Raw genomic sequence first — 113,799 nt, forward strand, 5'->3', positions numbered from 1 at the left:
GCGGCGTCGCCGCGGGCCACCGGCCCGGTGAGCGCCGCAGGACCGCGCCGGAGCGCGTTGTCCAGGGCGGCCGACAGCAGCGGGCCCAGCACCCGCTCGGCCACCCCGTTGGGCTGGTCGTCGACGAGCTGCTGGCCGAGGAGTTCGTCTCCCGCCAGCGCGACGCGGAGCGCGGCGACGGCGTCCACGACCAGGGTGACCAGGTGATTGCTGCCGTGCGCGAGCGCCGCGTGGTACAGCGCACGGGCCTCCTCGCGGACCCGGACGGGCTCCCCGCCGATCTCGAGGACCAGTGACTGCGCGATCGCGTAGCCGATCTCGTCCGCCGCGGTGATACCGAAACACGCGGAGGACAGCCGCGCGGTGTCCTCGTCGTGCCCGGTGAAGGTCATGGCGGGATGGATCGCCATCGGCAGCGCGCCGAGGGCGGTCAGCGGCTCGAGCACACCAACGCCGTTGGCGCCCGAGGTGTGCGCGACGAGGGTGCCGGGCTTGACGGAGCGGGTGGCGGCCAGGCCGCTGACCAGCCCCGCGAGCTCTGCGTCCGGGACGGCCAGCAGCAACAGCTCGCAGCGCGACGCCACCTCGGCGGCGGGCAGGATCTCGGTCTCGGGAAGCCTGGTCTCGGCCCGGCGAATCGACGCGTCGGACACCGCGGAACAGGCGACGACAATGTGGCCGACGCGCTCGAGCGCAGCACCGATCGCCGTTCCCACGCGTCCCGCCGAGACGATTCCGATGGTCAATCGTGCGGGCGCGGGGTCTTGAGTGATCTCGGAGGAGGTCACCGTTGTCCTCTCGTTCGTTCCAGTCCCGCAGGGCGGGTACCAGACGTTCACAGCGAGGATAGCCGCCGCGCCGGGACAGCCGCCATGGCGGAACAGAGTGATCTAGGGCACGCCCCCGGAGGGGATCCGCTCAGTCGCGGCGACGGCGACCGGACCTCTGCCCGTCCGTCTCGGGCTCCGCGGTCTTCATGTTCGCCATGATCTCGGCGACCGAGAGGCCCGTCGAGTGGGCCCCGGCGGGATCGGCCGCCTCGGCCTCGGCTGCCGGCTCCGCCTCGGCGGCGCGTCGCCGCGCCCTGCGGGACGAGACCTCGTCCGTCGGGGCCGGCTCGGGCGTCGGCGCCGGGCCCGGCTCGGGTACCGGGACGGGCTCGGGTTCGGGCAGCGGCGCGGGTTCCGGGGTGGGCGGCACCGGCTCGGGCACCGGGATCGGCGGCACCGGCGTGGGGGCGGCTGCGTCGCGGCGGGCTGTGGGGCCGGGCGCGGCGGGGGCGCCTGCCTCGGGATCGGGAACGCCGCTGCCGGAGCGGAGGGCTCCGGCTCGGGCTCCCCCACCACCATGACCTCGGCGGTGACCGGGTCGTCGTCCGGTGTGGCGAACGTCGGCCTCGCGCCCGGGGTGGCCGAGTACGCGGGGTCGGGGGTGAACGTCTTCGGCCGCGCCGGGCTCGCCAGCTCCGGGATCCGGGTGGCATCGGCCTGCAGCGCGACCCGGTCGACCGGCAGCCTGCCCTCGAACAACACCTCGAGGCTGCCGCGCAGCGCAGCCAACTCCGCCCGCAGGGCCGCGATCTCGGAGACATCGAGATCCGCCTCGCCGCGAACCTTGGCCTCGACGCCCATCTCGTACTCACGCCTTGCGGTGATCTCGCGCTCGAGCTGCAACTCGTACACGGTCTGCAGATCGCGCACCTTCGCCTTGTCGGCGGCCGATTCGCGGCGGTACTTGGTCATCGCGATGGCCGCGATGACCGCCGCCCAGAGGGCGACGACCAGGCCGACACGCAGCAATTGGACGCTGTTGCTGAAGATCATGAACAGGCTCGCGATCACCGCCAGCGCCACAAGCGCGGCGACGAACATCTGGCTCGTGCTGCGCTTGTACCGCCGAAGCGAGCCCGCGCGACCAGAAACCGTCATGCAGCCGAGGATAGCCGTCCGGACCGACCACCCGCCGTCACAACGGGCCGAGCCCGTGTCCGGCAGGAGCGGAATCGGTGGAATTCGGGAGGCACGTCCTGAGCTGAGACGACCCGGGGATGTGCGGCCGAACGGTACCGTAGCCAGAGGGGACCACGAGACGAGAGGGACGGTGCGATGCCGCCCGCCACCCGGGCCAAGGTCATCGGGAACCTACCCATCGAACCGACGAGCTTCGTCGGGCGTCGGCCCGAACTCGCCGAGGCAAAGCGGCTGCTCTCTGTTGCCCGATTGGTGACACTGACCGGGATCGGCGGCGTCGGGAAGACCCGTCTCGCACTACGGGTGGCGGAGGACTCGCGTCGGGCGTTCGAGGACGGGGTGTGGCTCGTCGAGTTCGGGGAGCTCCAAGACGAGGCGCTGGTACCCGACACCGTCGCCACCGCGTTGGGCCTCCGGGAACATCCGGCGCACCCGCCGCTGGTGCTGCTGACCGAGTACCTGTCCACCCGCACCCTGTTGTTGGTGCTGGACAACTGCGAGCACCTGATCGACGCGGTCGCGAAGCTCACGGATTCCCTCCTCCGGTCCTGCCCGGACCTGCGGATCCTCGCGACGAGCCGGGAACCGCTCGTCATCGGCGGCGAGGCGGTGCTGCGGGTGCCCGCGCTGACGGTCCCTGATGCCAGTCCGACGCCACAGGCCCTGGCAGGCTCCGAGGCGGTGACGCTGTTCGTCGAACGCGCCACCGCGGCGCTGCCCGGCTTCGCTCTCACCGAGGAGAACCTGGAGCCCGTCGCACAGATCTGTCGTCAGCTGGACGGGTTGCCGCTGCCGATCGAGTTGGCCGCGGTGCGCCTGCGGGCCATGACCGCGGAGCAGATCCTGGACCGGCTGACCGACCGGTACCGGTTGCTGACCACCGGCAATCGAGGCGCGCCGACACGACTGCAGTCACTGCAGATGAGCATCGACTGGAGCCACGAGCTGTGCACGGAGACCGAGCAGGTGCTCTGGCGCCGGCTCTCGGTGTTCGCGGGCAGCTTCGGGCTGGATGCGGCCGAAGGCGTCTGTGCTGGCGGGATGGTCGATCCGCGCGACCTGCTCGACGTGCTGGCCTCGCTGGTGGACAAGTCGATCCTGATCCGCGAGGAGGCCGGCGCCGCGGTGCGGTACCGGATGCTCGAAACCCTCCGCGAGTACGGGCGCGAGAAGCTGCACGAAGCGCACGAGTTCGATGACCTGCTCCGGCGGAACAGGGACTGGTACGAGGGGCTGGTGCTGGGAGCACGCTCCGAGTGGATCGGCCCCCGGCAGCCGGACCTGATGGTCCGTATAGCCAGGGAACAACCGAATCTGCGCGAGGCCATGCAGTTCAGTGCGACCGAGCCCGGCGAGGCGGACCACGCCCTGCGGATCGCCATCGCGCTGTTCCCGTTCTGGCTCTCCCGCGGGCTGCTCAGCGAGGGGCGATACTGGCTCGACCGCGCACTCGGCCTGCCAGGAGAGGTCCCGACCGCCCATCGGATCAAGGCGCTGTGCGCCGACTGCCTGCTCACCAGCAACCAGGGCGACATCGCCGCAGGGACGGCGCAGGCGGAGGAGGCGCTCCAGCTCGCCGACGATCTCGGTGATCCGGGCACCCGCGCCCTCGTGATGCACGCCGCCGGGTACCTGGCCGCCTTCAGCGGCGATCTCCCTCGCGCGGTTGCCTGCCTGGAAGAGGCCCTCGAGGTCTTCCGCACGCAGGGGAATCCCATCCGGCAGATCTCGACCCTGCTCGGGCTCGCCGTGGCGTACGGGTTGCTCGACGATGCCGCTCGGGCCATCGAGTACCAGGAACAGGCCCTCGCGATCAGCGAGGCCACCGGCGAGTTCGTCTACCGCGCCTACGCGGTCTGCGCCCTCGGGCTGGCGCTGTGGAAGACCGATCCGCAGCGGGCGGACGGGCTGCTCGAGAAGGGCCTGCGGCTCTCCCGTGAGGCCGACGACATGCTCGCGACCGCAATGTGTGTGGAGGCGAAGGCCTGGACCGCCATCGTCACGGACCGGGCCCGCCGTGCCGCGCTGCTGTTCGGCGCGGCACGGACCATGTGGCAGCGGGTGGGTAGCCCGGGAGCCGTGGTGCCGAAGCTGGAGTCGTACCACGAGGAGTGCGAGCTGCGGACCCGCCGGGCGCTGGGCGAGCAGGCTTTCGAGTCGGCTTTCCGCAGCGGCGAGCGCTGGACGGCGCAGGAGACGATCGCGTTCGCGCTCGGGGAGGACCTCGGCGAGGAGAATCCGGAGCCTGCGGGTGCTGCGACGGCCCTGACGCCACGCGAACTGCAGGTCGCCGAACTGGTCGCGCAGGGCCTGACCAACAAGGCCATCGCCGCCAAGCTGGTGATCGCGCAGCGGACGGCGCAGGGACACGTCGAGCATGTGCTGGCGAAGCTGGGATTCAACTCCCGCACGCAGATCGCCGCATGGGTCGTCGAGCGCCAATCCGGCTGAGCCGCCGCTAGACGGCTGGCTCGTCCGGCGGTTCGTCCGGGGCCTTGCAGCAGTGCTCGAGCCAGAGCGCCGCGGCGACCAGCGCCACGCCCGCGACCAGACCGACAACGGTGCCCGAGGTGTCGTCGGAGGCCGCCTGAACCGTCGAGCGCTGCGGCAGCAGATACAGGAGCAAACCGAGCCAGACACCTGAGGTGGCGGCCCCCACCAGTGCCGATGCCTTGGCCAGCGCCACTGCCCGCGCCGCGGTGATGGGGTGCAGCTGGCGCGGGCCCTGACCGAGCTGATGCCCCCTGACCCGCGACCGGATCATGAAGGCGACGCCCACCTCGATGGCGGCGACGGGATAGAGCGAGGCGCCGGCGAACAGCGGGATCGGCGGCAGCGAACCGTAGAAGGCGCGAACCAGGAGCCAGGTTGCGATGGCCGCAAAGGCCCGAGTCCCAGCAGGTCCCGGATCCGGGTCGTCGACATCACCGGCGCACCACCGTCACGGCCGCACCAACCTGAGCTCGGTCCGCCGCACCCCGTCGCGCTCGGTGGCGTCGAGGTCGCCGAGCAGCTCTCCGGCGGGCACCCTCGCTCCGCGCACGGTCAGCGTGGCATCGGGGTCGATCTCCAGCCACGGGGCGAGCACGAACGCCCGCTCGTGGGCCCTCGGATGGGGCAACGTCAGTTCCGGGTCCGCACTGACGATGCCGTCACAGTCGACCACGTCCACGTCGAGGCTGCGCGGACCCCAACGCTGTTCGCGCACCCGGTCCGCGGCGGCCTCCAGCTCCTGCCCGAACCGCAGCCAGCCGCGGCAGTCCAGCTCGGGATCGTCGACGATCAGCGTCGCGTTGAGAAAATCCTGCTGCTCGACCCCGCCCCACGGCGCGGTCGCGTACACCCCCGACGCCGCGACCAGGCGATCGCCGAGCGCGTCGACGACGGACCGCAGGTTCTCGAGCGGTTCGCCGAGATTCGACCCGATGGAGAGCACCGCGCGACTCATCCGCGCAGGCCCTTGCGGGAACGGCGCGCCACGACGGCGACGTCGACGAAGGTCAGCGGGATCGGTGCCGACGGCTTGTGGACCGTCACCTCCACCGCGTTCACCCGATCGTCGGTCAGCACCGCGTCGGCGATCTCCCCTGCCACCGTCTCGATGAGGTCGCGCGAGGGGCCCGCCACGATCGCGGCAGCCGTCTCGGCGAGCTCGCCGTAGTGCATCGTGTCGGCGAGATCGTCCGAGGCCGCCGCGGGCGCGAGGTCCATCCACACCGTGACGTCGACGACGAAGTCCTGGCCGTCCCGCTTCTCGTGCTCGAAGACGCCGTGATTGCCGCGGACCCGCAACCCGCGCAACTCGATTCGATCAGCCATCGTGCTTCTCCTCAGCCGCGCTCCACGCGTTCACCACCGCGATCGCGTCGAGGGATCCCCGTGCGTCGTGCACCCGCACTCCCCATGCGCCGCCGCGCGCGGCGAGGGCCGAGACGACAGCCGTCGCGACCTCACGCCCGTCGGGCGCACGGTCGCCGTGTTCATCCGCGAGCAGGCTGCCGAGGAAGCGCTTGCGGGAGGCCCCGATCAGCACAGGGAAACCCAGCGCGTTGAGCCGCGGCAGCGCGCCGAGCAGCGCCCAGTTGTGTTCGGCGGTCTTCGCGAACCCGAGCCCGGGATCGAGGATCAGCCGGCTCGGATCGACGCCGGCACGAACCGCGAGGTCGACCTGGGTCAGCAGTTCTTCACCGACCTCCGCCACCACGTCGTCGTAGTGTTCCACCCCGCCTGCGTGCACGTATTCGCCCGCGGAGCGCCAGTGCATCAGGATCCAGGGCAGGCCAGCGTCGGCCATCACCGCGGCCATCGCCGGATCGGCGCGGCCACCGGAGACGTCGTTGACGATCGTGGCCCCCGCCTCGATCGCGGCCGCGGCCACCGAGGCACGCATCGTGTCGACGCTGACCGTGATCTTCTCGGCCGCCAGGGCCGCGATCACCGGACGGATGCGCTCGGCCTCGACCACCGGATCCACCCGCGCCGCACCGGGCCGGGTCGATTCGCCGCCCACGTCCACGATGTCCACGCCCAGCCGGCTCAGCTCGAGGCCGTGCTCGATCGCGGCGTCCTGGTCCAGGTAGCGGCCGCCGTCCGAGAACGAGTCGCTGGTGACGTTCAGAACACCCATCACCACGCAGCGGCCCGGCATCGGCACCGTCACTTGCGCAGGATCAGGTCCAGAGCCTCGGAACGCGAGGCGGCACTCGACTGCAGCAGACCGCGCACGGCGGAGGTGGTGGTGCTGGCACCCGGCTTCCTGATGCCGCGCATCGCCATACACAGGTGCTCGGCCTCCACCACGACGATGACCCCGCGGGGATCGAGCTTGCGCACCATCGCGTCGGCGATCTGACTGGTCAACCGCTCCTGCACCTGCGGACGCTTCGCGTACAGGTCGACCAGTCGCGCGAGCTTCGAGAGCCCGGTGACCCGGCCGGTGGAGCCCGGGATGTATCCGACGTGTGCGACGCCGTGGAACGACACCAGGTGATGCTCGCAGGTCGAGTACATCGGGATGTCGCGGACCAGCACCAGTTCCTGGTGTCCCTCGTCGAAGGTGGTGTTGAGCACCGAATCCGGATCCGTGTAGAGGCCCGCGAAGACCTCCCGGTACGCCCTGGCCACCCGGGCGGGGGTGTCGAGCAGACCCGGCCGATCCGGGTTCTCGCCGACCGCGATCAGCAGTTCACGAATCGCGGCCTCGGCGCGCGGCTGGTCGAAGACCCGCCCGGTCTCGACGCACTCGAGCGGCGCCGCGGCGCCACGCTCAGGGGACTCCGCTGCGTCGCGTTCCTGTGACGTCGATGCGTCACGGGAATTCGCACCACCGAGTTGATTGACCGACACGCGACCGAACCTCCACTCTCGCCGACCGTTACCCACCGACCACGCCGGTGCGACGCGATCAGTGGGTAAGCCTAGTTACCGCCGGACTACTGCTGGCCGTTCGGCCCTTCCCAGCGCTCGGTTGCCGGCCCGCTCTCGTCTTCGGGCTTCTGCGGCGGACTCCACTGCGGATACCCGCCGTACGGGTTCTGCGGGTTCTGGGCGTGCTGCTGCGGCTGCTGCTGGTGCTCGCCCGCATCCCGCGGCGGCCAACCGGGCGCCGACCAACCGGCAGGCGCACCGTAGTCCGGCATCGTGCCGTGCTGAGGCTGCTGCTGCCGCGGGTCCGGGTACGGCTGGTAGCCGCCGCCATTCGGAGCAGGCATCGGGTAGCCGTTCTGCGGACCCGGGACCGGAGCGGTGGGGGGAACCGTCTCGCGGGGCTTGCTGAAGGTCGGCTGCCGCACCGAGTCGTCGGGCAACGGCTCACCGCGCTCGATCGCCAGCTCACGCGGCGTCTTCACCGGCGGCTTGTCGGACGGCGTCCGACCACCGAAGTCGTTGAACGCGGTGATCCGGGGTCGCTTCTCCACACTCGAGAAGATCTGCTCCAGATCCTTGCGGGTGAGGGTCTCGCGCTCGAGCAGCTCGGTGGCCACCACGTCCAGCAGGTCGCGGTGCTCGTTGAGGATCGCCCATGCCTCGGTGTGCGCGGCCTCGATGAGGTTGCGCACCTCCTCGTCGATCTCCCTTGCGACCTCGTGTGAGTACTCGGAGCTCACCCCCATCGACCGGCCGAGGAACGGATCGCCCTGCTCCTGCCCGTAGCGGACCGCACCCAGCTTGGCGCTCATGCCGTACTCGGTGACCATCGCGCGGGCGATCTTGGTGGCCTGGTCGATATCGGACGAGGCACCGGTGGTCGGCTCGTGGAAGACGAGCTCCTCGGCGGCGCGGCCGCCCATCGCCATCACCAGCCGGGCGATCATCTCCGAGCGGGTCATCAGGCCCTTGTCGTCCTCGGGCACCGTCATGGCGTGTCCGCCGGTGCGACCGCGAGCCAGGATGGTGACCTTGTAGATCGGCTCGATGTCCGGCATCGCCCATGCGGCCAGGGTGTGTCCGCCCTCGTGGTACGCGGTGATCTTCTTCTCGTGCTCGCTGATGATCCTGCTCTTGCGGCGCGGGCCGCCGATGACGCGGTCGACCGACTCCTCGAGCGCCGCCTCCGTGATCAGGGCGCCGTTCTCGCGGGCGGTCAGGAGCGCGGCCTCGTTGATGACGTTCGCCAGGTCCGCGCCCGACATGCCGACGGTCCGCTTGGCCAGGCCCTCGAGATCCGCGTGCTGATCGAGCGGCTTCCCCTGCGAATGCACCTTGAGGATCGCCCGGCGGCCCGCCAGGTCCGGGTTGCTCACCGGGATCTGCCGGTCGAACCGGCCCGGACGCAGCAGCGCCGGGTCGAGGATGTCGGGACGGTTGGTCGCGGCGATCAGGATGATGCCGGTGCGGTCGCCGAAGCCGTCCATCTCGACCAGCAGCTGGTTGAGGGTCTGCTCGCGCTCGTCGTGCCCGCCGCCGAGGCCGGCGCCACGCTGACGGCCGACCGCGTCGATCTCGTCGACGAAGATGATGCAGGGGCTGTTCTGCTTGGCCTGTTCGAACAGGTCGCGCACCCGGGATGCGCCGACACCGACGAACATCTCGACGAAGTCCGAGCCCGAGATGGTGAAGAACGGCACTCCGGCCTCACCCGCGACGGCCCTCGCGAGCAGCGTCTTACCGGTTCCTGGCGGGCCGTAGAGCAGGACGCCCTTCGGGATCTTCGCACCAAGCGCCTGGTAGCGGGCCGGGTTCTGCAGGAAGTCCTTGATCTCGTACAGCTCTTCGACGGCCTCATCGGCGCCTGCCACATCCGCGAACGTGGTCTTGGGCATGTCCTTGGTGAGCTGCTTGGCCTTCGACTTCCCGAAGCCCATCACGCCGCCGCGGCCACCGCCCTGCATCCGTCCCATCACGAAGACGAACAGGCCGAGCAGGATCACCATCGGCAGCACGAACAGCAGGATCGAGGTCAGCCAGCTCTCCTGGCTCACCTTGGTGTTGTACTTCTCCACGCCCGCGTTCTGGACTGCGGTGAAGATCTGCTCGGAGGCCGCACTCGGGTACTTCGCGAGGATCTGGTTCGAGTTGTCGGTCGCGTCGTTGCCCTGCTTCAGGGTGAGGCGGAGCTGTTGCTCGCGGTCGTCGATCTGCGCATCGGTGACGTTCTTCGCGTCGAGTTGGGCGATGGCCACCGAGGTGTCGACGTTCTTGTACCCGCGGGTGTCGTTACCGAAATAGCTGAACGCGTAAATGATCAGCAGGATGCCGGCGACAATCGCCAGGTTGCGAAACACAGTCTTGCGATTCATACAGGTTCAGCCTCTGCAGGCCAGTCCTTTCCAGTTCCGGTCGAGCACAGTGCGCCGGGTTCCGGCTGCTCACCGGAGGTTCAAGGTTACCGCGACCGCCGCGAGCAGTGTCCGTTAGCGCGGGCATCGGCGCGGAGCAGCTGTCGCAGCGGCTTCTGCCAAGTAGAACGCGCGGGCACAGCGGATGGTTCCGTGAGCCCCGCCACCGCGAGCGGCCGAATCCGGATGTCGATACGCTGCGGCCATGACGCTGCCGTATCCCGAGGTCCTGGCGGAGATCGAGCGCTCGCAGGCGCGACTGGAATCCTCGGTCGCCGACCTGTCGGACGAGCAGGCCAGGGGCGACTCGCTGCTGCCCGGCTGGAGCCGAGGTCACGTCGTCACGCACCTCGCGCGCAACGGCGACGCATTGAACCGGCTTGCCGTCGGCGTGTTGTCCGGGACCCGGCCCGAGATGTACCCAGGCGGGCGGGAGGCACGGGGCGCCGCCATCGAGGAGGGCGCGGACCGCCCCGTCGAGCTGCTGGACGCCGACCTGCGATTCGCCGGGCGACGGGTGATCGAATCACTGCGGAAGATCGGGCCAGACCAGCTCGACACCCCGGTGTCGTGGCGCAAGCCCACCGCCGCGCGCGGCATCCCGGTGCTCCGCTGGTGCGAGCTCGAGATCCATCACGTCGACCTCGGCACCGGATACATCGCCCCGAACTGGCCCGACGCGTTCGTCGAGGAGATCCTGACGCGGGATCTTCCCGAACTCGCCGAGGCGGCGCCCGAGGTCGTACCGCCGGACCTGCCCCGGGCCGAGCTGCTGGCCTGGCTGGTCGGCAGGCCGACGCGCGCCGGGCTACCCGAGCTGCCCGCCTGGCCGTTCTGACCCGCGGCCCTCACGCCGCCGCGTCCGCGGCCGTCACATCACCGCGACTTTCGGCCAGGGCTGCAGCGCCTCCAGCTGCGCGGCCACCGCCAGGATCCGCGCCTCCCCGCCGGGCGGCGCCGCGATCTGCACACCCAGCGGGGTTCCGGACTCGGGGTGCATTCCCACCGGCACGGACACGGCAGGCCAGCCGACCAGGTTCCAGACCGGGGTGAACGGTGCGAAACGCACGGCCGCCAGGACGTTCGACGGCCAGGACCGGTCGCTCCAGCCGTGCGCCTCCATCGGCGGCCTGGCCAGCGTCGGTGTCAGCACCACGTCGAAATCCGCGAAGAACGCACGCATCGCGGCCTCCATCTTGTCCACCTGCCCGGGTCGGACGAGCCTTCGCATGGCGTGCCCGACCGCGATGTGCGTCCGCGTGCGCGCCTGCAGCAGCGTGTGGTCGAGCCCCTCGGCATAGGCGGCCGTGCCGGCCGTCCAGCGAGACACCAAGGGAATCGGGTTCTTCGGGTACGGCAGCTTCGCGGCCGTGACCGTGTGCCCGGCATCACCGAGCACCCGTGCGGTTCGCTCGGCCCCCTCCTTCCAGTGCCGGTCCACCGGCGTCAAAGGACTCGGCGAGCCAGCCGCCACCGCGACGCGCAGTCGCCCCGGATCGGCGGGCTCCGCCAGCTCCGGCCGGTCCGCCATCACCGACAACAGCAGGGCGGCGTCCTCGACCGTCGTCGTGAGCGGACCGTTCTCCGCCATCCCGAACCAGTTCTCGCCCAGCTCGCGAGGCACCAGACCGCTGCCGGGTTTGATGCCGACCAACCCGCAGGCGGCGGCCGGGATCCGGATCGAGCCGAGACAGTCCGATCCGTGTGCCACCGGCACCATCCCGGCGGCCACCGAGGCGCCCGCGCCGCCGGACGACCCACCCGCGGTCAGCTCGTGATTCCACGGGTTCTTGACGATCGAGTCGTGCGAATCGGTCGACGGCCACACACACAGCTCGGACAGCCTGGTCAGTGCCACCGGAACCGCGCCTGCCCGACGCAGCCGATCGAGCACGGGATGGTCCCCGGTCGAGGCCTCCGCAACGGTGGTCGCGGAACCGTTTCCCAGCGGATGCCCGACGATCGGGATGTTGTCCTTGATCGCGATGGGCACGCCCGCCAAGGGCAACGCCGACAGGTCCGGTCGCCCGGCCAGGGCCGCGGCCTCGGCACGGGCCTGCTCGCCGCGCACGATCACGAACGAGTCCAGCTCGGGATCACGTTCGGAGATCCGGCTCAACGCTCCCTCGACCGCGTCGATCGGCGACAGCACGCCCGAGCGCACCCGTGCTGCGATCGCGGCAGCGGTGAATTCGAGTTGGACGCCGGTGAACAGGGCGCCCACCGAAGGGTTGGACATACGCAATAACCGCCTCACCTGGTTGGTCACTCGATCCTCCTGCCTCGCGAGACCCGTCGCCAGGCACCCATGGGTTGCGATCGGCCACCCATGGAGGATTACGAAGACCCTGGTATAGAGCGAAAACGGTTGCTGCCGCCGGACCGGAGTGCGATCGTTGCATGGCAAGCCCCAACCATCCACGTCACGCGGAGGTAGGCATGGCTGATGCAATCGTGGCCGAGGGACTGGTCAAGCGGTACGGCAAGGTCGTCGCCCTCGACGGGCTCGACCTCGCGGTGCCCGAGGCCACCGTTCTCGCGCTACTCGGCCCCAACGGCGCCGGAAAGACGACGGCGGTGCGCGTGTTCACGACGCTGCTCGAACCCGACGAGGGCCACGCCACCGTCGACGGACTGGACGTGGTCGCCGACGCCAAGGAGTTGCGTTCCCAGATCGGTGCCTCCGGCCAGTACGCGGCGGTGGACGAGTACCTGACCGGCTTCGAGAACCTGGAGATGGTCGGGCGCCTGTACCACCTCGGCACCAAGTTCAGCAGGGACCGGGCGCGCGAGCTACTGGAGCAGTTCGACCTCGTCGAGGCCGCCGACCGCCCGGTCAAGGGGTATTCCGGCGGCATGCGCCGCCGTCTCGACCTGGCCGGGGCGCTGGTCGCGAACCCGCCGGTGCTGTTCCTCGACGAGCCGACGACCGGGCTCGACCCCAGGGCGCGGCTCGGCCTATGGGACGTCATCGACGAACTCGTCTCAGGCGGCACCACGCTGCTGCTGACCAGCCAGTACATGGACGAGGCGGACCGACTCGCCGATTCCATCGCCGTGGTCGACCACGGCAGGGTGATCGCGAGAGGCACCTCGGACGAGCTCAAGGACCAGGTCGGCGGGGAGCGGATCGAGCTCGCCCTCGACCCGGGTGCCAGCCTCGACGACGCGCGGGCGGCACTGACCGCGATGGCCGACGGCGAAATCCAGGTGGATCAGCACGCGCGCCGGATCACCGTTCCCGTGGCCGACGGGTCGAGCGCCCTCGTCGCCGCCCTCGGCAGCCTTGCGGGGCGGAACGTGACGGTCACCGACGTCGCCCTGCGCAGACCCACCCTCGACGACGTGTTCCTCGCGCTGACCGGCCACCAGGCCGAGCAGGCGGGGAACGGAGCCGACGAGGCCGATGTCGGCAACCAGAGCAGCGAGGGTCGGCACCGGGAGCGTGCGTCGTGAACGGGCTGGAGATGGCGGTCCGCGACGGGGCGACGATCGCCAAACGAAACGTCATCAAGATCAGGCGGGTGCCGGACCTGCTGATCTTCACGACGCTGTCACCGATCATGTTCGTGTTGCTGTTCGCGTACGTCTTCGGCAGCTCCATCGAGGTGCCGGGGATGTCGTACAAGGAGTTCCTGATCGCGGGCATCTTCACCCAGTCGGTCATCTTCGGCGCCACATGGACCGGACTCGGGCTCGCCGAGGACATCCAGAAGGGGTTCATCGACCGGTTCCGGTCGCTGCCGATGGCCCAGTCGGCGGTGCTCGTCGGGCGCACCACCAGTGACGTGCTGATCAACGTCGTGAGCCTGGTCGTGATGTCGCTGGCCGGACTGGCGGTGGGCTGGCGGATCCACACCTCCCTGCTCGAGGCCGCGGCCGCCTATGTGTTGCTGCTGCTGTTCGCCTACGCCCTGTCCTGGGTGATGGCCGTTGTGGGGCTGTGGATCCGCACTCCGGAGGTCTACAGCAACGCCAGCTTCATGGTGATCTTCCCGCTGTCGTTCATCGCGAACACCTTCGTCCCCACCACGAATCTGCCCCCGGTGCTCAAGGTCATCGCCGAGTGGAACCCCGTCTCGGCGGTGACACAGGCGGTCCGCGAACTGTTCGGCAACACCAATCCAGCGCTCGTGGTACCGGACGTGTGGCCCCTGCAGAACCCGGTGGTGGCCTCCCTCGCCTGGATCGTCGGGATTCTCGTGGTGTTCGTGCCGTTCGCGATCCATCGTTACAAGAAGGCGGTCAGTCGCTGATGGACCCGACCGTTCGGTCGACGCCCGAGGCGACGGTCGCGGCGGACTCGACGGGTGATTCCTACCCGCGCATCCTGTCCCCCGAGCGGATCGACGACGAACTCTCGTCGTCGCTCGGTCCGAGCGAGGCGGTCGGCGACATCGACGTCGACGTCGGACAACGCATCGACGACTTCGACCTGCTCATGAGGCTCGGCCGCGGCGCCTTCGCCCGGGTGTTCCTCGCCCGGCAACGCTCGATGCACCGGCTGGTCGCGGTGAAGGTCTCGCGCGACCACGGCACCGAACCGCAGACGATGGCCCAGCTCGACCACGACTACATCGTCCGGGTCTTCGACCAGCGGCAACTCGAGGGCCTCGGGGTGAAACTGCTCTACATGCAGTACGTCCCCGGCGGCACCCTGCTCGCCGTGTTGCGGCGGATCCGGAAGGCACCGCAGGAGCCACGAGGTGGCCAGGTGCTGCTGGACGCGATCGACAGTGAACTCGAGGCCAAGGGCGAGATCAGGCCAACCGACTCCAGCGTGCGGGCCGAGATCGCCGCCCTGTCCTGGCCGGAGACGATCGCCTGGCTGGGCAGGCGCCTCGCCGAGGCGCTCGACCACGCGAGCAGGCACGGCGTGATCCACCGCGACATCAAGCCGGCGAACGTGCTGCTCACCGCGGAGGGGGTCCCCAAACTCACGGATTTCAACATCAGCTTCAGCAACCGCCTCGACGGAATGAGTCCGGTCGCGTACTTCGGCGGCTCACTGGCATACATGTCGCCGGAGCAACTGGCGGCGCGGCACCCGAACAAGCCCGGGACCGCCGCCGACCTCGACACCCGCAGCGACATCTTCGCGCTCGGCGTCATGCTGTGGGAGCTGCTGACCGGCAAACGCCCGTTCCGCGACGCGATCGACGCCGACGAGTCGGATGCGTCGCTCGGCACCATGCTGGATCTGCGCAGACATCGGGTCGGCCAGCAGATCCAGGCCGAGCTGCCACCCGACTGCCCGGCCACCCTGCGCCGCGTACTGCTGACCTGCCTCGAACCCGACCCGCGGGACCGCTGGCCCACGGGCGCGGATCTGGCCCAGCAGTTCGAGCTGTGCCTGGATCCGCAAGCCCGCGACCTGGTCGATCCGCCGCACGGCAGCTGGCGGCTGCGGCTGCGCCCGTGGGCGGTACCGATCATCGTGGCCGGGATCCTGGTGCCCAACGCCTTGGCTGGCCTCTACAACTACACGCACAACCGCACGCTGATCGTCAGCAAGCTGTCCCTGGCGGCGCAGGACCATTTCGGGCAGATCCAGCTGGTCATCACCGTGATCACCTTCCCGCTGATGGCGGTGCTGCTGGCCTCCCTGTGCCGGCGCCCCATCCGGGTGTCGCGGGCGCTGGCGCGCGGCCACGTCTTCGACGCCAGGACCCTCGGCCGGGCACGGACCGACGCCCTGCTGCTCGGCGACCGGGTGGTGGTCGTCTTCTTTGCGGCCTGGTGGGTCGCGACCGCCGTCAACCTGATCCTGCTGCACGTCGCGGGCGGGACGATCCAGCTGGGGGCGTACCTGCACTTCCTCGCCTCGACCGTGGTGTGCGGCGCCATCGCGGTGGCCTACCCGTTCTTCCTGGTGACCTTCTACGTCGTGCGCTGCGTGTACCCGGTGTTGCTGCCGCCGGGCATCATCAGCGGCATCGACGCCGGGCTGCTGCGGGGGCTGGAGCGGCGCAGCACCCGCTACCTGGCCGTCGCCGCCTCCATCCCGTTGGTGGCGATCGCCGGGGCGACGTTCCTGCCCGCCGAAGAGCTGGGGGCGGTCGTCGTGCCAATCCGGGTGCTCTGTCTTGGCGCGATCGTCGCGTTCGTCGGGGCCTACTGGATGTTCCGGCAGCTCGAGCAGGACCTGCACGCCCTCGAACGAGTGGTGTCGGGCGAACCCGGTCCCGCATTGAGCCTCCGCGCTCACACCCCAGCGGCGCTATCCTGACGAGGGGCTTCCCTCACGACATCGAGCGCCGCAGGCGCACGAGACAGTCCGAGGTTTTCGTGATGAAACGGACCATTCGACCAGCACCGGACCCTACGGTCGCGGCGCAATCCTCGCCGGACTCGACGGTCGCGGCGCAGTCATCGCTGGACTCGACGGTCGCGGCGCAGTCCCCGGTCGCCCGTTTCACGGCCCAGTGGGAGACGACCGGCACTCCCCCGAATCTCGCGGACTACCTCCCTGAGCGGGTGGACCAGCGGCGCGACTCGTTGATCGAACTGATCAGGGTCGACCTACGGTACCGATGGCTGGATTACGAGAAGCCCAAGCGCCTGGCCGCCTACCGCGAAGAGTTCCCCGAACTGAAGTCCGAGCCGTTGCCTCCCGAGCTGATCGACGAGGAGTTCCGCCTACGGCGCCAGAGCGGGCTCACCGTGGAGGCCAGCGACTACTCGCGGGACTTTCCGGAGGAGTCCCAGGTGATCGAGCAATCGCCGATTCCCGGCGACGAGAAGTCCACGCTGATCGCGAAGCCCGCCGCGGAGACGGCGCTCGACGACATCGATGTCGGCCAGCGGGTGGACGACTTCGACCTGCTGATGGGTCTGGGACGGGGCGCGTTCGCCCGGGTCTTCCTCGCCCGTCAACTCTCGATGCAACGCCTGGTCGCGGTGAAGATGTCCCACGATCACGGCACCGAACCGCAGACACTGGCCCAACTCGACCACGACTACATCGTCCGGGTCTTCGACCAGCGCGTCCTCGACGAACACAAGCTGAAACTGCTCTACATGCAGTACGTCCCCGGGGGCACCCTGCTCGGGGTGCTGCGGCGGGTCCAGGCGACACCGCCCGAGGACCGCACCGGGCAACTGCTGCTGGACGTGATCGACGATGCGCTCGAGGCCAAGGGCGAGATCCGGCCTGCGGACTCCAGCGTCCGGCCCGAGATCGCGTCCCTTAGCTGGCCGGAGACCGTCGCGTGGCTGGGCCGCCGACTGGCCGAGGCACTCGACTACGCGGGCAAACACGGTGTGCTGCACCGCGACATCAAGCCGGCAAACGTGCTGCTCACCGCCGACGGCGTGCCGAAGCTCGCCGACTTCAACATCAGCTTCAGCGACACCGTGGCGGGCACGAGCCCCGTCGCGTACTTCGGCGGGTCCCTGGCCTACATGTCGCCCGAACAACTCGAGGCCTGCCATCCGGGCCTGCCTGGCACGGCGAGCGACCTCGACACCCGCAGCGACATCTTCGGGCTCGGGGTGATGCTGTGGGAGTTGCTCACGGGCACGCGCCCCTTCGACGACTCCGCGGTGGGCGGCCAGTCGGAGAAGTCGCTGGAACGGATGCTGGCGATCCGCGAGCGCGGCGTCGACGCGGAGGCACAGGCCCAGCTGCCGTCCGACTGCCCCGCCGCCCTGAAGCGGGTGCTGCTGACCTGCCTCGCACCGGACCCGAGCAGCCGGTGGTCGACGGGCGCTGAGCTGGCCCAGCAGTTCGAACTGTGCCTGGACCCGCGGGCAAGGGACCTCGTCGACCCCGATCCGCGGAGCTGGCGGATGCGGCTGCGACGCTGGGTGGTCCCGATCACCGTGGTGGCGATGCTGGTGCCGAACGTGCTGGCGGGTGTCTACAACTACCACCACAACAAATCGCTGATCATCAGCAACCTGGCGCTGGAGGCCCAGCAGAAGTTCGAGCAGATCCAATCCGCGATCAACATGATCGCGTACCCGATCGGCATCGTCGTGGTGGTGTACCTGAGCCGCTATCCGATGAGGATGCCGCGCGGGTTGCGCAAGGGCCGCATCTACGACAAGCAGACCCTGGCGAAGGCGCGGTCCGACACCCTGCTGCTCGCCGACCGGGCAGTGCTCGTCATCTTCAGCATGTGGGCCGTGGCCGGGATCGCGTATCCGATCACCCTGCGGGTCGTCGCGGGCGAGATCCCCGCGAGCACCTACATACATTTCATCGGCTCGCTGATCGTGTGCGGGGCGATCGCGGTCGCGTACCCGTTCTTCCTGGTGACCTTCTACCTGATGCGGTGCATCTATCCGATGATGCTGCCGCAGGGCATCACCAGCAGCGACGACGCCCGCAAACTGCGCGGGCTCAGCAGGCGCAGCGTCCGCTACCTGGCGCTGGCCGCCTCGGTGCCGCTGGTCGGGGTGGCAGGGGTGACGTTCCTGTCCTCCGACGAGATCACCTCCGTGATCGTGGCCGTCCGCGTTTTGTGCGTCGGGGCCATTGCCGCCTTCATCGTCGTGTACTGGCTGTTCCGGCTGCTGGAAAAGGACCTGCGCGCGCTGGAGCGGGTCGTCTCGCACGAACCGGCGACCCGGTCCGCATGACCCGCGCGGCTATGAGGTCGTAGCCGAATTCGTCAGGCCTCGCGTCTTGACCGACAGGTGAGCGAGGAACAGGCTGATAGATGAACCTGCGGTCCAGTGGGTCGGTGAATGCATGTCTGAGCAAGCAGATCACGGAAAGCGCCCGGTGAGCGCGGTACTCGCGGGGCCGTATGGCCATCCGTTCCACCCGATCCTGGTGACGCTGCCGATCGGTGCATGGGTCAGCAGCCTGGTGTTCGACGTCTCTTCTCGAATCGTCGGGGATCCGGGTTTCCTGACCAAGGGGTCGGTGTGGCTCATCGCGATCGGCCTGCTCGGCGCGCTGGCCGCGGCGACGATCGGCGTCCTCGACCTCATGGCCATCCCCACGGGGACCCCTGCGTTCCGGACCGGTGTGGCGCACATGTCGCTGAACCTCGCGGTGACCGCCTCGTATGCGGTGAACCTCGTGTGGCGCCACACCGACTACGGAACCCCGGACGCAGTGGACATCGGCCGGCTCGCGCTCTCCGCGGTGTCACTGGCCGGGTTGGCCACCGCGGGCTATCTCGGCGGCCGGCTCGTCTTTCGCGATGGGGTACGGGTCGCGGACGAAGCGACCCAAGCCGCCGCATTCGAGCAGCGTTCCCTGCCGGGCCGGCACCCATAGACCTGATCCGTCCACCACTGCCTAGGAGATGACATGGGTATCGCAGCTCTCGTGACCTGGCTGCTGACTGCCGCAGGCGGCTTCTACCTACTCGCGACCTGGATCGCCAAAGGCGGTGTGCGGCAACCGCGGAACAGCCACTTCCCTCCCGCCGTGATCTTCGGACACTTCGTTCTTGCCGTGATCGGACTGGTCGTGTGGATCGTGTATCTCGTCGTCGACGAGGACGCCCTCGCGTGGACCGCCTTCGTGCTGCTTGTCCCGGTTGCGCTCCTCGGTTTCGCGATGCTGATCCGCTGGATTCCCGTCTACCGTGCGGCCGGGGTTGGCGCCGGGAACGGCGGGTCTTCGGCGCCGGGCACGGCCCCGAACGGGGTGCCGGAGAAACACTTCCCGGTGGCCGCCGTCGCCGGACACGGGACCTTCGCTGTCGTCACCGTCGTCCTGGTGCTGCTGACGGCCCTCGGCGTGGGCTGACGCGGCGCCCGTCAGACCGGCGCCGTACGCTCCCACGGCCGCAGGCGCTCCAGCTGCGCTGCCACCGACAGGATCAGCGCCTCCCCACCGGGCGGGGCCGCGATCTGCACACCAAGCGGGGTGCCCGACTCCGGATGGATCCCCACCGGCACGCTCGCCGCGGGCCAGCCGACCAGGTTCCACAGCGACGGGAACGGGGCATAGCGGATGTTGGCCGCGAGGTTGGACAGCCAGGACTTCTCGCTCCAGCGCAGCGCCTCGATCGGGGAACGGGCCAGCGTCGGGGTGATCACCACGTCGGCGTCGGCGAAGACCCTGCGCAACGCGGCGTCCACCTTCCGCACCTGCGCGGGGTCGACGAATCGGGTCACCACGCGTCCGACGGCGACGTGCCTGCGGGTCCGCGGCTGCAGCAACGCCGGATCGAGTCCGGCCGCGTCGGTCGCGGCACCCCCCATCCAGCGCGCCAGGATCACCAGAGGGTTCGACGGATAGGGCAGCCGAACCGACGCGAGGTGGTGGCCTGCCCCGCCCAGCACCGCGGCCGCGCTCTCCGCGCCTGCCCGCCAGTACGGATCGACCCGCACCAGGGGAAGCGGCGAACCGGTTGCCACCCCGATCCGCAGCGGACCGGGCTCGGCTACGGTCGCCAGCTCGGGTCGGTCCGCCATCACCGACAGCATCAGCGCCGCGTCCTCGACCGTCGTCGCCAGCGGGCCGTTCTCGGCCATCCCGAACCAGGAGTCGACCCCCAGTTCGGCGGGCACGACCCCCAGGCCGGGCTTGATGCCGACCAGCCCGCAGCAGGCGGCGGGGATCCGGATCGAGCCCATCCCGTCCGCCCCGTGCGCCGCGGGCACCATGCCGGCCGCGATCGCGGCGGCCGAACCGCCGGAGGAACCGCCGGTCGTCCGGCCGGGGTTCCACGGGTTCCTGGTGATGGCGTCCGGGGTGTCGGTGCTCCCCCACAGGCACAGCTCCGGCACCGCGGTGAGACCGACAACGACCGCCCCTGCCGCACGCAGGCGCGCGACCACCGGATGATCCGCGGGCGAGGGCTCGCGGGAGCTCGCCCTCGAGCCGTTGCCCAGGGGATGTCCCGCCACAGGGACGTTGTCCTTGACCGCGATCGGGACACCTGCCAGCGGCAGCGCCGCGAGGTCGGAGCGCTCTGCGACCGCGTCGGCCTCGGCCAGGGCCTGCTCGGCGCGGACCGTGACGAACGCGCCCAGCCCCGGATCCCGCTCGGCGATCCGGGCCAGGGCCGCCTGGACGGCGTCGCGGGGAGTCAGCGCGCCGGAGCGCACCTGCGCGGCGATGGCAGCGGCGGTCAGATCCGTGGACATGCCACGAGTATGGCCCGTCAGCCGCCGTAGACCGTGGGTTCGAGCGTTCCGATGTACGGCAGGTCGCGGTACCGCTCGGCGTAGTCGAGGCCGTAGCCGACGACGAACTCGTCGGGGATGTCGAAGCCGACGTTCGCGACCTCCACGTCCACCTTGATGGCGTCCGGCTTGCGGAGCAGGGTGACCACCTCGAGCGAGGCGGGGTTGCGGGTGCGTAGGTTGCGCATCAGCCAGGAGAGCGTGAGACCGGAGTCGATGATGTCCTCGACGATCAGCACGTGCCGTCCGGCGATGTCCTTGTCCAGGTCCTTGAGGATCCGGACGACACCGGACGAGGAGGTCGACGAGCCGTAGGAGCTCACGGCCATGAACTCCATCTGGGTCGGGATCGGCAACGCCCTCGCCAGGTCGGTCATGAAGAAGACCGCGCCCTTGAGGACGCCGACGAGCAGCAGGTCGCCCTCAGGCGCGCCGACCGGATAGCGCTCGGCGATGATCCCCGCCAATTCGGTGATCTTGTCCTGGATCTGTTCCTCGGAAATCAACACCGATGCGATGTCGCCTTCGTACACGGCGCGAATCCCTTCGTTTCGACTGACCTGGTCATGGACGGAACTGTTCATTCACCGGTCCGGGCCGATCGCTGTCAGCCCGAGCGTTAGCCTGCCATGCCGTCGCGACAGCACCAACCTGGCTCCCGGACGACCCCCGCCGATCGCGACGCCGCCCTGCCCGCGCCACCGCCCGATCAGGTCGTCCGCGGCCCGCAGCTGCCGGTCGGTCAGGTCCCTCGCGCCGTTCCCCAGCAGCCACAGACGCAGTGCCCTGCGCCGCACCGCCGGGTGGATGTCGACCAGCTCGGCCACGTCCAGCCCGCCCACCGCGTCGGCTGTGTCGACCCCGCCCGACCCGGCGTCGGCGAGCACCCGGACCGCGATCGCATCGAGCACCTCGCCGTCCTCGCGCAGCTGGTCGGCGGTTCGGGCAAGCGCCTGCGCCACACCGCCGCCGAGGATCTGTTCGAGCAGCGGCAACGCCTCCGAGCGCAACCGCACCCGAGTGAACTCGGGACTGAGGTTGTGCGGATCCCGATACGGCTCGAGCTCGAGCTCCTCGCAGGCCTTGGCCGTGACGCCGCGGCGCACCGTGAGCAGCGGCCGACCCCATGGCGCGTCGAAGTCGCGCATCCCGGCGAGCGAGCGCGGTCCCGAGCCACGCGCCAGCCCGAGCAGGACCGTCTCCGCCTGATCGTCGAGGGTGTGCCCGAGCAGGACGGGCCGGTCGGCCCGTGCGGCGCCGAGCGCCTCGTACCGGGCGCGGCGGGCGGCGGCCTCCAGCCCCCCGTCGCGGTCGACGCTCACTGTCAGCACCCGCGCCGAGGCGCAGCCGAGTGCCAGGGCGCGAGCGGCGGCCTGCTCGGCCACCGCGCCCGAGCCCTCCTGCAGCCGGTGGTCGACCACGAGGGCGTGCGCAGGCCCGGCCTCGGCGACGGCGGCGGCGGTCAGCGCCAGCGAGTCGGCCCCACCGGACAGCGCCACCGCGACACCCGTGCCGGTGCCGTGCGCGACGACCCAGCGCCGAACGGCGTGCCGCACCTCCAGCAACGCCGGTCCCTCGGGCAACGGCGGCCGGTTCATGCCAGGACCCGGGCGATCCAGCTCTCGGGGTCGTCGATCTCGGCGAGCAGCGGCAGGGTGTCGGGTCCGGTCCAGATCGCGTTGAACTCGGCCATCCCGACCCGGCCGACGACGGCGTCGACGAAGGCCTTGCCCCGCACGTACTGGGCCATCTTGGCGTCCATCCCGAGCAGCGCGCGGACCAGCCGTTGCAGCGGGTTCACCTGCCGGGCGCGGCGGCGGTCGAACGCCCGCCGGATCGCCACCACCGACGGGACGACCGCGGGCCCGACGGCGTCCATCACGTGGTCCGCGTGCCCCTCCAGCAGCGTGCCGAGCATCAGCAACCGGTCGAGGGCCGCCCGCTGCGACTCCGTCTGGGTGGCGCGCAGCAGCCCGAGCACACCGCGGTCCTCGGGCGCGGCATCGTCGCCCCTGCGCTGGCGGAGCACCGTGGTGAGCCTGCCGAGCAGCTCGGCGACGGACTCGTCGCCGCCCTCACCGATCGAACCGACGTTGTCCCGCATGTATCCGGCCAGCCAGGGCGAGGAGGAGAACTGGACCCGATGGGTGACCTCGTGCAGGCACACCCACATCCGGAAGTCGCTCGGGACCACCTTCAACGCCCTCTCGACGCTGACCACGTTGGGCGCAACCAGCAGCAGCGTGCCGTGCTCGCCGGTGAAGGGGTCGTACTGGCCGAGGATCGCCGAGGACAGGAACGCGAGCATCGCACCCGCCTGCAGCCCGGCGGGCACACCGCCGAGCAGGCCGCGGTCGGTGACCGCGTCGTCGCCGGTGAGGTTGGCCATCGATCGGGCCGCGGCGCGGACCCAGCCGGCCCGGTCCACGACCTGCGCCTCCGGGACGGGCAGCCCGTCGGCCAGGCCCGTGACGTCCCGGACCGGTCCCTCCGCGCGGATGGAGGCCGCCGACAGCTCCGCGACCGCCGCCTCCGCGGAGTATCTCGTGGTGCTCGGGCCGGGCTTGGTCAGCCGCACCCCGGTTCGGGAAGCCAGGTCCCAGTCGACGACGCCGGCGAATCCGCCGGATCGTGGAGAGTTCGCCGCCTCGCGGCTCACAGGCACCCGCAGGATCGCAGGGCAGACGCGATCGCGTCGAGGGCGGGGCGACTGACCTCCGGCGGCCGGTCATTGGACATCAGCGCGAAGGTCAGCACCCGGTTGTCGACGTCGGTGACGTAGCCGACGAGCGCGCTCGCATTGGACAGCGTCCCGGTCTTGGCCCGGACCCATCCGGCGCCGCGGCGATCGCCCGAGGCGTAGCGGTCGGACAGCGTCCCGGTGGCCCCGGCCACCGGCAGGTAGTCCAGCATCGGCCGCAGCCGCTGGTCGGCGTCGCCGGCGGCGTCGGTGAGCGCCTGGTCCAGCAGCCGCGCCGGGATGCGGTTGTCCACGGAGAGCCCGCTGGCGTCGTGCAGCGTCATCCCGTTGGTGTCGATGCCCGCGGAGTCGAGGGTCTGGCCGATCGCGGTGACCGCGCCCGCGAACGAGGGTTCGGTCCCGACCGCGATGGCGATCTCCCGACCGATGGCCTCGGCGAGCACGTTGTCCGAATGGCCCATCATCTGGCCGAGTCGGTCACGCAGGGCGGCGGATTCGACGGACGCCAGCGGCGCCGCGCCCGGCGGCGCGATCCCGGGGGCGACCTTGGCGGGGTCGACGCCGAGTGCGGCGGCCAGCGCGCGGCCCGTGTCCAGGGACGCGGTCGCGGTGCGGGGCGACTCGTCCTCGAGCGGGTTGAGCCGCCCGCCGTCGAGCATCAGCGACTCGATGGGCGCGATGTAGCCGGCTCCGATGTCCGCGGGGAACCAGCCCTGTGCCATGGTCGGCCCGGCAAACGCGCTCGTGTCCACCACGATGTTGTCCACCGGTGCCCCAGCGCCCCGGATCTGGGCGGCCAGATCCTCCACGCGCGGCGCGCCCGGGTAGAAGCCGGGCTGGCCGGCCGGCTGCGCGGTGAGGGTGGGATCGCCGCCGCCGATCAACACGATCTGGCCGGGCACGGCGCCCTGCACCACCCTGGTGGCCACCCGGTGCTCCGGGGGCAGTGCGAGCAACGCCGCCGCCGCGGTGGCGACCTTGGTCGTCGACGCCGGGGTCATCGGAACCTCGGGACGCTGGCTCCAGAGCACGGTTCCGGTCGCCGCGTCGGACACGGCGCCGGTGAAGTTGCCGAGACCGGGGTCGGCCAACGCGGCACCGAGAGCGGCGGCGAGGGCAGCGGGATTCGGCACCGGGGCGTCCGTCGGCACCGGCGCGACCTTGGGGTCGGGCAGGATCGGCGGCGGCTCCGGCATGGTGGTGGTCGCCGCGTCGGCGGAAGAATCGCCGTCGAATCGCTGGCCGGCGAATACCGCAGCGCCCGCGCCCACGACGAGGACCAGCCCCGCGGACAGGAGGAGCCGGACCCGCTTGCGCCGTCGCGCCGCCAAGGACCCCAGCTTTCGGTCCTTGGATCCGAGCTTTGCCAACACCCCTCCGTTTGTTTTCCGGCCCGCCGCTGCGCCGCAGGTCCGTCTATTACCTCCACATTATCCCGGACCGGCTACCCTGACCCCGCACCATCCACCGAGACAAAGCGAGGAAGAGGCGTGGAGTTCGACGTCACCATCGAGATCCCCAAGGGTCAGCGCAACAAGTACGAGGTCGATCACGAGACCGGCCGCGTCAAGCTGGACCGCTACCTCTACACCTCCTTCGGCTACCCCGCCGACTACGGCTACATCGAGAACACCCTCGGTGAGGACGGCGACCCGCTCGACGCGATGGTGCTGCTGCCCGAGTCGGTCTTCCCCGGCGTGATCGTCGAGGCCCGCCCCGTCGGCATGTTCAAGATGGTCGACGAGGCCGGCGGCGACGACAAGGTGCTGTGCGTGCCCGCGGGCGACCCGCGCTGGGACCACATCCAGGATCTCGCCGACGTCTCGCAGTTCGAGCTGGACGCGATCAAGCACTTCTTCGTGCACTACAAGGACCTCGAGCCGAACAAGCACGTCACCGGCGCCGACTGGGTCGGCCGCGCGGAGGCCGAGAAGGTCATCACCGAGGCGGTCGAGCGGCTGAAGGCCAACGGCGGCCACTGAGCTGAGGGTCCTCTGGACCACTGAATCACCGAAAGTGTGGGATCCCGCCCGGTTTCCGGGCGGGATCCCACACTTTTCTCGTCGTAGGCCTTCACTAGGATTCCCGAGGTGAACGGATACGACGATCTCGACCACCTCGACACCTCGACGCTGCCGCCCCGCCAGCAGCGGATTCTGGCCGTCATTCGAGACTTCGTGGTCGAGAAGGGGTATTCGCCGAGCACCCGGCAGATCGGGGACGCGGTGGGCCTGCGGTCCCCGTCAACGGTGTCGAAGCATCTGAAGAGCCTGGAGGAGAACGGCTTTCTGCGGCGCGGTGACTCGGTGTCGCGGCCGATCGACGTGCGCCTGTTCCTCCGGGGATCGGCGACGCGGGAATCGGCGAAGGACTCGGTGCAGGTGCCCGTGGTCGGTGACATCGCGGCTGGCACCCCTATCCTCGCCGAGCAGCACGCCGACGACATGCTGACCGTGCCGCGCGAACTGGTCGGCTCCGGCACGGTGTTCGGCCTGCGCGTGCGCGGCGATTCGATGGTCGATGCCGCGATCCTCGACGGCGACATCGTGATGGTTCGGCAACAGCACGAGGCACATTCGGGCCAGATCGTCGCCGCGATGATCGACGGCGAGGCCACCGTCAAGGTGTACCGACGCCGGAACGGACACACCTACCTCGAACCGCGTAACCCTGCCTACAAGGTCCTCGACGGCGACGAGGCCGTGGTGCTGGGCAAGGTCGTCTCGGTCATGCGCCGAGTCTGAACGACGCATTGAGTGGTCTCGCCCGGTAGCCGGGTGAGACCACTCCATGCACGCGTCGGCCTATTCCTCGCCGTCGCCGTTCTCCTTCCGTGCGGCCGCCGAGGCCGCGAGGCCCCCTGCCGTGCGCAGCGGGACCTCCTTCCAGAAGAAGACCAGCACGAGTCCGACCAGCGCGACGCCGGTCACCGACAGGAACACCGTCGACATCGACTCGGAGAACCCGACCTTGAACGGCTGGGCCAGCGCCGGGCTGAGCTGCTGGATGATCGAGCTGTCCTCGAGGACCCGACCGGCCGAGGTGACGTCCTGGCTCGCCAGCCCGGTCGACAGCGCGACATCGGCCGGGTTCGCGCTGTGCAGTCCGTCCACGACCGCCTGCTGGAAGGCCGGATCCTTGGCGGCCGAACGCAGCTCGTCGCTGATGTTCGGGGTCAGCTGCGTGAACAGGATCGACAGGAACACCGCGACACCGAGGGTGCCGCCGATCTGGCGGAAGAAGGTCGCGGCCGCCGTCGACACCCCCATGTCCTGCGGGGGCAGCGCGTTCTGGATCGCCAACGTCAACGGCTGCATCAGGTTGCCAAGACCGAACCCGGTGATCGCCATGAAGACCATGACCAGCGGCAGCGGCGAATCCGCGTGCACGAAGTGCAGCAGGAACATGCCGAGGGTGAGCAGCGAGGCGCCGATCAGCGGGTAGGCCCGGTAGTGCCCCGTCTTCGAGATCCGCTGACCCGAGATGATCGAGCCCGCCATGAGCCCGAGCACCATCGGCAGCATCTGCATGCCCGCCAACGTGGGGCTCGACCCGCGAACCACCTGCAGGTACTGCGGCAGCAACGTGATGCCGCCGAACATCGCGGCACCGACGACGATCGAGATGACCACGCCCATCGCGAAGGTGGAGTTGCGGAACATCCGCAGCGGGATCAGCGCGGCGTCGCGCATCCCCCGTTCCACGAAGATGAACCCGAGCACACCGAGCACACCGATGACGTAGCAGGCGATCGAAAGGCTACTGCCCCAGCCCCATTCGCGCCCCTGCTCGGCGACCACCAGCAGCGGGACAATGCCGATCGCGAGGACGAGCGCACCCCACCAGTCGATCCGAACCCCGGGACGCCGGACCTTCGGCAGGTGCAGCACCTTCGAGACGACCGCAAGGGCGAACACACCGATCGGGACGTTGACCAGGAAAACCCAACGCCAGCCGTCGATTCCGAGGATGGTCTCCTGGCCGGCCAGCAGGCCGCCGAGCACCGGACCCAGCACACTGGACGTGCCGAAGACGGCGAGGAAGTAGCCCTGATACTTGGCGCGCTCGCGCGGACCGACGATGTCGCCGAGGATGGCGAGCGCCAGCGACATCAGCCCGCCCGCGCCGAGGCCCTGGAAGGCGCGGAACGCGGCCAGCGCGTACATCGACTGGGCGAGGGTGCACAGCAGCGAGCCGAGCACGAAGATGACGATCGCGGCCATGAAGAACGGCTTGCGGCCGTACATGTCGGACAACTTGCCGTACAGCGGGGTGGAGAGCGTGGCGGTGATCAGGTACGCCGTGGTCACCCAGGCCTGCAGCGCGTAACCCTGCAGGTCGTCGGCGATCGTCCGGATTGCCGTCGAGACGATGGTCTGGTCGAGCGAGGCCAGGAACATGCCCAGCATCAGTCCGCTCAGGATGACCAGGATCTCGCGGTGTGTGAACTCTCCTGCAGCGGGTGCGGGGGCGGTGGCGGTGTGTTCGGGCGATTTGGTCATCGGACACCCCGCTCCGAGCCGCTGTCGCTTGGCAGGCTCCGCTCTGCGTCAGTCTCGCTCCGCAGGCTCCGCTCTGCGTCAGTCTCGCTCCGCAGGCTCCGCTCGGGTGAGAACAGTGGACGCATCCGCTCGTAGTCCGTCACGAACCGGTCCATCAGGCGCGCGAAGTCCTGCAGGTCCTCGATGGACCATTCACCGAGCATCATCCCGAGCCGCTCGTTGCGCAGGGCGCGGATCCGGCCCGCTGCGGCCCGTCCGGACTCGGTGACGGCGAGCACGCTTGCCCTGCCGTCGGTGGGGTCGGCCTGGCGCTGCACGTGCCCGCGTTCGACGAGCTGCGCCACCTGGCGACTGACTGTCGACGGGTCGGTGTACATCGATTCCGCCAGCGCGCCCGACCGCATCGGGCCGTCCTTGAGCAGGCGGAACAGGCAGCCGTAGGCCGCCGGGTCGATCCCGTCGGTGGACTTCGCGTGGGCGATGGTCCGCTCCCGCACCCGCTGCAGCCGAACCAGGAAATTGCCGATCTCGTCGGCGTATGGCTCGATCTCGTCTCGCATCCCGCGCCCCAATGCTTGCGTCACTCAACTAGTTTCCGGCCGCAAGTATGTGACGGGGGTCCGCCGTTGGGCAAGCGACAATGACGAGAACCCCCGTCCGGTTCGGCCGGACGAGGGTTCCACCATCGGAGGGAAGGGGGTCAGCGCCCCTGGAAGTCCGGGGTGCGCTTCTGGAACACCGCGGCCATGGCCTCACCGATGTCCTCGGAGGCGAGGAATGCCGCATTCCAGGCCGCCACGTACCGCAGGCTGTCGTCCACACCGGCCGAACGGCGGTGATCGAGCACGTCCTTGATGCCGTGCACCACCAGCGGCGGGTTCGCGGCGATCTCGGCTGCGGTGGCGTGTGCGGCCGCCAGGACCGCGTCGGCATCGGCGAACACGTCGTTGACCAGGCCGATCTTCTCGGCCCGCGCCGCGTCGATGTCCTTGCCGGTGAGCGCGAGCTCGCGCAGGTGGCCGTCGCCGATGATCGCGGGCAGCCGGGCGAGGGTGCCCATGTCGGCGACGATCGCGACCTTCACCTCGCGAATGCTGAACTTCGCATCCGCGCTGGCGTAACGGATGTCGGCCGCGGTCACGAGGTCGACGGCGCCACCGATGCACCAGCCCTGGATGGCCGCGACGACCGGCTTGCGGCAGTCGGCCACGGCGTTGATCGAGCGCTGCATCTGCTTGATGTCCTCGTGGAAGGCGGTCCGCGGTGCGGCCTGCGCCTTGTCGCCGAGGACCGGCGCCATCATCGGGGCCATCGCCGCGAGGTCGAGGCCAAAGGAGAAGTGCTTGCCCGCTCCGGCGAGGACCACGGCCCGCACCTCCGGGTCGGCGTCCAGCTCGGCGAAGATCAGCGGCAGCTCACGCCAGAAATCTGGACCCTGCGCGTTGCCCTTGCCGGGCCCGATGAGGGTCACCTGCGCGACGCGGTCCTTGCGCTCGACGGTGAAGGCATTCCAGGTCTGCTCGGTCATTACTCAAGAGTAACAATCCCCGGCGGCGCACGTTAAGGCTGCGCAAACTCCACCCGCGGGGTCTTTTCCGGGGTCAGACTGAGGCGCAGAATCGGCTTTCAGGAGCCGGGCGAGATCGGAGATGCCATGTTGATGCATCAGGGGATCGGGCTCGACAGGTTCAATGCGCTGTCCGAGCGGGGCGCGGTGCACGCGCTGTTCGAGTGCTGCTGCTCGGCCACCTGGGCCCGGCATGTCGCGGCGGGCAGGCCGTACGGATCGCACCTCGAGCTGCTCACCGCGGCGGACTCCGAGCTGTTCGAGCTGTCCGAGGCGGATATCGACCGGGCGCTGGAGTGTCACCCCGGGATCGGCCGCCGGGCCCAGACCACGGCCTCGAGCCAGGAGCAGTGCGCGGTCTGGGCGCCCGACGAGGCCACCATGTCCGCGGTGCTGGAGGCAACCGCCCGCTACGAGGAGAGGTTCGGTCACGTCTACCTCTGGTGTGCCGCCGGTCGAGATGCCACCGACCTGCTCGACGACCTGACCCATCGGCTGGGCAACTCCCCGACACCGAACTCAAGACCATGCTCGGCGAGCTCGCGAAGATCAACCGGAGCCGGATCGAGCGGATGCTCGGCCCGGAGGGCGGCTACCTCGACTACTGACGCGCGGGCACCGCGCTCAGCCCGACCCTCGTCGCGAACACTGCCGCCGCCGTCCGATTCGGCGAGCCGGTCTTTCGCAAGATGTTCTCGACGTGGGTGGCCACGGTGGCGGCGCCGACGCCGAGGGCGGCGGCGATCTGGGCATTCGATCGCCCGCCCGAGACGAGTACCAACACCTCCAGCTCGCGCAGGGTCAACTCCGCGGGGGCCTCGACGCCGCGGTACCGGACAAGGGTGCCCGCCCGGACCGACTCCAGGCGCACCCGGAACACCTCCCCGTCGACGATCAGGATCCGGAACTCCGCGCCGGCCGCGCACTGATCCCGCCATGGCTCCCCGCGCCGAGCAGACGCGGCGAGGCGCCCGCGGTGACCGGCCACGGCCGACCCACGGCGTCCACCACGAAGGCCTCCTCGCCGGGCTCGACGCGAACCCGGCCGCCCTCTGTGCTTGCCAGCGGATCGATGGACTCCGCCAGCGTCTCGGCGAGCAGGGAGACCAGCGCGAGCGACTGGTCGTCCACGCCGCCCTCCGCGTAGGTGCTCAGGTTCAGCATCCCCACGTACCGCCCGTCCGGGGAGAACAGGCAATGGCTGAGCCCGTCCCGGTAGCCGTGCACCCCGATGACATCGTCGAAGATCGCCCCGTGCCTGCGGCCGGGCTCGATGTCGTGCAGCCGCAGCGGGATCCGGTTCTGCTGCAGATCGGCGAACAGGGACAGATCCTGCATCCGCTCGTTCAGTGTCCTGGCCGCCTCCGGCGAATAGCCGAAGCTGGCCGAGGTCAGGTGCTGCCGCCGCATCGGGTCCCAACGGGAGAGCGCCGCGTGATCGTGCGGGACCGCGGCGCGCAATGCGAACAGCAACCGGCCGGCCTCCGGAGCCCGAGCACCCGCACCGACCTCCGCGCGCAGACGCACGGCGGCCCCCAGACGCTCACGCGCGGACGACGTACTCATGGCAGGAGTATGCCCCGCCCCGGCCGCGCCCACCGCGATTCACGCCTCCGCAGAACGACGGAGGCCGAGAGCACCGGCCCGCCCTACCGTCCGCGGAACCCACACCACCACGAGGAGGACCGGATGGACATCGGTGAGTACGCGGCACAGGACGCGACGGGCCTGGCGGCCCTGATCCGCGACCGGCAGGTCAGCGCGGCAGAGGTCGCGGCGGCCGCAGGACAGGCGCTCGACAAGATCGATCCGCAGTTGTCCGCGATCGCCGGCGAGCGGTACGAGGCCCCGCTCGGCTGCGACGAGACGGGGGTCTTCGCGGGAGTCCCGTTCGCGATCAAGGACCTCATCGCGCATGCGGCGGGTGTCCCGACCCGCAGCGGCAGCAGGTTGTTCGGCCCGGGTGCCGTCTATCCGTACGACACCCACCTGATGGCCCGCTTCCGCCGGGCCGGCCTGGCCACGATGGCGACGACCACCTCGCCCGAGTTCGGCTTCAACGCCACAACGGAGGCGCTGGCCTACGGCGGCCCGACCCGCAATCCGTGGGATCTCACCCGTAGCGCGGGCGGCTCCAGCGGGGGTTCGGCCGCGCTGGTCGCCGCGGGCGCACTGCCGATGGCGCACGCCAACGACGGCGGCGGGTCGATCCGGATCCCGGCAGCGGCCTGCGGGGCCGTCGGCCTCAAACCGAGCAGGGGCCGGATCACCGCGGGGCCGGACTTCGCCGATCCACTCATGGGTCTCGGCGTCGAGTTCGCGATCACCAGGAGCGTGCGCGACTGCGCAGCGCTGTTCGACGCCGTGCACGGCTCCGAGCCGGGCGACCGCTACCTCTTCCCCGCACCGGAACGGCCCTTCGCCGAGCTGGCGCGGACCGGATCTCGGCGGCTCCGGATCGCCTTCACCACGACGCCCGCCGACCCGGACCGCGCGGTGGACGCGGAGAGCGCGGCCGCGGTCCAGATGGTCGCGCAGCAGTTGTCGGAGCTGGGCCACGAGGTACACGAGGCGGCGCCGTCGATCGACTCCGCGGCGTTCGACCGCGCAAACCTCGACGCCTGGTGCAGCTTCCTCGGCGATGCCGTGACGGGCGCCGCGGCCCAGTTGGGCCTGACCCCAGGACGGGAACACCTCGAGGCGACCACCCTCGCATGCGTGGAGCACGGAAAGACGCTGTCCGCCTTCGACATCTACGCCGCCGAGCGGGTGTTCAACACCGTGACACGAGAGGTCGCACGGTTCCTCACCGGGTTCGATGTTCTGCTGACGCCCACGACGAGCCAACCGACCATCCCGCTCGGCCGCCTCGACGCCGACGACCCCGCGCTGGACGCACGCGGCTGGTACGACCGGATCTTCGAGTACGCCTCGTTCACGGCGCTGTTCAACGCGACAGGGCACCCCGCCATCTCGCTCCCACTCGCCCAGTCGACGCGGGGCTGGCCGATCGGCATGCAGTTCGTCGGCCGGTACGGCGACGAGGGGACGTTGCTGGCGTTGGCCGGCGACCTCGAGCGGGCGATGCCCTGGGCCGACCGGCGCCCGCCGGTATCGGTGTACTGACCGCCGCGCCGCGGTTGAGTGACCCCGTGAGGGGCCCGCTCAACCGCGGGTGGCGCTCGCGATCGCCCCGGCGAACAGCGCTGACACCGCCGTCTGAACTGCGCGCCTGTCGACCTGCTCGGGGTCGACCGCGTGCTCGAGCATCAGCCCGGAGATCAGCGCCATCAGCGTGATCGCGGTGTTGCGGGCGTCGAGGCGCCGCCCGACACCCCAATCCGATGCCCGCTCGGCGATGAGTTCCTCGAGCTGGCCGCGCAGGTGCCGCCGCTCGCGCAGGTAGGCCTGCGCGATCTTCGGGTCCCTGGCGGCCTGCAGGCCGAACTCGAGCACGAGCAACGCCCAGCCCGGGTCGGAGACCAGCCAGGAGCTGATCGTCTCGCCGCCCCGACCCGCGGCGGCGGTGGGACTGAGCCCCGCGATCTCGGCGAGCACCCGCCCTGCCAGCTCGAGGGACCGCTGCGCGAACAGCTCCGCGAACAGGTCCTGCTTGGACTCGAAGTTCGAGTACACAGCGCCCTTGGTGAACCCCGCCCTGCGGGCGATGTCCGCAAGCGTGGCGGCGGCGAAGCCGTTCTCCACGAACTCCTCGGCGGCCGCGTCGATCAGCCGTTGGCGCACCACGTCGCGTCCTGGCCGGGCGAGCGGGCCCGGCGGTGACGCAGCTCTCCCTTGACCTACCTCGTTCACGATACCTACGGTATTCAATACCGAGAGTATCGGCAAGGATGCGCCGCGAGAGCAAGGAAGCCATGACGACCACGACCACAGAACCGCACCGGTCCACCAGCCCGACCGACCGCTACAGCCCGCGGCAGATCATGGTCGCGGTGGTCCTGGGCGTGCTGCTGCTGCAGCTCGGCTTCATCACCAGCTACGTGGCCGCGTTCCACCAGCCGACCCCGCGCGACATCCCGATCGCGGTGGTCACCGAGTCCGGACTGCCCGACGGGATCGGCCAGCAGGTCACCGACGAGCTCAACGGCATCGACGGCCACCCGGTCGAGGCGCGCACGGCGGCGAACACCTACGAGGCGCGCTCGATGATCCGGGACCGCGAGATCATGGGCGCCTACGTCATCAGCCCCACCGGCACCGACACCCTCATCACCGCCAACGCCGCGGGCAGTTCGGCTGCGACCGCGCTCGAGGGCATCTTCACCGAGGTCGACACCGTCAAGCACCGCACGTTCGTCGTCCGCGACGAGGTGCCGGTCGCGGTGCACGACAACCGCGGCCTGTCCGGCTTCTACCTCTCGCTCGGCTGGGTGGTGGGCGGCTACCTGCTCGCCGCCGCCATCGGACTGCTCATCGGCGCGCCGAGCACCCTGCGGGAGGCGGGCAAACACATCGCGATCATGGCCGGGTACGCCGCCGTCTCGGGATTCCTCGGCGCGCTCATCACCACGCACCTGCTCGGCACCTTCACCGGCCACCTGCTGCCGCTCTCACTGCTGGGTGCAGGCGTGGTCTTCGCGACGGGCATCTTCACCATGGGGCTGCGGGCGGCCGTCGGGATCCTGGCGGTGCCGCTGGCGATCCTGATCTTCGTCGTGCTCGGGAATCCGAGCGCAGGAGGCGCTTTCGGGTCCAACGTGCTGCCGGGCTTCTACGCCGCCATCGGGCGCTGGATCACCCCAGGGGCAGGCACCGAGGGCGTGCGGTCGATCGTGTACTTCCAGGGCACCGGAGTCGGTCAGCCGATCGTCACGCTCGCCATCTACACCGTGGTCGGGGTCGCGCTGATGCTCGGCTTCGCCGCCAGGAACACCGGGCGCGCGGCCGCAACGGCGTGAGGGCCGCGACACGTCGGCCCGGATGCCGTGCGCGGCCGCCGCGCCGGTCCTACTGTGGGGCATGGCCAGGCTCCTGCACCCGAACGCCGCCCACGTCGCGCGCGTCCTGATCTCCCGTGGCCATCACGGCGTGGTGGTCACCCAGGACGAGTCGACCCACACCGCGGAGGCGGCCGCCGCCGCGCTGGGGGTCGATGTCGGCGCGATCACGAAGTCACTGGTGTTCCTGCTCGACGACGACCCGATCCTGCTGCTGGTCTCCGGCGCCCACAGGGTCGACATCGAGCACACCGGCAAGAGACTCGAGGGCACCTTGACCCGGGCACCCGCCGACACGGTCCGGGAGGTGACGGGCCAGCCGATCGGCGGCGTCGCCCCGGTGGGGCACCCGACGAACCTGCCCACGTACGTGGACGCGGCGCTCGCGCAATACCCCGAACTGTGGGCGGCTGCCGGCCATCCCGCGACCGTGTTCCGCACCACCTTCTCCGAGCTGCTCCGCATCACGGCCGGGCTGGCCATCGACGTCGACTGACCCGGGTCTTATAGTGGGCGAAACAGATCCCTGGAGGCGAAGTGACTGACGGAGTGTGGAGCCGACGACACGTCGACCTGTGCCGCACCTCCGCGAGCCGGTGTCCGCGCTGATCCGACTCGTCGGCACGCACCCGTAGTGCGTGCTTCTCACGCAGCCGAAGATCCGGAGAATCCGTTGTCACAGCCACTCGAGAACCTGCCCAACGCGGCCACCCCCGAGGACCCGATCGGCATCACCGCCGACCAGTACCGGGCGGCGATGCGCCGTTACCCGGCGGGCGTCACCATCGTCACGCTCGACGCCGGGGCTGGCCCGGTCGGCTTCACCGCCACCTCCTTCGCGTCGATCTCGCTGGACCCGCCGCTGGTCTCGTTCAACATCGCGCACAACTCCTCGAGCATCAAGGCGCTGCACGCAGCGGACTCGCTGGTGATCCACCTGCTCGGCGAACACCAGCAGCATCTCGCCCAGCGGTTCTCGCGCAGCGCCGACCAGCGCTTCGCGGACGAATCGTTGTGGAAGCGCCTCGAAACCGGCGAGCCGGTGCTGCACGGCACCCCGATCTGGTTGCGCACCACCGTCCACCAGCTCATCCCGATCGGCGACCACACGCTGGTGATCGGGCTGGTCACGCGCGTGCACGACGAGGACGACGCGGAGGCAGCAGCGGCTCCCCTGCTGTACCACGACGGCCGGTACTTCCGCCCGACCCCGCTCGGCGAATGATCCCGGCGGCGAACATCACCATGCCCACCCCCACCGTCACCTCCCCCGTTCGGAGTGAGTGTCGCAGCTGTCGTTGACCACGACCGGCGCACACCAACACACTCAAAACTGGGAGTTACCCATGGTTGATTCCGCACTGGGACAGCGGGATTCGAATCCCGACCTGATCCTCACCCTGCAGTTCAGCAACACCGGATCCACCGACCGGCAGCAGCTGGTCGCCCTCGCAAACGCACTCCGCGCGACCGCGCAGGAGCTCCTCCCCGGCGTCAGCACCCGGGCCCGGATGGACACCGCGCCTGCGCCTGCCGCCGCTCTCCCGAAGCCGACGGCCATCGACGCTCCGCTGGTCATCGATCTCCCGGCCCGGCAGGTGTTCACCCGCGGCGAGCCGGTCTCGTTGAGCCACACCGAGTTCGAGATCCTCTCCCACCTGGCCCGGCGGCCGCGGGTGGTGGTCTCCAGGCGTCGGCTGCTCGAGCTGAGCGGCACCCTCGGCGAGCGCGAGCGGGCGGGTCGCAGCGTGGACGTCCACGTCTCCCGGGTCCGGATGAAGCTCGGGCGTTACGGCTGGCTGGTGTCCACCGTCCGCGGCACCGGCTACCGCTTCGATCCCGACCCCCGGGTCCGCATCATCACGGAAACCGCGGCGGCCTGACCGGCAAACGGCGGGAGCCATCGACCGGCGTGACCGGACGATGGCTCCCGCCGTCGGATGCCCGCTATGACGCGAGAATGCTTCTGCCGGAGGTCAACCCGAACTGCCCGAGCACCTCGCCGAGCGCCGCCGACGGGCGGGTGACGCCGCGCTCGTGCAGCAGTGGCAGCACGTCGTCCACCACGCGGTCCAGCACGCGGGGCAGGACCAGCGGCAGCAGGGTCACCCCGTCGGCGACGCCCGCCGCGCGGATGTCGGCGATGAGCCCGGCCAGACCGGATGCCGTCCCGACGTAGGAGATCGAGTCGGGCACCCGCACATCCAGGAGCCCACCGTCGAGCAGAGCCAGTTCTCTTCGCGCGGAACGCGAATCATCGCCGAGGAGCACCTCGACGTCGAGCAGCACCGTGACCGAGTCCGGGTCCCGGCCATCGGCCGCGGCGTCTGCCCGGATCCTGTCACGCTGTTGCTGTGCACCGCGGAGGTCGTGCGCTCGGATGCGGACGACGGTGCCGGGAACCGCGGCCAGGTCGAGCTGCGCGTCGGGGTCCGCGGGTGCGGTCAGGTCCACCCAGTAGTCGGTGAGCCCGAGCGGGATCCGGAAGTCGGTGTGCGCCGCGGACGCCGGGTGGTGACCGGCGCCGGACAATTCGACCGCGACATGCAGCGGCCGGGTACGGAAAGACGAATCGATGGACATGGGTCTCCTCGAGAGATGCGTGCGAGCTGGTGAGCTGGGGGCGAGCTCAGCCCAGACACATGCCCGACGCGGTACGGCAGAGATCCACATGCCGACGGCACCACCGGGCGTCAGTCGCCACGGTCGTCAGGGGTGCCATGGCGCGAGTTTACCCGGCGAGGCCCGTGGCGGGGCGGCGGCCGTCCACCAGTTCCCGCAGCGCCGCGACCAGCCGGTCCACGTCGGCGGCGTGGCTGCCAAGGCCGAGGCTCGCCCGGACCGCACCGTCCGGCCTGCCGAGCCGGGCCAGCAGCGGGTGCGCGCAGAACCGGCCGTCGCGCACCCCGATGCCGTGCCGGTCCGAGAGGTAGCTCGCCACCTCGCGGGGCGCGAATCCGTCGACGGCAAAGGTGACTATGCCGACCGAATCCGGCGAGTCGGACCAGATCCGGAGCAGCTCGACGCCGTCGATGCCGCGCAGCCCGTCGACGAGCCGAGCGCACAGGGCACGCTCGTGCAGCTCGGACGCCTCCGCGTCGAGTCCGGCCAACGCCGTGCAGGCCGCCGCGAGCGCCGCGACGCCGAGCACGTTGGGGGTGCCCGCCTCGTGCCGCTGCGGGGCCTGCGCCCAGTCGACACCCTCCGCCGAGACGTCGCGGGTGGCGCCGCCGCCGACCAGGTACGGCTCGGCGGCGTCCAGCCAGTCCCGCCTGCCGATGAGTGCGCCCGCCCCGAACGGCGCGTACAGCTTGTGCCCCGAGAAGGCCAGGTAGTCGACGCCGAGCGAGGCGATGTCCACCCGCCGGTGCGGCAGCAACTGGGCGCCGTCGACGAGGATCCGCGCCCCGCAGGCGTGCGCGACCTCGGCGAGCCGGGCGATCGGCAGTACCTCGCCGGTGACATTGGAGGCGCCGGTGACGGCGAGCAGCGCGGCAGGCTTGCTGCACAGTTCGGCGACGATCCGCTCCACCGTCTCGGCTACGGTGTCCGCGGACCGGACGACCCGCGCTCCGTTCTTCTTCCAGGGCAACAGATTTGCATGGTGCTCGATGTCGAGGACGACGGTCTCACCGGGCACACAGCCGGCGAGCAGGTTCAGCGAGTCGGTGGTGTTCCTGGTGAACACCACCACGTCGTCCGACCGGGCCCCGACGAAACCGGCGACCACGTCGCGGGCTCCCTCATAGCTGGCGGTGGACACCTGCGAGGCGTACCCGGCACCCCGGTGCACGCTGGCGTAGTAGGGCAACAGCTCCTGCACCCGCGCGGTGACCTGAGCCAACGCAGGCGCGCTGGCCGCGTAGTCGAAGTTCGCGTAGGTGCAGGTCCCGCCTCCGGACAGCGGGACGGCCAGGTCGGCCCCGGAGACCTCGGCGAACGGCCGGTCGGTGCAGCGCTCGGCGAAGCGAACGGCGGTGGCAGTGGCGGTGGCGGTGGCGGTGAGAACAGCAGTCATCAGACATCCCTCGGTCAGGGACCCGTGTGCTTGTGGAAGACAACGAGCCCGCGCTTGCCGGGTCCGGTGTTGGACCGCAGCCAGGTCGTCACCCGGGGCACCCCACCGCGGTGGAGGGTTGCCGGCCAGCAAGCCGGGGCTATCTGCTGGCACTCATGACCTACGGCGAGGATGGCAGCCCGGGCTGCGGCTTGTCAACAGCAAGGACCGGCTCGCGTGATCCGCGAGCCGGCCCCTGACGCCCGATGGCTTCTTCTGTTTCGAATGGAATACCTTGGTGTGCAGCCCCTTTGGGTCAGATCAAATAGGCCGCGAGGGACAGCACCGGCACGGTGGGAGCCACCCCAATGCACGGCACCCCCAGCGCGCGCACGTGCTGCACCGCCGCCGCGTCGGCGGCCGAGCAGATCCCGTCGAGCACGTCCTCGGTGGCGATCGCGACGAGCAGGTCGTCGCCGAGCGTCCGCGTGGACTCCAGACCGTGCGCCGCGACCCACCGCTCGGTCTCGACGAAGGCCGCCGGGGTTCCGATGAACAGAACCCGCCGGAGCTGCGGCGGCGCCTGTGTTGTCGTCATGCGATTCCCTTTCCTGGGGTTCGGGTACGCAATCAACTCTCGTCGGGGGCGCCGCTCGTGTCTGTCCGCCGATCGGCGGGTCCGCCGGTGGAACCTCGGGTCCGCCGATCGGTGGACAACTGAGCGCTACGTCACACCAGTGACCCGAGTCACCACCGCCTACTGATCGCAGTGATCAGCCAGAAATCTCACTATTGACTGTTCTGCCAGCCATATCGACTGTAGTGGCGACACACAGCACACCTCGACACTGCACTGAGCGCCACCCAGCCCAGCTATCGGAAGGACGTCAACGATGACCACCCTGGAAGCCCGACCCGTCACCCGCACCCCGCACGGCGGTTTCGACCACGAACACGTCGCCCTCGAGGCCGGTGCGCGCTCGGGCCTCCCGATCACCGTCGCCGTGCACTCCACCCGGCTGGGACCCGCGCTCGGCGGCTGCCGGGTGTGGCAGTACCCGGACTGGCAGGACGGCATGCAGGACGCGCTCCGGTTGTCCGCCGCGATGACCCTCAAGTGTGCGGTCGCGGGCCTGGACACCGGCGGCGGCAAGTCCGTGATCGCCCTGGCGCCGGGCGAGGTCCTCGACGGGGACCGGCGCCGCGCGGCCATGCTCGACCTGGCCGACATCGTCGACGGACTCGGCGGCAGCTACCGGACCGCCGAGGATGTCGGCACCAGCGCGGCCGACATGCAGATCGTCCGGGAACGGACCGCGCACGTCTTCGGCCTGCCCACCGCCGCGGGCGGGATCGGCGAACCGGCCGAGCCCACCGCGGTCGGCGTCTACTCGGCCCTGCGCGCGACGGTCGATCGCGCCTTCCCCGGCTCCGGCCTTGCGGGCATGAGGGTCACGATCAGCGGGCTCGGGCAGGTCGGCTCCCGGCTGGCACGCACGCTCGCCGCGGAGGGCGCCGTTCTCACCGTCAGCGACATCGACCTCGGCAAGCAGGCGCTGGCCGAGGAGCTCGGCGCCCGCTGGGTCCGGCCCGAGGACGCCCCCGCCGTGCCCGCGGACCTCTTCGTCCCTGCCGGTGTCGGCGGCGTGCTCACCGACGAGGTGATCGACGGCCTCGACTGCCGCGCTGTCGTGGGTCCGGCGAACAATCAGCTCGCACGACCGGACGGCGCGGATCGCCTGGCCGCAAGGGGGATCCTGTGGGCACCCGACTTCGTCGCCAATGCGGGCGGCGCCCTGTTCGCGATCCTGGCCGACGGCGAGAACCGGGGCTACGACGAGGTCCTGGCCCGGGTGAACCTCATCGGCAGCACCCTCGGCGAGCTGTTCGACCGGGCAGAGCGCGCGGGCATCACCCCGCTGGCCGCCGCACACGCGGCCGCGGACGAGCGACTCGGTCGCGGCTGAGCGCATCTCCGGGCGTGGTGGCGCGGGCGGCCGTAGGGTCGGGCACGAGGACCGCGCCGCAACGTCTGGAGAAGCCATGCCCGAATCCGAGCCGCCCGCATCCCACCGACAGGACCCCGGCCCGGTCATCGACGCCGGGCGCGCGGCCCGGCCGCCGCTCGTGAAGCCGCGGTTCGGGGTCGCGGACCTGCCCGACCAGCGCGGCCGGACGATCATGGTCACCGGCGCCAACAACGGCCTCGGGCTGCAGGCCGTGACCGCGCTCGCGGGAGCGGGAGCCGGGGTGGTATTGGCCTGCCGCGACCTCGAGCGCGCCGCGAGCGCGCTGGAATCGGTCCGGGCGGCGGGTCGCGCCGCCGGATCGACGGCCGAACACGTGCTGGTCCGGCTCGACCTGGCGGACCTGGCCTCGGTCCGGGCGGCGGCCGAGGAGACCGCGGCGGCGGTGGGGTCCGTCGATGTGCTCGTCAACAACGCCGGGGTGATGGCGATCCCGCAGGGCACGACGGCCGACGGTTTCGAGACCCAGTTCGGCACCAACCATCTCGGCCATTTCGCGCTGACCGACGCGATGCTGCCGCTGCTCCTGCGGGCGGAGGCACCGCGGGTGGTCACCCTGGCGAGCATCGCGCATTACGGCGGGACCATCGACCTCGAGGACCCGAACTTCGAACGACGCCCGTACGAGCGTATGGCCGCGTACCGGCAGTCCAAGCTCGCGAACCTGATCTTCAGCGCCGAGCTCGCCCGGCGGGCGGCCGCCGCGGGCAGCCCGCTGATCTCGATCGGCGCGCACCCCGGTGTGGCCGCGACCAACCTCTTCGACTCGATGCTGCCGCCGATCCCCGGACTCGCGTCGCTCACCCGGCTGGGCATGCGGATCGTCGTCAACAGCGAGGCCGACGGCGCGCTGAGCCAGCTCTACGGCGCGACGATGCCCGATGTCGAGAACGGCGACTACCTGGGCCCGGAGGGCCTGCGCGGCATGCGCGGACCCGTGGCCCGGTGCGGGCGCAGCCAGAGCGCGCGGGACCAGGAGCTGGCGCGGGAACTGTGGGAGCTGTCCGTCGAGATGACCGGCGCCGACTTCGCGGCGCTGCGCCCCTGACGCCGATTTGATTCGCGTCCTGATCCGCGGTTTCCTGTCGCCATGACCGCCGCCACCCTGCTCAGCTTCGCGGGCGTCTGCCTGCTCCTCGCGCTCATGCCGGGACCCGATTCGTTCCTGGTGCTCCGCTACAGCATCGGCGGCACCCGCCCTGGCGTCGCCGCGGCCATCGGGGTATCCATCGGCAGCCTGTTCTGGGCCGTGGTGGTGGCCCTCGGCGTCGCGGCACTGCTCGAACAGTCCGCGTCCGCCTACCGGGTCGTCAAGATCGCGGGCGGGCTGTACCTGCTCTACCTCGGGGTCCGCGCCCTGCTCCGGCGACGCGCGGCAGGGCCCGCGGCGGCGGGACCGGTCGCGGCCTCGACCGGGTCCGCTTTCGGCGCCGGGGTGCTCTCGTGCGCCCTGAACCCGAAGATGGGCCTGTTCTACCTCGCCGTCGTCCCGCAGTTCCTCGACCAGGTGACCTTCGGCTCGGCGATGACCCTGGGTGCGGTCGAGGCCGTCGTGGCGCTGGTGGTGATGGGCGCGTTCGCGGTCGCCGCGTCGCGCCTGGTCGCGCTGCTGCGAAGGCCGAAGGTGACCGAACGGCTGGAGACCGTCAGCGCGGGAATCCTCGCCGCCCTCGGTGTCGGCACCCTCGCCTCGGCGGGCAGTTCCTGACCGAGGCGGACCCGCCTCGTCACGGCTGCCGGGTCGTGGCCATCGGGGCGAGACCGAGATCGGCGAGCGCGGCCGCCCCGACGGCGGCGTGGTCACCGCCCGCGAGCACCCTTGTCCGCGCCGACTGATAGCGGCAACCGGCGGCGTCGAAGGCATCCGCCGTGGCGAGCAGCCGCTCCCGGTCCCGGGCGAGCAGCGCTTCGGCCCGCTCCACGATGGCACCGGCGACGGGGTTCCCCGCCACGATGGTCCGGGCCTCGGCCAGACGATCGGCGGCATCGGGGCCGCCCGCGAGCACGGTGGCCTCGGCGCGCAGCGCCACGTACCAGTGCAGCCACACCCACGTGACCCATCTCCACACCTCACCGGGCTCCGGCGCCATCCGCTCCAGCGCCTCGCCCGCATCTCCGTTGTGCAGCAACAGCATCGAGTCGTAGACCGCCCGGTAGCCGTAGGCCTGTTCCGCCGGGGTGGCAAGTTGATCCATGACCTCGGCCCATTCGCGCCGCGCATCGTCGTCGTCACGCAGGCCGTGGATCATCCCCACACCGGCCACCGCCGCACCGAGAACCGACCCGGTGGGCCTGCCGGACCGCTGCCACGCCTCGAGGAACCGAGCACTGCGGGTCAGTACCTCGTCGACATTGCCCGCCAACGCGTCGGCCACCAGCAGCTGGCTCGTCGCACGATGGCCGACCTCGGCCAGCATCGGATGATCCGCGAGTTGCCTGGCCCACCTGCGGGCACCCGGCAGGTCCCCCACGCCGAGTCCGGCCTCGGTGGCCTCGCCGAGCGCGTCGATCAGCTCGTGGGTGCCGGTCGGAGTCGGCGGCGCGGACGCGAGCAGCGTGATCCGGCGACGGGCCGTTGCCGCGGCCGCGAACGCGTCACCGGACCAGCTCTGGGCGCCGGTGAGCGTGTCGAGCGCAGCGGACTCGGCGAGGGGGTCGCCCGTGCGGTGAGCGAGTTCGACCGCCCGTTCGGCGCGGGCGATCGTCTCCGCCACGGCATCGTCGGATGCGCCCTCGGCGGCACCGAACGCCTCGGTGAGACCCCTCCCGGCCTCGGCCAGCGCCACCGCGGCCTTGGCGGCCTGGTCATCGCCCGCCAGCTCGCTCGCCTCGGCGATGAGCGCGATCGCCTCCTCCGGCGGCAGGGTCCGGACGAACTTGCTCGCGAACCGGTAGGCGTTCGTGGCGGCGGCCGCGAGGTCGGCGGCGGCGCCTGCGGTGTCCCCGGCTCGCTGCGCCGCGTCCGCGGCAGCCCGGTTCAGGCGGTACATGTCGTCACCCCGCATCCGGCACCCGGCCACCGCCGCGGCCTGCCGGAACATCGAGGCGGCGGCCGCCTGGTCCGCGAGCGCGGCCGCCTGCTCGTAGCGCTGCTGGGACTCGCCGATCAGGTGACGGGTGAAGGTCAGCTCCGCCAGCTGCCGGGCGAGGCCGTACGCCTCCGCGCGCTGCGCGGGCCGGTCGGCCACCCACGCAAGGGCGGCGCGGAGGTCGTCGGCAACCGCGTCGAATCGTGCCCGCCAGTCCGCCCGGACCACCGCCAGGTGCGCCGCCTCGGCCAGGCACCAGCGAAGGTGCAGGGACCGGGCCTCGTCGCGCTCACCGGCCTCGACGAGCCGCTCCATCCCGTACTGGCGGATGGTTTCCAGCGCCCGGTACTCGGTCCCGGTCGGGGACGCGATCACCACCAGCAGGCTCTGCTCGGCGAGCCGGGCCAGCCCGTCCGCGACAACGCCCTTCTCGGACGCGGTCACCTCCGCCGCCGCCGCGACGGTGAACGACTTCATGAACACCGACAACCGGCGCAGCAGCACTCGATCGTCCGGCGACAGCAGGGCGTGGCTCCAGTCAAGCGCCGCCCGCACCGAGCGGTGCCGGTCGTCCGTGCGGGCTCCGCCCGCGAGCATCCGGAGCTGGTCGGACAGCCCGTCGGTGAGGCCGTCCAACCCGAGAGTGGTCCAGCGGGCCGCGGCCAGCTCGATCGCAAGGGCCATCCCGTCCAAACCCCCGCAGAACGTGGCAACCTGTTCCCGCAGAGCATGATTCGGCGGCCATCCGCCCGCCGCCGCGCGATCCATGAACAGTGCGACCGCGTCCGATTCGCCGTCACCGGTCAACGACATCGGCGGGACCGTGTACGCGCGTTCGAAGGGCACCATCAGCCGAGCCCGGCTGGTCGCCAGCACCGTCACTCGTGGGCAGGCCGCGAGCAGCCGTTCGATGAAGAGTGCCACCCCGTCCCGCACGTGTTCGCAGTTGTCCAGCACCAGCAAGGCGTGACGGTCCGCCAGCGCGGCCACCACCGACTCGTCCATGCCCCGGCCGGGCTGCTCGCCGAGGCCGAGCGCGAGGCCGACCGTGCCGGCGACCACCGAGATGTCCGGGCTGGTGATCGGTACCAGGTCGACGAACCACACCCCGTCGGAGTACTCCTCGGCCAGCTCGGCGGCGACCGTCAGCGCGAGCCGGGTCTTGCCGACTCCGCCAGGGCCGACCGCGGTCACCTGCCGATCGTTCTTGATCATCTCGGTCAGCTCGGCCCGTTCCCGCTTCCGGCCGATGAACGAGGTCAGCGGCGCGGGCAGGACCGGTGTCGGGTGCGACCGGTCGGCGCGCGCCGGCTCGGACGCGCGCTGGGCGAGCGCCCGCCGATCCGGAACCTCCAGCTTGCGCAGGAGCGAGGAGACATGGCTCTCCACGGTTCGCACCGAGATGAACAATCGCGCGCCGATCTCGGCGTTGCTGAGGTGCTCCCCCACCAACGCGAGCACCTCGGCTTCCCGAGCGGAGATCTCCACCGTCGCCATCATGGGCCTCATCTTGCAGTATCCGCTTCGCACTCAGGGCCTTCGGACGTTCTCCGTGTCGGGCACCGACGATCCGTGCCCCCTCTCAGTGGACGGTTCCGTGGTCGCCACGGATGTGGAGCGACCCTGCCGGGAGCGATGGTTGTGACACATCCGATCCACCCCAACTTCAGGAGTGACCATGACCAGCTCTGCCACCCAGGGAATCAAGACCGTGCTGCATCCCGTGTCCGACCTGGCGACGGCCAAGACGATCTACGCCGCGCTGCTCGGCGTGGAGCCGCAGACCGACTCGCCCTATTACGTCGGCTTCGAGGCCGAGGGCCAGCACATCGGGCTGGTACCGGGCGGTGGACCGCAGGGCATGACCGGACCGGTGGCCTACTGGCACGTGCCGGACATCGAGGCGAAGCTGGCCGAGCTGACCGCCGCCGGCGCCACCGTGAAGGAACCCGCGAACGAGGTCGGCGGCGGCCGCCTGGTGGCCACCGTGACCGACGCCGACGGCAATGTCCTCGGGCTGATCCAGGACCGCTGAGTCCCGCCCCGCTGCCGCGCTCTACGCCCCTCGCTCACCTTCCCAAGGAGTCCCCATGAACTCGAACAGCAGGTTCCGCCAGATCCACCGCTGGACGGCCATCGTCTTCACGGTCACCGTCATCGTCGCCACGATCGCGGTGTCCATGAAGGCCGCCATCTGGTTTTCCTACCTGCCGCTGCTCCCGCTCGCCGTGCTGCTCCTCAGCGGCCTGTACCTGTTCGTGCTGCCGTACAGGCGGCGCGCGGCAGGCAGCAGGCGCGCCATCGCCACGGCGTAGTCGCCTGCGATCAGCCCGCATCAACATCGTCCCGATCAAGCCCGACACGAAGGAGACAGACCGATGGCTGCTCAGAAGACCAAGTCCGCTGTGGGATTCACGGACGACGAACGTGCCGCGATGAAAGAGCACGCCCAGGAACTGAAGACGGCCGCCCGTCGCGGATCCCGCAATGCCAAGGCGGACGGGGAGAAGGACGTGCTCGAGAAGATCGCCGGGATGGCGGAATCCGATCGCGTCATGGCCGAACGGATCCATGCCATCGTCAGGGCCAACGCGCCGGACCTCGCGCCGAAGACCTGGTACGGCATGCCCGCGTACGCCAAGGACGGCAAGGTCGTGTGCTTCTTCCAGAGTGCGGAGAAGTTCAAGGCGCGGTACGCGACGTTCGGTTTCAACGACACCGCGAACCTCGACGACGGCACCATGTGGCCGACCGCCTTCGCCCTGACCACGTTGACCGACGCCGACGAGAAGAGGATCGGCGAGCTGGTGAAGAAGGCCGCGGGCTGACGACCGACCGAGGCGGCCCCGCGTTCCGTTGCGCGGGGCCGGGCCGACGCGCTGTACTGGCAGCGGCACCGACGGAAGGAACCGGCATGGCACGCGTCGTCATCATCGGCGGTCACGGCAAGATCGCCCTGCAGCTCTCGCGGATTCTCACCGGCCGGGGCGACGAGGTCACCTCCCTGATCCGCAATCCCGCGCACGCCCAGGACGTCGAGGCGACGGGCGCCACCGCCGTCGTCGCCGATGTCGAGAGCCTCGACACGGACCGGATCGCCGAGCTGATCCGCGGGCACGACGCCGTGGTGTGGTCGGCGGGTGCGGGCGGCGGTGACCCCGCCCGCACCTACGCCGTCGACCGGGACGCGGCGATCCGCTCGATGGACGCCGCCGCCCGCGCAGGCGTCGACCGGTACGTGATGGTGTCCTACTTCGGAGCCAGGACCGATCACGGCGTCCCGCGCGACAGTTCGTTCTTCCCCTACGCGGAGGCGAAGGCCGCGGCCGACGACCATCTCCGCGGCACCGCCCTCGCCTGGACGATCCTCGGTCCCAGCACGCTCACCCTCGACGCGGGCACGGGTCGGATCGAGGTGGGGCCTGGCCTGGAGTCGGGCACGGTGCCCCGCGAGGACGTCGCGCGGGTGGCGGCGGCTGCGCTGGTCAGGCCGGCGACCATCGGCCGGTTCATCGGTTTCAACACCGGCGACACCCCGATCGAGGACGCGCTCGACACGCTCACCGCGACATGACCGCGCGGCCTCAGGAACCGGAGCCCGCCTGATCGATCCGCTCGATGAGCCGGACCGTCACGGTGTCCCCCTCGCCCTTGCCGATAGCCCGCCGGATGTCGGCGCGGACCGGCAGTTTGTGCGTTCCGTCGCCCATCGCCATGAACGAACTCCGGAACGGGTAGCCATCGATCGTGCCCCGGACCTTCACCAGGCCCCTGGTCCCGAAGAACGTCACCGACTCCGGCCACAGCACATACGTCCAGCCACCCTTGCTCGCACTCTTGCGCATGGTCGCGGTGAATTCCGCCTCCAACATCGTCGCCCTCCTTCGCCTGATGCATCTGCCGGTACCTACCGATGTAGACGCCCGAGCCGACGGAAACTCATCGACCCTCAGGGGTGGCCCGGACCTCCTCGAGCCGTCGCCGTAGGAACCGCTCTGTCGTCTCGTTGCCCGCCAACTCCAACGCCGCGAGGTAGGCGTCCTCGGCCTCGGCAGTCCGGCCCATCCGGCGCAGCAGGTCGGCCCGGGCCGGGACCCGTAACCGGGCCAGCCGCGGATCGTCGGGAACCTCGTCCAGCGCCACCAGTCCCCGCTCGGGCCCGTCCCGAAAGCCCACCGCCACGGCCCGGTTCACCGCCACCACCGGCGAACCGGTCAGCTCGAGCAACCGCTCATAGGCCGCGACGATCACCGTCCACTCGGTCGCACCCCAACTCGGCGCGCCGGCGTGCGCGGCCGCGATCACCGCCTGCGGGAAATACTGGCCCGCGGAATGCCGGGCCGCGGCCAGGGACCGCATCCCCTCCTCGATCCGGCCGCGATCCCACCGCGAGCGGTCCTGCTCCTCGAGCGGTCGGGCCGTTCCGTCGGCGGCGATCCGCTCCCCCGGCGGCTGTCCTGCAACAGCATCAGGGCGAGCAGCGCCCACGCCTCCGGCTCGTCGGGCATCAGCTCGCACAGCAAGCGACCCAGCCGGATCGCCTCCTCACACAGCTCGTCACGGATCGCCGAGCTCCCCGAGGTCGCCGAGTACCCCTCCGTGAAGACGAGGTAGATGCACGCGAGCACCTGCGGAACGCGCTCCGGGAGAAGGTGTTCCGGCGGCAGGCGAAACGGGATCGCGGCCGTCCGGATCTTGCTCTTCGCGCGGGTCAGCCGCTGCGACACCGTCGGCTCGGGCTGCAGGAACGCCCGCGCTATCTCAGCAACGGTCAGGCCGCAGACCAGGCGAAGCATCAACGCGACCTGGGCCTGCGGGGCCAGCGCGGGGTGTGCACACGTGAAGATGAGGCGGAGCTGATCGTCCCGCACCGGCCACACCTCCTCCTCCGTCGGCGGGAACAGCCGCGCGGCGTCGAGCTCCTTGTTGCCCCGCAACGACTCCCGCCGCAGCCGGTCCAGCGCGCGGTTGCGCGCGACCGTGGTGATCCACGCGCCCGGGTTCGCAGGCATCCCGGTCCGCGGCCAGCTCCGCATCGCCTCGGCGAAGGCCTCCTGCACCGCGTCCTCGGCCAGCGAGAGATCGCCGACCAGCCGCGCCACCGTCGCGATGGCGCGGCCGGATTCGGCCCGAAACACCGGGTCGACGTGCATCTACTCGTCCACGATCTGCCGCAGCTCGATGCAGCCCTTGGGGCCGAGCGGGATGCGCGCCGCCAGGGCCGTCGCCGCCTCCCGATCCGCGGCCGCGAGCAGGTAGACGCCGTTCGCGATCTCCGCGGCCTCGCTGAACGGACCGTCGGTCAGCAGCAACTCGTCGTCGCGGACGCGCACCGTGGTGGCCGACGACGGCGGGTGCAGCGCGCCACCGCCGCGGAGGGCGGGCCCCGCGAACTCCCCGAACCGGCCGTGCGCCTGGATGCTCTCGTCCCACTCCGCCGACCCCGGTGTGTTCGCCGCACCCGCCGGCTCGCGCAGCACCGCGAGATAGCACCCGGCGTGCTCGTTCTCCAGCCGCCAGAAGACCATCGGCCACAGCTCGACGAATCCCTCCGAGGCGTCCGGAATCTGTCGGGTCAGCTCCAGCGCCGCGTCCAGGTCGTCGGCCTCGAGCACATAGAACCCTCCGACGACCTCGGAGAACTCGGCGAACGGGCCGTCCGTGACGAGCGCGCCGCCGTTCTCGTGCCGGATCGTGACCGCCTCCGCCGTCGGGTACAGCGCGCCGCCGCCGACGAGCGCGGTGCCCGCGGCCTCCCAGAACCTCTCGTGCCGGGCCACCGCATCCCCGAACTCCTTGGTCCCCGGGGTCGACGCCGCACCGTTCTCCTCGCCCGCCAGCAATGCCAGGTAGTACATGGTTGTCATCCTTCCGTGTGGGTGAGGGGCCAGGAAGCCTCTCTACCCAGGCGACGAAGGCGCCACCCCGAATACGACACCACGGCCGAAGAATCTTTCGGGCGTAGTCTGCTCGCATGTCTCAGCGGCATTTTCCGTCGTTGTGCGGGGTCCGAATCCCCCGTTGCTGCGCGCCGCCCTCGTCCCCGAGTTCACCAGCTAGCAAACTTGTCATGAGATAACGACTCGACAATCAGCCGACTCAGACAGGAAATCCGGGTGCCACTGCAGTCCCAACCGGAAACGGACCGATCCCAGCTGATCCCGACCGAGTACCTTCGGTCGTCGCTGGCTCCCGCGCCACGCACCCTGATCGACATCGTCATCGCGTCCGCCGAGGCCAACCCCGAGGCCCTCGCCATCGACGACGGCACCACCACCCTGACCTACCTCGAATTGCTCGAGGAGATGTACCGCGGCGCGCAGCAGCTCGGCGAGGCCGGGGTCGGCGCGGGCGACCGGGTCGGCATCCGGATGCCGTCCGGCTCGTATTCGCTGTACGTGGCGATCCTGTCCGTGCTCGCCGCGGGCGGCGCCTACGTGCCGGTGGACGCGGACGACCCCGACGAGCGGGCGGAGCTGGTGTTCGGCGAGGCCCAGGTCGCCGCGATCATCACCGGCGACTCCATCGAGGCCGGCACCGCCCCCGAGCGCGAGGACCCGCCCGCACCTCGGGTCCCCACCGTCGCCGACGACGCGTGGATCATCTTCACCTCGGGATCCACCGGGACCCCAAGGGCGTGGCGGTCAGCCACAGGAACGCGGCGGCGTTCGTCGACGCCGAGGCCCGGATGTTCCTGCAGCAGGCGCCGATCGGTCCGGGCGACCGGGTGCTCGCCGGGCTGTCGGTGGCCTTCGACGCCTCCTGCGAGGAGATGTGGCTGGCCTGGCGGCACGGCGCCACCCTGGTGCCCGCGCCCCGCGCGCTGGTCCGCAGCGGCATGGACCTGGGCCCGTGGCTGGTCTCGCGCGATGTCAGCGTCGTCTCCACCGTCCCCACGCTGGCCGCGCTGTGGCCCGCCGAGGCGCTCGAGGCCGTGCGGCTGCTCATCTTCGGCGGGGAGGCCTGCCCGCCTGAGCTGGCCGAGCGACTCGCGGTCGACGGTCGCGAGGTGTGGAACACCTACGGCCCGACCGAGGCCACGGTCGTCGCGTGTGGCGCGCTGATGGACGGCACCGGCCCGGTGCGCATCGGGCTGCCGCTGGACGGCTGGGACCTGGCCGTTGTCGACGGCGAGGGCAACCCGGTCGCGGTCGGCGAGGTCGGCGAGCTGGTGATCGGCGGGGTCGGCCTTGCCCGCTACCTCGACGCGGCGAAGGACGCGGAGAAGTACGCGCCGATGCCATCGCTCGGCTGGGACCGTGCCTACCGCAGCGGCGACCTGGTCCGCCTCGAGCTGGAGGGGCTGCTGTTCCAGGGTCGCGCCGACGACCAGGTCAAGCTCGGGGGTCGGCGCATCGAGCTCGGCGAGGTGGACAACGCGCTGCAGAACCTGCCCGGGGTGAGCGGGGCGGCGGCCGCCGTCCGCAAGACCGCCGCCGGGAACTCGATCCTGGTCGGGTACCTGGCCAGCACAGACCCCGACTTCGACGTCGCCGCGGCCCGCGAGCTGCTCGCCGAACGCCTGCCCGCGGCGCTGGTGCCGAGGCTGACCCTGCTCGACGAGCTGCCGACCCGCACCTCCGGCAAGGTGGACCGCGCGGCCCTGCCGTGGCCGTTGCCGGGCGCGGGCACCGGGGACGCCGCCGGCGCCGGGCTCGAGGGCACAGCGGCCTGGGTGGCCGAGCTGTGGGCGTCGATCCTCGGCGCGCAGATCACCGGCCCCGACGACGACTTCTTCGCCAGCGGCGGCGGCTCGCTGGCCGCCGCGCAGGTGGTGACCGCGCTGCGGGAACGCTTCCCCGAGGTCACCGTCGCCCATGTCTACGACCATCCACGGCTCGGCTCGTTGGCCGGCTTCCTCGACGAGTTCGCCCCGAGTGTCACCGCGGAGCCGAGGAACGTCGAGCCGACCCCGCGCTCCACCCAGCTCGCGCAGATCCTGCTCACGATCCCCTGACCACCCTGACCGGGCTGCAGTGGGTGACCTGGCTGGCGATCGTCAACAACGTCTTCGCCCTGTTCGCCGACGTGCCGTGGGCGCCGACCGTGTCCTGGTGGGTGCTGCTGGCCGCTTTCGTCGCCTTCATCACCCCGATCGGCCGAATGGCGATCTCCGTCGCCGGGTGCCGGCTGCTGCTGCGGGGGCTCACCCCCGGCACCTACCGGCGCGGCGGCAGCGAACACGTGCGGCTGTGGGTCGCGCACCGGCTCACCGAGGCCAGCGGCGCGGCCAACCTGTCCGGCGCCCCGTGGATGATCTACTACGCGCGGGCCCTCGGGGCGACCGTCGGCCGCGACGTCGACCTGCACACCCTGCCGCCGGTGACCGGGATGCTCGTGCTCGGCGACGGCTGCTCGGTGGAGCCGGAGGTCGACCTGACCGGGCACTGGATCGACGGCGACGTGGTGCACATCGGTGAGATCCGGATCGGCGCGGGCGCGGCCATCGGGGCCCGCTCCACGCTGCTGCCCGGCGCCCGCGTCGGCAAGAACGCCGAGGTCGCGCCCGGCTCGGCGGTGACAGGACGGGTCAAGGCCGGGCAGAGCTGGGCCGGCTCCCCCGCCGTCAAGGTCGGCAAGGCCACCCACCCGTGGCCGACCGAGCGCCCGCCGCTGGCGACCCAGTGGGTGCCGGTGTTCGGGCTCACCTCCGTCGTCATCGCAGGCATGCCGATCTTCGCGCTCGCGGCCGGGATCGCGCTGATCGGCTGGGGCGTCCGCGACACCCCTGACCTCGGCTCCGCGGCGGTCATGGCGCTCGCCTGGCTGCCTGCCGCGACAATCCTGACGCTCGCCGTGTTCGCGGCGCTGACCCTGATCGCGGTCCGCGCGCTCGGCATCGGCCTGCGCGAGGGCTACCACCCGGTGCGCAGTCGCGTCGGCTGGCAGGTCTGGGCGACCGAGCGGCTGATGGACTCGGCGCGGACCCTGCTGTTCCCGCTGTACGCGAGCCTGCTCACCCCGGTGTGGATGCGGCTGCTCGGCGCGAACATCGGCAAGAACACCGAGATCTCCACGGCGCTGGTGCTGCCGAAGTTCACCACGGTCGCGGACGGCGCGTTCCTAGCCGACGACACCATGGTCGCCTCCTACGAGCTCGGCGGCGGCTGGCTGCACATCAAGGAGGCCAAGGTCGGCAAGCGCGCCTTCCTCGGCAACTCGGGGATGGCAGGACCCGGTCGTCGGGTTCCGAAGAACGGTCTTGTCGCGGTGCTGTCCGCGGCGCCGAGCAAGGCCAAGTCCGGCTCGTCGTGGCTTGGCAGCCCGCCGGTGCGGCTGCGCCGGTCGGCCAACGACACCGACTCCTCGCGGACGTTCGAACCGCCGCTGCGGCTCAAGATCGCCAGGGCCGTTGTCGAGACGTGCCGGCTGATCCCGGTCATGATCACCTTCGGCATCGGCCTCGGCGTGCTGTTCGCGCTGCAGGCGATGGCGGGCGCGATCGGCTTCTGGTTCGCTGCCCTGTTCAGCGGGATCGTGCTGCTGGTCGCGGGTGCGGTGGCGGGCACGGCCTCGATCGTGGCGAAGTGGCTCGTCGTCGGGCGGATCCGGAAGGTGGAGCACCCGCTGTGGAGCTCCTTCGTGTGGCGCAACGAGGTGTCGGACGCGTTCGTCGAGACCGTCGCCGCGCCCTGGTTCGCGCGCGCCGCCACCGGCACCGCCGTCCTCGCCGTCTACCTTCGAGGCATGGGTGCGACGATCGGCCGCGGTGTCTGGTGCGAATCCTATTGGCTCCCAGAGGCCGACCTGGTGACCCTCGGCGACGGCGCGACCGTCGAGCGGGGTTGCGTCGTGCAAACCCACCTGTTCCATGATCGGATCATGTCCATGGACACCGTCACCCTCGGCAACGGAGCAACCCTGGGACCGCACTGCGTCGCGCTGCCCGCGGCAGGCATCGGCGACGGCGCCACGGTCGGACCCGCGTCGCTCGTGATGCGCGGCGACACGGTGCCGCCGAACACCCGCTGGCAGGGCAACCCGATCACCCCGTGGGCGTGACGATGGTCAAGCCCGGCAAGTTTTACGAGGAACCGCTCGATTCGTACCTGCCGCACGTCGGCAACCGCGGCTATCGGGTGTCGCGCTATGAGCTGGACCTGACCTACAAGGTGGCAGGCAACCGGCTGTCCGGCAAGGCGTCGATCACGGCCGCCACCACCGAGATCCGGACGAAGTTCGCGTTCGACCTGTCGCAGAGCCTGTCGGTGTCGAAGGTGTCGGTCAACGGCGCCAGGCCGGCGAAGTACACCCACCAGCACGGGAAGCTGACGATCACCCCTGCGCATGCGATCCCGGCTGGCGGCGCGCTGTCGGTCACCGTGCAGTACGCGGGCACCCCGAAGCCGATCCGCAGCCTCTGGGGCGAGGTGGGCTGGGAAGAGCTGACCGAGGGCGCGCTGGTGGCCAGCCAGCCGAACGGAGCCGCGTCCTGGTTTCCCTGCGACGACCACCCTGGCTCCAAGGCCAGCTACCAGATCTCGATCACCACTGACTCGCCGTACTACGCGCTGGCGAACGGCGCGCTGGTGCGCAAGCAGGTCCGGGCCAGCCACACCACCTGGGTGTACGAGCAGACCGAGCCGATGGCAAGCTACCTGGCCACCATCCAGATCGGGCATTACGAGCGCAGGCACGCCGATCACGACGGCGTGCCCATGCACGCGGTGCTCCCGCAACGGCTGCGGACGGCGTTCGAGCACGACTTCGGCAGGCAGCCGCAGATGATGGAGACCTTCGTCCGGCTGTTCGGGCCCTACCCGTTCGCGGACTACACCGTTGTCGTCACCGACGACGAACTGGAGATCCCCATTGAGGCGCAGGGCATCTCGGTGTTCGGCGCGAACCATTGCGACGGCAGGCGCAGCGCGGAACGGCTGGTCGCGCACGAGCTCGCGCACCAGTGGTTCGGCAACAGCCTGACGCTGGGGTCGTGGCGCGACATCTGGCTGCACGAGGGCTTCGCCTGCTACGCGGAATGGCTGTGGTCGGAGAACTCCGGCGGGCCGTCGGCACAGGAGATCGCCACCCAGGCGCACCGCAACCTCACCGGGCTGCCATACGACGTGCTGCTCGGCGACCCCGGGCCCGAGCTGATGTTCGACGACCGGGTCTACAAGCGCGGCGCCCTCACCCTGCACGCGCTACGGACCGCGCTCGGCGACGAGGCCTTCTTCGACCTGCTCCGGCAGTGGACCGCCAAGCACCGCCACGGCACCGTCACCACCGAGGAATTCACCGACCTCGCCGCGCATTACACCGATCGCTCGCTGCGTCCGCTGTGGGACGCGTGGCTGTTCCAGAAGGCGATGCCCTAGCCGGCGGTCAGCGGGTCGGCAGGTGCGATCGGCTCTTGGCCAGCACCAGCACCAGGGACGCGGCGGCCACCACAGCGCCGATCACGAACAGCATCGGGTAGCTGAACACCGTCGGCCAGGCCTGCACGCACAGCGCCATCGCCGCGGGCACCGCGAACCCGATGTAGGTCAGCGAGTAGAAGACCGCGGTGAGCCCGGCGAGGTCGTCGGGGCGCGCGATCCGCTGGATCTCCTGCAGCCCGGACACCAGCGCCATCCCGTAGCCGCCGCCCAGTACGACGGCCGCGGCCAGCGCCAGCGGAACCGTCAGCCGGTCGGCGGCGACCGCGGCGACGGTCATGCCCACCACCAGGATCGCCAGCGCGACGGCGACGGCCCTTGCGCTGCGCGGGGTGTCGATGCGCCTGCCAACGGCCTGGATCGAGAACCCCGCGGCCAGCGCGACCACGCAGAGCAGCGCTGAGAACGCGACAGGGCGACCGCCGCTGTGTGGGGCCATCAGTGCGGGCATCACCGCGTAGGCGCAGCTGGCCGAGCCGAACACCCACGGCGCCAGCGGGGCGATGACGTACCGGAACCGCAGGTGCCCGGCGGCCGGGATCCGCAGGTCCTCGCGCAGCGGTACCCGCTGACCGGCCGGTACCGCGGGCCGGGTCTCCTGCGCCGCGAACAGCGCGACCCCCGCCGCCGCCGCGATCGAGATGTGCACCAGGTACGCCAGTGCGCTCGGCCACGGTGCCCACTGTGCGAGCACACCCGCGACCCCGGCACCGAGGGCGAACCCCGCGGTCAGACTCATGGCCGCGCGTCTGGCCCCGGAACCCGTGCCCGCGTGCCGATCCCACGGCGACGTCGACAGTTCCTTGAGCCAGCTGCCGCCGACCGCCATGCCGATACCGAGGCCGACGCCGCTGAGGATGCGGCCCGCGACCAACAGCGCGGAGCTGTCGGCGCCGGTGGCGAGCACCAGCGAGCCGGCCGCCGCGATGAAGGGAGCGGGCAGCATCACCGGCCGCCGCCCGAGCCGGTCGGACAGCGGGCCGCCGATGAGCAGGGCGGGCACGATGCCGAACACGTACGCGAACAGGAAGCTGTCCACCACGACCGGGGAGTAGCCGTGGTCGAGGCGGTACATCACCAGCAGCGGGGTGAACTCGTTGCCGCCCCACGCGACGGCGAACATCGCCGCGGACACGAGTGCCCACGGCGCCACGGCCCGTTTCCGCGAACGGCGGTCGTGCGCGGCAGGCGCCGTGTAGGCCGCTTGGTCGGTCCGCACGCTCATCGGGCACCGGCCTGCAGCAGCGGCAGGCCGTGCACGCGACGCATGTGCACCGTCACGGCGGCGTCGTAGCCGTCGGCGTCCGCCGCCTCGACCAGGTTTGCCAGCGCCGTGTGGTCGTCGATGATCGACGCCAGCTGCAGCGGGTCCCTGGCCAGCGAGCGAGCGGTCATCCGGCGCTGCCGCTCACGCAGGCCGGCGTAGAAGGTGACGAGCAGCGGGTTGCCGCCCGCGCGGACGATCAGTCCATGGAAGTCGGCATCGAGGCCGCTGAAGCCGCCCACGTCCCCGCTCGCCGCCGCCTCGCGCTGGGCGACGAGGTTCGCGCGCAGGGCCGCGACCAGCCCGGTCCTGGCGGTCGGGTGGCCGATGACAGTCCGGACGGCGTCCGTCTCGACGAGCCTGCGCGCGGCGACGACGTGTTCGGCCTCGCCGTCGGCGACGGGCACGATCAGCGCACCGCGCTTGGGGTAGAGCCGCATCCAGCCCTCGGCCTCGAGCCGGAGGAACGCCTCGCGGACGGGGGTACGGCTGGTACCCATCTCAGCGGCGATCTCGCCCTCGCTGATCAGCTCGCCACCGGGCAGCGCAGCGGACAGGATCCGCTCCTTCACCTCGCGGTAGACGACCTCCGCCGCCGAATGCAACTTAGACACAAGATGTATTTATACCGACCGCACGCGGCACCACCGCAGGTGGGGTCGTGTTTCGGGTGCGGTTTACGGGACCCAGTACTTGGCCGCGAGGTGCTCGATCACGGGATCGTCGTCGAGCGCCTCATCCAATGCGGCCAGGTCGTCGTCGAGCGCGACCAGTCGGGGATCGTTGCCCTCGCCGCGCCCGGAGGGATAGCCGCCGTCCTCGGCGATCTGACGCAACAGCTTCTCGCGCACGCGGTCCTTCAGCGATTCGGCCATAGCTGAGCATTGACCAGAGCGGCCGCCCTGTCGACCGGACGCGCCGAATCAGTCGTCGTGCTTGCGGAACACCCGACGCGCGATCGGGATGAGCACGACCAGCGCACCGACGAGCACGATCAGCGAGAAGATCTGCATTGCCATCGGAACCTCCGGGTCGAGTTCGTCGAACGTCAGGTCGGCGCGAGGACCGCTCCCCATGGGGTGTTACGCACCACGGTGAACACCGCCAACACCACCAGTATCCCTGCCGTGGCGGACCTGCCGAGCACGATCATCCGGTCGTCGACTCCGCCCCATCGCCGCCGCAGCCAGCGCATCCACGCCACCACCAGCACCACGACAAGCGGCAGGATCAGCACGTTGCTCGACAGCGACCCGATCAGATCCCCGTTGGTGAGGTCGTTCACCGCGCGCAGCCCGCCGCAGCCCGGGCACCACCAGCCGGTGATCACGTGGAACGGGCAGAACCCGTAGGCGCCCGCGCGGTGCGGGTCGCGCAGGTACAGCAGGGTCGCCGCGCCGAGGCCTGCCGCCGCGACCGCGATCGGCGCGCGCAGCGAGCGGGCCCGAGTATCCGGCTTGGTCATCGTCATCGGATCACCGTCATCGCGTCACATTCATTCTCATTGGGGTGCGGTCACCGCGCCCTTGATCACGACCGAGGTGACCAGCATGTCGTGCCAGCACCGGTGCCGCGGGTCCCACAGCGGCCAGAGAAAGTTCAGGAAGCAGAGGTCGCCGAGGATCCACAGCAGCAACCACCGCACGAATGCCATGCCCGGGCCGAGGGGGCGTCCGTCCGCCTCGCGGACCACCGAGATACTCAGCCATTTCTTGCCGAGTGTCTGCCCGGTGTTGCCCTGCCGGAACACCATGTTCCAGACCAGCAACGCGAGCGCCAGCAGGATGCCTGCCACCATGATGGCGATGCCGACGCCGTTGACGTTCGTCAGCTCGCTGTCGGAGTCGTAGTAGTAGTCGCCCGAATAGGTGGTCGTGACCGATCTCGCGTCCTTGAACGCGATGAATGCCCCGAGGCCCGCGAGCAGGTAACCCGGCAGCGGGACCACGATCCGGTCGAGCAGATAGGCGCCGACCCGAGACCACCAGGAGGCATACGGATACGCAGGCGGCGGCGGACTGCCGTAGGGCTGGCCCGGCGGCGGATAGCCCGGCTGCTGCGGGTACTGCGGGGCGCCGTAGGGCGGCTGGCCCGGCGGCGGGTACTGCGGGGCACCGTACTGCGGCTGGCCGTACTGCGGCGGCTGCTGGCCGTACTGGGGCTGGGGCGGAGGAGGACCAGGCGGCGTCGGGCCTGGCTGCGCGGGATCGGGCTGCTGGGGCTGATTCGGGTCCGACATGGCGCCACTTCCTGTCCGCAGGGTGGTGGTTCACTTCCCAAACCATAGCCCCGAACGACATTCGGCCACGTTCCTTGTCCGTCCGGTTCGCGGGGGCTACATTTCGCCTGATCCGAAAGCACGGGCAACGACGCCGGGAACGCTACCGTCGAGGGCCTTCGACGTCGGCTCCTGAGACTGCGAGACGTGCGGCAGCGACAAGGAGACAGACATGACCGAACCGATATTCGACAAGTCCGAACAACTCAAGCAGGTACAACAGGCAATTCTCGCGGGCGAGACGATCATTGCCGTCTACGACTGCATCGGCGCGGGCACCGGATTCATGGGTCTGACCAATCTTCGCCTCGTCATTCAGGACAAGAGCTTCGTCGGCAGTCGAACCGCGATCACGTCCATTCCTTACAAGAATGTCCGGTCGGTGTCCTTTCTCAGCAACAAATCGTGGGCCGGACATTTCTTCTCGTCCAGCAGCATTGCCGTCGACATCGGCCAGCAGACCTACGAGGCCGACTTCCGCGGCATCGAGAAGGCGCAGCACGTGCACCGGGTGATCCTGGAGCAGATCACCCGGTAGGCCGAACTCCGGTCAGGTCGTACACATATCGGCTCGTGGGGATCACGTCCACGTCGGTGCTCGCGCCGAACGTGGACGTGCTCTCGATCATGCGTGAGAGCCGGCGCCCGAGCTCGGCATCGTCCCCGCCGCTCCCGTAGAACGCGTGCGGATCGGTCATCGCGGCCATCGGGAACAGTTCCTCGACAAGGGCGTCGGCGCGAGCGTCCGCGGTGAGCGTCTCGATCACGGTGTTCTGCACGTAGCCGAACGTGGCCTGGGTCTCGATCGCCACGGTGGTGTGGTGGTCCTGCCATCGGCGGAGCCATTCCGACCGATCCATGCCCGCGGGTATCCGCAGCAACGCGAGACCGGCGAGGGCATCGGCGCGAACTCCGTTGTCCGACTCCGGGGGCGGGATCGGCGTCCGTTCGTCGACCACCCATCCCGCGACCCGGTCGGCCGCCGCCGAGAGGAGGCCGGTGACGGCCGCGAATTCGTCTGGGATCCAGACGCTGACGATCGCACCCACCGGCTGGTCATAGGTCGTGAGACGGAGCTGGGCGGGGGCTACGTCGGCGTCGTCGATGTTGACCTGGAGCCTGGTGGCGCCGAGCGCGGCCAGTTGCTCGCGGAGACGCTCCGCGAACAACGCCTCCTGCAATCGCGACCCCCACAGGGCGTACATCAACTTCATCGTCGAATCCTTTCCGTGGCCCGGCATTCCGGCGATGGCCTAGACCGTCGTGGACGAGTGGGCCGCAGTGAGCAGTCCGAAGAGCAGGTCGATCACGTCGTCGGGTTCCGGCCTGCCGCGGTGGTCGGCGTCGGACATGCGTTCGTAGTCGGCGATCAAGGCGAGCAGGACCGTCGCCAGCGACTCGAGCCGGTAGCGGCGGGCGACGGCGGGCAGATCGCCGATCAGGTGGTCGAGCCGCGACATGACGATGCGGACGGTCGGCCGACTGTCGCCGTCCAGGTTCATCTCGTCCGCGACGGAGCGGTGATGGCGCACGCGCTCGAAGAACCGGGCGAAATGCGTCGATCCCGGCTGATCGACCACCTCGATCAGGGGAAGCGCCAGCACCTTCAGCAGTGCCAGGAGGTCGTCGCCACCCGGCACACCCTCGCACTCGGCGAGCAGCTCCATCCGCCGGAATTCCAGCCCGCGGAGGTGATACTCGACGATCGCGGCGATCAGGCCGTCGCGGGAACCGAAGTGGTACTGCACCGCCGACTTGTTGCGCTGTCCCGCCGCGCGGGCGATGTCCTGCAGCGGGACGTCGATCCCGGCCTCGGCGATCAGCACCTCCGCGGCACGCATGAGGGCATGCGGAGCCGATCCCTCGCGCAGTCCTTCCCCGACCTTCACCGCTCCAAAGTAGGGTCACACATCGCCGAGGTCAATGCCTGAAACTTATCTTTTAAGTACATTTACTTAATCTCCACGGCTCCTCCTTCGGCCCGCGGTTGCGCCCGGCACACCCAGGCCGGAGAGTGGTCCCCCGTGAGCCATCGCATCCACCACCTCAGCTGCGCGACGATGTGCCCCAGTGCCGGCCTCGTGCCCGGCCTCGCCCCGTCCCGCCTGGTCGCGCACTGCCTGCTGGTCGAGGGACCCGACGGCCTGACGCTGGTGGACACCGGCTTCGGCACGGCCGACGTCGCCGATCCGATCGGCCGGCTCGGCCGGCCGTTCGTGATGTCGGTCGGCGCCAGGATGGACCTCGCGCTCACCGCCGTCGCCCAGGTGCGCGCGCTCGGCTACGACCCGTCGGATGTCCGCGACATCGTGGTCACCCATCTGGACGGCGACCACGCGGGCGGCCTCGGCGACTTTCCGTGGGCGCGCGTGCACGTGCACGCCGACGAGCTCGCGACCGCGCGCACCCGGCCCACGCTGCTCGACAAGACGCGGTACAGCGCGAAGCAGTGGGCACACGATCCGACCTGGGTCGAGCACCGCCCTGGTGGCGACCGGTGGTTCGGGTTCGAATCGGTGCAGGCGGTCAGCGAGGACGTGCTGCTGATTCCGCTGCGTGGACACACCTTCGGGCACAGCGCGGTGGCGGTGCGTCGTCCCGGCGGCGGCTGGTACCTGCACGCGGGCGACGGGTACTACTTCGCCGACGAGAAGCTGACCCCGCCCTCGTGCCCGCCCGGCCTGCGGGCGACACAGATCCTGATGGAGATGGATCGCCGCTCGCGAATCGCCAACCAGGGCAGGCTCCGCGAGCTGCACGCCGCCCACGGCGACGAGGTCACCATCATCTGCGCGCACGACGCGAGCGAGTTCGAGGCGCTGGCCGCCGTCACCGACTGAGCGCGGGTCCGGCTATCCGGCGAGGTCGTCCGGACCGATCGGGTCGGCATCCCAGAGGGCCTGGCTGACCGGCGGCCTGGTCCGGAACCGGTTGACGGCGACGAACCCCACCGCGAGGAGTGCGCCCACCACGGCACCCGTCACGACGCGGCGACCTGCGCGGGTGGACTTCGTCGGCTCGAGTTCGGTGGAGGTCATGCGAGGAGTCTCCCGCACTCTCGCGCAAACTCGAAAGGCCCTCTCCCGCGGGTGCGGGCGAGGGGCCTTTCGATGGAGCCGCCTAAGAGAATCGAACTCTTGACCTTTTCATTACGAGTGAAATGCTCTACCGACTGAGCTAAGGCGGCGTGCCCGACCTCGCGGTCGAGCCAGAGGGAGTCTAGCGGCTCACCCCGCGGATGCGAAAACGGCCCCCGCTACTTCAGCTCGACACCCAGCTTGGCGACCATGGACGCCACCGCGAACCGGGGCTTGACGTTGACCGAGAGCGCCTCGCGACACTCCAGCACGGCCTCCACACACCGCAGCAGCGCCTCGGGGCTGCCCGCCGCGGCCATCTTCCTGACCTGGTCCGCCTTGTCCGGGTGATTCGGCTGCGCCCCCGACCCCAGCGCGACCGCCAGCGCGTCCCGGTAGAGCCCCGCCAGGTCCATCAGGGCGCGATCGAGGCTGTCGCGGCCGGTCCTGGTGGCCCGCGACTTCTGCCTGCGCTCGAGGTCCTTGAGGGCGCCGGCCGATCCGCGCAGCGCGCCCGCCGCACCCTTGCCGGTGCCGCCCGCGCCGAGGGCGGTGCGCAACTCCTCGGTCTCGCGTTCGTCGCGGGCCGCGCTCATCTCCTTGGCCTCGGCCTCCGCCGCCCGGACCAGCTCGTCGGCCGCCGCGTATCCGGTGGCAGGCCGGGTCGCGGCGGACGCGATACCCAGCGCCTGACCGCGCCGCGCCCGCGCCTCCTCGTCCGTCGCCAGCCGTCGGGCCCGGCCGACGTGGCCGCCACTGATCGAGGCGGCCAGCAGCGCGGTCTCGGCGTCGAGCTGATCGCGCTCGCGCAGCACCCCGGCGATCGCCTCCACCGACGGGGTCACCAGCGCCACGTGCCTGCACCGGGACCGCAGCGTCACCGAGATGTCCTGCGGGTCCACCGAGGGCGCGCACAGCAGGAACACGGTCCGCGCAGGCGGTTCCTCGACGACCTTGAGCAGCGCGTTGGCCGCGCCCTCGGTCAGCCGGTCGGCGTCCTCGATCACCACCACCTGCCAGCGCCCGGTGCTGGGGCGACGCGACGCGGTCTGCACGATGCCGCGCATCTCCGCGACGCTGATGCTCAGGCCCTCGGGGATCACCCGGCGCACATCGCCGTGGGTGCCCGCCATCGTGGTGGTGCAGGCGTGGCATCGCCCGCAGCCGGGCTCGCCCTCGTCGGTGCACTGCAGCGCGGCGGCGAAGCACAGCGCCGCGACGGAGCGTCCGGAGCCGGGCGGCCCGGTGAACAGCCAGGAGTGCGTCATCAGCGAGCCTGCCGCGTCGGCGCCGCCCCTTGCCGCCCTCGCGGCACCGGTCAGCTCCATCTCGACATGCTCCTGGCCGACCAGTCGATCGAATACTCCCGCCACGGGCCGAGCCTATCGGGCGGGTCCGACGCCGCCGGGCGGGCGTCCGAAACGTTCAAGACCGTCCGGACCGCGGGGAACTACCGTCGCGGCATGACACCACAGCTCTCGATGATCGGTCTCGCCGTCGCGGACCTGTCCCGCTCCTTCGACATCTACCGGCGGCTCGGCCTCGACCTGCCCGCCGCTCCCGGCCAGGAGCAACACCACGAGATCACCCTGCCTGGCGGCCTGCGGGTGGGCTGGGACACCCTCGAGGTCATCCGCGGCTTCTCCCCCGACTTCACCCCGGGGACCGGCGGCCCGTCGCTGGCCTTCGACTGCGGCACGCCCGAGGCCGTCGACGCCAAGTACTCCGAGCTCACCGAGGCCGGGTGCACCGGTGAATCGAAGCCGTGGGACGCGTTCTGGGGACAGCGCTACGCGGTCGTCAGGGACCCGGACGGCCACGGCATCGAACTGTTCGCGGCCCTGCCCGGCTGACCGAGCAGCCCGGTCAGGGAGGTCCCCGCCAGCGCCCGGACCTCCCTGGCCAGGTGCGCTTGATCGCTGAAGCCGGAATCCGCCGCGACCCTGGCGAGCGGGACGCCCCCTCGGGCGAGCCGGAGCGCGCGCTCGAAGCGGAGCACCCTGGCCAGCGTCTTCGGGCCGTACCCGTATGCGGACAAGGACTTTCGATGCAGGCGGCGTTCGCTCCAGCCCAGGCCCGCGGCGACCTGCGCGACAGTGACACCGCGCGCCAGCTGCGCCGCGATCGCGGTCTCGACGGGCCGCCCGACCCCGTCGAGACGGTCGCGTGCCGCCGCACTGATCGCCCGCAGCGGATCCGGCTCGGCGGCATGGAAGAGGCTGCGCACCACCGCATCCGGCCACAGCTGCTCCAGCGGCACCCGCACATCTCGCAGCTCGTCGGCGCGGACACCGAACACGTGCGGTCCGACGCCTGGCGCGAACCTCAGACCGATCGCCCTGCTACCCGCGGCCGTGGTGCGGTGCGCCCGGGTGTCCGGACCGGCCACCAGCAGCCCGCCCTCGTGCCAGATCAGATCCATGCACCCGTCGGGCAGCACCAGGGCGCCCTCGTCCTGCTGCGGGCGGTCCCCCGGTGGACCCGAGGTCACCGACCAGGCGACCGCTCCCGGAACTTCCGCTCGCAGTTCCCGATACGCCACCTCGGCTACACCACCTCAGTGCGGACCGGTCAGGACTTCTTCGCGGCGGCCTTCTTCGCGGCCGCCTTGGCGGGCGCCTTCTTGGCCGCGGTCTTCTTCGCTGCCGCCTTCTTGGCAGGCGCCTTCTTCGCGGCCGCCTTCTTCTTCACCGGTCCACGCGCACGCCGATCGGCGAGCAGCTCCGAGGCGCGCTCGTCGGTGATGGTCGCGACATCGTCGTCCTTGCGCAGGCTCGCGTTCGTCTCGCCGTCGGTGACGTAGGGGCCGAAGCGGCCGTCCTTGATCACCATCGGCTTGTCCGTCGCCGAGTCGTTGCCGAGCTCACGCAGCGGCGGGGTCGCCGCACCGGTGCGGCCCCGACGCTTGGGCTCCGCGTAGATCTTCATGGCGTCCTCGAGGGTCACCGTGAACATCTGCTCCTCGTTCTCCAGCGAACGAGAATCGGTGCCCTTCTTCAGGTACGGGCCGTAGCGCCCGTTCTGCGCGGTGATCTCTTCCTTCGACTCCGGGTCGATGCCGACCACGCGCGGCAGCGAGAGCAGCCGCAGCGCGTCCTCGAGCGTCACGGTCGCCACGTCCATGGACTTGAGCAGCGAGCCGGTCCGCGGCTTCGGGCCCGCGGCCTTCTTGGCGGTCTTCTTCGCCGCGGCCTTCTTCGCGGGCGCCTTGGTGGTGACGGCGCCCTCCCCCTCGGCCGTGACCGGCACGATGTCCGGCTCGGGTTCGGGTTCCGGCTCGGGCAGGATCTCGGTCACGTACGGACCGAAACGCCCCTCCTTCGCGACGATCTCGTGCCCGGTGAGCGGGTCGACGCCGAGCTTGCGCCCGTCCTGCGGGGTGGCGAACAGCTTCTCCGCGTACTCCGGCGAGAGCTCGTCCGGGGGCAGGTCGTCGGGCAGGTTCGCGCGCTGCGAGACCGGATCCCCGTCGGGGTCATCGGGATTGACGACCATGCGCTCGAGGTACGGCCCGAACCGGCCGACCCGCACCACGACGTCGCGGCCCTCGGAATCGGCGAACAACCGGATCGAGTTCACCTCGCGGGCGTCGATGTCCTCGAGATTGGTGCCGACCATCTTCTTCAGACCGCCGGAGCGGGCGACCGAACCCTCGGCGCCGCGCTCACCACCGAAGTAGAAGCTGGACAACCAGTTTCCACGCTGCTCGCGGCCACCGGCGATCTCGTCGAGGTCGTCCTCCATGCCCGCGGTGAAGTCGAAGTCGACCAGCCGGCCGAAATGCGCCTCCAACAGCCCGATCACGGCGAACGCCACCCACGACGGCACCAGGGCACTGCCGCGCTTGTAGACGTAGCCGCGGTCCAGGATCGTCTTGATGATCGACGAATACGTCGACGGACGACCGATTCCCAGCTCCTCGAGGGTCTTGATCAGGCTGGCCTCGGTGTAGCGGGCGGGCGGGTTCGTGGTGTGACCGTCCGGATCAAGCTTGGTTGCCGTGACCGCCTGCCCGGCGACGAGCACCGGCAGCCTCGACTCGGCGTCGTCGGACTGGCCGCCCGCCTCCTCGTCGACGCTCTCGACGTAGGCCTTGAGGAAGCCCGCGAACGTGATGGTGCGGCCGGACGCGGAGAAGGTGCACTCCTCGCCGGTGCCCGCGGTGCCGGTGATCCGCAGCGTCAGGGTGGTGCCGCGCGCGTCGGCCATCTGCGAGGCGACGGTGCGCTGCCAGATCAGCTCGTAGAGCTTGAACTCGTCGGCGGCCAGCTGCGAGTGCAGCTGGCCCGGCGTGGCGAAGACGTCGCCGGCGGGGCGGATCGCCTCGTGCGCCTCCTGCGCGTTCTTCACCTTGCGGGTGTACTGCCGCGGCGACGGGCTGACGTACTCGGCGCCGTACAGCTCGGTGGCCTGCGCCCTGGCCGCGGCGATCGCCGACGCCGACAGCGTCGTCGAGTCGGTACGCATGTAGGTGATGTGGCCGTTCTCGTACAGCCGCTGCGCGGTCCGCATGGTGCGCTCGGATGTGAAGCGCAGTTTGCGCGCCGCCTCCTGCTGCAGCGTCGAGGTCATGAACGGCGCGTACGGCTTGCGGGTGTACGGCTTGTCCTCGGCGGACGAGACGGTGAGATCGGTGCCGTGCAACGCCTCGGCGAGGCGACGTGCGTAGCCCTCGTCCAGCACCGTGACGCCGGTCGACTTCAGCTGGCCGTCGGCCCCGAAGTCGCGGCCCGCGGCGACGCGGCTGCCGTCGACGCTGACCAGGCGCGCCCCGAAGCTGCGCGGGTTCGCCTCGGCGCCCGCATCAAGGGTGGCGGAGATGTCCCAGTACTCGGCGGACCGGAATGCCATCCGCTCGCGTTCGCGCTGCACGATGACGCGCGTCGCCACCGACTGCACGCGGCCTGCCGACAGCTTCGGCATGACCTTCTTCCACAGCACCGGGCTGACCTCGTAGCCGTAGAGGCGGTCGAGGATGCGCCTGGTCTCCTGCGCGTCCACCAGGTCCTGGTCGAGGTCGCGGGTGTCCTGCGCGGCCGCCAGGATGGCCGGCTTGGTGATCTCGTGGAAGACCATCCGGCGGACCGGGATCTTCGGCTTGAGGGTCTCGAGCAGGTGCCAGGCGATGGCCTCGCCCTCGCGGTCGGGGTCAGTGGCGAGGTAGAGCTCGTCGGCGTCCTTGAGCAGGCTCTTGAGCTCGGCGACCTTGGTCTTCTTGTCCGGGCTCACCACGTAGAGCGGCTCGAAGTCGTGGTCGACATTGACGCCGAGCCGGGCCCACGACTCGCCCTTGTACTTGGCAGGCACGTCCGCCGCGCCCCGCGGGAGGTCGCGAATGTGACCGACCGAGGCCTCGACGACGTAGTTCTTGCCCAGGTAGGGGGCAATTTTCCTGGCCTTGGTCGGCGACTCGACGATCACGAGACGGCGCGTCTGGTCGGCTGTGGCGGGGCTGTCGCCCGCCGTGTCCTTCTCCCGAGCTGCCACCTTGCTGCCTGCACCTTCCTCGACTCGAATCGGCGATCACTTCAGTAACAGAGTGACACACCGCGAGACCATCCTTGCAGATCAATCCCGTGTCGACTGTTCTACACCTGCGGCCAGGCCTCCCGCGCCTCCTGCCGGTCAGGGGCCTGACCGATGTTCTCGACCAGCCGCATCAGCCGCTTGTGCCCCACGATCCGGAGCCCGGGGCCCGCCCCGCGGGTGCCGATGAGGGTGGGCGCGATCCCGGCCCGCATCAACGATTGGGCGAGGATCGGGTGGGTGTCGGGGCGTGCGGGTCCAGCCCGAGCACGAACCGATCGCCCTCGCCCTCGGACCTGCCCGCTGCCAGCACCCAGGCCCGCAGGGCACGCGAGTCCGGGATCCAGCCCACCGGCACGGCCTTGACCGCACCCTTGGTCCACTGGGCCGCGAGCGCGGCCAGCTCGGGCACCGATGCGGTGCGGACCAGCGGGCTGCCCTCGTCGGACCGGGTGATCTCGGCGGCCAGGCCGGCCTCCTCGATCAATTCGGCGACGGCGTCCGCCCGCCACGAGGCATCGACGACAACCGAGACCCTGGCCCGGCCGGCGGCGACGGAGACCTGCCCCTGCGCGGCCAGCAGCCCGCTCAGGTCCGATACCGCGGGCGGCACCGCCTCCGCGGAGAAGAAGGACAGCTGGTTCACAAGAGGACAGTAGGCCAGATCCGGGCGCTCGGGCCGTGCTGACACGGCCGGACCGCGCGCGGCGCCTGGCGGGAAACGACTCGTCCCCACCACCTCACGGTGCTGGGGGACGAGTTGATCCGTCTCGAGGAACGAATGAATCAGACCGCGCGAACGCCGGTGGCCTGGGGACCCTTGGTGCCCTGACCGACCTCGAACTCGACGCGCTGGTTCTCCTCGAGCGTGCGGAACCCGCTGCCCTGAATCTCGGAGTAGTGGACGAAGACGTCAGCGGAGCCGTCCTCGGGGCGATGAATCCAAAGCCCTTCTCCGCGTTGAACCACTTCACAGTGCCCTGTGCCATGCTTTTCCTTCACTTTCTAACACCGGATTCGGTGAACAGCAGTCAACAGTCCACCGGGCCGGTTCCGACCGCTGTACCGCTGATTTCCCCCTCAGGAAAAGCATCGCCACCGCGCTCGCAACATCGATCCTGCGAGCGCGTACACGAACACAGAAGCTGCGACCACTTATAAGTCAATCACGGTTCGTGCGATGGCAACAGTCGAAATCCAACAATGGTCGTAAAGAATTGATCTTGTATCCGACGACGCGTCGGCAACCGCTCTATTGGACACTCGTCAAGTTATTGGCAAGGGCTGCACAGTGTTAAACACATCCCGGCAAGTACCATCAAAACCGCAGGTGAACGGGCACGTGTACGCGGCCAACCAACGAACTCGGAGTTATCAGTGAGCCAACCGGCCGCCGCAGCCAGCTACGGGCAGTCACTGCTCGATCGGGTACTGGCAGGCACCCCTCGCGGCGAGGACCCGCTCACCCACGTGGCGGAACTGCCAGCACGCGAGTCCCAGTTCACGCAATGGCCACCGTGGATTCACCCCGAGGTCGTCGATGCCATGCGCGGCAACGGAATCCCGCTGCCGTGGACACATCAGGAGGCCGCCGCCTCGCTCGCCGCGGCGGGACAGCACGTCGTGGTCGCGACCGGCACCGCATCCGGGAAATCGCTGGCCTACCAGCTGCCCATCCTCACCGCACTTGCCGAGGACCCGCGCGCGACCGCCCTCTACCTGGCCCCGACCAAGGCACTCGGGCCGACCAGATCCGGTCCACCATCGCGCTGACCGAGCAGGGCGAATCGCTCGCGACCGTCTACCCCAACGCCTTTGACGGCGACACCCCGACCGAGGTGCGCCAGTGGGTGCGGGCCAACTCGCGCTGGATCTTCACCAATCCGGACATGCTGCACATCGGCATGCTGCGCTCGCACCAGCGCTGGGCGCACTTCTTCCGCAACCTGCGCTACGTCGTGATCGACGAATGCCACTCCTACCGAGGCGTTTTCGGCTCGAACGTGGCGCTGGTCCTGCGCAGGCTGAAGCGGATCGCCCGCCGCTACGCCGCCGACCCGGTGTTCATCCTCGCCAGCGCCACCACCGCGGCACCGGGGGCCGCGGCATCCCGGTTGATCGGCGCCCCCTGCGCAGAGGTCACCGTCGACGGCTCCCCGCACGGCCCGCGAACGGTTGCGCTCTGGGAGCCCCCGCTGATGGCCGAGGTGACCGGCGAGAACGGCGCCCCGGTCCGCCGCGCCGCCGGGTCGGAGGCCTCCCGCATCATGGCCGACCTGATGATCGAGGGCGCCAGGACCCTGACCTTCGTCCGCTCGCGCCGCGGTGCCGAGCTGACCGCTATGGGCACGAAAAGGCTGCTCGCAGAGGCCGCCCCGGACCTGACCGAACGGGTCGCCGCCTACCGGGCCGGCTACCTTGCCGAGGACCGACGCGAGCTGGAAGCCGCGCTCGCGGACGGGACCCTGCTCGGCGCCGCGACCACCAATGCCCTAGAGCTCGGGGTCGACATCGCCGGCCTGGACGCGGTCGTGGTGGCCGGCTTCCCCGGCACCGTCGCCTCGTTCTGGCAGCAGGCCGGGCGATCCGGCCGCCGCGGCGAGGGCTCGCTCGTGGTGCTGGTCGCGCGCGACGATCCGCTCGACACGTACCTGGTCCACCATCCGGCCGCGCTGCTGGACAAACCCGTCGAGGCCACCGTCACGGATCCGTCCAACCCGTACGTGCTCGGCCCGCAGCTGCTGTGCGCGGCGATGGAGCTGCCGCTCAGCGACGCCGAGGTCGAGCAGTTCGGCGCCGTCGAGCTGCTCAACCGGCTCGCCGAGCAGGGTCTGATCCGGCGTCGCGCGCACGGCTGGTTCGTCACCGCGGAATCCAACCCCCATGCGTCCGTGGACATCCGCGGCGGCATCGGCAAGCAGGTCGCCATCGTCGACGCCGAGTCCGGCCGGATGCTCGGCACCGTCGACGGCGGCCGCGCCCCCGCGACCGCCCACCCGGGGGCGGTGCACCTGCACCAGGGCGAGTCCTTCGTGGTGGACATGCTGGACCTGGAGGAGGGCCTGGCGCTGGTGCACGCCGAGACCCCGGAGTGGAGCACCTCGGCGCGCGAGACCACCGAGATCGTCATCACCTCCCTCCTCGAGCACAGCGAGCACGGCCCGGTCACGGTGGCGCTGACCGAGGTCGAGGTCACCCACCAGGTGGTGGGCTACCTCCGGCGGCTGCCGTCCGGCGAGGTCCTCGACTCCATCGAGCTCGACATGCCGCCGCAGCGCCTGAACACGCGGGCCGTGATGTACACGGTGACACCGGAGCTGATGGAACGGGCAGGCATCACGGCGGATCGGTTCCCCGGCTCGCTACACGCCGCCGAACACGCCGCGATCGGCCTGCTGCCGCTGGTGGCCACCTGCGACCGCGGCGACATCGGCGGGGTGTCGACGGCGCTGCACCAGGACACCGGTCTGCCGACGGTGTTCGTCTACGACGGCCATCAGGGCGGCGCCGGGTTCGCGGACCGCGGGCACGCCGAGTTGCTGCGCTGGCTGCGCGCCACCAGGGACGCGATCGGGTCCTGCGAGTGCGCGGCCGGGTGCCCGTCCTGCGTGCAGTCCCCAAGTGCGGCAACGGGAACGACCCCCTCGACAAGGACGGCGCGGTCCGGCTGCTGACCGCAGTGGTCGACTCGCTCCGAGGAAAGCCCTAGATCAGGTCGGTCTTCTGCATCCAACGCAGGATCGGCCAGCCGGCGAAGACCGGCAGCCAGCAGGTGAGCACCCGGTAGAGCAGCACCGACGGCACCGCGACCGCGGCGGGCACCCCGAAGGCGGCGAGTCCACCGATCAGCGCCGCCTCGACCGCGCCGACACCGCCGGGGGTCGGCGCGGCGGACGCCAGTGTGCCGCCGATCATCGTCACGATGGTGACGGTGACGAAGCTGACCTCACCGCCGAACGCCTCGACGCTCGCCCAGAGGGCAAGCGCGGCACCGAGAGTGGTGCCCGCGCACCCGCCGACGATGAGCAGGAACCGGCCCGGGTCGCGGGCGAGGTCCAGCAGCTCGGTGCTCACGTCGGCGATCTGGGGGCGCAGCTCGTCGATCAGCCAGCGCCGCAGCCTCGGCACGATCATGAAGGCCCCGACCACGCCGAGCAGGACACCGACCACCAGGTAGATGACCGTGGCGTTCGGGATGAAGCCGGACAGGTCCGCGCTCCTGCCCGCCGCGATGCTGAAGAGGATCAGCAGCCCGACGTGGGTGACCACCTGGACCGTCTGCTGCAGCGCGACGGCCGCGGTCGCCCGCACCCCGCCGAGCCCGTTGTGTTGCAGGAACCGCACGCTGAGCGCCAGGCCCCCGACCCCCGCGGGGGTGGTGGTGGCCGCGAAGGTGTTGGCGAACTGCATGATCACCAGGTTCTTGAGCCGGACCGACTCGGACGCACAGGCCCACAGCGCCACCGCCGTCCCGATGTACTTCAACACCGAGACCACCAGCCCGAGCAGCGCCCACCACCAGTTCGCGTTCCGCAGCTCGGTGAGGAAGGTCGGCACCTGACTGACGAACGGGTAGGCGACGTAGACCAGTCCGATCAACAGCACCAGCTGGATGATCTGGTTCCTGCTGAAGCGGGTGACCTGTTCGGTCTTGATCACCTCGGAGTCGGTCTGGGTCCTGACCTGGTGCCGGGTGGCCGACATCAGTTCGTCCGCGTCCGGCAGCGCCCGGCGCAATCGCTTGGGCATCGCGGCCTTGGTCAACCGGCCCGACGCCGCGAGGATCGTGTCCTCGCCCAGCGTCGCGAGCGCCGCCCGCACCGCCGGTTCCGGCCCGAACCGCGCCCCGGTGGTCAGCAGCAGCTGGGCGATGTCCGACTCGAGCTGCGCGTCCGACGCACCGACCTCCGCGTGCGCGAAGCCCTCGAAATGCACTCGGTCCCCGCTGATCCGGAGGTTTTCTGGGCGCAGGTCGCCATGCGCGACCTGATTCGCATGCAGGACCCGCAGGCCGGACCAGGCCGCCTCGAGGTGCTCGGGCTGCGCCTGCTCGAGCGGGGTCCCTGCTGGCACCGAATGCGCGTAGAGCATCCAGCCCCGCTCGAGCGGGGACACCGCGACGGCCAGGCTGGACGACAGCCCCATCCGTGCGACCGCGGTGGACATCAGCGCCCGGTGCTCGACCGCCCGGCGCAGCGACGCGTACGGCGCGGGCGTCTCCGCGCTCCGGAAGGTGAGCCAGTGCCAGACCTGACGGAGCGCGCCCTCGCTGCGCTGGTGCGGCCCGAAGAGCTCGAGGATCACCTCGTCGTCCGCGCCCGCCTTCCGGAGATCGACCCCGAGATCGACCTTCCGCCAACCGGGACTGCAGTCGGCGGCGAGCACGAGCGGACCCGATCCGGTGGGGCTGAGCACCGACAGCGCGTCCACCCGCAGACCGCGCCTGCCGAGGATCCGGACCGCGAGATCGACGGGGACCTCAAGCGCGGGCGTGCCGACGAACAGCACCACCAGCGCTCCGATCAGCCAGCCGGCGGTCAGCCCCAACACCGACCGCGCGGGGACGACGGCGCTGACGAACAGGTGGATCGGCACGAAGGCGAACAGCAGCAGCCACCAGATCCGTCGCCAGCGGGCGGGCAGCCACGGACCGGACACGGTCAGCATCGCGGCCAGCATCGCGATCCAGCGCGGGTCGTCGAGGAACTGCGACAGGAAGGTGTCGAGGTGCCCGTCCAGATCGAGGTGCCACTTCGGCGCGGACACCCCCGTGCCTGTGATGGACAGTGCGATGACGGCGAGCAGTCCCGCGGTCGCGTACCCCGCGAGCAGCTTCCAGCGTCGGCCGAGGACGAGGCCGACCAGGATCGCGAACGGGAGGATCACGATCGCGGCGCCGTACAGCAGGTAGATCCGGGTCGAGGCCTCCGGCGACGCGACGCCGATCAGGTCCGACACCGAGTTCTCCACGGCCTCCCAGCGGCCGCGGGTGATCAGCGACGTGGCGATCACCGCGCCCATGCACAGCGCCGCCAGTACGACGCGGAGCTGATCATTGGTACGCCGACGCAAAGGCTGCAGGAGGCTGCCCTGGACCGGGATCTCTCGTCCGTCGACTCGCATGGGGTGATCGAGCCTATCCGACGTGCACGTGCGGTCTGCGGGCCACGTCGGGCTCGGCGCGCCGCAGCACCTCCCGGGTCACGGACGCCACCTCGCCGTGCCCGAAGAACAGGAACTGCAGCAGGTTGCGGACCGGGTTTCCCTCCGTCCACTCGAAGTACACGTGCGGGACGGTCCCGGTCCGGTCCCGGATGTCGAGCAGTATCGCGGCGATGGAGTTGGGGATGGCCGCGCTGCGGACCGTCAGCACCAGGAACCCTCGCGGCGGTGCCCGTGCACCCGCAGGTCGGTGGCGAACTCCGACGCATCGGTCACGCTCACCTCGAGGAAGAGGATGGGCTCGGCTGCGGGGATCCGGCTGACCCGACGCCTGGCGGACTCCTTCGCCCGGTACGCCGCCGGGTCCGGGCGGTCGGCGTCGTGCGCGATGACCCGGATGACCCCACGCGCGGCCTCGTCGATCAGCTCCCGTGCCGTGGCGTCGTAGCTCACCGAGTAGGCACGCAGCTCGTAGGCCCGCGTGAAGCGGGAGGCGAACGAGACGCCAAGGATCGCGAGGATGAACAGGATCGCCAGATGCAGGCCCTCGGGGCGTTCGACGATGTTGACGACGGTCGTGTAGACGAAGATGACCGCGACCACCGCGAAGCCGATCGCCTTGCGTCGCTGGCCCCGCCGGTACGCGGACAGCGCGACGGCGACGGAGGCGGAGGTGATCAGCACAAGGACGCCGGTGGCGTAGGCCGACCCCTGGGCGTCGACGCTGGCGTCGAAATACCAGGTGATGCCGAACGCGATCGCCGCGAACACCAGCACCAGCGGGCGCACCGCCCGCGCCCAGTCCGGGGCCATCCCGAACCGGGGCAGGTACCGCGGGACCAGGTTGAGCAAGCCCGCCATGGCCGAGGCGCCCGCGAACCAGAGGATCGCGATGGTGCTCACGTCGTACACGGTTCCGAAGACGTTGCCGAGGTACTCGTGGGCCAGGTAGGCCAGCGCGCGCCCGTTCGCCTGTCCCCGGCCTTGAACTCGTCCGCCGGGATCAGCACGGTGGTCAGGAAGCTGGTCACGATGAGGAACGCGCTCATGATCAGCGCGGCGGTGGTCAGCAGGTGCCGCGCCCCGCGGATCCGGCCGCGCGGCGCCGACCTGGTGTCGCTCGGATCGCCCTCGATCTGAGGCATCACCGCGACCCCCGTCTCGAAGCCGGACAGGCCGAGCGCGAGTTTCGGGAACACCAGCAGCGAGATCGCGACCATCATCCAGGGGTTGCCGTGCTCGGCCGTCAGGGCCGCGGTCCAGTCCGTCACCACGGAGGGCGCGGTCGCCACGTGCCACAGTCCGGCGGCCACCACCACGAGGTTCAGCGCCAGGTACGCCGCGACGAGTGCGACCGCGATCCCGATCGCCTCGGCAAAGCCCTTGAGGAAGACGGCCGCGAGTAGACCCAGCAGGACCAGCGTGACCAGCAGGTTCTCCCCACGCAGGGCCGCGGGCGCGAACGGGTTCTGCACGACGTGCGCCGCACCGTCGGCCGCGGACAGCGTCATGGTGATGATGAAGTCGGTCGCCGCGAACCCCAGCAGAACCAGGACGAAGATCTTGCCGCCCCACTTCGGCAGCAGCCGGGCCAGCATGGCGATCGAGCCCTCACCGCGCGGGCTCTCCTGCGCGACACGGCGATACACCGGCAGCGCGCCGAACAACGTCAGCGCGACAAGGACCAGGGTCGCCATCGGCGAGAGCACACCGGCGGCAAGGGCGGCGATGCCCGGCTGGTACCCGAGCGAGGAGAAGTAGTCGACGCCCGTCAGGCACATGACCTTCCACCACGGGTGCTTGTGCTCCGGCTTCGACACCACCCGGAACGGCCCCTGGTGCCCGGACGGCTCCTCGGTGATGTTCTCGAACAGCCAGGACCGCACCCGCGACGGCGCTCGACCCCTGGTGGTCACAAGCCGATACTGCCACCGGCAGGGGGTCTCACCCGGGAAAACGCGTCCGGTGGCGCCGTCGCCGCGCCCGCCGCGGGCCTCACGCGGCCGGTACGGGGACCTCCGGTTCGCCGAGGCTGAGCATCAGCCGGTTCGCCCACGAGAACGACGCGGCGGCCAGGACCAGGTCGCCGATCTCCTCATCGGTGAAGCCGGCCGCACGAAGCCGCGCCAGGTGACCGGAGTCGGCGCGCGGTGGCTGCGCGGCCAGCGCGGCCGCGAAGTCGACGACGGCGTCCCACCGATCGTCGACGCGGGCCGTGACGCCCTCGTCCATGATCTTCTGCACGTCGGCGTGCCGCTTGGACAGCTCGGATGTGAAGCGGGCGTGCACCGAGGTGCAGTACACGCACCCGTTGAGCCGCGAGGTGGCCGTCGCCGCGAGCTCCCGCTCGGTGCGAGAGAGCCCGCCGCGCCCGTAGAAGATCTCCTTGTCGTTTGCGCTGCGCTCGCCGAGCACCTGCGGATCGCGGGCCAGCAGTCGGAAGTACGGGCTCTCGCCGCGGAAGCCCACCAGCTGCGTCCGCTGCTCCTCGGAAGCGTCCTCGAGCCGGATCGGCTCCAGCCAGGGCACCCAGTCCAGGTGGTCCTGGGTGAAATCGCTTGGGCGGCGATGCTGCTCGACCTCGCGTACCTCGCTCATGCCGACTCTCCGATCAGGGTGTACCCGGCGACCAGCCGGATCTGGTAGTTGACGTAGCCGATCAGCTGGGACACGGTCACGATCGCGGCCTCCGTCAGGCCCGCCGAGCGCAGCCGCTCGATTGCCTCCCGGGTGGCGGCGGCGGGGTCCACGGTGAGCAGCTCGGCGTGCCGCAGCAACGCCGCGAGCTCCGGGTCGTCGACGGTTCCCGCCGTCACCGCCGCGGCGAGATCCGGGGGCAGCAGCGCCGAATAGTGTTCGGCGAGTGCGGGTTGCGCGGCAAGCACCGCCGCCCTCAGCGCGACCGCGGCGAGCTGCTCGCGGTTAGGGGACGGCGCTCCGAAGAACGCGTCGTGCAGCCGCTGGGTGTGCTCCGCGACCGCGGGCCTTGCCGATCTGAGCGGGGACACCGCGTCGGCCAGCGGGGCGCCGAGCACCCCGTCCAGCACGTCCGCCGTCCGGTTCGGTGGGGCATGGGTCGACGACGTCGTCATGGTCGTGATTCCTTCCGGTAGGCGCCATTCCAGCCGAGGCGCGGGGCCACCTTCGTGGCGATGAGTTCGATGGAGTGCAACGTGGCCGCCTGGTCCGGATCGATCGGATGAACCTGGAAGATCAGGTCGGTCGACCGCTGCACCGCCGGATCGGCGGCGAGCAGGTCGGTCACCTCGTCCGGGGTGCCGACCACGGAATCGCGCAGGATCTCCTCGGCGCTCTCGCTGCCGTCGGCGAGGCCGATACCCTGCAGGTACGCCCGGAATCGCAGCGCGCCACGGCGCGCGAGTTCCCAGGCCGCCTCGTGGTCGTCGGCGACGAACACGCTGCGCGAGGCGCCGATCCGCGGGCGCGTGCCCGGCGGGAGCGCCTCCAGGTACGCCGCGATCAGCGGCCCCTGGACCTGCCCGAGGGCGGCATCCGCGAGACCGGGCTCCCTCGGCTGGGTCCGCGACAGCAGGAGCCCGTCCCCGGATTCGCCCGCCCGCACGGCGCCCGACACCGAGAAGGTCGCCTGCCAGCGACGCTCGAGCAGCCGCGCCGCCCGGGGGTACAGCGCCTTGCCGTCGACTATCGGGGCCCCGGACAACGCGGCCGTCAGGCGCTCGATCTTGTTGTCGTACAGGGCCCGCCGATCCGCATCGGCCTGCCCGAACAACGCGAAGGCGCTCGCCGACCCGCCGGTGCCGAGACCCAGTTCGAGCCGGCCGCCGGACAGGGCGTCGAGGACCGCGGCGTCCTCCGCCACCCGGATCGGGTCCTCCAGGCCGAGCGTCACGATGGCCGTACCCAGACGGATCGCGCTCAGCCGGGCCGCCGCGTGCGCCAGGAAGACGAACGGCGAGGGCAGGCCGCCCTCCGCCGGATCGACGTGATGCTGGGCCACCCAGCCGACGTCGAAACCCAGCTCCTCGGCGAGGCCGAGCTGCGCCAGCGCATCGCGGTAGAGATCTCCCGCGTCCCGGCTCTCGTCACCGACCAGCCGGGTGAACCATCCGAGCCGCTTGCTCCCGGTCACGTCATGCCACCTTTCCCAAATATGCTTCTCGTACCGCGGGATTGCCCAACAGGTCTGTGGCCTCGCCGTGCAGCACGATCTCGCCGCTCACCAGGACATTGCCGGTATGCGCGATGGACAGCGCGAGCTCGGCCTGTTGCTCGACGATCAGGATCGCGAGCCCGAACCGTTCGTTGAGCCGGACGATCTCGTCCAGCACCCGGTCCACGAACAGCGGGGACAGCCCCATCGTCGGTTCGTCCATGCAGATCAGCCGAGGCCGGCTCATCAATGCACGGGCGAACGCCAGCATCTGCTGCTCGCCGCCGGAGAGCGTCCCCGCGTGCTGCCTGCGCCGCTCCGCCAGCCGCGGGAAGTGGTCGAACAACTCGGCTGCCCGCTCGGCCAGCACCGATCGCCGCTCGCGGTGCACGTAGCCACCGACGTACAGGTTCTCCTCGACCGTCATCTCCGGGAACACCCGTCGCGCTTCGGGAACCGAGGCCAACCCGGCCTTGATCCGGCCCGCCGGGGCCACCGCCGTGGCGTCCTCCCCGTCGATCAGCACCCGCCCGGTCGTGGGGGTCAGCAGCCCGAGGGCGGTCTTCATGGTCGTCGACTTGCCGGAGGCGTTTCCCCCGAGCAGGGACACGATCTCGCCCGGCCGGACCCGAATGGACACCTCGTTCAGCGCTCGCGAGCGTCCGTAATACACGCTCACCCCGTCGAGTTCGAGGATCGGGGCCGCGCTCTCATCGACCGCCATCGGTGTCCACCTGCCCTTCCGCGCCGACCGTGGCCGGCCGCAGCCGGCGACGACCGAGATAGGCCTCGATCACCCGCTCGTCGGCCTGCACCTCTTCCGGGGTCCCGACCGCGATGATCGAACCCTCGTCCATCACGATCACCCGATCGGAGAGCTGGTTGACGAGTTCGAGCTTGTGCTCGACCAGGACGATGGTCTGCCCGTGCGCCTTGAGTTCGGCCAGTTGACGGCCGACCTCGGCGGTTTCACTCTGATTCATGCCCGCCGCGGGTTCGTCGAGCAGCAGCAGGACGGGGTCGAGGGCGAGGGCCCTTGCGATCTCGGTGCGTCGCCGGTTCGCGTATGACAGCGTGTACGCCGGGTCGCCCGCGCGGGGAGCCAGCCGTTCCCCGAATCTCGCCAGCCCGGAGTCCACCTCGGCGCGCAGGAGTTCCCGCTCGGCCCGTACCTTCCGGGTCGGCACGAGCGCGAGCGCCGTCTCCGCGAGGATCGGAACCCACCGGATCACGGGATACCGGACCAGGGAGCGCAGCGGTCGCGCGGCCCGGAGGGTGCTGTGCAGCCCCACCTCCACGTTCTCGGCCACCGTGAGGTTCCCGAATACCCGGCCGTTCTGAAAGGTCCTCGCGATGCCCGCCTCGGCCGCCTCTTCCGGGGAGCCTGGCCGTACCGCATTGCCGCGCAGCAGGATCCGACCGGAGTCGGGCCGCAGAACGCCGGACACCAGGTTGATCGTGGTGCTCTTTCCCGACCCGTTGGGCCCGATGATGGAGACGAACTCGCCCCTGTTGACCTCGAAGTCGATCCCGTCGACGGCGCGCACGCCGCCGAAGGCGCGGCGCAGCCCCGCCACCGACAGGATCTGCTCAGACTGCTGCGCTGACACGGTCCCTCCTCGTCCAGATTCCCTGTGGCCTGAATCGGATGATCAACAGCAGGATCACCCCGTAGAGCAGAATGCGAACCTCGGGCGCCAGCCGGAACAGCTCGGGGACGCCGATCAGGACAACCGAGCCGAGGATCGCGCCGTAAGGGGACCCGGTCCCGCCGAGCACGATGATGGTGACCACCAGGAGCGAGAGCCCCAGGTTGAACACCGTCGGATCGATGTACGAGTACTGGTGCCCGAGGAGCGCACCCCCGACGCCGGAGAAGATCGCGCTGATGGCGAAGGCCAGCGCCTTGTAGTCGCGAACCCGCACGCCCGACGACCTCGCCGCCACCTCATCGGATCCGACCGACCTGAGCACCGTGCCGAGGTGTGACCGCTGGATCGCGGCCACCACCAGCACGGTCAGGGCCAGGAACACCAGATCGAGGCGGAAAAGGTCTGCAGCGGTGGAGAACTCGTATCCAAAGATCCGCGGCGCCGGGATCCCGAACAGTCCGTAGCTGCCCCGGGTCACCGATTCCCAGTTGCGGATGATCGCGACCGTGACGACACCGATCCCGAGCGTCGCGATCGCCACGTAGTGACCGTTGAGCCTCCAGACCGGAGCAGCCAGCACGGAGGACACGATCGCCGCGGTCAGCGCGGCCGCGGCCACCGCCGCGAGGAACGGCCAGTCGTAGCTGATCGTGAGGAGGGCCGAGGTGTACGCGCCGATCGCGATCGGGCCGGCCTGGCCGATGGTGAGCTGACCGGCCGAGCCCGCCACCAGCGTCATCGAGACCGCGATGATGGCGTAGGCGATGATCTGGGTCCCGACCACCAGTCCGTAGCTGCCCGAGATCAGGGGCACCGCGATCCCGACCACGGCGAAGGCGGCCGCCGCCTGCCACCACTGCACCCGGATCTGTCGACCCGAACCGAGGAAGGTGCCGGTCAACGGTTCACTCGAGATCGACGGCGCCTTCGCCAGCAGTCCCCCCGGCCTCAAGACGAGCACCGCGATCAGCACCCCGAACGTGATCAGATCCCGGTATCCGTCCCCGAACTGGTAGATCCCCACGGCCTCGATGACGCCGAGCACGAAGCCTCCGAGCACCGCGCCGGGGATCGATCCCAGTCCGCCTATCGTCGCCGCGACAAATCCGCTCATCCCCGCGATCGTGCCGCTGGTCGGCGAGATATTCGAGTTATACAGTCCGACAAAGATTCCCGCCAGCCCACCGAGGCCCGACGCAATGACGAACGCCAGGTTCTGCACGCGGGGTACCGGGATCCCCATCTGCAGCGCCGCATCGGGGTCCTGCGCCGTCGCCCGGATCGCCAGCCCGTACCTGCCGTACTTGAGGAAGCAGGCGAGGCCTGCCATGACCACGATCGTGATGGCGAGCATCACGAGGTCCGAGGTCCCGAACCGCACGCCGCCGATCTGCCAGTTGTTGGTCGGCAGCACCGGTGGGAACGGTCGGGTCTCGGGGCCGAAGACCATCTGGACCAGGTTCTCGATGATCATGCCCGCGGCGACGGTGGCAAGCAGCGCCGCCACCGCCGGACCCCGACTCAGCGGCCGCACCGCAACGATGTTGACGACGAACCCGAGCAGGCCCGAGACACCGACCACCACCACGATGGTGGTCCACAGGGACAGGCCCAATTCGGCGATCAGCCACCACGCGAAGATCGATCCGAACGCGAACACCGCGCCGTGGGCGAAGTTGATCACGTTGGTGACCCCGAATATCAGGGTGATCCCGACGGCGATCAGCGCGTAGGCGTTGCCGTGGATGAGTCCGGCGAGCAGGGTGTCGATCATGTGGTGGGTACGAACTTCCCGTTCTGGAGCACGAGCTCGCGGGGCGCCACGCCATCGGGACGGCGGGACTGCTGATCGAAGGTGAACTCGCCCAGTCCGATTCCGTTGAACTCGGATTCCTTCAGGCCCTTGAGGACACCCTCCCTCGTCGCACCGCCGTGGTTCGCGGCGTCGGTGAGGACCTTCAGTGCGTCATAGGCGTAGACGTTGAAGTCGCCCGGGTCGACCCCGAACTTCGCCCGGAACTTGCCGACGAAGTCCTGGATACGGGGGTCGGCGTCCGCCGGGCTGAAGATCCCGTTCACGATGTCGCCCTCCGCCGCCGGGCCCGCCAGCTTGATGAACTGCGGCGTGTTCTGGCCCCCGAAGAACTGCTTGTCGAACCCGACATCCCGGAGCTGTTTGACCACCAGGGCTCCGTCGGGGCCGTAGCCGAGGTGCACGAAGGCCTCCGGCGCCGCCTCACGACCCTTGATCAGGATCGGCTTGACGTCCGTCGAGTCCGGGAGGATCGGCGACGAGTAGACGATCTCGATACCCTTCTCGGCCGCGAACTGCGAGAAGTACTTGAATGCCTGCTTGCCCCAGTCGGTTTCGAGATAGACCACGGAGACCTTCTTCGCCTTGCGGGAGACCCACTCGGCGTTGCGTTCCTGGAACACGTCGAGGGTGATCGACGGGCTCCACGAATACTCACCCCCGTTGGTGAACTCGACCGCGGAGTTGGTGAATCCGTACTGCACCAGCTTGCCCCGGTTGTACACCGGGGAGGCGGCGATCGACGCGGGCGAGGAGAAGTCGCCGAGCTCGGCGATCACGGACTGGTCGTCGACGAACTTCGTCGCGATCGGCACGGTCTGCTTCGGATCGGACTGCGAGTCCTCCCATTTGAGCTCGACCTTGCGCCCGTCGATGCCACCGTTCTGATTGATCTCCTCCAGCGCCAGGTCGAAGCCCTGCTGCCACAGTCGCCCGTACTCTGCCGACGGACCCGTCTTGGGTCCCGACACACCGAAGTAGACGGTGCCGGCCGTGGCCGCCTCCGAGTCGCTGCACGCGGCGGTCAAGCCGAGCAATGACACCGAGGCGACCATTCCCGCCACTAACCTGCGGGTGCGTCCGGGGACGGCTGGATTGGTACTCATTCTGCGAATTCCTCCGGGTATTCGTCCACGCGAGCGCGCCGCGACAGACAGGAAGTCACCGCGCACGACCTCGTTGTCGTGGCGGCGAATGGGAATAGGACGGCGAACTGAAGGGACGGCGGCATGACGAAATACACCGATCGCCGATTCCGGCCCTTCATTCGAAAAGGCGGGTATCGACGTCGATATCCGCCTATTGGGATTCTCGACTGGGTCTGCGCAAATGCAATACCAGCGCTCGACTCGAATTCCGATCAGTTCTTACACTGATCGGCTTCTACACTCCGTGGTGACAATCAACGTATTCAGCTTTCGCGACAGTAGGGGCGCTTGCCGTATCCGCATGGATACAGCCCGGTCCTCACCCGGGGCACCCCACCGCTCCGCGAGGGTTGCCGATCAGCAAGCCGGGGCTATCTGCTGATACTCATGACCGCTGGGAGAGAAGGTATCCGGGCCCTCACCACGTGTCAACCGTTCGGTTGGGCGCTCAGCGCTCACCCCTCCCCGCGCCGGCCTCCCCACACCCGCCCAGCGCTGCACATTTACTATTTCGAAACAGTTCCCGATAATTCGGATCACCGTGAAAACAATGGGCGCCAACCCAATTCAGTAGTGTTCGCGACGTGAACGAATCCAGCTGGACACCGGTCAACCCCTTCGCGCCCGACGGCCGAATACTCGTCATCGGCGCGAGCAGCGGGATAGGTCTCGCGGCCGCCGCGATGGCATACCGGGCGGGGGGCTCCGTCGTAGGCGTCGCCCGGGGCGAGGCCTGCTTGAGGCGGTCCTTCGCCGCGATCGGCGGATCGGATGCCGCCCGACTGCTCCCGATCGCCGCAGACGTCCGCGATCCGGCCGGACTCGAGTCGATCTTCGCCCGCACCGGGACGGTCGATCACGTGCTGCTGACGGCGGGATTCGCCGCGACCGGTCCCACCCGGACCACCCCGTGGTCGGCCATGGAACCGGCGTACACCGACCGCGTCGCGACCGCCTACGCCGTCGCGCAGCGCGCGGCGCCTGCCCTTGCGCCCGGGGGCTCACTCGTCTTCACCTCCGGCGGGTTCGCGGTCCGGCCCGCGGCCGACACGAGCGTCGTCGCCGCCGGACTGGCCGCGCTCGAGACGTTCGTCAGGGGGCTCGCTCTCGAGCTGGCGCCGAGACATCGCGTCAACGCCATCCGGCCGGGCCGGATCGACACCCCGATGCTGCGTGGCGCGCTCGCCCGCAGCGCGGGCGGCCCGGTCGACGACGAATCGGTTTCGGCCGCGGGACGTTCCATTCCCCTCGGCCGGGTCGGCACGGCCGACGAGGCCGCGCACGCCGCGCTCTTCCTGATGGCGAACACGTACATCACCGGCGTCACACTCGGGGTCGACGGCGGCCAGGGCCTGCGCTAGGCGCCGATGGCACGCTTGCCGAGCTCGATGATCGACGCCCGGAGCGTGGCCTCATCCACCGCGGGCTCGGTCCCGCCCGTCACCATCGTCAGCAGCTGCGGCACGGTGGACGGCCAGGCCGCGATCCCGATCAACGAGAAGAGGGAGATCGCGGTGCGCGCGTCGGCTTCACGGCCGATCAGCTGCGCGAGGCTCTGCACCTTGTCGAGGTACACCTGGCTGCGCGCCTCGTCGCTCGGCAGGTCCTCCTTCCGGTAGTGCAGCGACTCCCACATCAACAGCCGCAGCAGGTCCGGGCGCGCGCGATGGAAGTCGAACACCGCGCCGATGTACTCGTCGAGGTCGGTCTCCTGCGTGAGCGGATGCGCCTGCCCGAGCTCGGTGAGCGCCTCCATGATCACCGCGTCGAACAGCTTCTCCTTGCTCCCGAAGTACCCGTAGATGCGCTCCTTGTTGACCCCCGCACGCTCGGCGATCCGGTTGACCCGACCGCCCGCGATGCCGTTCTCCGCGAACTCAGAACGTGCCGCGTCCAGGAGTTTTCGTCGCGTCGATGATCCCTCGGCATGCTCATTCATGCGCGAATCCTATCCGCAACATTTCCGGGGTCCCGGAACCCTTGTGCTCCAACCAACTGGTTGGTAGAAGTAGGTCCTGCCCACAATGGAAGGACCCTTCGATGACCAACGCCCTGCATATCAACGCCTCCGCGCGCGGCAAATCGAGCGACTCGCGCAACATCGCAACGACGTTCCTGGACGCCCTGACCGCCAAGGACCCGACACTCACCGTCGACACGCTCGACCTGTTCGAGGAGCGGCTGCCCGACTTCGGCACCGCCGCCGCTGGCGCGAAGCTCGCCGTCTTCACCGGCCAGGAGCAGACGCTCGAGCAGCGTCGGGCCTGGGACCAGGCCCGAGAGGTCTTCGACCGCTTCGCGGCGGCGGACCTCTACGTCCTGAGCATCCCGATCTGGAACTCCGGGATCCCGTACATCCTCAAGCAGTGGATCGACCTCGTCACCCAGCCGGGGTGGGCATTCGAGTTCGACCCCACGCAGGGGTACTCCGGGCTCCTCACGGGCAAGCGCGCCGTGACCGTCTACACCAGCGGTGTCCACAGTCCCGGCGTCCCCCTCGAGTTCGGAGCCGATTTCGCGACCCCGTTCGTCGAGGACTGGCTGCGTTTCGTCGGCATCGACTCCGTCTCCGAGATCCGGTACGCCCCGACGGTCCTCACGCCCGACCCGTCGGTTGGCCTGGCCGTCGCCCAGGAGCGGGCACGTGAGCTCGCCGCCGCCTTCTGATATCGCGGCGGCGCCCGCCGTCGCGGCGACGGAGCCGCGCTGGGCGCCGACGGGACGAACGATCGGCCTGATCTGTCTCGCCGGCACCCTCGTCGTCGGGCAGCTGTACGTCGTCCTCCCCCTCCTCGACGACCTCGCGCGGGAGTGGGGGCGACGCGCTCGGCCGTGACGTGGACGACGACGTGCTTCGGGCTGGCGTACGCGCTGGGGTTTCTCGTCACGGGTCCGCTCTCCGACCGTTGGGGCAGGCGCCCGGTGATCGTCGGCGGGCTGCTGGCGACCTCGCTGACGACCCTGCTCGTGGCACTCGCCCCCAGCCTCGAGCTCGGGCTCGCGGCCCGGATCGCGCAGGGCGCGACCGCGTCGCTGTTCGCCCCCGCCGCGTTCGCCTACCTCGCCGAGCACATCGACCCGCGGCGACGGGTGCTCGCGCTCACCTGCCTGACCAGCTCCTTCCTTGCGGCGGGGGTGCTCGCGCAGGTGGCCTCGCAGGCGGTCGCGGCCGCATGGGGCCCGAGCGCGATCTTCCTGCTGAGCAGCATGGGATTCGTGCTGTTCGGCGCGGCGGCATGGCTCGTGCTCGCGCCGCGGGCACCCGACCTCGGCCCGCCGACGAACGAGCCGCGCGGCCTGCGCGCCTCGTTCGGCCCGTTCGTCGCGCTGCTGCGAAACCCGGTGCTGGCCTTGCTGTTCGTCAGCTGTGTCAGCGTTCTCGGCGTGTTCGTCGGCCTGTACACCGGGATCCAGCTCAGCCCCCCGGACGGCATCGACGGCGGCGGAATGCTGGCGCTTCGGGCCAGCGCCCTTCCCGCGATGATCGCGGTCCCGCTGCTGGCGGGCCGGCTGGCAGGGGTGGCTCCGACGACCCGTGTCGTGTCGGCGCTGCTCGCCGCGGCGATCACCGCCGCGGCCACGGCGGCACCGTTCGGGAGCGCGTGGGTCGCGCTGTGCCTGCTGATCTTCGTGGCGGCGATCGCGGTCGCGGCGCCCGCGCTGGTGCAGGCCATCGCGGAGCGGGCAGGGGCTGCGCGTGGCGCGGCCACCTCGCTGTACACCTTCACCCTGTTCCTCGGGGCGAGCGCCGGACCGCAGGTGGCCAATCTGCTCGCCGGGGTCGGCTACTGGGCCGTCGCGGGCGCGATGGCCGCGGTGGCCCTCGCTGGGGCCGCCCTCGCCTATGTGGCGGCGAGGGTCGCCTGAGCCGGAAGCGGCAACGGTGCTAGCGTCGCGCGTATCGCGACTGGCGTTTGGTGGGACACCACAAGGAAGCGAATTCGGAGCGTCGTACGCCTGGGTGCTCCTCAGTTGACTACTGAGGAGCACCCACATGGATCTGCGGTACGGGATGAACCCGCATCAGCGCGCTCGCATCACCTCACCAGAGGCGTCACCGGTTCGGGTCATTCACGGATCCCCATCGTTGATCAACTACCTCGACGCGCTGAACGGGTGGCAGTTGGTCCGAGAGGCTGCGGCGGTCACGGGAGCCGCTGCGGCCGCCTCGTTCAAACACGTCTCCCCAGCCGGCGCTGCGCTGGCGGGCAATCTGGACGAGACCATGCGCCGCGCTTGGGATCTCGGCAACGGTGACGTCGGTGCGGCTACAGCTGCCTATGTCCGTGCGCGGGACATCGACCCGAAATCATCGTTCGGGGATCTGATCGCAGTCTCCGAGCCGGTGGACCGTGAGCTGGCGGACCTACTGGCGGGTGTCGTCTCCGACGGAATCATCGCGCCGGGGTTCGCGCCGGGCACGGTGGAGATTCTGGCGCGGAAGAAGCGCGGCACGTTCCTCGTTCTCGAGGCAGACGCCTCCTACGAGCCGCCGCCATGGGAACACCGGGAGGTGTTCGGGATGGTGCTCGAGCAAGAACGCGATCGGCTACCGATCACGGCGGACCTGCTGCGCGTGGTGCATGGCTCAATGCCGCGCCCGGACACCGTCCGCGATGCGCTGTTGGGCATGATCACACTGCGCTACACGCAGTCGAACTCGGTGGCCTACGTGAAGGACGGCATGACGATAGGCGTCGGGGCCGGTCAGCAGTCCCGAGTGGACTGCACTCGACTCGCAGGCACGAAAGCCGGCATCTGGTGGCTGCGTCGTCTGCCTGCTATCCAGGCACTCGCATTCGCCGCGGGGACATCCCGACAGGACCGGCTGAACTGGCAAGTCCGCCTTGCTGAGAACGCTGTGACGGACTCCCAGCGAACGGCGCTCACCGCTCAGGTGACCTCGGCCGCGCAGGTCGCAGAGGTGGAGGATGCCGACCGTCTGGGATGGCTCGCTCGACTCACCGATGCCACCCTCGTCTCGGACGGATACATCCCGTTTCGCGACAACATCGACCACGCAAACCGACTCGGGGTGCGCTACATCGTCGAACCCGGCGGCTCCACCCGAACCGGCGAAGTCGTGGATGCATGCCGAGAGCTGGGATTGACCCTCATCCACACCGGAACCCGCTTGTTCCACCACTGATGAGCTTCTCCTCGAGGTAGCAAGACGGCAAGGCCGGCGACACCACCCATTCCACGGTGGTCTCGCCGGCCTACCGTTCGGCCGATGGCATGCGCCCGGGCTCAGGCCCTGGTGGTGAACTCCTCGAAGCCGGGAACCGGGATCTTCAACTGCGCATGGATGTCGCCGCCGAGCCCGAACTGACCGATCGCGCCGCCGTAGTTCTGCTGGTAGCTCTGCCAGAGCACCACAACGCTGACGATGCGATTGGCCCCCGGGCTGTCCGCGGCCGGGAACGCGTTCGGCAGCGAGGCCCGGTACGTCGCGCGACCGTCACGGTCGGTGACGAACACGTTCGGCACCCCCAGTGGCCCGGGGCGCGTCGGCGCGGCCGGGTCCAGGTCCCGCTGGCGCAGCGACATCACGGTGTACAGCGACTCCGGGATCAGGCCCGAGAACTCGAAGAAGAACTCGCCGTGCCTGCCGTCCGCGCTGACCCCCACCCGCACGGTGCCCCGCGCCCGCAGCCAGTCCCGAGGGTGACCGGCTGGGTCAGACGCCTACCGTCCTCGTGCCGGAGGTCCGGGATCGGCGTCTCGTGGAACGCATAGCTGGGCCGCCGGACCTGCGCGGCCTCAGGGACCTGATCGGGCGCGAACACGATCGGATAGTTGTTGGCGGGCAACGGGAGCGGGAGGGTGTGGAGCACCGTCGCCCCGTCCTCCGCCGACAGCTCCGCGCCGAGTTCGCGCACGATCGTGTACGGCTCCACGCCCCCGAACTCGGGAACCGGGGTCGCCGCATCGACGATCGCACTCCCCCAGTCCCGCCTGACGGAGCCGTCGCCGGCGTCCCGGGTGATCCACCCGACCACGACGAAATTGCCTTCGCGGTCGACCGCCTCACTGGGCGGATAGAGCGGGCCCTGCGTGGTGGGGGTGAGCTCGTAGAGCCTGGATTCGGCCGAAACCCGTTCTGTCATCGAAGACCTCGCTGTCCTGTGCTGGTGGCGGCGAGCAGCGGGACGGCTCCGGCCAGACCGGTGGTCGCGCTGCCGAGTACCCGCCACCGATTCCTGGCCGCGTGCGCCCGGAGTACCGGATCGCTGCCCCGGAGCCCCGGGTGCCCGACCGCCTCGAGGAAGGCGAGGTCGCTGTCGTGGTCGCCGTACCCGTAACTGTTCCCGGTGTCGATCCCGAGTTCCTCCAGTACCGAGGTGACCGCCTCCGCCTTCGCCTTCCCGATCATCGGCCGCTCGACCTCACCGGTCAGCACCCCATGGCCGTCGGTGACCGGGCGGCTCGCCACGATCCGGTCGGCGCAGACGGCCTCCCCGATCGGCCCCAGTGCTGGCGCGAACGAGCCCGACAGCAGCACGATCGCGGCACCGGCGTCGCGATGGTCGCGCAGCGCGGCGAGGGTGTCCGCGTAGTACGGGGCGGCGGTGGACTCGAATTCCCGGTACCACCGGCGACCCGATTCCTCCAGCTCGACGAGTGGCACACCCCGAAACGTGCGGTAGTAGCTCCGGTTGACCTCCTCCCGCGGGGCGCCCTCATCCGACGCCCGCCGCAGTGCGGCGAGCAGCCTCGAGTACTCGCTGCCGTCGTCGCCCCGCTCGCGCAGCCAGTGCTCGAGGAACGCGAACATACTCTTGACGGTGATCAGCGTTTCGTCGACGTCGAAGAAGGCGACCTGAACGGGCCGGGAGCCGGTGTGCGTCACGCGGTGACCCCGAGGAAGGCCTCGATGGCCTTCGCCGCCTTGCGCCGCTCGATCTGGCTGATCGTCGAGTTCTCCAGCGCGGCAAACGAGATCGTCGCGGTCGCGACGCTGCGGCCGAACTGGGTCACCTCGATGTCGATCGTGAACTGCAGCTTGGCCGGATCTTGGATCGACACGGCTCCGAACCTTGCACGCAGCGATGCGGGCAACGGGAACAGGAAGGTCTTGAACGACAGATCGATCGAGTTCCACACGACGTAGTAGTGCTGTTCGGGCGAGCGGTTGCCGTACTCGAGCTCGAAGGCCCCGAGGAACAGCTGCCGTGCCGCCTCGACGATCACCAGCCCCTGGACGTGCTCGCCGGTCTGATGATCGATGAGCAGCTCGTTGTCCCCGTCGATCCGGAGGTCGGAGGTGAAGCTCCCGTCCTCGGCGCGCGCCAGATTGGCGATGAGGACGTTGGTCTCCTGGTACTTGTGCACGTGATGGCGCGGCGCAGGGGCGGCGATGTCGCCGAGCAGGCGAACCTCCGCGGCCGGGGCATGGATCGACGCGACGTGCTCGACGTATTCCTTGTCGTGCCGCTTGATCCCCTGCCCGAGCCTGATGGTCAGGTCGGTGCGCACGTTCCTGAACGCGCCGCCGCGCAGTGCGGCGACGAGACCCGACACGGTGTGGACGCGTGTGCCATCGGTGAAGCCACGGAATCGATCGGCGACGACGACCAGATCCGTCAGCGGGATCTCGGGGACGACGACTTCGGCGGCCGGGAGCTGCGGTGAGAGGGCCGCCGGGGCGAGCTGAACTGCGGACATGGGTATCCCCTTCGAGGACTGAATTGAGCGCTTATGGCGTCGGATGACCGCCATCCGGTCGTCACCCGGAGCACCCCGCCGCACTGGAGGGTTGCCGATCAGCGAGCCGGGGCTTGACGCTGATACTCATGACCGTGGACAGAAAATTAGGTCCACCCGAATCGCTCGTCAACCCAACCAACCGATTGGTTGCTGTGAGGTGAGGCTCAAGTTTGCGATCGGGTAAGGGTGTTCGCCGGCGGACGCACCGGGATACGCCGCTACGGGACCGGGCCCGCCCTGGCCGCGGCGACGGCATCACCACCCCGACGGCCGGTAGCGGCAGCCTGACCCCGACGGTCACCACCACGTCCCAGTCCTCGATCCGGCAGTCGCGGACCGTCCCCCGCATCCGCCCGGCGATCGTGGTCGCCTCGGCGCAGGCCGCCTCCGTGCCGCGCTCGAGGGCGGCCGCGGCCGCGAGTGCCGCCAGGTCCGCGGCCGACTGCGCCCGGTGCCGTGCCGACACCGCGGAGCCGAGGTGGATCACCAGGGCCGCAACCGCGATCAGCGCCAGCATCGCCCAGCAGGCGAGGACGGTCGCCGCTCCGCGTTCGCCCCTCACCCGCCGGCTCCCCTCGGCAACGACTCCGATGGCGACCCTGCGGAGCCCGGGTCCTCCACGGCGGCAACCGCTTCCGCGGAGACGTCGAGTGCAGGCAGCAGCGGCACCGCGACCTCGACCGCCGCCGTGGCGAACCCGTCGACCTCCCGCACCGTGATGCGCGCACCCCGCGGAGCCACCCGCTGCGCCGCGGGGATCGCCTCCGCCCGGTCGCCGCGCGCGACGAGCCGGGCCGCCTCCCGCGCGGCGTCCACGCAACGAACATGCGCGGACACCGCGAGAAAGGAACCCAGGCACAGCACCACGACCACCGTGATCGAGGCGATCGCGATCGCGGCCTCTACCGTCACCGCACCGACATCGTTCAGACCGCGGTGTTCAGCGCCTTGTCGATGATCCCGGTCAGCGCCGTCACGATGGAGTCGCCCGTCACCACCGAATACAGCACCGCCCCGAATGCCGCCGCGGCAATAGTGCCGATCGCGTACTCCGCGGTCGACATGCCGTCCTCGGCGGCCGCGGCGAGCAGCAATCGGGTGCGCAGCACACCAATCCCCTTGGTCACCATGATGTTCCCCCCTCTCGATCACCATCGCGGTATCTCCGCGACGGGGTCTGTCGGCCCTTCGGCTGCGCGGGCTCACAGCACACCCCCGCTCAGCACCCGGGTGGCCAGACCGACCACCACCGGGACGATTCCGAGACAGAGGAAGGCCGGGAGGAAGCACAGCCCGAGCGGACCACTGATCAGCACACCCGCCCGCTCCGCCGCGGCCACCGCCCGATCCTCGAGCGCGAGCCTGCGCCGCGCCGCCAACTCGGCCACCGCACCCGCGAAGGCCGCGCCGGACCGCGAGGAGCGGCGAGCCATCCGCGCGAGCCCCTCCGTCTCCGAGTGCGCCGCCGCACGCTCCCAGGCGATCTCGGGCTCCGCGCCGAGGGCCAGCAGGCTCGCGGCCGAGTCGAGCGCGCCGCCCAGCGGCTCCGGAGCGGACACCGCGACCGCCTCCGCCGCGGTGGCGACGGGCATCCCCGACTGCAGGCACGCGGCCAAGAGGTCGAATCCGGCGGCGATCGCCATGGGGTCGGTGGCCTCGCGGTGCCGCGTGTGCTCGATCCGCCCATGGGGTGCCGCCACCGGCCCCCGCAGCCGCGTCGCCGCCGAGCCGGCACCGGGAGCGGCGAGCGCGGCCGCCGCGAACAGCACCGCCACCGCGGCGCTCATCGGGTCACCCGCCCGGTGATGCGGTCCGTCCAGAGCAGGCCGGCGCACACGAACAACGTGCCGAGCACCAGCAGCGTCCCCCCGAGGCCGCCGGACAGCAGGACCCGCAGCGGGCTCGCGCCCATCAACTGGCCCAGCGCGATCCCCAGCAACGGCAGGCAGGCAAGCACCGCTGCCGTGGCCCTTGCCCCCGACAGCCCCGCCTCCACCCGGTCCCGGAACCTGATGCGCCCCACCAGGTCCGCACGGACCGCATCGAGCAGGTCCGCCAGCGCCACGCCGTAGCGATCGGCCACCCGCCATGCCGCCGACACCCGCGCCAACTCGATGTCGATCGCGCTTCCGGCGCCCTGCAATCCGTCGGCGGCGCTGCCCCCGAGCCGGGCGCGGGCCGCGGCGGCCAGGAACGCATCAGCCGCCGCACCACTCGATTCCCTCGCCGCCGTGGTGCAGGCGTTCGCCGGATGGGCGCCAACCCGCAGCTCCCCCGTCGCCGCCTCCAGGCAGCCGAGCAGCCCGCGCAGTTCCGCGTTCCGCGTGCCCTCGCGGCGACGACGTGCGCGTCGATATGCGGTCGTCAGCGCGAGCGCGGCACCCGCACACCCCACCGTCGGCGCGTAGATCATCACGGCGGCAATCGATCCGAGCACAACGGCCGCCCACAACCGGGCATGCCCCCTCGGCCCGGCGCCGCGACGCCGTGGGCTCAGCCTCGCCATCGTCCGGGTGGTCGGCGCGACGACCAGCGCGAGCGCGGAGACCGTCAGCGCCGCGATCACCACGACCCCACCCCGACGCCGCGTCGCTCGAGCAGGTCCGCGAGGCGGTGCGCTCCCGGACAGCTCTCGGCGGTCGGGGTCCATGCCGGCAGCACGCCGACCTGCCCACGCTCGTCCCGATCCAGCACGCCGATCTGAGCGAGCCTGCGCCTGCCGTCCGCCGCACGGTGTACGTGCAGCACCACCTGCACCGCCGCCGCGAGCTGGCTGTGCAGGGCGGCGCGGTCCAGACCGCCGAGCGCTGCCAACGCCTCCAACCGGGCCGGCACCTCCTCCGGCGAGTTCGCGTGCACGGTGCCGGCCCCGCCGTCGTGGCCGGTGTTCAACGCGGTGAGGAGGTCCACCACCTCGCCGCCGCGCACCTCCCCGACCACGATGCGATCCGGCCGCATCCGGAGCGCCTGCCGCACCAGTTGCCGGACCGTCACCTCGCCGACCCCCTCGACGTTCGGCGCGCGGGCGACCAGGCGCACCACGTGCGGGTGAGTCGGTGCCAGCTCGGCCGCGTCCTCCACACAGACGATCCGCTCACGACGGTCGACCTGTGCCAGCAGCGCGGCGAGCAGGGTGGTCTTGCCCGCGCCCGTGCCGCCGACGACCAGGAACGCCAGTCGGGCGGCGACGATCCGCACGAGCAGTTCACGGGCCTCGGTGGGCACCGTGCCGCCCGAGCAGAGCGCGTCGAGACCCTGCGTCGCTGGGCGCAGCACCCGCAACGACACGCAGGTCCCGCCGTACGCGAGCGGGGCGAGCACCGCATGCAACCGGACCCCGAACCCGGCCCCCGCCGCCGCAGGGAGGCGGCCGTCCACCCAGGGCTGGGCGTCGTCGAGTCGCCTGCCCGCCGCCAGCGCGAGGCGCTGCGCCAGCCGCCGCACCGCGGCCTCGTCGGCGAACCGGACCGGTGCGCGCTCGAGACCGGAGCCGCGGTCCACCCAGACCTGGTCCGGCGCGGTGACCAGGACATCGGAGATATCCGGCTGCGCGAGAAGCGGTTCCAGCGCTCCAGCACCGGTGAGTTCGGTCTGCAGCACCTGCAGCGCGTCGAGCAGGTCCGTGTCCCCGAGCACCCCGGAGGCCTCCGCCCGGATCGCGGCGGCCACCATCGCCGGGCTGGGCTGCGCCGACGTCCGCGACAATCGCTCCCTGACCCGGTCCAGGAGTTCTGGCGAGACCAGGGAGCTCACGCGGCCCGCCCCCCGGCACCCGTCCCGAGCACCTCGAGGACCGCCCGCGCGCCCACGGCCAACGGCGATCGCCTGCGCAGCCGCAGGCCGCCGCGCTCGAGGGCAGCCGACAGCCGTGGCTGCGGCCGCATCACCGCGAGCACCGGGAGCCCGAGGAGCTCGCCGACGTCCGTGCCGCGCAGCCCACCGGGCGCCGGACCGCGCACCACCACGCCCACGTTCGGATTCCTGGTGCGTGCCGCGGCCACCACGGATTCGGCTGCCGCCGCCGACCGCACCTGGGCGGGCACGACGACCGCCACCAGATCGGCCAGATCGAACACCGCGCCGGCCAGGTCACCGAGGCCTCGTCCGACATCACACACCACGAGATCGCCAGCACTGCAGCCTGATTCGACCATCGCCCGCATCGCCGACGCGGATGGTCGGCCAGCGTCCCCGCCGCGCCCGCATGACAGCACGGCCACCCCGGCACCCGCGCCGGGCAGGGCGTCGTGCAATGCGGCCGCCGACACCCGTCCGCCCTCGACGACCACCGCGGGCCAGCGCAGCCCCGGGCGATCCTCGAGACCGAGCAGCAGGTCGAGGCCGCCGCCCTGCGGGTCGGCATCCACCAGCAACGCGCGACTCCCGGCCCGCCGGGCGGGGCCGGTCAGCGCGATCGCCGCGGCCAGGGTGGACGCCCCGGCACCGCCACAGCCACCGACCACGGCGACCACCGAGCCACCCGCCACCGTGCGGTCGCGCCGCTGCGCCAGCGATTCGACGAGGGCGGGTTCGTCGGCGGGCAGGACGAGGACGGACTCCGCCCCGACCGCGGCGGCGGCCTGCCACTCGAGGAGGCCGGGCGGACCCGAGCACACCACATGGACGGCCGACCTGCGCGGCAACGCGTCGGCGGCGCAGGCTCGGGCGGCAGCCTGATCCAGCGCGATCGTCGCCGCGCCGTCCCACACCTGCCGGGGAATGGGGAGCACCCGCTCGTCAAGGGCGCGGTCGGCCGCGGCGGCGGCACGGCGCACGCTCAGGGAAAGGCCGTCCTCCTCGAGCACCGCGAGGACCGGCCGGACATTCGGCGGATGCGGGGCACCCGATGCATGTGGGGGTTCCATGCCGACGAGCCTGCGCGACCGGACGGGACCGCAGGCCGGAGATCTCGCCGAATGTGGACAGAATCGGGCCTGGGGATGGATTCCGGTACCCGCGAACCACTCCGGCGTCGAGGACCGTGCGGAACGACCGCGTGAACGCGGGAGAGGACGAGGCCCGAACGGCCAGAAAATGGAGGAAGACCCCCGCCAGGGGGGAGGAGGCGGGGTCTTCAGAGTTCAGCCCCGGGGGTCGGGCTGAACACACCCAGATCAAGTCCAGGTGTTTTTGATACTACACCCGCCGCGATCCGAGTTTGCAAATTCGAATTTCCTGTCGGAGATCCGAAGGTGAACACTGAGAATCGCGCTCCGATCCACGATTCACCTGGGGGCTCTATCCTGGATTCCGTGACCGCAGAGGCGAACAGACAGCCCGGGAACGGCCGGGTCGCGGCGTTCTTCGACCTGGACAAGACGATCATCGCAAAGTCGAGCACGCTCGCGTTCAGCAAGCCCTTTTCGACCAGGGCCTGATCAATCGACGCTCCGTCCTCAAGAGCAGTTACGCCCAGTTCCTCTTCCTGCTCGCGGGCGCCGACCACGACCAGATGGAGCGAATGCGCACCCACCTGACCAATATGTGCGCGGGCTGGGACGTGGAGCAGGTGCGCGCGGTGGTCGCGGAGACGCTGCACGACATCGTCGACCCGCTCGTCTTCGCCGAGGCGGCCGATCTGATCGCCGACCACAAGCTCCGCGGCCACGATGTCATCGTGGTGTCGGCATCGGGCGAGGAGGTGGTGTCTCCGATCGCCGACGCCCTCGGGGCCGACCACGCCGCCGCGACCCGGATGGAGGTCAAGGACGGCCGCTTCACCGGCGAGGTCGACTTCTACTGCTACGGCGAGGGCAAGGTCGACGCGATCCGCGAACTGGCGCGACGGGAGAACTACGATCTCGATCGGAGTTTCGCCTACTCGGATTCGGTGACCGACCTACCGATGCTCGCCGCGGTCGGCCACCCCACCGCTGTCAACCCGGACCGCGCCCTTCGGAAGGAGGCCGCCGGAAACGGTTGGCCCATACTGACTTTCTCCAATCCGGTGTCCCTGCGTGCCCGCCTTCAGCCGCCGTCGAGGTCCACCGTCGCGACGACCGCGGCGGTGGGCTTCGGCGCGTTGGCGGCGGGCGCGCTGACGTACGGAATGCTGCGCCGTCGGCGCTGACCTGGCCCGAAGACTGGGATCAATCCAGGTGTGCGAACCCCTTGAAGCGAGTGCGGTCACAGGGTACAAAGGAGTTACGGATGAACGGCAGGCCAAGGTCGACCCGGAAGAGAAGGATCGGTCTCCCGGCCGCGAAGTCCCAGCACGGACACCAGGCACCCACGCGGAGCCGCAAGCCACTATAAGGGCAGCAGCGTTGTGGGCCTGCGTGACTCGGACATTCGGCAGCGAGGACCTTGCACGAGTTGCAGAGGCGAACTGACGATGCTCGAGCCTACGCCGAGGCCGGACACACAACCCACCAAAGCACGCTTGGTAACCCGGCGATCCGTGCTAGCGGGCGGCGAAGTCGACAAGAGTCGGCAGCGCCGCTCGCATTGCGTCCGGGGCCGTTGACGCAGCGAGCCCAGTGCCGTTGCCTCCCAGACGAAGTCCGACCCCGATCTGATCAGCTCGCGGCCGCCGCGTCCGCGATCGACATGGCCTCCCGAGCCCCGGCCTCCATCGCGCCGCAGCACAGGATCACCCAGCTGCCGACACCCTCCGCGGTTCCCGACGCGAAGCCCGTGACACCGTCGCGGTACGCCTGCTGACGCCGCAGCCAACTCACCTCGGGCACACCCAGATTGTGGGGATCCAGCCCGGTCGACGCCGCCACCAGTCGGGACGCGGCCCGCGCGACGACCCCATCGGCGGCACCGAACGGGGACAGCGACAACAACTCCCCGTGCACCACGGCCGCGAGGACCGGGGCGGGCGCCTTCGTTCCGCCGGTGACCAACTGCGCGAGACCGTCGAGCCGCTCGGCGACCCCGGGGTCCGTCCGCGGGCGGCCCAACGTCGACTCGTCGGTGCCCAGGTCGGCCGCCGCGAGCAGGTGCAGCCGGGCCAGCGCCTGGAGCGGCGCCCGCTGCCAGGTCGGCACCATGATGGTGAGCGCGTCGCCGTCGATGGCCTGGGCCACCCGCAGCGCACCCGCCAGGATCGGGTCACCCTCTTCGCCCTCGGCGGGCAGTTCGGTGCTGCCCCCGTCGATGGACGCGGACGCCCGCGCGGCGCGGATGGCCGCCTCGGCCGCGGTCGTCGGCCAACCACGGCGATTGGTCTTGTGCCGGTGCACCTCGCCGAGCGCATCGCGTGCCCGGTCGGCGGCCTCGCGCACGCCGGGCAGGTCCACCAGGGGCTGCAGGGGGTCGTTCACGCTGCTCAACGCTACCCGGCGGCCCCATCGGTCACGCGGGCGAGGAGGCCGGGCGGCGCGGCTATCGGTCCCCCGCACCCGCGGGGCCGGCCTCCCCGATGGTGACGCGACCGTCCTCGTGCACCACCAGGCCCGGGTTGTGCGCGATCTCCCATCGGTAGCCGTCCGGATCGGTGAAGTACCCGCTGTACCCGCCCCAGGCCCGCCAGGCACCCGGCACCAGCACCGTTCCCCTGCTCGCGCCGCGGTCGCGAGGACCTCGTCCACCTCCCCCTGGCTGCCGACGTTGTGGCCGAGGATGATGGGCGCCCGACCCTGCTCGCCCGCCACCGGCGCCGTCGGCCCTGCCTCCCGCACCATCTCGTCGACCGACCACAGCGAGAGCAGAATGCCGGACCCGATCTGCAGGAACAGCACCTCGCCCTGGACGTACAGCGTCGGCGTCCACCCCAGTCCGCCTACGAAGAACGCGTGCGATCGAGCCGGGTCGACGACGCCGAGGGTGAGCACGCTCAGATGCTGGTCCACCCCTCCACTGAACCACCGTGCACGTCAGATGAGCCAGACCGTCGGTCTCAGGACCCCCGCACGAGATCGCGGCCGGGGATCGCCTCGAGCAGCGTCCTGGTGTATTCGTGCTGCGGGTTGTCGAACACCTCCGCCGTCGTGGCGGCCTCGACCACCCGGCCCCGGCTCATCACCACCACGTCGTCGGCGATCTGCCGCACCACCGCCAGATCGTGTGAGATGAAGACGTATGACAGGCCGAGCTGGGCCTGCAGATCACCCAGCAGGTTCAGGATCTGCGCCTGCACGAGCACGTCGAGCGCCGAGACCGCCTCGTCGCAGACGAGCACCTCGGGCCTCAGTGCCAGCGCCCGCGCGATCGCCACCCGTTGCCGCTGGCCACCGGAGAGTTCATTGGGGTACCGCCGCAGCACCGAGCTCGGCAGCGACACCCTGTCCAGCAGGTCGCGCACGGTCCGCTCCCGCTCAGCCCTGTCCCCCACCCGGTGCGTGCGCAACGGCTCCTCGATGGTGCGGTAGACCGAGTACATCGGGTCAAGCGATCCGTACGGATTCTGGAAGATCGGCTGCACCTGGCGCCGGAAGGCGAAGGTCTCCTTCGCATCGAACTCCGCCAGGTCGCGCCCCTCGAAGGTGACGGTCCCCGAGGTCGGCTTCATCAGCCCCAGAACCATGTGCGCGACAGTCGATTTGCCCGAACCCGACTCCCCGACTATCGCCGTCGTGGTGCCGCGCTCGAGCCGGAAGGACACGGAGTCGACCGCCGTGAATTCGGTGTGCCGCCACGGCGCACCGCCCCTGGTCCTGAATTCTTTGACCAGGTCCGAGGCCACCACGACGTCGCCGCGTGCCGGCAGGGGCCCGCCTTCCGCCGCCGCGGCGTGTTCTGCCACCTCGACCGCGCGCGCCCGGATCCGCGCGCGGGCCCTGACGGACTCGAGCTGCTGCGAGGCCAGGGACGGCGCGGCGGACACCAGCTTCCGGGTGTACGCGTGCCGCGGATCGCCGAGGATCTGGCGGGCCGGTCCGGATTCGACCACCCGCCCCCGATGCATCACCACCAGATGCTCGGCCCGTTCCGCCGCCAGGCCCAGGTCGTGCGTGATCAGCAGCACGGCCGTACCGAGTTCCCCGGTGAGCCCGGCGAGATGGTCGAGGATCTGCCGCTGCACCGTCACGTCCAGGGCGGAGGTCGGCTCGTCCGCGATCAGCAGCTTCGGCCGGCAGGACAGCCCGATGGCGATGAGCGCACGCTGGCACATGCCGCCCGAGAACTCGTGCGGATACTGATCGACCCGGTGCCCGGCATCCGGCAGGCCAGCCTCGGCGAGCAGCTCGACGGCCCGCGCCCTTGCCGCTTTCCCCTTCGCGATCCCGTTGGCCGCCAGGGTTTCCGAAATCTGAAAGCCTATCTTCCACACGGGATTCAGATTCGACATCGGGTCCTGCGGAACCAGCCCGATGCCGCGACCACGGACCGCCACCATGTCGGCCTTCGGCGCCCCGACCAGGTCCTGCCCGTCGAAACGGATCTGCCCCGAGGTGACCTTCCCGGTACCGGGCAGCAGGTCGATGATCGCGTGAGCCACGGTCGACTTGCCCGAGCCCGACTCCCCCACGATCGCCACGGTCTGCCCCGGGTAGGCGGCCAGGCTCACCCCGCGCACCGCGGGTACCGCGCGACCGCCGGAACGGAAGTCGACGCTGAGGTCGCGGATCTCGAGCAGCGGACCGGGCTCGCGGTCTCTCATCGCTGCCTCGGCTCGATCATTGCTTCCTCGCTTTGGGATCGAGCGCATCACGCAGGGCGTCGCCGAGCATGATGAAGCCAAGAACCGTGACCGCCAGGGCCGCCGCGGGGTAGAAGATGATCCCCGATCCGGACCTCAGTCTGCTCTGACCGGTGCTGATGTCCCCTCCCCACGACACCACGCTCGGCGGCAGCCCGATGCCCAGGTAGGACAGCGTCGCCTCGGTGACGATGAAGACGCCGAGCCAGATCGTGGTCACCACGATCACCGGACCGATCGCGTTCGGGAGCACGTGCCGCAACAGGATGCGGAAACGGGAGACGCCCAGCGCCGTCGCCGCAAGCACGAAGTCGTTGCCGCGCACCGAGATGACCGAGCCCCTTGCGATCCTGGCCACATGCGGCCAGGCAAACAGGGCGAGGATCAGCATCACCGTCCAGATGCTCCGATTCCGGAACAGCTGCATCATCACGATCGCCGCGAGGATGAGCGGGATGCCGAAGAAGACATCGGTGATCCGGGAGACGACCGCATCGAGCCGGCCGCCGTAGAACCCCGCGAGGGCACCGACGGTGCCACCGATGAGCAGGAAGATCACGGTCGCGCCGACGCCGGTGAGCACCGAGGCCCGCGCGCCGTACACGGTGCGGGCGAAGATATCGCAGCCCTGCAGGTCGAACCCGAACGGATGCCCGGCCTCCGGTCCCCGCATACTGTTCTGCCCCAGACACATTCGCGGATCCTGACCTGTGAACAGTCCGGGCACCGCGACCACCACGAGGACGAAGAGGATCAGCAGGGCCGAGACGAGGAACATCGGGTTGCGCCGCAGGCCACGCCAGGCATCGCGCCACATGCTGGTCGGCGGTGAGGCCTCGTCGAGCCGATCGACGCCGAGCACCTCCTCCTCGTCCGGTCCGGCGACGAAGTAGTTCTGCCCGGCGCGCGCATCGGGGGATGCGCGGTCGGGTGTCCCGGGGAGGTCCGGATCAGGCATAGCGGATCCTCGGGTCGAGCGCGGCGTACAGCAGGTCCACCAGCAGGTTCGCCACCAGGAACACAACCACCAGCACCGTCACGAAGGACACCACGGTGGGGGCCTCGCCGCGGATCACGGCCTGGTAGATCGTGCCGCCGACGCCGTTGATGTTGAAGATGCCCTCGGTGACGATCGCGCCCGCCATCAGCGCTCCCAGGTCGGCGCCGAGGAAGGTGACCACCGGGATCAGCGAGTTGCGCAGGATGTGTACCACCACGACGCGGCGACGGCTCAAGCCCTTGGCCGTGGCGGTACGGACGTGATCGGCGTCCTTGTTCTCCGCCACGGACGTCCTGGTCAGCCGCAGCACGTACGCGAAGGAGACCAGGCCAAGCACGATGGCGGGCACCAGAAGTCTCGAGAAGCTGGCATCGGCACCGACGGTGACCGGGGCGATCCCCCACCTCACGCCGAGGAAGAACTGGGCCAGGAAGCCGATCACGAATACCGGCACCGCGATGATGAAGAGGCTGAGCACGAGCAGGGTCGCGTCGAACGCCTTGCCCTTGCGCAGTCCGGCGATGACACCGAAGAAGATGCCGAACGCGGCCTCGATGACGATCGCCATGAACGCGAGCCTGATGGTGACGGGAAACGCCCTTGCCAGCACGTCCCGCACCGGCTGGCCGGAGAACGAGGTGCCGAAGTCGAGGGTGAAGATGCCCTTGAGGTAGAGCAGGTACTGCACGACGAAGGGCCGGTCGAGGTGGTATCGCTCGCGTAACTGGTCCGCCACGGCGGGGCTGAGCGGCTTGTCGCCCGCGAGCGCCTGGACGGGGTCGCCCGGGATCAGGAACACCATCGCGTAGATGAGCAGCGTCGCCCCGATGAACACGGGGATCATCTGCAGCAGTCTCCGCCCGATGTACCACCCCACCAGGTCACTTCCTTCCGGCCGTGGGCACGGCGTCAGGACTTCTTGATCGCCTCGTACATCGGCAGGCCGTTCCAGCTGATCTGCACGTCGCTCACCGCCTCGGAGTGCCCTGCCGCCGCGATGTAGTCCCACAGCGGGAGCACGGGCAGGTCCAGGAGCAGGATCTCCTGCGCCTGCCCGGCGAGCGCGAACGACTCGTCCTGATCGGTCGCGGCCTCTGCCCTGCGGACCAGGTCGTCGAACGCCGGGTTCGAGTAGTCCTCGTCGTTCGAACCCGCACCTGTGACGAACTGCGGCTCGAGGAACTCGAGGATCGACGGGTAGTCGCCCTGCCAGCCGGACCGGAAGGCGGACCCGATGGTCCGGTTCGTGATCTCGGTCCGGATCTGCTTGAACGTCGGATACGGCGCGCCGACCGCATCGATGCCGAGCGTGTTCCGGATGCTGTTGGCGGCCGCGTCGACCCACGCCTGGTGGCCGCCGTCGGAGTTGTAGGCGATCTCGAACCGGCCGCTCCACGGGGAGAGCGCGTCGGCCTGCGCCCACAGGGCCTTCGCGGCCTCCGCGTCGTACTCGAGCGCCCGGACGCCCGGCAGGTTCGCGTTGAACCCGGGCAGCGAGCTCGCGGTGAAATCGCGCGCGGGCGTGCGCAGGCCCTGGAAGATCTGCTGGGTGATCTGCCCGCGGTCGATCGCCCGCGACAGCGCCTGCCTGCGCAGACCGCCCTCCGGGCCGGCGAAGTGCGGCAGGTCTCCCGGGATGCCGATCTGCGCGTTCTGCGCGGTCGGCGCCTCGAGGGCGCGGTCACCGAGATCCGCCATGAACGTGCTGAGCGCGCTCTCCGGGACGGTGTCGAGAACGTCCAGGTTGCCGGCCTGCAGATCCGAGTAGGCGGTGTCGAGCGAGCTGTAGAAGACGAAGCTCAGGCCACCGTTGTTCGGGGTCCGATTGCCTCGGTAGTCGGGGTTCGGCACCAGGTCCAGCTTGACGTTGTGCTGCCACGCGTCGCCGTCCGCGAACCGGTACGGGCCGTTTCCGACCGGCCGCTCACCGAACGCCGCCATGTCCAGGAACGCCACCTCCGGCAACGGGTAGAACGGGGTGAAGCCGAGCCGCAATCGGAAGTCCACTGTCGGCTGCTTGAGGTCGACGGTGAAGGTGGTGTCGTCGACGATCTTGAGCCCGGACATCGTCTGCGCGGTCGGCGGGCCCGCGGCGACCTCGTCGTAGCCGATGATCGGCTCGAAGAAACTGGACTGCAGCTGGGCATTCGTCGAGAGGGCACCGTAGTTCCATGCGTCCACGAACGACTTCGCGGTGACCGGTGTCCCGTCGGTGAAGGTCCAGTCGGGTTTAATCTTGATCTCGAACGACTTCAAATCCGTGGTCTCGATCGACTGGGCGACCTCGTGCTGGAGATTGCCCCTCGCGTCGTAGGACTCGAGTCCTGCGAAGAGCCGGTCGACGATGCGTCCGCCGCCGTTCTCGTTGGTGTTTGTCGGGATCAGCGGGTTCTGGGGTTCGCTGCCGTTGGCCGTGACCATGCCGCTGCCGCCCTCGGGGGTCGACGAGCACGCGGACAGCACCAGTACCCCGGACAACGCGAGCGCTGTCAGTGCGGTCACCCTGTGGAACTTCAAGAGTCGCCTCCTGCTCGTTCACACGAAGACGCCGCCGTCGGCACGCCGGGTGAGCGCGGCGCGCACACGGCCGACCGTGGATGTCGCGAAGACTAGCCACCGGGTGCCCGGGTGTCCGGCGTTTGTCGCGGTCGGAACCAAGTCGTCGGGCAATCGCAACACCCCGGATACCTGGTGGATGGATCCGTTCGTCGCCCACCTCGACCATCGGGCGCACACACGCGACCGATCGCCGCAGATCCGGGGGTTGCAACCGATTGCAACGATGCGCTCACCGGTACATGTGACTACCCTCACAAAGGCGCGAAAAGCGCCCCCAGGATCACCGAAAGAGGGCACGGGCGACATGACCAGTAGCACCGCCGATACCAACGCAGCCGAGCACGCGACGAGCTACCCGCCGAGCGCTGAGTTCGTCGCGACAGCGAATGCCGGGCCGGAGCTCCAGGCCGCGGCGGATGCCGACCGGCTGGGGTTCTGGGCCGACCAGGCTTCGCGCCTGCACTGGCACGAGCCGTGGAGCGAGGTCCTGGACTGGTCGGACGCCCCTGTCGCGAAATGGTTCGTCGGCGGCAAGCTCAACGTCGCGTACAACTGCGTCGACCGGCATGTCCAGGGCGGCCATGGCGACCAGGTCGCCATCCACTGGGAGGGCGAGCCGGGCGACAGCCGCGACGTCACCTACAACGACCTACTCGCCGAGGTGAGCAGGGCCGCAAACACTTTCACCGAGCTCGGCCTCGTGGCGGGCGACCGCGTCGCCATCTACATGCCGATGGTCCCCGAGGCGATCGTCTCAATGCTGGCCTGCGCCCGGCTCGGCCTGACCCATTCGGTGGTCTTCGCCGGCTTCTCCGCGTCCGCGCTGCGGTCGCGGATCGACGACGCCGAGGCCAAGCTGGTCATCACCACCGACGGCCAGTGGCGCCGCGGGCAGGCTGCCCCCCTCAAGACCGCCGTGGACACCGCGGTCGACGGAGCGGAATCGGTCCAGAACGTGCTGGTGGTCAAGCGCACCGACATCGATGTCGAGTGGACCGAGGGCCGCGACCTCTGGTGGCACGAGACGGTGGCCACGGCCTCGCCCGAGCACGAGGCGCAGGCCTTCGACGCCGAGCACCCGCTGTTCATCCTCTACACCTCCGGCACCACGGGTAAGCCCAAGGGCATCATCCACACCTCCGGCGGCTACCTCACCCAGGCGTCGTACACCCACCACAACGTCTTCGACCACAAGGCGGGCAAGGACGTCTACTGGTGCACCGCCGACATCGGCTGGGTGACCGGGCACAGCTACATCGTCTACGGGCCGCTGTCGAACCGGACCACCCAGGTGGTCTACGAGGGCACCCCGAACTCGCCGGACGAGCACCGGCACTTCAACATCATCGAAAAGTACGGCGTCAGCACCTATTACACGGCACCGACCCTGGTCCGGACCTTCATGAAGTGGGGCCGCGAGATCCCCGACGCGCACGACCTGTCCTCGCTGCGGCTGCTGGGCAGCGTCGGCGAGCCGATCAACCCCGAGGCCTGGCGCTGGTTCCGTGACGTGATCGGTGGCGAGCGCTGCCCGATCGTCGACACCTGGTGGCAGACCGAGACCGGCGCGATCATGATCTCCCCGCTGCCCGGTGTCACGGCCACCAAGCCGGGCTCCGCGATGGCGCCGCTGCCCGGCATCTCCGCGAAGATCGTCGACGACGATGCCAAGCCGCTCGGCGCGGGCGGCAACGGCTACCTGGTGCTCGACCAGCCGTGGCCGTCGATGCTGCGCGGCATCTGGGGCGACATGGAGCGCTTCAAGGACACCTACTGGTCCCGGTACGCCGTGGAGGGCTGGTACTTCGCCGGGGACGGCGCCCGCTACGACGAGGACGGCGACCTCTGGGTGCTCGGCAGGGTGGACGACGTCATGAACGTCTCCGGCCACCGGATCTCCACCTCCGAGGTCGAGTCGGCGCTGGTCGGGCACCACAGCGTGGCCGAGGCCGCGGTGGTCGGCGCCGCCGACGAGACCACCGGCCAGGGCATCGTCGCGTTCGTGATCCTGCGCGAGGGCGCCGAGAACACGGGTGAGGCGCTGATCGCCGAGCTCAAGGTCCAGGTGTCGACGGAGATCAGCCCTATCGCCCGGCCGCGTCAGATCACCATCGTCCCCGAGCTGCCGAAGACCAGGAGCGGCAAGATCATGCGCCGTCTGCTCCGGGACGTCGCCGAGGGCCGCGATCTGGGCGACACCTCGACGCTGGTCGATCCCAAGGTTTTCGATGCGATCCGGGGCAACTGACCCTCCCTCCCCTCACCACGGCGGTGCCCCCGTGCGGCTCGAACGCACGGGGGCACCGCCGTCTCGTCTCGCGTCGGGCGCAGCGGCCGGCCGCCGTCGCGAACCTTCCCGGCCGTGCCGGATTGGCCTACCATGGGTCCGTCAGCGATGGCCCACAGTCCCATTCATGACGAGTGCCGAGCCGAGTGACGCTCACGGGTGAGCCGCGGGTCCGAGCTCGAACGGAGACCGTCATGCCTGATCGGCGCCGGCGAACCAGGTTCGCCGCCCTGCTCGTGCTGCTCCTCGCGGCGCTCGTCGGCTCCCCCGCCGTCGCGCTCGGCGACCAGGATTCCCCCGAACGTCCCGTGCCGAGCCCGGAGCAACGCGCGGCCGCCCTCATCACCCCGTCCGTCGTCCTGGTCAAGGCGGAGGCCAGGGGCTGGGTCCGCTTTCCCGACGGCCAGCCGATCAAAGTGGATCCCTTCCTAACCGGCTGGCGCTGTAGCGGATTCGTCGTCAACCCGGACGGCTGGGTGGCCACGGCCGGCCACTGCGCCGAGGGCGCCCGCGAGGCCCTCCTGCGAACCGCGGTCGACTGGGCGGTACACGCGATCCCCACCCTCGACCCCGCGCTCGTGAACGAGACCGCCCAAGCGAACTGGCGGGTGGAGGGCGACGAGCCCGGATCGGCCCCCTCGATCGCCATGACCGTGATCGCAGGCGGGACCGCCGAGGGCGAGGCACTCCCCGCCGAGGTCACCGGCCTGGTACCGCTCACCGCGGGGGACGTCGCGCTGCTCAAGGTCCAGCGGGGCGGCCTTGCCGCCGCCGAGCTGAGCACGGATGACGGCGTCGACCTGGGCACGCCGGTGGTGTCGGCGGGATTCCCCGGCAACACCGATACCGCGGCCGAGCCGTCGCTGCGGCCCGCGGTCGCGGGCGGTGAGATCAGTGCCAAGAAGGCCACAGGAACCGTCCCGGTCTACCAGATCGACGCGGAGGTGTCCGAAGCCATGAGCGGAGGCCCCACCGCGGACCTCGGGGGTGTCGCGATCGGGGTGAACAGCTTCGGAATCCACGGGCAGACACAGCCGTTCGCCTTCGTCGCCCCGGCCCGCGGCCTCACGGACCTGATGCGCGAGAAGGGTGTCACCCCGACACTCGGGCCTGCCGACACCGCCTACCGCACAGGGGTCGAGCACTACGTCGACGGCAACTACACCGCCGCCATCGCCGACTTCGACCAGGTGCTGTCCCTCGCGCCGGGCTATCCGGGGGCGGCGGACCTCCGGACCAGCGCCGAACAGGAGCGGGACCGGTACGGCGACGCGGCGCCGTCGGACTCGGGCCCGAACTGGGGCCTGCTCGCCGCCATGGCCGTGCTGCTCGCGGTGGGCGCAGGCGTGGTGGTGGTGATCCGGCGGGCGGATCAGGCCTAGAGCTCGGCTCCGCGCGGATCGAGCTCGGGCGCGTCCAGCGAGGCGTCCTTGGTCTCGCGCATCACCAGCAGCGCGACGAACGTCAGGGCGCCCGCCGCCAGCAGGTAGATGCCGACCCAGCCGACGCCGTAGCTGGTCGCGAGCCAGGTCGCGATGAACGGCGCCACCGCCGCACCCAGGATGCTCGCCGTGTTGTAGGCGATGCCCGAGCCGGTGTAGCGCACATTGGTCGGGAACAGCTCCGGCAGCACCGCGCTCATCGGGCCGAAGGTGAAGCCCATCAACAGCATTCCGACGATGAGGAAGACCAGCATGCGGGCGTCGGTCATCTTCTCGGGGTCGAGGGCCACCGAGAACGTCAGCCCGAAGACCATGATCGCGCCGGTCGCGACGAGCAGGGTGATGCGCCGACCGTACCGGTCGGCGAGCCAGCCGGTGATGGGCACGCCCGCCGCGAAGAACAGCACGGCGATCAGCTGCAGCACAAGGAAATCCGAGTACTTGAAGCCGAGCCCGGTGCCGCCCGCGGCGACGGTTTTCCCGGTGCCGTAGCTAAGCACCCAGGTGGTCATGATGTAGAAGAGGGTGTAGGTCGCGAGCATCACGAAGGTGCCGATGATCAGTTGACGCCAGCTCGTCTTGAACACCGTCGCCAGCGGGGTCTTGACCTTCTCGCCGCGCTCGACGGCGCGCGCGAACACCGGGGTCTCCTCTAGCTTCAGCCGCACGTACAGGCCGATGATCACCATGATCGCGCTGAGCAGGAAGGGGATTCGCCAGCCCCAGGTCAGGAAGGCGCTGTCCAGGTCGGGGTTCGCGTTGTCGTGGCCCATGAACAGGGTGATGATCAGGAACAGCCCGTTGGCCAGGAAGAACCCGATCGGCGCGCCGAGCTGCGGCCACATCGCCGCCCAAGCCCGCTTGCCGGACTTCGCCGTCTCGGTCGCGAGCAGCGCCGCCCCCGACCATTCGCCACCGAGCCCGAGGCCCTGGCAGAACCGCATCAGGGCCAGCAGCGCGGGGGCGATGAGCCCGACCGAGTGGTACGTCGGCAGCAGCCCGATGACGAACGTCGCGATGCCCATGGTGAGCAGCGATCCCACCAGGGTGGCCTTGCGACCGATCCGGTCGCCGTAGTGGCCGAACACGATCGAGCCGAGCGGGCGGGCGACGAACGCGAGGCCGAAGGTGGCCAGCGAGGCCAGCAGCGCGGTGGTGCCGTTCCCCTTGGGGAAGAACAGGTGCGGAAAGACCGAGACCGCCGCCGTCGCATAGATGTAGAAGTCGTAGAACTCGATCGAGGTGCCGATCATGCTGGCCACCACGATCCGACTGCGGGGCACCGCGTCCTTCGCGGCAACCGCCTCGTCGACCAGCACGTCCGGGGCTTTGCTCATCCGATTCTCCTGCACACCTGTTCCACGGAATGGACATCCGCCGCCCAAACCTCAGGAAGCAGATCACTCCCGTCGTTTCCGGGGCAATCCAGCGCGAGGTGTTTGCGCCGAGCGGTATCAAGATCGCGTTAAGCTGCAATCGGAGCGCCGGGAAGTCTGGTCGGCACATGGCACACCTGTACGCCCGCGACCTTCGGGAGAATCCTGACGTGATCCAACCGCTCCGCTCCGAACTGACCCGCTACCTGCGCACCGAGACCGTCGGTGGGTCGATCCTGCTGGTGGCGGCTGCCGTCGCCGTCATCTGGGCGAACTCCCCGTGGGCCGACGCCTACACCGCCCTTCGGGACTTTCAGGTCGGGCCGAGCGCGATCCATCTGAACCTGAGCCTGAACACCTGGGCCCAAGACGGCCTGCTGGCGGTGTTCTTCTTCGTCGCGGGCCTCGAGCTCAAACGCGAGCTGGTCGTCGGCGAGCTGGCCGACCGCAAGAAGGCCCTGCTGCCGATCATCGCGGCGGTCGGCGGCGTGGTCCTGCCCGCGCTGATCGCGCTCGCGGTCGGCTGGGGCACCCCCGGCATCGAGCAGGCCTGGGCGATCCCCGTCGCCACCGACATCGCCTTTGCCCTCGGAGTGCTCGCGCTGACCGGGTCGAGGATCCCGGCCAGCGCCAGGGTGTTCCTGCTGAGCCTCGCGGTCGTCGACGACCTGCTCGCCATCATCATCATCGCCGCGCTGTTCACCACCTCGATCGCGATGCTCTGGCTGCTCGGCGCGGTCGCCTGCCTGGCCGCCTACGCGTACGCGCAGCACCGGAGGATCACCACCCCACTGCTGTACGTCCCGCTGGCATTGCTCGCCTGGTACTCGATGCACGAGGCGGGCATCCACGCCACCCTCGCGGGCGTCGCCATCGGCCTGCTGACCAGGGTGCGCAAGGATCCGGGCGAGGCGGAGGCCCCCGCGACCCGGCTCGAGCACCGGATCCAGCCGTTCTCCGCCGGGTTCTGTGTGCCGGTGTTCGCCCTGTTCGCCTCCGGGGTCCCGCTGGGCCCCGAGGTGCTCGAGTCGATGTTCACTGACCGCATCGCGCTGGCGATCATCCTGGGCCTGCTGGTCGGCAAGACCGTCGGCATCTTCGGCGTCTCGTGGGTCGCGGTCCGGCTCGGCATAGCCACGAAGCCGGGAAACCTCGGCTTCCGCGACATGTTCGCGCTGTCGGTGCTCGGCGCGATCGGGTTCACCGTTAGCCTTCTGGTGGCCGAACTCGCGCTCGAAGGAGCCGAGGTGGAAACGGCGAAGGCTGCGGTCCTGTTGACCTCGCTGACGGCGTCGCTGATCGGCTCGGCGCTACTGTTACGCCGGGGGCGCGTCCACCATGCGCGCGCCAACGCGGCCGGTTCCGCGACCGGTCAGCAACGACCACATTCCGGCGAGCCGGACGACGACACACTCCGGCGAGCCGGACGACGACACACTGGAGGGGCGCAGACGTGAGCATCAGTGACCGCAACGGCGACAGGTACGACCGGCTGACCGGGGACGGGGTGCCGAACACCATCACGTCGATCCCGCTCACCGACGTCGATGCGCACGCCCCCGGTACAGCCAGCATCGGGAACCTGGTCAAGGACGCGACCACGCAGGTCTCCACCCTGGTCCGCGCCGAGGTGGCGCTTGCGAAGGCCGAGGTGACCAGCGAGGTCAAGAAGGGCCTGCAGGGCTCGCTGTTCTTCCTCCTGGCGCTCACCGTCCTGCTCTTCAGCTCCTTCTTCTTTTTCTTCTTCCTCGCCGAGACCCTCGCCGTCTGGACGCCGCGCTGGCTCGCGTTCCTGATCGTGTTCCTGCTGATGGTGGTGACCACCGCGGTGCTGGCGCTGTTCGGCTACCTGCGGGTGCGCAAGCTGCGTGCCCCGGAGAAGACCATCGACTCGCTCCGGCAGGCCGCGACGGTGCTGCCGAACGCCGCGGAGTCGAGCTACAAGCACGGCGACTACACGCCCGGCGAGTACGCCCGCCGAACCGCGCCGTAGCCCCGGCATCGAACCGAGAGCATCACCCCTCCCGTGACCTACCCGGATCCCTCCACAGTCCGATTCGACGGCCCGTGGCAACACCGCGACGTGCACGCCAACGGCATCCGCTTCCACGCGGTCGAGGCGGGCCCGTCCGACCCCGGCGCACCGCTGGTCGTCCTGCTGCACGGATTCGCCGACTTCTGGTGGTCCTGGCGACATCAGTTGACGGCCCTCGCGGACGCCGGCTACCGCGCGGTCGCGTTGGACCTGCGCGGCTACGGGACAGCGACAAGCCGCCGCGCGGCTACGACGGCTGGACCCTGGCCGGTGACGTTGCCGGCCTGATCCGCGCCCTCGGCCACACCGAGGCCACGCTCGTCGGCCACGCCGACGGAGGCCTGGTGTGCTGGGCGACGGCGGTGCTGCATCCACGGCTGGTGCGCTCGATCGCCCTCGTCAGCTCGCCGCATCCGATCGCGCTCAAGCGATCGGTGCTGGCCGACCGGGCTCAGCGGTCCGCCTTCCTGCCCGCGTTCCTGCGCTGCCAGCTGCCGTGGCGGCCCGAGCGGGTGTTGACCCGCGGGGACGGCGCCGAGGTCGAGCGGCTGCTGCGCGGGCGATCCGGTCCGCAATGGCCGCAGACCGAGGAGTTCGCCGAGGTCGTCGAGCGGGCCAGGTCCGCGATCCAGATCCCGGGCGCCGCGCACTGCTCGCTGGAGTACCAGCGCTGGGCGTTCCGCAGCCAGTGGCGGCCCGACGGCCGCCGGTTCATGAAGGCGATGAACCAGGTGATGACCATCCCGGTGCTGCAGATCCACGGGGACCAGGACCCGTACGTGCTGGCCGCCGCGTTGCGCCGCGACACCAGGTGGGCCCCTGGCCGGAGCCTGCTCACCATCGCGGGCGCGGGCCACTTCGCCCACCAGGAACGACCGGCCGAGGTGACCGCCGCGCTCACGGAGTTCCTCGCCCGCTGACGCTGTCGACTTGCAGCAAAGATTGACGAAACGTGCCGCGAGATCAGCTGGAGCGGCGTCAGTTCATGTCCCCGGTGGATGGCACGATCGGATCATGATTCAACTGACCAGCCGGTTCGTCGGGCAACTCGATTTCGGCGACGATTCTGTGGCCGGTGCCGCGCTACCTGCTGGAGTACACGGTTTCGGAGCGGGTGCCTGGTATTGGATTCACGGTGATGAGACTCTGACCCAGAGCGAACTCGACAAGGCGGAAGCCGCTCTCCGCGATATGGCGGCCCTGGTCGCTGAAGCCTTGGTCGCTTTCGCTGCTGAGCTGTCCGATTCCCGGTCGACAACTTCATCGTTTCGCGAGTTTCATCTCGAGGAGATCCCCGAAGAGATGGTGTGCGACTTGTTCGACGTCGACACCTGTGAGGTTGTTACCGACGAGGTCTTTCTCGACCATCTGGTTCTCGTCGGCATCGCAATCAACCCCGCCGCGAAGGAACGTGTCCTCGCACTTGACTTCGCAATCGGCGCTGACAAGCCCACCGACCAGCTGCTTGTCGCCGTGTGGGATCGGAACGGCACCGTTACGGCCCACCACGAAAGCTGAGCCCGGCGAACGGGACCAGTCCCCACCTAACATTGGCGATGTCTCTTCGACACGCCCGAGATCCGTCAATCTGCAGCGGTGTGGTCCCGGTAGTCCTCCCTGCATCTCGACAGACGCGCCCGTGAGTCCTTCTGGCCCGCACAGGGGCCACAAGGACTCACGGGCGGCGAAGCCGCCTAGAGGATGCAGCCGCCCGTGTTGACGGCGCTGCTCGCCGCGGAGGCCCCCGCCAGCTGACGCGAGACCTCCTCGGCGGTGAGCACGAAGCCGGTGTCGCTGTTGTCCACTGCCGCGCCGAATACGACGCCGAGCACCTGGCCCTGCTCGTCGACCAGCGGTCCACCGGAATTGCCCTGACGGATCGAGCCGCGCACCGTGTACACCTCGCGCTCGACCTCGGCGGCGCGGTAGATGTCGGGGCCGGTCAGATCCAGGGTCTCCCGCACCCGGGCCGCGCTGGCCGTGTACGGACCGCCGCCCGGGTAGCCGAGGACGATCGCGCTGTCCCCACTCGTGGCCTCCTCCGGCGCGAACGGCAGCACCGGGGCCCGCAGGCCGGGAACCGCCAGCACCGCGACGTCGACGGCCGGATCGAAGAGCACCACCTCGGCGTCCAGCGGCCCGTCCGCGGTGTCCACCGAGACCCCGGTCGTCCCCGCCACGACGTGCGCGTTGGTCATGACCCGCTCCGGGGCCACCACGAAACCGGACCCCTCGAGCGCGCGCTGGCAGCTCGGCGCCACTCCGCGAACCCGGAGCACGCTGGTCTGCAGGCGCTGCGCCACGGGACTGCGCAGCACGCCGGGGTCGGGCGCCTCGACGACGGCGATCGGGGTGCGGCCGAACGGCCCGATCACGTCGGGCAGCCCGGAGGTGTCCAGCAGCGCCGAGAACTCGTCCGGCAGCCTGCGCATCCAACTCGGGGCGTACTCGTCGACCTGAGTCAGGACCCGCGACCCGCGCACCGCGCTGGCGACCTCCGGTTGCGAGGACGCGGTCAGCGGGATGGCCAGCAGCCACGCGGCGACCAGGACGGCGGTCAGCTGCAGGCCGGCGCCGATGACGCTGTCCACGGACCGCGCGACCGGGCTGTGCATGCCGCCGCGGGCGGCGCGGCCGAGCACCATGCCCGCGACCTCGCCGATCACCACCAGCACGACGATCAAGGTGATGCCCGCGAGCACGCGCATCCGCCCCTCGTCGACGTGCACCAGCACGTGCGGCGCGATCAGGATCCCCGCGACCGCGCCGAGCACGACGCCGAAGAAGGCGAGTGCGGACGCGACCGCCCCGTGCCGCCATCCCGACGTGGCCGCGAGAACGGCGATCGCGAGGATCGCGAGGTCGATCCAGGCTGAACCGGTCATCGCTCGTGTACCTCCACGATCCCCGCATCCACCTCGGCCAGCGCGACCTCGAGGTCGCGGATGTCGGAACGGTCCCATTCGATCTCCCAGCCGGAGATCGCGATCAGCCCGGCCAGCACGCCTGCGGTGAAGCCCCACACGAGCATGTCGTCGACGAGGAACGCCGGGCCCTGGTAGCCGAGCCGGTGCCGGACCTGGAAGCGGTTGTCCGGGTCGAGCAGAGTGCGCATCGGCACCCGGGCCACCCGCTCGGTCTCGGCGAGGTCCACCGCACGGACCGGGGTGGGGCGGTCCCAGTACCCGATCACCGGCGTGACGTCGAAGCCCGAGGGCGGGACGAAGATGCCCGGCAGCACCGCGAGGGTGCGCACCCCGGCCGGGTCGAGCCCGGTCTCCTCCTCCGCCTCCCGCAGCGCGGTCCCGACGGGTCCGTCGTCCCCCGGATCGCTGGCGCCGCCGGGAAAGGCGATCTGGCCGCCGTGCTGGCGGAGGGTGGAGGCGCGCTGGAGCAGGAGCAGGTCGGCGTCCTCGGGCAGGCCACCGACCGCGATGGGATCGGCCTCGGGGGACCCGCCGAAGAGCACAAGCACCGCGGCCTCGCGCGCCTGCACTCCGCTCGGCGCCCGCCGCAGGAGCACGGGGTTGACGGAATTGGTGTCCGACGGCGGCAGCGTCGAGACCCGGCGCAGCCATTCCGGCGGCAGGTGGTTGGTCTCGCTCACGCGCTCACGCCCAGCTTCTCCTGCACCGCCGCGGCGATCTGGTCGGCGCTCTCGAACGGCACCGGCAGCACCCCTGCGACGGTGCCGTCGGCCCGGACCAGCACGGTCACGGGCAGCACGTTCGGCGCCCCGACGGCC

102 protein-coding genes, 1 tRNA gene, 11 pseudogenes and 4 riboswitches (2 of these 118 running past the window's edge) are annotated in these 113,799 nt (G+C 70.2%); of the genes and pseudogenes, 42 read left to right on the forward strand and 72 right to left on the reverse strand.

From position 1 onward, the window contains the following. Together BTZ20_RS23340 and BTZ20_RS23345 are read right to left on the reverse strand one after the other, a co-directional pair. Positions 1-788 carry the 5' portion of a Rossmann-like and DUF2520 domain-containing protein gene (locus BTZ20_RS23340; RefSeq protein WP_077042989.1) on the reverse strand. 139 nt of this gene lie to the left of the window's left edge, so the window shows 788 of its 927 coding nt (coding positions 1-788); its start codon is at positions 786-788; the stop codon falls past the left edge of the window. Between the two features lie 186 nt (positions 789-974). Then, a complete protein-coding gene (locus BTZ20_RS23345; protein WP_223263483.1) occupies positions 975-1,928 on the reverse strand; it encodes a DUF6779 domain-containing protein in 954 nt (317 codons plus the stop codon). 177 nt (positions 1,929-2,105) lie between these two features. Between BTZ20_RS23345 and BTZ20_RS23350 the strand changes: the two genes are divergently transcribed. Further along, complete coding sequence (locus tag BTZ20_RS23350) at positions 2,106-4,421, forward strand: ATP-binding protein (RefSeq protein WP_077042990.1); 2,316 nt, start codon at positions 2,106-2,108, stop codon at positions 4,419-4,421. 7 nt (positions 4,422-4,428) lie between these two features. Here the strand turns inward: BTZ20_RS23350 and BTZ20_RS23355 are convergent. The 6 genes and pseudogenes from BTZ20_RS23355 to ftsH form a co-directional block, all read right to left on the reverse strand. After that, positions 4,429-4,895, reverse strand: a pseudogene (locus tag BTZ20_RS23355) (DUF3180 domain-containing protein). 16 nt (positions 4,896-4,911) lie between these two features. Next, complete coding sequence (gene folK / locus BTZ20_RS23360) at positions 4,912-5,418, reverse strand: 2-amino-4-hydroxy-6-hydroxymethyldihydropteridine diphosphokinase (protein ID WP_077042991.1); 507 nt, start codon at positions 5,416-5,418, stop codon at positions 4,912-4,914. Beyond that, positions 5,415-5,789 carry a dihydroneopterin aldolase gene (gene folB, locus BTZ20_RS23365; protein WP_077042992.1) on the reverse strand — a complete coding sequence of 125 codons (375 nt, stop codon included), beginning with the start codon at positions 5,787-5,789 and terminating at the stop codon, positions 5,415-5,417. The genes folK and folB overlap by 4 nt, the downstream gene beginning before the upstream one ends. Next, on the reverse strand, positions 5,782-6,618 hold the full coding sequence (gene folP, locus BTZ20_RS23370; RefSeq protein ID WP_077043927.1) for a dihydropteroate synthase: 837 nt from the start codon (positions 6,616-6,618) through the stop codon (positions 5,782-5,784). Before folP ends, folB begins: the two co-directional genes overlap by 8 nt. 8 nt (positions 6,619-6,626) lie before the next feature. After that, positions 6,627-7,316: a GTP cyclohydrolase I FolE gene (gene folE, locus BTZ20_RS23375; RefSeq protein WP_223263484.1), complete on the reverse strand. Its 690-nt coding sequence runs from the start codon at positions 7,314-7,316 to the stop codon at positions 6,627-6,629. 86 nt (positions 7,317-7,402) lie between these two features. Beyond that, positions 7,403-9,709 carry an ATP-dependent zinc metalloprotease FtsH gene (gene ftsH, locus BTZ20_RS23380; protein WP_077042994.1) on the reverse strand — a complete coding sequence of 769 codons (2,307 nt, stop codon included), beginning with the start codon at positions 9,707-9,709 and terminating at the stop codon, positions 7,403-7,405. A 244-nt stretch (positions 9,710-9,953) separates the two neighbouring features. On the opposite strand from ftsH, the gene BTZ20_RS23385 reads away from it, so the two are divergent. After that, positions 9,954-10,586, forward strand: coding sequence for a maleylpyruvate isomerase family mycothiol-dependent enzyme (locus BTZ20_RS23385; protein ID WP_077042995.1), 633 nt, complete (start codon positions 9,954-9,956; stop codon positions 10,584-10,586). Between the two features lie 33 nt (positions 10,587-10,619). On the opposite strand, the gene BTZ20_RS23390 is transcribed toward BTZ20_RS23385, so the two are convergent. Next, positions 10,620-11,987 (reverse strand): amidase, encoded by a 1,368-nt coding sequence (locus BTZ20_RS23390; protein ID WP_077042996.1) that lies wholly within the window; start codon positions 11,985-11,987, stop codon positions 10,620-10,622. 200 nt (positions 11,988-12,187) lie between these two features. On the opposite strand from BTZ20_RS23390, the gene BTZ20_RS23395 reads away from it, so the two are divergent. From BTZ20_RS23395 to BTZ20_RS23420, 6 genes are all read left to right on the forward strand, one after another. Further along, entirely contained in the window at positions 12,188-13,204 is a 1,017-nt protein-coding gene (locus BTZ20_RS23395; RefSeq protein WP_077042997.1) for an ATP-binding cassette domain-containing protein, read from the forward strand. An 11-nt stretch (positions 13,205-13,215) separates the two neighbouring features. Beyond that, complete coding sequence (locus BTZ20_RS23400; RefSeq protein WP_083742991.1) at positions 13,216-14,004, forward strand: ABC transporter permease; 789 nt, start codon at positions 13,216-13,218, stop codon at positions 14,002-14,004. Continuing rightward, on the forward strand, positions 14,004-15,977 hold the full coding sequence (locus BTZ20_RS23405; RefSeq protein ID WP_083742811.1) for a serine/threonine-protein kinase: 1,974 nt from the start codon (positions 14,004-14,006) through the stop codon (positions 15,975-15,977). The genes BTZ20_RS23400 and BTZ20_RS23405 overlap by 1 nt, the downstream gene beginning before the upstream one ends. A gap of 62 nt (positions 15,978-16,039) precedes the next feature. Next, positions 16,040-18,334 carry a serine/threonine-protein kinase gene (locus tag BTZ20_RS23410; protein WP_083742992.1) on the forward strand — a complete coding sequence of 765 codons (2,295 nt, stop codon included), beginning with the start codon at positions 16,040-16,042 and terminating at the stop codon, positions 18,332-18,334. Positions 18,335-18,446: 112 nt separating this feature from the next. Then, entirely contained in the window at positions 18,447-18,983 is a 537-nt protein-coding gene (locus BTZ20_RS23415) for a DUF2231 domain-containing protein (protein WP_077042999.1), read from the forward strand. 33 nt (positions 18,984-19,016) lie between these two features. Continuing rightward, entirely contained in the window at positions 19,017-19,460 is a 444-nt protein-coding gene (locus BTZ20_RS23420) for a hypothetical protein (RefSeq protein WP_077043000.1), read from the forward strand. 11 nt (positions 19,461-19,471) lie between these two features. On the opposite strand, the gene BTZ20_RS23425 is transcribed toward BTZ20_RS23420, so the two are convergent. Genes BTZ20_RS23425 through dacB form a run of 5 tightly spaced genes read right to left on the reverse strand, consistent with a single transcriptional unit; the run spans position 19,472 to position 24,919 of the window. After that, complete coding sequence (locus BTZ20_RS23425) at positions 19,472-20,806, reverse strand: amidase (protein ID WP_077043001.1); 1,335 nt, start codon at positions 20,804-20,806, stop codon at positions 19,472-19,474. 17 nt (positions 20,807-20,823) lie between these two features. Continuing rightward, positions 20,824-21,378 carry a hypoxanthine phosphoribosyltransferase gene (gene hpt, locus BTZ20_RS23430; RefSeq protein WP_077043930.1) on the reverse strand — a complete coding sequence of 185 codons (555 nt, stop codon included), beginning with the start codon at positions 21,376-21,378 and terminating at the stop codon, positions 20,824-20,826. A 51-nt stretch (positions 21,379-21,429) separates the two neighbouring features. Further along, positions 21,430-22,443, reverse strand: coding sequence for a tRNA lysidine(34) synthetase TilS (gene tilS, locus BTZ20_RS23435; protein ID WP_077043002.1), 1,014 nt, complete (start codon positions 22,441-22,443; stop codon positions 21,430-21,432). After that, positions 22,440-23,516, reverse strand: a complete 1,077-nt coding sequence (locus BTZ20_RS23440; RefSeq protein ID WP_077043003.1) for a zinc-dependent metalloprotease — start codon at positions 23,514-23,516, stop codon at positions 22,440-22,442. The genes tilS and BTZ20_RS23440 overlap by 4 nt, the downstream gene beginning before the upstream one ends. Next, a complete protein-coding gene (gene dacB, locus BTZ20_RS23445; RefSeq protein WP_083742812.1) occupies positions 23,501-24,919 on the reverse strand; it encodes a D-alanyl-D-alanine carboxypeptidase/D-alanyl-D-alanine-endopeptidase in 1,419 nt (472 codons plus the stop codon). The genes BTZ20_RS23440 and dacB overlap by 16 nt, the downstream gene beginning before the upstream one ends. Positions 24,920-25,036: 117 nt before the next feature. On the opposite strand from dacB, the gene BTZ20_RS23450 reads away from it, so the two are divergent. Further along, positions 25,037-25,528, forward strand: a complete 492-nt coding sequence (locus tag BTZ20_RS23450; RefSeq protein WP_031939457.1) for an inorganic diphosphatase — start codon at positions 25,037-25,039, stop codon at positions 25,526-25,528. Between the two features lie 108 nt (positions 25,529-25,636). Next, positions 25,637-26,290, forward strand: a complete 654-nt coding sequence (gene lexA / locus BTZ20_RS23455; RefSeq protein WP_077043004.1) for a transcriptional repressor LexA — start codon at positions 25,637-25,639, stop codon at positions 26,288-26,290. 60 nt (positions 26,291-26,350) lie between these two features. Here the strand turns inward: lexA and BTZ20_RS23460 are convergent, their stop codons facing one another. The 3 genes from BTZ20_RS23460 to BTZ20_RS23470 form a co-directional block, all read right to left on the reverse strand. After that, complete coding sequence (locus tag BTZ20_RS23460; RefSeq protein WP_077043005.1) at positions 26,351-28,048, reverse strand: MDR family MFS transporter; 1,698 nt, start codon at positions 28,046-28,048, stop codon at positions 26,351-26,353. Continuing rightward, on the reverse strand, positions 28,045-28,632 hold the full coding sequence (locus BTZ20_RS23465) for a MarR family winged helix-turn-helix transcriptional regulator (protein WP_223263485.1): 588 nt from the start codon (positions 28,630-28,632) through the stop codon (positions 28,045-28,047). Before BTZ20_RS23465 ends, BTZ20_RS23460 begins: the two co-directional genes overlap by 4 nt. A gap of 116 nt (positions 28,633-28,748) precedes the next feature. Continuing rightward, positions 28,749-29,576, reverse strand: coding sequence for a crotonase/enoyl-CoA hydratase family protein (locus BTZ20_RS23470; protein ID WP_077043006.1), 828 nt, complete (start codon positions 29,574-29,576; stop codon positions 28,749-28,751). Between the two features lie 132 nt (positions 29,577-29,708). Between BTZ20_RS23470 and BTZ20_RS23475 the strand changes: the two are divergent. Then, positions 29,709-30,068 (forward strand): annotated as a pseudogene (locus BTZ20_RS23475) (2-oxo-4-hydroxy-4-carboxy-5-ureidoimidazoline decarboxylase); the annotation flags it as partial. A gap of 148 nt (positions 30,069-30,216) precedes the next feature. On the opposite strand, the gene BTZ20_RS28670 reads toward BTZ20_RS23475, so the two are convergent. Together BTZ20_RS28670 and BTZ20_RS28675 are read right to left on the reverse strand one after the other, a co-directional pair. Then, positions 30,217-30,486: a response regulator transcription factor gene (locus BTZ20_RS28670; protein WP_223263847.1), complete on the reverse strand. Its 270-nt coding sequence runs from the start codon at positions 30,484-30,486 to the stop codon at positions 30,217-30,219. A gap of 23 nt (positions 30,487-30,509) precedes the next feature. Next, positions 30,510-31,181: a hypothetical protein gene (locus tag BTZ20_RS28675; protein ID WP_223263889.1), complete on the reverse strand. Its 672-nt coding sequence runs from the start codon at positions 31,179-31,181 to the stop codon at positions 30,510-30,512. Positions 31,182-31,304: 123 nt separating this feature from the next. Here BTZ20_RS28675 and BTZ20_RS23490 point away from each other — a divergent pair, with 123 nt between their 5' ends. Continuing rightward, positions 31,305-32,741 (forward strand): amidase, encoded by a 1,437-nt coding sequence (locus tag BTZ20_RS23490; protein ID WP_077043009.1) that lies wholly within the window; start codon positions 31,305-31,307, stop codon positions 32,739-32,741. A gap of 39 nt (positions 32,742-32,780) precedes the next feature. Here the strand turns inward: BTZ20_RS23490 and BTZ20_RS23495 are convergent, their stop codons facing one another. Beyond that, positions 32,781-33,359 (reverse strand): TetR/AcrR family transcriptional regulator, encoded by a 579-nt coding sequence (locus BTZ20_RS23495; protein ID WP_077043932.1) that lies wholly within the window; start codon positions 33,357-33,359, stop codon positions 32,781-32,783. Between the two features lie 131 nt (positions 33,360-33,490). Between BTZ20_RS23495 and BTZ20_RS23500 the strand changes: the two genes are divergently transcribed. The 5 genes from BTZ20_RS23500 (at position 33,491) to BTZ20_RS23515 (ending at position 36,456) form a co-directional block, all read left to right on the forward strand. Next, on the forward strand, positions 33,491-34,534 hold the full coding sequence (locus BTZ20_RS23500; RefSeq protein WP_083742815.1) for an ABC transporter permease: 1,044 nt from the start codon (positions 33,491-33,493) through the stop codon (positions 34,532-34,534). A 61-nt stretch (positions 34,535-34,595) separates the two neighbouring features. Further along, positions 34,596-35,069 carry a YbaK/EbsC family protein gene (locus BTZ20_RS23505; protein ID WP_077043934.1) on the forward strand — a complete coding sequence of 158 codons (474 nt, stop codon included), beginning with the start codon at positions 34,596-34,598 and terminating at the stop codon, positions 35,067-35,069. Between the two features lie 53 nt (positions 35,070-35,122). Beyond that, positions 35,123-35,182 (forward strand): putative leader peptide, encoded by a 60-nt coding sequence (locus BTZ20_RS29995; RefSeq protein WP_374102921.1) that lies wholly within the window; start codon positions 35,123-35,125, stop codon positions 35,180-35,182. A 64-nt stretch (positions 35,183-35,246) separates the two neighbouring features. Then, positions 35,247-35,798, forward strand: a complete 552-nt coding sequence (gene dszD / locus BTZ20_RS23510) for an NADH:FMN oxidoreductase DszD (RefSeq protein WP_077043010.1) — start codon at positions 35,247-35,249, stop codon at positions 35,796-35,798. 121 nt (positions 35,799-35,919) lie between these two features. Next, positions 35,920-36,456: a winged helix-turn-helix domain-containing protein gene (locus tag BTZ20_RS23515; RefSeq protein ID WP_077043011.1), complete on the forward strand. Its 537-nt coding sequence runs from the start codon at positions 35,920-35,922 to the stop codon at positions 36,454-36,456. 64 nt (positions 36,457-36,520) lie between these two features. Here the strand turns inward: BTZ20_RS23515 and BTZ20_RS23520 are convergent, their stop codons facing one another. From BTZ20_RS23520 to BTZ20_RS23530, 4 genes are all read right to left on the reverse strand, one after another. After that, on the reverse strand, positions 36,521-37,156 hold the full coding sequence (locus tag BTZ20_RS23520) for an LLM class flavin-dependent oxidoreductase (RefSeq protein ID WP_077043012.1): 636 nt from the start codon (positions 37,154-37,156) through the stop codon (positions 36,521-36,523). A gap of 46 nt (positions 37,157-37,202) precedes the next feature. Continuing rightward, positions 37,203-37,295, reverse strand: coding sequence for a putative leader peptide (locus BTZ20_RS30000; RefSeq protein ID WP_411269095.1), 93 nt, complete (start codon positions 37,293-37,295; stop codon positions 37,203-37,205). Positions 37,296-37,304: 9 nt separating this feature from the next. Next, positions 37,305-38,591: an aminotransferase class V-fold PLP-dependent enzyme gene (locus tag BTZ20_RS23525; RefSeq protein WP_077043013.1), complete on the reverse strand. Its 1,287-nt coding sequence runs from the start codon at positions 38,589-38,591 to the stop codon at positions 37,305-37,307. Between the two features lie 45 nt (positions 38,592-38,636). Next, positions 38,637-38,752: riboswitch (SAM riboswitch) on the reverse strand. 134 nt (positions 38,753-38,886) lie between these two features. Next, complete coding sequence (locus BTZ20_RS23530) at positions 38,887-39,168, reverse strand: hypothetical protein (protein ID WP_077043014.1); 282 nt, start codon at positions 39,166-39,168, stop codon at positions 38,887-38,889. Positions 39,169-39,463: 295 nt separating this feature from the next. Between BTZ20_RS23530 and BTZ20_RS23535 the strand changes: the two genes are divergently transcribed. The 3 genes from BTZ20_RS23535 (at position 39,464) to BTZ20_RS23545 (ending at position 42,305) form a co-directional block, all read left to right on the forward strand. Beyond that, positions 39,464-40,537 (forward strand): Glu/Leu/Phe/Val dehydrogenase family protein, encoded by a 1,074-nt coding sequence (locus tag BTZ20_RS23535; RefSeq protein WP_077043015.1) that lies wholly within the window; start codon positions 39,464-39,466, stop codon positions 40,535-40,537. 76 nt (positions 40,538-40,613) lie between these two features. Beyond that, a complete protein-coding gene (locus tag BTZ20_RS23540) occupies positions 40,614-41,645 on the forward strand; it encodes an oxidoreductase (protein ID WP_083742817.1) in 1,032 nt (343 codons plus the stop codon). 42 nt (positions 41,646-41,687) lie between these two features. After that, positions 41,688-42,305 (forward strand): LysE family translocator, encoded by a 618-nt coding sequence (locus BTZ20_RS23545; RefSeq protein ID WP_077043016.1) that lies wholly within the window; start codon positions 41,688-41,690, stop codon positions 42,303-42,305. Positions 42,306-42,324: 19 nt separating this feature from the next. Here the strand turns inward: BTZ20_RS23545 and BTZ20_RS23550 are convergent, their stop codons facing one another. Continuing rightward, a complete protein-coding gene (locus BTZ20_RS23550; RefSeq protein WP_077043936.1) occupies positions 42,325-45,126 on the reverse strand; it encodes an ATP-binding protein in 2,802 nt (933 codons plus the stop codon). A gap of 178 nt (positions 45,127-45,304) precedes the next feature. Here BTZ20_RS23550 and BTZ20_RS23555 point away from each other — a divergent pair, with 178 nt between their 5' ends. The 4 genes from BTZ20_RS23555 to BTZ20_RS23570 all read left to right on the forward strand — a co-directional run bounded on the left by BTZ20_RS23555 (position 45,305) and on the right by BTZ20_RS23570 (position 47,200). Continuing rightward, positions 45,305-45,661 (forward strand): VOC family protein, encoded by a 357-nt coding sequence (locus BTZ20_RS23555; protein ID WP_077043937.1) that lies wholly within the window; start codon positions 45,305-45,307, stop codon positions 45,659-45,661. 55 nt (positions 45,662-45,716) lie between these two features. Further along, a complete protein-coding gene (locus tag BTZ20_RS23560) occupies positions 45,717-45,941 on the forward strand; it encodes a hypothetical protein (RefSeq protein WP_077043017.1) in 225 nt (74 codons plus the stop codon). Between the two features lie 63 nt (positions 45,942-46,004). Further along, positions 46,005-46,454, forward strand: coding sequence for an iron chaperone (locus BTZ20_RS23565; RefSeq protein WP_077043018.1), 450 nt, complete (start codon positions 46,005-46,007; stop codon positions 46,452-46,454). 86 nt (positions 46,455-46,540) lie between these two features. Beyond that, positions 46,541-47,200, forward strand: a complete 660-nt coding sequence (locus BTZ20_RS23570) for an SDR family oxidoreductase (RefSeq protein WP_077043019.1) — start codon at positions 46,541-46,543, stop codon at positions 47,198-47,200. Positions 47,201-47,210: 10 nt separating this feature from the next. Here BTZ20_RS23570 and BTZ20_RS23575 read toward each other — a convergent pair whose 3' ends face one another. From BTZ20_RS23575 to BTZ20_RS23585, 3 genes and pseudogenes are all read right to left on the reverse strand, one after another. Next, positions 47,211-47,498 carry a DUF1905 domain-containing protein gene (locus BTZ20_RS23575; RefSeq protein ID WP_077043020.1) on the reverse strand — a complete coding sequence of 96 codons (288 nt, stop codon included), beginning with the start codon at positions 47,496-47,498 and terminating at the stop codon, positions 47,211-47,213. A gap of 67 nt (positions 47,499-47,565) precedes the next feature. Further along, positions 47,566-48,779 (reverse strand): annotated as a pseudogene (locus BTZ20_RS23580) (RNA polymerase sigma factor). Beyond that, on the reverse strand, positions 48,780-49,484 hold the full coding sequence (locus BTZ20_RS23585) for a YciI family protein (RefSeq protein WP_077043021.1): 705 nt from the start codon (positions 49,482-49,484) through the stop codon (positions 48,780-48,782). A gap of 258 nt (positions 49,485-49,742) precedes the next feature. Here BTZ20_RS23585 and BTZ20_RS23590 point away from each other — a divergent pair. Together BTZ20_RS23590 and BTZ20_RS23595 are read left to right on the forward strand one after the other, a co-directional pair. Further along, positions 49,743-53,628 (forward strand): annotated as a pseudogene (locus BTZ20_RS23590) (Pls/PosA family non-ribosomal peptide synthetase). A gap of 2 nt (positions 53,629-53,630) precedes the next feature. After that, entirely contained in the window at positions 53,631-54,944 is a 1,314-nt protein-coding gene (locus BTZ20_RS23595) for a M1 family metallopeptidase (protein ID WP_077043939.1), read from the forward strand. A gap of 7 nt (positions 54,945-54,951) precedes the next feature. On the opposite strand, the gene BTZ20_RS23600 is transcribed toward BTZ20_RS23595, so the two are convergent. The 5 genes from BTZ20_RS23600 to BTZ20_RS23620 form a co-directional block, all read right to left on the reverse strand. Next, positions 54,952-56,127 carry an MFS transporter gene (locus tag BTZ20_RS23600; protein ID WP_223263848.1) on the reverse strand — a complete coding sequence of 392 codons (1,176 nt, stop codon included), beginning with the start codon at positions 56,125-56,127 and terminating at the stop codon, positions 54,952-54,954. A gap of 98 nt (positions 56,128-56,225) precedes the next feature. Beyond that, positions 56,226-56,882 (reverse strand): GntR family transcriptional regulator, encoded by a 657-nt coding sequence (locus BTZ20_RS23605; protein WP_077043022.1) that lies wholly within the window; start codon positions 56,880-56,882, stop codon positions 56,226-56,228. Between the two features lie 63 nt (positions 56,883-56,945). Then, positions 56,946-57,143 (reverse strand): hypothetical protein, encoded by a 198-nt coding sequence (locus tag BTZ20_RS23610; RefSeq protein WP_077043023.1) that lies wholly within the window; start codon positions 57,141-57,143, stop codon positions 56,946-56,948. A gap of 173 nt (positions 57,144-57,316) precedes the next feature. Continuing rightward, positions 57,317-57,739 (reverse strand): DUF2752 domain-containing protein, encoded by a 423-nt coding sequence (locus BTZ20_RS23615; RefSeq protein ID WP_077043024.1) that lies wholly within the window; start codon positions 57,737-57,739, stop codon positions 57,317-57,319. Positions 57,740-57,769: 30 nt separating this feature from the next. After that, positions 57,770-58,507: an RDD family protein gene (locus BTZ20_RS23620; RefSeq protein ID WP_077043025.1), complete on the reverse strand. Its 738-nt coding sequence runs from the start codon at positions 58,505-58,507 to the stop codon at positions 57,770-57,772. A gap of 211 nt (positions 58,508-58,718) precedes the next feature. On the opposite strand from BTZ20_RS23620, the gene BTZ20_RS23625 reads away from it, so the two are divergent. Continuing rightward, positions 58,719-59,084 carry a PH domain-containing protein gene (locus BTZ20_RS23625; protein ID WP_077043026.1) on the forward strand — a complete coding sequence of 122 codons (366 nt, stop codon included), beginning with the start codon at positions 58,719-58,721 and terminating at the stop codon, positions 59,082-59,084. On the opposite strand, the gene BTZ20_RS23630 is transcribed toward BTZ20_RS23625, so the two are convergent. Continuing rightward, on the reverse strand, positions 59,074-59,760 hold the full coding sequence (locus tag BTZ20_RS23630) for an EthD domain-containing protein (protein ID WP_077043027.1): 687 nt from the start codon (positions 59,758-59,760) through the stop codon (positions 59,074-59,076). The genes BTZ20_RS23625 and BTZ20_RS23630 overlap by 11 nt on opposite strands. 39 nt (positions 59,761-59,799) lie before the next feature. Further along, on the reverse strand, positions 59,800-60,435 hold the full coding sequence (locus BTZ20_RS23635) for a TetR family transcriptional regulator (RefSeq protein WP_077043028.1): 636 nt from the start codon (positions 60,433-60,435) through the stop codon (positions 59,800-59,802). Between the two features lie 135 nt (positions 60,436-60,570). Here BTZ20_RS23635 and BTZ20_RS23640 point away from each other — a divergent pair, with 135 nt between their 5' ends. Then, positions 60,571-61,386: an MBL fold metallo-hydrolase gene (locus BTZ20_RS23640; protein ID WP_223263486.1), complete on the forward strand. Its 816-nt coding sequence runs from the start codon at positions 60,571-60,573 to the stop codon at positions 61,384-61,386. A gap of 12 nt (positions 61,387-61,398) precedes the next feature. Here BTZ20_RS23640 and BTZ20_RS23645 read toward each other — a convergent pair whose 3' ends face one another. The 3 genes from BTZ20_RS23645 to BTZ20_RS23655 all read right to left on the reverse strand — a co-directional run bounded on the left by BTZ20_RS23645 (position 61,399) and on the right by BTZ20_RS23655 (position 62,996). Then, entirely contained in the window at positions 61,399-61,584 is a 186-nt protein-coding gene (locus BTZ20_RS23645) for a hypothetical protein (protein WP_077043030.1), read from the reverse strand. A gap of 73 nt (positions 61,585-61,657) precedes the next feature. Then, a tRNA-Thr gene (locus BTZ20_RS23650) sits at positions 61,658-61,733 on the reverse strand. 69 nt (positions 61,734-61,802) lie between these two features. Then, positions 61,803-62,996, reverse strand: coding sequence for a DNA polymerase III subunit delta' (locus BTZ20_RS23655; protein WP_077043031.1), 1,194 nt, complete (start codon positions 62,994-62,996; stop codon positions 61,803-61,805). 90 nt (positions 62,997-63,086) lie between these two features. On the opposite strand from BTZ20_RS23655, the gene BTZ20_RS23660 reads away from it, so the two are divergent. Further along, positions 63,087-63,476: a VOC family protein gene (locus BTZ20_RS23660; RefSeq protein ID WP_077043032.1), complete on the forward strand. Its 390-nt coding sequence runs from the start codon at positions 63,087-63,089 to the stop codon at positions 63,474-63,476. Here BTZ20_RS23660 and BTZ20_RS23665 read toward each other — a convergent pair. From BTZ20_RS23665 to BTZ20_RS23680, 4 genes and pseudogenes are all read right to left on the reverse strand, one after another. After that, positions 63,413-64,165: a helix-turn-helix domain-containing protein gene (locus BTZ20_RS23665; RefSeq protein WP_077043033.1), complete on the reverse strand. Its 753-nt coding sequence runs from the start codon at positions 64,163-64,165 to the stop codon at positions 63,413-63,415. The genes BTZ20_RS23660 and BTZ20_RS23665 overlap by 64 nt on opposite strands. Before the next feature lie 29 nt (positions 64,166-64,194). Continuing rightward, positions 64,195-67,110: a type I DNA topoisomerase gene (topA, locus tag BTZ20_RS23670; RefSeq protein WP_077043034.1), complete on the reverse strand. Its 2,916-nt coding sequence runs from the start codon at positions 67,108-67,110 to the stop codon at positions 64,195-64,197. Positions 67,111-67,211: 101 nt separating this feature from the next. After that, a pseudogene (locus BTZ20_RS23675) lies at positions 67,212-67,795 on the reverse strand (hypothetical protein). Positions 67,796-67,935: 140 nt separating this feature from the next. After that, positions 67,936-68,138 (reverse strand): annotated as a pseudogene (locus BTZ20_RS23680) (cold-shock protein). Between the two features lie 388 nt (positions 68,139-68,526). Here BTZ20_RS23680 and BTZ20_RS23685 point away from each other — a divergent pair. Then, positions 68,527-70,858, forward strand: a pseudogene (locus BTZ20_RS23685) (DEAD/DEAH box helicase). On the opposite strand, the gene BTZ20_RS23690 reads toward BTZ20_RS23685, so the two are convergent. The 9 genes and pseudogenes from BTZ20_RS23690 to BTZ20_RS23730 all read right to left on the reverse strand — a co-directional run bounded on the left by BTZ20_RS23690 (position 70,855) and on the right by BTZ20_RS23730 (position 82,014). Beyond that, positions 70,855-73,272, reverse strand: coding sequence for a lysylphosphatidylglycerol synthase transmembrane domain-containing protein (locus BTZ20_RS23690; RefSeq protein ID WP_077043035.1), 2,418 nt, complete (start codon positions 73,270-73,272; stop codon positions 70,855-70,857). The pseudogene BTZ20_RS23685 and the gene BTZ20_RS23690 sit on opposite strands and share 4 nt — an antisense overlap. A 13-nt stretch (positions 73,273-73,285) precedes the next feature. After that, a pseudogene (locus BTZ20_RS23695) lies at positions 73,286-75,092 on the reverse strand (amino acid transporter). A 214-nt stretch (positions 75,093-75,306) separates the two neighbouring features. Beyond that, positions 75,307-75,909 (reverse strand): peroxidase-related enzyme, encoded by a 603-nt coding sequence (locus BTZ20_RS23700; protein WP_077043036.1) that lies wholly within the window; start codon positions 75,907-75,909, stop codon positions 75,307-75,309. Next, complete coding sequence (locus BTZ20_RS23705) at positions 75,906-76,403, reverse strand: hypothetical protein (protein ID WP_077043037.1); 498 nt, start codon at positions 76,401-76,403, stop codon at positions 75,906-75,908. Before BTZ20_RS23705 ends, BTZ20_RS23700 begins: the two co-directional genes overlap by 4 nt. Further along, complete coding sequence (locus tag BTZ20_RS23710; protein ID WP_077043038.1) at positions 76,400-77,422, reverse strand: LLM class flavin-dependent oxidoreductase; 1,023 nt, start codon at positions 77,420-77,422, stop codon at positions 76,400-76,402. Before BTZ20_RS23710 ends, BTZ20_RS23705 begins: the two co-directional genes overlap by 4 nt. 1 nt (position 77,423) lies before the next feature. Next, positions 77,424-78,167: an ABC transporter ATP-binding protein gene (locus tag BTZ20_RS23715; protein ID WP_077043039.1), complete on the reverse strand. Its 744-nt coding sequence runs from the start codon at positions 78,165-78,167 to the stop codon at positions 77,424-77,426. Next, entirely contained in the window at positions 78,154-79,053 is a 900-nt protein-coding gene (locus BTZ20_RS23720) for an ABC transporter ATP-binding protein (RefSeq protein ID WP_083742819.1), read from the reverse strand. Before BTZ20_RS23720 ends, BTZ20_RS23715 begins: the two co-directional genes overlap by 14 nt. Next, positions 79,034-80,869 carry an ABC transporter permease gene (locus tag BTZ20_RS23725; protein WP_077043040.1) on the reverse strand — a complete coding sequence of 612 codons (1,836 nt, stop codon included), beginning with the start codon at positions 80,867-80,869 and terminating at the stop codon, positions 79,034-79,036. The genes BTZ20_RS23720 and BTZ20_RS23725 overlap by 20 nt, the downstream gene beginning before the upstream one ends. Further along, complete coding sequence (locus BTZ20_RS23730) at positions 80,866-82,014, reverse strand: ABC transporter substrate-binding protein (protein WP_077043041.1); 1,149 nt, start codon at positions 82,012-82,014, stop codon at positions 80,866-80,868. Before BTZ20_RS23730 ends, BTZ20_RS23725 begins: the two co-directional genes overlap by 4 nt. Before the next feature lie 321 nt (positions 82,015-82,335). Continuing rightward, a riboswitch (SAM riboswitch) is annotated at positions 82,336-82,449 on the reverse strand. Between the two features lie 191 nt (positions 82,450-82,640). Between BTZ20_RS23730 and BTZ20_RS23735 the strand changes: the two genes are divergently transcribed. Continuing rightward, complete coding sequence (locus BTZ20_RS23735) at positions 82,641-83,417, forward strand: SDR family oxidoreductase (protein ID WP_083742820.1); 777 nt, start codon at positions 82,641-82,643, stop codon at positions 83,415-83,417. Here the strand turns inward: BTZ20_RS23735 and BTZ20_RS23740 are convergent. Beyond that, entirely contained in the window at positions 83,414-83,995 is a 582-nt protein-coding gene (locus BTZ20_RS23740) for a TetR family transcriptional regulator (protein WP_077043042.1), read from the reverse strand. The genes BTZ20_RS23735 and BTZ20_RS23740 overlap by 4 nt on opposite strands. 101 nt (positions 83,996-84,096) lie before the next feature. Here BTZ20_RS23740 and BTZ20_RS23745 point away from each other — a divergent pair, with 101 nt between their 5' ends. The 4 genes from BTZ20_RS23745 (at position 84,097) to BTZ20_RS23755 (ending at position 87,205) form a co-directional block, all read left to right on the forward strand. Beyond that, positions 84,097-84,723 (forward strand): FMN-dependent NADH-azoreductase, encoded by a 627-nt coding sequence (locus BTZ20_RS23745; RefSeq protein ID WP_077043043.1) that lies wholly within the window; start codon positions 84,097-84,099, stop codon positions 84,721-84,723. Further along, the gene (locus BTZ20_RS27430) at positions 84,701-84,892 is read left to right on the forward strand and encodes a hypothetical protein (protein WP_189636536.1); all 192 of its coding nucleotides are present in this window, start codon (positions 84,701-84,703) and stop codon (positions 84,890-84,892) included. Before BTZ20_RS23745 ends, BTZ20_RS27430 begins: the two co-directional genes overlap by 23 nt. Beyond that, positions 84,889-85,923 (forward strand): MFS transporter, encoded by a 1,035-nt coding sequence (locus tag BTZ20_RS23750; protein ID WP_189636537.1) that lies wholly within the window; start codon positions 84,889-84,891, stop codon positions 85,921-85,923. Before BTZ20_RS27430 ends, BTZ20_RS23750 begins: the two co-directional genes overlap by 4 nt. A 26-nt stretch (positions 85,924-85,949) precedes the next feature. Continuing rightward, positions 85,950-86,026, forward strand: a riboswitch (ZMP/ZTP riboswitch). Between the two features lie 24 nt (positions 86,027-86,050). Then, positions 86,051-87,205 (forward strand): phosphoribosylaminoimidazolecarboxamide formyltransferase, encoded by a 1,155-nt coding sequence (locus tag BTZ20_RS23755; RefSeq protein WP_077043044.1) that lies wholly within the window; start codon positions 86,051-86,053, stop codon positions 87,203-87,205. Positions 87,206-87,306: 101 nt separating this feature from the next. On the opposite strand, the gene BTZ20_RS28680 is transcribed toward BTZ20_RS23755, so the two are convergent. From BTZ20_RS28680 to ssd, 11 genes and pseudogenes are all read right to left on the reverse strand, one after another. Beyond that, entirely contained in the window at positions 87,307-87,687 is a 381-nt protein-coding gene (locus BTZ20_RS28680) for a hypothetical protein (protein WP_223263488.1), read from the reverse strand. Continuing rightward, on the reverse strand, positions 87,630-88,166 hold the full coding sequence (locus tag BTZ20_RS28685) for a hypothetical protein (RefSeq protein WP_223263489.1): 537 nt from the start codon (positions 88,164-88,166) through the stop codon (positions 87,630-87,632). The genes BTZ20_RS28680 and BTZ20_RS28685 overlap by 58 nt, the downstream gene beginning before the upstream one ends. Then, a complete protein-coding gene (locus BTZ20_RS23765; RefSeq protein ID WP_077043045.1) occupies positions 88,163-88,909 on the reverse strand; it encodes an HAD family hydrolase in 747 nt (248 codons plus the stop codon). Before BTZ20_RS23765 ends, BTZ20_RS28685 begins: the two co-directional genes overlap by 4 nt. After that, complete coding sequence (locus BTZ20_RS23770; protein WP_077043046.1) at positions 88,906-89,724, reverse strand: AfsA-related hotdog domain-containing protein; 819 nt, start codon at positions 89,722-89,724, stop codon at positions 88,906-88,908. Before BTZ20_RS23770 ends, BTZ20_RS23765 begins: the two co-directional genes overlap by 4 nt. Before the next feature lie 22 nt (positions 89,725-89,746). Then, positions 89,747-89,858: riboswitch (SAM riboswitch) on the reverse strand. Between the two features lie 227 nt (positions 89,859-90,085). Then, a pseudogene (locus tag BTZ20_RS23775) lies at positions 90,086-90,283 on the reverse strand (Rv3654c family TadE-like protein); the annotation flags it as partial. Between the two features lie 41 nt (positions 90,284-90,324). Then, a complete protein-coding gene (locus BTZ20_RS23780) occupies positions 90,325-90,678 on the reverse strand; it encodes a TadE family type IV pilus minor pilin (RefSeq protein ID WP_223263490.1) in 354 nt (117 codons plus the stop codon). A 14-nt stretch (positions 90,679-90,692) separates the two neighbouring features. Next, entirely contained in the window at positions 90,693-90,896 is a 204-nt protein-coding gene (locus BTZ20_RS23785; RefSeq protein ID WP_077043047.1) for a DUF4244 domain-containing protein, read from the reverse strand. 72 nt (positions 90,897-90,968) lie between these two features. Further along, a complete protein-coding gene (locus tag BTZ20_RS23790; RefSeq protein ID WP_077043048.1) occupies positions 90,969-91,553 on the reverse strand; it encodes a type II secretion system F family protein in 585 nt (194 codons plus the stop codon). Then, complete coding sequence (locus tag BTZ20_RS23795; protein ID WP_077043943.1) at positions 91,550-92,332, reverse strand: type II secretion system F family protein; 783 nt, start codon at positions 92,330-92,332, stop codon at positions 91,550-91,552. The genes BTZ20_RS23790 and BTZ20_RS23795 overlap by 4 nt, the downstream gene beginning before the upstream one ends. Then, entirely contained in the window at positions 92,329-93,519 is a 1,191-nt protein-coding gene (locus BTZ20_RS23800; protein WP_077043049.1) for a TadA family conjugal transfer-associated ATPase, read from the reverse strand. Before BTZ20_RS23800 ends, BTZ20_RS23795 begins: the two co-directional genes overlap by 4 nt. Next, positions 93,516-94,631, reverse strand: a complete 1,116-nt coding sequence (gene ssd, locus BTZ20_RS23805) for a septum site-determining protein Ssd (protein WP_077043050.1) — start codon at positions 94,629-94,631, stop codon at positions 93,516-93,518. Before ssd ends, BTZ20_RS23800 begins: the two co-directional genes overlap by 4 nt. A 375-nt stretch (positions 94,632-95,006) precedes the next feature. On the opposite strand from ssd, the pseudogene BTZ20_RS23810 reads away from it, so the two are divergent. After that, positions 95,007-95,836, forward strand: a pseudogene (locus tag BTZ20_RS23810) (HAD-IB family hydrolase). Between the two features lie 448 nt (positions 95,837-96,284). On the opposite strand, the gene BTZ20_RS23815 reads toward BTZ20_RS23810, so the two are convergent. The 5 genes from BTZ20_RS23815 to BTZ20_RS23840 all read right to left on the reverse strand — a co-directional run bounded on the left by BTZ20_RS23815 (position 96,285) and on the right by BTZ20_RS23840 (position 102,857). Further along, the gene (locus tag BTZ20_RS23815; RefSeq protein ID WP_077043051.1) at positions 96,285-97,037 is read right to left on the reverse strand and encodes an oxidoreductase; all 753 of its coding nucleotides are present in this window, start codon (positions 97,035-97,037) and stop codon (positions 96,285-96,287) included. 575 nt (positions 97,038-97,612) lie between these two features. Then, on the reverse strand, positions 97,613-99,316 hold the full coding sequence (locus BTZ20_RS23825; RefSeq protein ID WP_077043052.1) for a dipeptide ABC transporter ATP-binding protein: 1,704 nt from the start codon (positions 99,314-99,316) through the stop codon (positions 97,613-97,615). A 16-nt stretch (positions 99,317-99,332) separates the two neighbouring features. Then, positions 99,333-100,313 carry an ABC transporter permease gene (locus BTZ20_RS23830; protein WP_077043053.1) on the reverse strand — a complete coding sequence of 327 codons (981 nt, stop codon included), beginning with the start codon at positions 100,311-100,313 and terminating at the stop codon, positions 99,333-99,335. Next, positions 100,306-101,232: an ABC transporter permease gene (locus tag BTZ20_RS23835; RefSeq protein ID WP_077043054.1), complete on the reverse strand. Its 927-nt coding sequence runs from the start codon at positions 101,230-101,232 to the stop codon at positions 100,306-100,308. The genes BTZ20_RS23830 and BTZ20_RS23835 overlap by 8 nt, the downstream gene beginning before the upstream one ends. A gap of 32 nt (positions 101,233-101,264) precedes the next feature. Further along, positions 101,265-102,857, reverse strand: coding sequence for an ABC transporter substrate-binding protein (locus tag BTZ20_RS23840; protein ID WP_411269096.1), 1,593 nt, complete (start codon positions 102,855-102,857; stop codon positions 101,265-101,267). Between the two features lie 361 nt (positions 102,858-103,218). On the opposite strand from BTZ20_RS23840, the gene acs reads away from it, so the two are divergent. Together acs and BTZ20_RS23855 are read left to right on the forward strand one after the other, a co-directional pair. After that, positions 103,219-105,162 carry an acetate--CoA ligase gene (gene acs / locus BTZ20_RS23850; RefSeq protein WP_077043057.1) on the forward strand — a complete coding sequence of 648 codons (1,944 nt, stop codon included), beginning with the start codon at positions 103,219-103,221 and terminating at the stop codon, positions 105,160-105,162. A 233-nt stretch (positions 105,163-105,395) separates the two neighbouring features. Next, positions 105,396-106,583 carry a serine protease gene (locus BTZ20_RS23855; RefSeq protein ID WP_077043058.1) on the forward strand — a complete coding sequence of 396 codons (1,188 nt, stop codon included), beginning with the start codon at positions 105,396-105,398 and terminating at the stop codon, positions 106,581-106,583. Here the strand turns inward: BTZ20_RS23855 and BTZ20_RS23860 are convergent. Then, positions 106,580-107,980: an MFS transporter gene (locus tag BTZ20_RS23860; protein WP_077043944.1), complete on the reverse strand. Its 1,401-nt coding sequence runs from the start codon at positions 107,978-107,980 to the stop codon at positions 106,580-106,582. The genes BTZ20_RS23855 and BTZ20_RS23860 overlap by 4 nt on opposite strands. Before the next feature lie 209 nt (positions 107,981-108,189). Between BTZ20_RS23860 and nhaA the strand changes: the two genes are divergently transcribed. The 4 genes and pseudogenes from nhaA (at position 108,190) to BTZ20_RS23880 (ending at position 111,572) form a co-directional block, all read left to right on the forward strand. Further along, positions 108,190-109,476: a Na+/H+ antiporter NhaA gene (gene nhaA, locus BTZ20_RS23865; RefSeq protein WP_083742993.1), complete on the forward strand. Its 1,287-nt coding sequence runs from the start codon at positions 108,190-108,192 to the stop codon at positions 109,474-109,476. 2 nt (positions 109,477-109,478) lie between these two features. Then, the gene (locus BTZ20_RS23870) at positions 109,479-110,012 is read left to right on the forward strand and encodes a phage holin family protein (protein WP_077043945.1); all 534 of its coding nucleotides are present in this window, start codon (positions 109,479-109,481) and stop codon (positions 110,010-110,012) included. A gap of 33 nt (positions 110,013-110,045) precedes the next feature. Then, positions 110,046-110,974: pseudogene (locus tag BTZ20_RS23875) on the forward strand (alpha/beta fold hydrolase). Between the two features lie 94 nt (positions 110,975-111,068). Further along, on the forward strand, positions 111,069-111,572 hold the full coding sequence (locus BTZ20_RS23880) for a DUF2004 domain-containing protein (RefSeq protein ID WP_077043059.1): 504 nt from the start codon (positions 111,069-111,071) through the stop codon (positions 111,570-111,572). A gap of 176 nt (positions 111,573-111,748) precedes the next feature. Here BTZ20_RS23880 and BTZ20_RS23885 read toward each other — a convergent pair whose 3' ends face one another. The 3 genes in view from BTZ20_RS23885 to BTZ20_RS23895 are tightly spaced (at most 14 nt apart) and all read right to left on the reverse strand, a layout consistent with a single transcriptional unit that may run on beyond the window. Then, positions 111,749-112,939 carry a MarP family serine protease gene (locus tag BTZ20_RS23885; protein WP_077043060.1) on the reverse strand — a complete coding sequence of 397 codons (1,191 nt, stop codon included), beginning with the start codon at positions 112,937-112,939 and terminating at the stop codon, positions 111,749-111,751. Next, positions 112,936-113,643 (reverse strand): NUDIX hydrolase, encoded by a 708-nt coding sequence (locus BTZ20_RS23890; protein ID WP_077043946.1) that lies wholly within the window; start codon positions 113,641-113,643, stop codon positions 112,936-112,938. Before BTZ20_RS23890 ends, BTZ20_RS23885 begins: the two co-directional genes overlap by 4 nt. 14 nt (positions 113,644-113,657) lie before the next feature. Next, positions 113,658-113,799 carry the final stretch of a TlpA family protein disulfide reductase gene (locus tag BTZ20_RS23895; protein ID WP_077043061.1) on the reverse strand. The gene runs 533 nt beyond the window's last position, so only the last 142 of its 675 coding nucleotides appear in the window; its start codon lies off the right edge, out of view — the gene reads right to left on this strand; its stop codon occupies positions 113,658-113,660.

The organism is Rhodococcus sp. MTM3W5.2, assembly GCF_001984015.1.
In the GTDB taxonomy this organism is placed as follows: Bacteria; Actinomycetota; Actinomycetes; order Mycobacteriales; family Mycobacteriaceae; genus Rhodococcus_G; species Rhodococcus_G oryzae.

Excerpts from the sequence above, each read along its gene's own strand:
- BTZ20_RS23625 (WP_077043026.1), top strand. The coding sequence starts at position 58,719 with ATGACCGAACCGATATTCGACAAGTCCGAACAACTCAAGCAGGTACAA.
- BTZ20_RS23600 (WP_223263848.1), bottom strand. The coding sequence starts at position 56,127 with ATGTTCGCCGTCGCGTGGGGCGGCAACGAGTTCACCCCGCTGCTGGTG.
- BTZ20_RS23770 (WP_077043046.1), bottom strand. The coding sequence starts at position 89,724 with ATGTCCGCAGTTCAGCTCGCCCCGGCGGCCCTCTCACCGCAGCTCCCG.
- tilS (WP_077043002.1), bottom strand. The coding sequence starts at position 22,443 with ATGAACCGGCCGCCGTTGCCCGAGGGACCGGCGTTGCTGGAGGTGCGG.
- BTZ20_RS23785 (WP_077043047.1), bottom strand. The coding sequence starts at position 90,896 with ATGGTGACCAAGGGGATTGGTGTGCTGCGCACCCGATTGCTGCTCGCC.
- BTZ20_RS23385 (WP_077042995.1), top strand. The coding sequence starts at position 9,954 with ATGACGCTGCCGTATCCCGAGGTCCTGGCGGAGATCGAGCGCTCGCAG.
- BTZ20_RS23420 (WP_077043000.1), top strand. The coding sequence starts at position 19,017 with ATGGGTATCGCAGCTCTCGTGACCTGGCTGCTGACTGCCGCAGGCGGC.
- BTZ20_RS23470 (WP_077043006.1), bottom strand. The coding sequence starts at position 29,576 with ATGACCGAGCAGACCTGGAATGCCTTCACCGTCGAGCGCAAGGACCGC.
- BTZ20_RS23645 (WP_077043030.1), bottom strand. The coding sequence starts at position 61,584 with ATGACCTCCACCGAACTCGAGCCGACGAAGTCCACCCGCGCAGGTCGC.
- BTZ20_RS23550 (WP_077043936.1), bottom strand. The coding sequence starts at position 45,126 with ATGATGGCGACGGTGGAGATCTCCGCTCGGGAAGCCGAGGTGCTCGCG.
- folB (WP_077042992.1), bottom strand. The coding sequence starts at position 5,789 with ATGGCTGATCGAATCGAGTTGCGCGGGTTGCGGGTCCGCGGCAATCAC.
- BTZ20_RS23350 (WP_077042990.1), top strand. The coding sequence starts at position 2,106 with ATGCCGCCCGCCACCCGGGCCAAGGTCATCGGGAACCTACCCATCGAA.
- BTZ20_RS23530 (WP_077043014.1), bottom strand. The coding sequence starts at position 39,168 with ATGACGACAACACAGGCGCCGCCGCAGCTCCGGCGGGTTCTGTTCATC.
- BTZ20_RS23595 (WP_077043939.1), top strand. The coding sequence starts at position 53,631 with ATGGTCAAGCCCGGCAAGTTTTACGAGGAACCGCTCGATTCGTACCTG.
- BTZ20_RS23585 (WP_077043021.1), bottom strand. The coding sequence starts at position 49,484 with ATGTACTACCTGGCATTGCTGGCGGGCGAGGAGAACGGTGCGGCGTCG.
- BTZ20_RS23700 (WP_077043036.1), bottom strand. The coding sequence starts at position 75,909 with ATGAGCGAGGTACGCGAGGTCGAGCAGCATCGCCGCCCAAGCGATTTC.
- BTZ20_RS23790 (WP_077043048.1), bottom strand. The coding sequence starts at position 91,553 with ATGAGCGCCGCGGTGGCGGTGCTGTTCGCGGCGGCCGCGCTCGCCGCT.
- BTZ20_RS23825 (WP_077043052.1), bottom strand. The coding sequence starts at position 99,316 with ATGAGAGACCGCGAGCCCGGTCCGCTGCTCGAGATCCGCGACCTCAGC.
- BTZ20_RS30000 (WP_411269095.1), bottom strand. The coding sequence starts at position 37,295 with ATGGCACCCCTGACGACCGTGGCGACTGACGCCCGGTGGTGCCGTCGG.
- BTZ20_RS23705 (WP_077043037.1), bottom strand. The coding sequence starts at position 76,403 with ATGACGACGTCGTCGACCCATGCCCCACCGAACCGGACGGCGGACGTG.
- BTZ20_RS23555 (WP_077043937.1), top strand. The coding sequence starts at position 45,305 with ATGACCAGCTCTGCCACCCAGGGAATCAAGACCGTGCTGCATCCCGTG.
- BTZ20_RS23540 (WP_083742817.1), top strand. The coding sequence starts at position 40,614 with ATGCCCGAATCCGAGCCGCCCGCATCCCACCGACAGGACCCCGGCCCG.
- ftsH (WP_077042994.1), bottom strand. The coding sequence starts at position 9,709 with ATGAATCGCAAGACTGTGTTTCGCAACCTGGCGATTGTCGCCGGCATC.
- BTZ20_RS23500 (WP_083742815.1), top strand. The coding sequence starts at position 33,491 with ATGACGACCACGACCACAGAACCGCACCGGTCCACCAGCCCGACCGAC.
- BTZ20_RS23395 (WP_077042997.1), top strand. The coding sequence starts at position 12,188 with ATGGCTGATGCAATCGTGGCCGAGGGACTGGTCAAGCGGTACGGCAAG.
- BTZ20_RS23755 (WP_077043044.1), top strand. The coding sequence starts at position 86,051 with ATGGATCTGCGGTACGGGATGAACCCGCATCAGCGCGCTCGCATCACC.
- BTZ20_RS23415 (WP_077042999.1), top strand. The coding sequence starts at position 18,447 with ATGTCTGAGCAAGCAGATCACGGAAAGCGCCCGGTGAGCGCGGTACTC.
- BTZ20_RS23505 (WP_077043934.1), top strand. The coding sequence starts at position 34,596 with ATGGCCAGGCTCCTGCACCCGAACGCCGCCCACGTCGCGCGCGTCCTG.
- BTZ20_RS23400 (WP_083742991.1), top strand. The coding sequence starts at position 13,216 with ATGGCGGTCCGCGACGGGGCGACGATCGCCAAACGAAACGTCATCAAG.
- BTZ20_RS28685 (WP_223263489.1), bottom strand. The coding sequence starts at position 88,166 with ATGACAGAACGGGTTTCGGCCGAATCCAGGCTCTACGAGCTCACCCCC.
- BTZ20_RS23885 (WP_077043060.1), bottom strand. The coding sequence starts at position 112,939 with ATGACCGGTTCAGCCTGGATCGACCTCGCGATCCTCGCGATCGCCGTT.
- acs (WP_077043057.1), top strand. The coding sequence starts at position 103,219 with ATGACCAGTAGCACCGCCGATACCAACGCAGCCGAGCACGCGACGAGC.
- BTZ20_RS23535 (WP_077043015.1), top strand. The coding sequence starts at position 39,464 with ATGACCACCCTGGAAGCCCGACCCGTCACCCGCACCCCGCACGGCGGT.
- BTZ20_RS23745 (WP_077043043.1), top strand. The coding sequence starts at position 84,097 with ATGACCAACGCCCTGCATATCAACGCCTCCGCGCGCGGCAAATCGAGC.
- BTZ20_RS23855 (WP_077043058.1), top strand. The coding sequence starts at position 105,396 with ATGCCTGATCGGCGCCGGCGAACCAGGTTCGCCGCCCTGCTCGTGCTG.
- BTZ20_RS23620 (WP_077043025.1), bottom strand. The coding sequence starts at position 58,507 with ATGTCGGACCCGAATCAGCCCCAGCAGCCCGATCCCGCGCAGCCAGGC.
- BTZ20_RS23715 (WP_077043039.1), bottom strand. The coding sequence starts at position 78,167 with ATGGCGGTCGATGAGAGCGCGGCCCCGATCCTCGAACTCGACGGGGTG.
- BTZ20_RS23610 (WP_077043023.1), bottom strand. The coding sequence starts at position 57,143 with ATGGCCGAATCGCTGAAGGACCGCGTGCGCGAGAAGCTGTTGCGTCAG.
- BTZ20_RS23390 (WP_077042996.1), bottom strand. The coding sequence starts at position 11,987 with ATGTCCAACCCTTCGGTGGGCGCCCTGTTCACCGGCGTCCAACTCGAA.
- BTZ20_RS23345 (WP_223263483.1), bottom strand. The coding sequence starts at position 1,928 with ATGACGGTTTCTGGTCGCGCGGGCTCGCTTCGGCGGTACAAGCGCAGC.
- folP (WP_077043927.1), bottom strand. The coding sequence starts at position 6,618 with ATGCCGGGCCGCTGCGTGGTGATGGGTGTTCTGAACGTCACCAGCGAC.
- ssd (WP_077043050.1), bottom strand. The coding sequence starts at position 94,631 with ATGGAACCCCCACATGCATCGGGTGCCCCGCATCCGCCGAATGTCCGG.
- BTZ20_RS23615 (WP_077043024.1), bottom strand. The coding sequence starts at position 57,739 with ATGACGATGACCAAGCCGGATACTCGGGCCCGCTCGCTGCGCGCGCCG.
- BTZ20_RS23630 (WP_077043027.1), bottom strand. The coding sequence starts at position 59,760 with ATGAAGTTGATGTACGCCCTGTGGGGGTCGCGATTGCAGGAGGCGTTG.
- folK (WP_077042991.1), bottom strand. The coding sequence starts at position 5,418 with ATGAGTCGCGCGGTGCTCTCCATCGGGTCGAATCTCGGCGAACCGCTC.
- BTZ20_RS23860 (WP_077043944.1), bottom strand. The coding sequence starts at position 107,980 with ATGAGCAAAGCCCCGGACGTGCTGGTCGACGAGGCGGTTGCCGCGAAG.
- BTZ20_RS23570 (WP_077043019.1), top strand. The coding sequence starts at position 46,541 with ATGGCACGCGTCGTCATCATCGGCGGTCACGGCAAGATCGCCCTGCAG.
- BTZ20_RS28675 (WP_223263889.1), bottom strand. The coding sequence starts at position 31,181 with ATGAGTACGTCGTCCGCGCGTGAGCGTCTGGGGGCCGCCGTGCGTCTG.
- BTZ20_RS23730 (WP_077043041.1), bottom strand. The coding sequence starts at position 82,014 with ATGAGTACCAATCCAGCCGTCCCCGGACGCACCCGCAGGTTAGTGGCG.
- BTZ20_RS23690 (WP_077043035.1), bottom strand. The coding sequence starts at position 73,272 with ATGCGAGTCGACGGACGAGAGATCCCGGTCCAGGGCAGCCTCCTGCAG.
- BTZ20_RS23565 (WP_077043018.1), top strand. The coding sequence starts at position 46,005 with ATGGCTGCTCAGAAGACCAAGTCCGCTGTGGGATTCACGGACGACGAA.
- BTZ20_RS23740 (WP_077043042.1), bottom strand. The coding sequence starts at position 83,995 with ATGAATGAGCATGCCGAGGGATCATCGACGCGACGAAAACTCCTGGAC.
- BTZ20_RS23830 (WP_077043053.1), bottom strand. The coding sequence starts at position 100,313 with ATGCCTGATCCGGACCTCCCCGGGACACCCGACCGCGCATCCCCCGAT.
- BTZ20_RS23490 (WP_077043009.1), top strand. The coding sequence starts at position 31,305 with ATGGACATCGGTGAGTACGCGGCACAGGACGCGACGGGCCTGGCGGCC.
- BTZ20_RS23545 (WP_077043016.1), top strand. The coding sequence starts at position 41,688 with ATGACCGCCGCCACCCTGCTCAGCTTCGCGGGCGTCTGCCTGCTCCTC.
- BTZ20_RS23425 (WP_077043001.1), bottom strand. The coding sequence starts at position 20,806 with ATGTCCACGGATCTGACCGCCGCTGCCATCGCCGCGCAGGTGCGCTCC.
- BTZ20_RS23660 (WP_077043032.1), top strand. The coding sequence starts at position 63,087 with ATGACACCACAGCTCTCGATGATCGGTCTCGCCGTCGCGGACCTGTCC.
- BTZ20_RS23410 (WP_083742992.1), top strand. The coding sequence starts at position 16,040 with ATGAAACGGACCATTCGACCAGCACCGGACCCTACGGTCGCGGCGCAA.
- BTZ20_RS23575 (WP_077043020.1), bottom strand. The coding sequence starts at position 47,498 with ATGTTGGAGGCGGAATTCACCGCGACCATGCGCAAGAGTGCGAGCAAG.
- BTZ20_RS23405 (WP_083742811.1), top strand. The coding sequence starts at position 14,004 with ATGGACCCGACCGTTCGGTCGACGCCCGAGGCGACGGTCGCGGCGGAC.
- BTZ20_RS23725 (WP_077043040.1), bottom strand. The coding sequence starts at position 80,869 with ATGATCGACACCCTGCTCGCCGGACTCATCCACGGCAACGCCTACGCG.
- BTZ20_RS23515 (WP_077043011.1), top strand. The coding sequence starts at position 35,920 with ATGGTTGATTCCGCACTGGGACAGCGGGATTCGAATCCCGACCTGATC.
- BTZ20_RS23525 (WP_077043013.1), bottom strand. The coding sequence starts at position 38,591 with ATGACTGCTGTTCTCACCGCCACCGCCACCGCCACTGCCACCGCCGTT.
- BTZ20_RS23520 (WP_077043012.1), bottom strand. The coding sequence starts at position 37,156 with ATGTCCATCGATTCGTCTTTCCGTACCCGGCCGCTGCATGTCGCGGTC.
- BTZ20_RS23460 (WP_077043005.1), bottom strand. The coding sequence starts at position 28,048 with ATGACCAAATCGCCCGAACACACCGCCACCGCCCCCGCACCCGCTGCA.
- BTZ20_RS23560 (WP_077043017.1), top strand. The coding sequence starts at position 45,717 with ATGAACTCGAACAGCAGGTTCCGCCAGATCCACCGCTGGACGGCCATC.
- BTZ20_RS23880 (WP_077043059.1), top strand. The coding sequence starts at position 111,069 with ATGATTCAACTGACCAGCCGGTTCGTCGGGCAACTCGATTTCGGCGAC.